94 protein-coding genes, 2 pseudogenes and 1 riboswitch are annotated in these 112,839 nt (G+C 73.9%); of the genes and pseudogenes, 51 read left to right on the top strand and 45 right to left on the bottom strand.

Annotation, left to right across the window (positions count from 1 at the left end):
* The first annotated feature begins 239 nt into the window (after positions 1-239).
* Positions 240-1,403 (top strand): imidazolonepropionase, encoded by a 1,164-nt coding sequence (hutI, locus tag AB0881_RS20715; protein ID WP_366618839.1) that lies wholly within the window; start codon positions 240-242, stop codon positions 1,401-1,403.
* A 92-nt stretch (positions 1,404-1,495) separates the two neighbouring features.
* The gene (locus tag AB0881_RS20710; RefSeq protein ID WP_366618837.1) at positions 1,496-2,038 is read left to right on the top strand and encodes a ferritin-like domain-containing protein; all 543 of its coding nucleotides are present in this window, start codon (positions 1,496-1,498) and stop codon (positions 2,036-2,038) included.
* Positions 2,039-2,098: 60 nt separating this feature from the next.
* Here AB0881_RS20710 and AB0881_RS20705 read toward each other — a convergent pair whose 3' ends face one another.
* A complete protein-coding gene (locus AB0881_RS20705) occupies positions 2,099-2,911 on the bottom strand; it encodes a patatin-like phospholipase family protein (protein WP_366618835.1) in 813 nt (270 codons plus the stop codon).
* Between the two features lie 153 nt (positions 2,912-3,064).
* Here AB0881_RS20705 and AB0881_RS20700 point away from each other — a divergent pair, with 153 nt between their 5' ends.
* The gene (locus AB0881_RS20700; protein WP_366618833.1) at positions 3,065-4,267 is read left to right on the top strand and encodes a Clp protease N-terminal domain-containing protein; all 1,203 of its coding nucleotides are present in this window, start codon (positions 3,065-3,067) and stop codon (positions 4,265-4,267) included.
* A 134-nt stretch (positions 4,268-4,401) separates the two neighbouring features.
* Here AB0881_RS20700 and AB0881_RS20695 read toward each other — a convergent pair whose 3' ends face one another.
* Positions 4,402-5,010: a DJ-1/PfpI family protein gene (locus AB0881_RS20695; RefSeq protein ID WP_366618831.1), complete on the bottom strand. Its 609-nt coding sequence runs from the start codon at positions 5,008-5,010 to the stop codon at positions 4,402-4,404.
* A 79-nt stretch (positions 5,011-5,089) separates the two neighbouring features.
* Here AB0881_RS20695 and AB0881_RS20690 point away from each other — a divergent pair, with 79 nt between their 5' ends.
* The 3 genes from AB0881_RS20690 to AB0881_RS20680 all read left to right on the top strand — a co-directional run bounded on the left by AB0881_RS20690 (position 5,090) and on the right by AB0881_RS20680 (position 7,735).
* The gene (locus AB0881_RS20690; RefSeq protein WP_366618829.1) at positions 5,090-5,536 is read left to right on the top strand and encodes a MarR family winged helix-turn-helix transcriptional regulator; all 447 of its coding nucleotides are present in this window, start codon (positions 5,090-5,092) and stop codon (positions 5,534-5,536) included.
* Between the two features lie 114 nt (positions 5,537-5,650).
* The gene (locus AB0881_RS20685) at positions 5,651-6,988 is read left to right on the top strand and encodes a Dyp-type peroxidase (protein WP_366618827.1); all 1,338 of its coding nucleotides are present in this window, start codon (positions 5,651-5,653) and stop codon (positions 6,986-6,988) included.
* A gap of 81 nt (positions 6,989-7,069) precedes the next feature.
* Positions 7,070-7,735, top strand: a complete 666-nt coding sequence (locus AB0881_RS20680) for an HD domain-containing protein (protein ID WP_366618825.1) — start codon at positions 7,070-7,072, stop codon at positions 7,733-7,735.
* 13 nt (positions 7,736-7,748) lie between these two features.
* On the opposite strand, the gene AB0881_RS20675 is transcribed toward AB0881_RS20680, so the two are convergent.
* From AB0881_RS20675 to AB0881_RS20655, 5 genes are all read right to left on the bottom strand, one after another.
* Complete coding sequence (locus tag AB0881_RS20675) at positions 7,749-8,690, bottom strand: helix-turn-helix domain-containing protein (RefSeq protein ID WP_366618823.1); 942 nt, start codon at positions 8,688-8,690, stop codon at positions 7,749-7,751.
* Positions 8,691-8,747: 57 nt separating this feature from the next.
* Positions 8,748-9,383: a LysE family translocator gene (locus tag AB0881_RS20670; RefSeq protein ID WP_366618821.1), complete on the bottom strand. Its 636-nt coding sequence runs from the start codon at positions 9,381-9,383 to the stop codon at positions 8,748-8,750.
* A gap of 30 nt (positions 9,384-9,413) precedes the next feature.
* Complete coding sequence (locus tag AB0881_RS20665; RefSeq protein ID WP_366618819.1) at positions 9,414-10,685, bottom strand: hypothetical protein; 1,272 nt, start codon at positions 10,683-10,685, stop codon at positions 9,414-9,416.
* 78 nt (positions 10,686-10,763) lie between these two features.
* A complete protein-coding gene (locus AB0881_RS20660; RefSeq protein ID WP_366618817.1) occupies positions 10,764-11,507 on the bottom strand; it encodes a hypothetical protein in 744 nt (247 codons plus the stop codon).
* 243 nt (positions 11,508-11,750) lie between these two features.
* The gene (locus AB0881_RS20655) at positions 11,751-12,053 is read right to left on the bottom strand and encodes an ATP-binding protein (RefSeq protein WP_366618815.1); all 303 of its coding nucleotides are present in this window, start codon (positions 12,051-12,053) and stop codon (positions 11,751-11,753) included.
* A 44-nt stretch (positions 12,054-12,097) separates the two neighbouring features.
* Between AB0881_RS20655 and AB0881_RS20650 the strand changes: the two genes are divergently transcribed.
* From AB0881_RS20650 to AB0881_RS20635, 4 genes are all read left to right on the top strand, one after another.
* Positions 12,098-12,418 (top strand): DUF5753 domain-containing protein, encoded by a 321-nt coding sequence (locus AB0881_RS20650; RefSeq protein ID WP_366618814.1) that lies wholly within the window; start codon positions 12,098-12,100, stop codon positions 12,416-12,418.
* Entirely contained in the window at positions 12,415-12,609 is a 195-nt protein-coding gene (locus AB0881_RS20645; RefSeq protein ID WP_366618812.1) for a DUF397 domain-containing protein, read from the top strand. Before AB0881_RS20650 ends, AB0881_RS20645 begins: the two co-directional genes overlap by 4 nt.
* 86 nt (positions 12,610-12,695) lie before the next feature.
* On the top strand, positions 12,696-12,890 hold the full coding sequence (locus AB0881_RS20640) for a DUF397 domain-containing protein (RefSeq protein WP_366618810.1): 195 nt from the start codon (positions 12,696-12,698) through the stop codon (positions 12,888-12,890).
* A gap of 36 nt (positions 12,891-12,926) precedes the next feature.
* Complete coding sequence (locus AB0881_RS20635) at positions 12,927-14,114, top strand: serine hydrolase domain-containing protein (RefSeq protein WP_366618809.1); 1,188 nt, start codon at positions 12,927-12,929, stop codon at positions 14,112-14,114.
* On the opposite strand, the gene AB0881_RS20630 is transcribed toward AB0881_RS20635, so the two are convergent.
* Genes AB0881_RS20630 through AB0881_RS20620 form a run of 3 tightly spaced genes read right to left on the bottom strand, consistent with a single transcriptional unit; the run spans position 14,111 to position 16,772 of the window.
* Entirely contained in the window at positions 14,111-14,602 is a 492-nt protein-coding gene (locus AB0881_RS20630; protein WP_366618807.1) for a flavin reductase family protein, read from the bottom strand. The two genes, AB0881_RS20635 and AB0881_RS20630, sit on opposite strands and share 4 nt — an antisense overlap.
* Entirely contained in the window at positions 14,587-16,290 is a 1,704-nt protein-coding gene (gene sppA, locus AB0881_RS20625) for a signal peptide peptidase SppA (protein WP_366618805.1), read from the bottom strand. The genes AB0881_RS20630 and sppA overlap by 16 nt, the downstream gene beginning before the upstream one ends.
* A 17-nt stretch (positions 16,291-16,307) precedes the next feature.
* Positions 16,308-16,772, bottom strand: a complete 465-nt coding sequence (locus AB0881_RS20620) for a PaaI family thioesterase (protein ID WP_366618803.1) — start codon at positions 16,770-16,772, stop codon at positions 16,308-16,310.
* 115 nt (positions 16,773-16,887) lie between these two features.
* On the opposite strand from AB0881_RS20620, the gene AB0881_RS20615 reads away from it, so the two are divergent.
* Entirely contained in the window at positions 16,888-17,748 is an 861-nt protein-coding gene (locus AB0881_RS20615; RefSeq protein WP_366618801.1) for an NUDIX domain-containing protein, read from the top strand.
* A gap of 42 nt (positions 17,749-17,790) precedes the next feature.
* Here the strand turns inward: AB0881_RS20615 and AB0881_RS20610 are convergent, their stop codons facing one another.
* From AB0881_RS20610 to AB0881_RS20585, 6 genes are all read right to left on the bottom strand, one after another.
* On the bottom strand, positions 17,791-18,156 hold the full coding sequence (locus tag AB0881_RS20610) for an ACT domain-containing protein (protein WP_366618799.1): 366 nt from the start codon (positions 18,154-18,156) through the stop codon (positions 17,791-17,793).
* Between the two features lie 10 nt (positions 18,157-18,166).
* Positions 18,167-20,422 (bottom strand): 1,4-alpha-glucan branching protein GlgB, encoded by a 2,256-nt coding sequence (gene glgB / locus AB0881_RS20605; protein ID WP_366618797.1) that lies wholly within the window; start codon positions 20,420-20,422, stop codon positions 18,167-18,169.
* Positions 20,423-20,498: 76 nt separating this feature from the next.
* A complete protein-coding gene (locus tag AB0881_RS20600) occupies positions 20,499-21,620 on the bottom strand; it encodes a GNAT family N-acetyltransferase (RefSeq protein ID WP_366618795.1) in 1,122 nt (373 codons plus the stop codon).
* 51 nt (positions 21,621-21,671) lie between these two features.
* Positions 21,672-22,892 carry a cytochrome P450 gene (locus AB0881_RS20595; RefSeq protein WP_366618845.1) on the bottom strand — a complete coding sequence of 407 codons (1,221 nt, stop codon included), beginning with the start codon at positions 22,890-22,892 and terminating at the stop codon, positions 21,672-21,674.
* 128 nt (positions 22,893-23,020) lie between these two features.
* Positions 23,021-24,439 carry a xylan 1,4-beta-xylosidase gene (locus tag AB0881_RS20590; RefSeq protein WP_366618793.1) on the bottom strand — a complete coding sequence of 473 codons (1,419 nt, stop codon included), beginning with the start codon at positions 24,437-24,439 and terminating at the stop codon, positions 23,021-23,023.
* A 309-nt stretch (positions 24,440-24,748) separates the two neighbouring features.
* Complete coding sequence (locus AB0881_RS20585; protein ID WP_366618791.1) at positions 24,749-24,967, bottom strand: hypothetical protein; 219 nt, start codon at positions 24,965-24,967, stop codon at positions 24,749-24,751.
* Positions 24,968-25,134: 167 nt separating this feature from the next.
* Here AB0881_RS20585 and AB0881_RS20580 point away from each other — a divergent pair, with 167 nt between their 5' ends.
* On the top strand, positions 25,135-25,893 hold the full coding sequence (locus AB0881_RS20580; RefSeq protein ID WP_366618789.1) for a GntR family transcriptional regulator: 759 nt from the start codon (positions 25,135-25,137) through the stop codon (positions 25,891-25,893).
* Here AB0881_RS20580 and AB0881_RS20575 read toward each other — a convergent pair whose 3' ends face one another.
* The 10 genes from AB0881_RS20575 to AB0881_RS20530 all read right to left on the bottom strand — a co-directional run bounded on the left by AB0881_RS20575 (position 25,894) and on the right by AB0881_RS20530 (position 39,310).
* Positions 25,894-26,265 (bottom strand): hypothetical protein, encoded by a 372-nt coding sequence (locus tag AB0881_RS20575; protein WP_366618787.1) that lies wholly within the window; start codon positions 26,263-26,265, stop codon positions 25,894-25,896.
* On the bottom strand, positions 26,262-28,448 hold the full coding sequence (locus AB0881_RS20570; protein WP_366618785.1) for a hypothetical protein: 2,187 nt from the start codon (positions 28,446-28,448) through the stop codon (positions 26,262-26,264). Before AB0881_RS20570 ends, AB0881_RS20575 begins: the two co-directional genes overlap by 4 nt.
* 2 nt (positions 28,449-28,450) lie before the next feature.
* The gene (locus AB0881_RS20565; RefSeq protein WP_366618783.1) at positions 28,451-29,836 is read right to left on the bottom strand and encodes a hypothetical protein; all 1,386 of its coding nucleotides are present in this window, start codon (positions 29,834-29,836) and stop codon (positions 28,451-28,453) included.
* Positions 29,829-30,611 carry a polysaccharide deacetylase family protein gene (locus AB0881_RS20560; RefSeq protein WP_366618781.1) on the bottom strand — a complete coding sequence of 261 codons (783 nt, stop codon included), beginning with the start codon at positions 30,609-30,611 and terminating at the stop codon, positions 29,829-29,831. Before AB0881_RS20560 ends, AB0881_RS20565 begins: the two co-directional genes overlap by 8 nt.
* On the bottom strand, positions 30,608-31,594 hold the full coding sequence (locus AB0881_RS20555; RefSeq protein ID WP_366618779.1) for a glycosyltransferase: 987 nt from the start codon (positions 31,592-31,594) through the stop codon (positions 30,608-30,610). Before AB0881_RS20555 ends, AB0881_RS20560 begins: the two co-directional genes overlap by 4 nt.
* The gene (locus AB0881_RS20550) at positions 31,591-32,661 is read right to left on the bottom strand and encodes a GNAT family N-acetyltransferase (RefSeq protein ID WP_366618777.1); all 1,071 of its coding nucleotides are present in this window, start codon (positions 32,659-32,661) and stop codon (positions 31,591-31,593) included. The genes AB0881_RS20555 and AB0881_RS20550 overlap by 4 nt, the downstream gene beginning before the upstream one ends.
* A 51-nt stretch (positions 32,662-32,712) precedes the next feature.
* Positions 32,713-33,576: a glycosyltransferase family 2 protein gene (locus AB0881_RS20545; protein ID WP_366618775.1), complete on the bottom strand. Its 864-nt coding sequence runs from the start codon at positions 33,574-33,576 to the stop codon at positions 32,713-32,715.
* 274 nt (positions 33,577-33,850) lie between these two features.
* Positions 33,851-35,362 (bottom strand): phosphotransferase, encoded by a 1,512-nt coding sequence (locus tag AB0881_RS20540; RefSeq protein ID WP_366618773.1) that lies wholly within the window; start codon positions 35,360-35,362, stop codon positions 33,851-33,853.
* Between the two features lie 7 nt (positions 35,363-35,369).
* Entirely contained in the window at positions 35,370-37,142 is a 1,773-nt protein-coding gene (gene treS / locus AB0881_RS20535) for a maltose alpha-D-glucosyltransferase (protein WP_366618843.1), read from the bottom strand.
* A gap of 80 nt (positions 37,143-37,222) precedes the next feature.
* Positions 37,223-39,310 (bottom strand): alpha-1,4-glucan--maltose-1-phosphate maltosyltransferase, encoded by a 2,088-nt coding sequence (locus AB0881_RS20530; RefSeq protein ID WP_366618771.1) that lies wholly within the window; start codon positions 39,308-39,310, stop codon positions 37,223-37,225.
* A gap of 357 nt (positions 39,311-39,667) precedes the next feature.
* On the opposite strand from AB0881_RS20530, the gene glgP reads away from it, so the two are divergent.
* Complete coding sequence (gene glgP / locus AB0881_RS20525; RefSeq protein WP_366618769.1) at positions 39,668-42,262, top strand: alpha-glucan family phosphorylase; 2,595 nt, start codon at positions 39,668-39,670, stop codon at positions 42,260-42,262.
* A gap of 3 nt (positions 42,263-42,265) precedes the next feature.
* On the opposite strand, the gene AB0881_RS20520 is transcribed toward glgP, so the two are convergent.
* From AB0881_RS20520 to AB0881_RS20505, 4 genes are read right to left on the bottom strand one after another with little or no spacing between them, the layout of a single operon-like run.
* Positions 42,266-42,796: a hypothetical protein gene (locus tag AB0881_RS20520; protein WP_366618767.1), complete on the bottom strand. Its 531-nt coding sequence runs from the start codon at positions 42,794-42,796 to the stop codon at positions 42,266-42,268.
* Between the two features lie 15 nt (positions 42,797-42,811).
* Positions 42,812-43,060 (bottom strand): helix-turn-helix transcriptional regulator, encoded by a 249-nt coding sequence (locus AB0881_RS20515; RefSeq protein WP_366618765.1) that lies wholly within the window; start codon positions 43,058-43,060, stop codon positions 42,812-42,814.
* 25 nt (positions 43,061-43,085) lie between these two features.
* Positions 43,086-43,934 (bottom strand): ABC transporter permease, encoded by an 849-nt coding sequence (locus AB0881_RS20510; RefSeq protein ID WP_366618763.1) that lies wholly within the window; start codon positions 43,932-43,934, stop codon positions 43,086-43,088.
* Complete coding sequence (locus AB0881_RS20505; protein WP_366618761.1) at positions 43,931-44,833, bottom strand: ABC transporter ATP-binding protein; 903 nt, start codon at positions 44,831-44,833, stop codon at positions 43,931-43,933. The genes AB0881_RS20510 and AB0881_RS20505 overlap by 4 nt, the downstream gene beginning before the upstream one ends.
* A gap of 117 nt (positions 44,834-44,950) precedes the next feature.
* On the opposite strand from AB0881_RS20505, the gene AB0881_RS20500 reads away from it, so the two are divergent.
* Entirely contained in the window at positions 44,951-46,120 is a 1,170-nt protein-coding gene (locus AB0881_RS20500; protein WP_366618759.1) for a sensor histidine kinase, read from the top strand.
* 5 nt (positions 46,121-46,125) lie between these two features.
* Here AB0881_RS20500 and AB0881_RS20495 read toward each other — a convergent pair whose 3' ends face one another.
* Both AB0881_RS20495 and AB0881_RS20490 read right to left on the bottom strand, forming a co-directional pair.
* Complete coding sequence (locus AB0881_RS20495) at positions 46,126-46,944, bottom strand: SWIM zinc finger family protein (protein ID WP_366618757.1); 819 nt, start codon at positions 46,942-46,944, stop codon at positions 46,126-46,128.
* Positions 46,944-51,398, bottom strand: a complete 4,455-nt coding sequence (locus AB0881_RS20490) for an SNF2-related protein (RefSeq protein WP_366618755.1) — start codon at positions 51,396-51,398, stop codon at positions 46,944-46,946. The genes AB0881_RS20495 and AB0881_RS20490 overlap by 1 nt, the downstream gene beginning before the upstream one ends.
* Positions 51,399-51,510: 112 nt before the next feature.
* Here AB0881_RS20490 and AB0881_RS20485 point away from each other — a divergent pair, with 112 nt between their 5' ends.
* Positions 51,511-52,290, top strand: a complete 780-nt coding sequence (locus tag AB0881_RS20485) for an enoyl-CoA hydratase-related protein (protein ID WP_366618753.1) — start codon at positions 51,511-51,513, stop codon at positions 52,288-52,290.
* Here the strand turns inward: AB0881_RS20485 and AB0881_RS20480 are convergent.
* Complete coding sequence (locus AB0881_RS20480; protein WP_366618751.1) at positions 52,277-52,645, bottom strand: helix-turn-helix domain-containing protein; 369 nt, start codon at positions 52,643-52,645, stop codon at positions 52,277-52,279. The genes AB0881_RS20485 and AB0881_RS20480 overlap by 14 nt on opposite strands.
* Positions 52,646-52,742: 97 nt before the next feature.
* Between AB0881_RS20480 and AB0881_RS20475 the strand changes: the two genes are divergently transcribed.
* The 11 genes from AB0881_RS20475 to AB0881_RS20425 all read left to right on the top strand — a co-directional run bounded on the left by AB0881_RS20475 (position 52,743) and on the right by AB0881_RS20425 (position 66,214).
* Positions 52,743-53,399, top strand: coding sequence for an NAD(P)-binding domain-containing protein (locus AB0881_RS20475; RefSeq protein WP_366618749.1), 657 nt, complete (start codon positions 52,743-52,745; stop codon positions 53,397-53,399).
* 9 nt (positions 53,400-53,408) lie between these two features.
* The gene (locus AB0881_RS20470) at positions 53,409-54,176 is read left to right on the top strand and encodes an SDR family oxidoreductase (protein WP_366618747.1); all 768 of its coding nucleotides are present in this window, start codon (positions 53,409-53,411) and stop codon (positions 54,174-54,176) included.
* Positions 54,177-54,423: 247 nt separating this feature from the next.
* On the top strand, positions 54,424-55,362 hold the full coding sequence (locus AB0881_RS20465) for an acyl-ACP desaturase (RefSeq protein WP_366618746.1): 939 nt from the start codon (positions 54,424-54,426) through the stop codon (positions 55,360-55,362).
* A 117-nt stretch (positions 55,363-55,479) separates the two neighbouring features.
* Positions 55,480-56,271: a serine/threonine-protein kinase gene (locus AB0881_RS20460; protein ID WP_366618744.1), complete on the top strand. Its 792-nt coding sequence runs from the start codon at positions 55,480-55,482 to the stop codon at positions 56,269-56,271.
* Positions 56,272-56,343: 72 nt separating this feature from the next.
* Positions 56,344-58,341 (top strand): serine/threonine-protein kinase, encoded by a 1,998-nt coding sequence (locus tag AB0881_RS20455; RefSeq protein ID WP_366618743.1) that lies wholly within the window; start codon positions 56,344-56,346, stop codon positions 58,339-58,341.
* A gap of 43 nt (positions 58,342-58,384) precedes the next feature.
* Positions 58,385-59,710, top strand: coding sequence for a hypothetical protein (locus AB0881_RS20450; protein WP_366618742.1), 1,326 nt, complete (start codon positions 58,385-58,387; stop codon positions 59,708-59,710).
* A 313-nt stretch (positions 59,711-60,023) separates the two neighbouring features.
* Positions 60,024-60,803, top strand: a complete 780-nt coding sequence (locus AB0881_RS20445) for an electron transfer flavoprotein subunit beta/FixA family protein (RefSeq protein ID WP_366618740.1) — start codon at positions 60,024-60,026, stop codon at positions 60,801-60,803.
* A 24-nt stretch (positions 60,804-60,827) separates the two neighbouring features.
* A complete protein-coding gene (locus AB0881_RS20440) occupies positions 60,828-61,778 on the top strand; it encodes an electron transfer flavoprotein subunit alpha/FixB family protein (RefSeq protein ID WP_366618738.1) in 951 nt (316 codons plus the stop codon).
* Positions 61,779-61,978: 200 nt separating this feature from the next.
* Positions 61,979-63,013: an AAA family ATPase gene (locus tag AB0881_RS20435; RefSeq protein WP_366618736.1), complete on the top strand. Its 1,035-nt coding sequence runs from the start codon at positions 61,979-61,981 to the stop codon at positions 63,011-63,013.
* Entirely contained in the window at positions 63,010-64,068 is a 1,059-nt protein-coding gene (locus AB0881_RS20430; protein WP_366618734.1) for a DUF58 domain-containing protein, read from the top strand. The genes AB0881_RS20435 and AB0881_RS20430 overlap by 4 nt, the downstream gene beginning before the upstream one ends.
* Before the next feature lie 97 nt (positions 64,069-64,165).
* Entirely contained in the window at positions 64,166-66,214 is a 2,049-nt protein-coding gene (locus AB0881_RS20425) for a transglutaminase-like domain-containing protein (RefSeq protein WP_366618732.1), read from the top strand.
* On the opposite strand, the gene AB0881_RS20420 is transcribed toward AB0881_RS20425, so the two are convergent.
* The 3 genes from AB0881_RS20420 to AB0881_RS20410 form a co-directional block, all read right to left on the bottom strand.
* Positions 66,175-67,959: a serine/threonine-protein kinase gene (locus tag AB0881_RS20420; protein ID WP_366618730.1), complete on the bottom strand. Its 1,785-nt coding sequence runs from the start codon at positions 67,957-67,959 to the stop codon at positions 66,175-66,177. The two genes, AB0881_RS20425 and AB0881_RS20420, sit on opposite strands and share 40 nt — an antisense overlap.
* A 53-nt stretch (positions 67,960-68,012) precedes the next feature.
* Positions 68,013-69,245, bottom strand: coding sequence for an MFS transporter (locus AB0881_RS20415; protein ID WP_366618728.1), 1,233 nt, complete (start codon positions 69,243-69,245; stop codon positions 68,013-68,015).
* A 104-nt stretch (positions 69,246-69,349) separates the two neighbouring features.
* Positions 69,350-69,877, bottom strand: coding sequence for a TetR family transcriptional regulator (locus AB0881_RS20410; protein ID WP_366618726.1), 528 nt, complete (start codon positions 69,875-69,877; stop codon positions 69,350-69,352).
* Between the two features lie 160 nt (positions 69,878-70,037).
* On the opposite strand from AB0881_RS20410, the gene AB0881_RS20405 reads away from it, so the two are divergent.
* Both AB0881_RS20405 and AB0881_RS20400 read left to right on the top strand, forming a co-directional pair.
* Entirely contained in the window at positions 70,038-71,192 is a 1,155-nt protein-coding gene (locus tag AB0881_RS20405) for a cysteine desulfurase family protein (RefSeq protein ID WP_366618841.1), read from the top strand.
* Positions 71,193-71,246: 54 nt separating this feature from the next.
* Positions 71,247-72,074, top strand: a complete 828-nt coding sequence (locus tag AB0881_RS20400) for a DUF1206 domain-containing protein (RefSeq protein WP_366618724.1) — start codon at positions 71,247-71,249, stop codon at positions 72,072-72,074.
* 4 nt (positions 72,075-72,078) lie between these two features.
* On the opposite strand, the gene AB0881_RS20395 is transcribed toward AB0881_RS20400, so the two are convergent.
* Positions 72,079-73,152 (bottom strand): DUF695 domain-containing protein, encoded by a 1,074-nt coding sequence (locus tag AB0881_RS20395; RefSeq protein ID WP_366618723.1) that lies wholly within the window; start codon positions 73,150-73,152, stop codon positions 72,079-72,081.
* A gap of 78 nt (positions 73,153-73,230) precedes the next feature.
* On the opposite strand from AB0881_RS20395, the gene mnmA reads away from it, so the two are divergent.
* The 5 genes from mnmA to AB0881_RS20370 all read left to right on the top strand — a co-directional run bounded on the left by mnmA (position 73,231) and on the right by AB0881_RS20370 (position 80,844).
* The gene (gene mnmA, locus AB0881_RS20390) at positions 73,231-74,307 is read left to right on the top strand and encodes a tRNA 2-thiouridine(34) synthase MnmA (protein WP_366618721.1); all 1,077 of its coding nucleotides are present in this window, start codon (positions 73,231-73,233) and stop codon (positions 74,305-74,307) included.
* 70 nt (positions 74,308-74,377) lie between these two features.
* Positions 74,378-75,196 (top strand): LLM class F420-dependent oxidoreductase, encoded by an 819-nt coding sequence (locus AB0881_RS20385; protein ID WP_366618719.1) that lies wholly within the window; start codon positions 74,378-74,380, stop codon positions 75,194-75,196.
* Between the two features lie 16 nt (positions 75,197-75,212).
* On the top strand, positions 75,213-76,217 hold the full coding sequence (locus tag AB0881_RS20380) for a methionine synthase (protein ID WP_366618717.1): 1,005 nt from the start codon (positions 75,213-75,215) through the stop codon (positions 76,215-76,217).
* Between the two features lie 62 nt (positions 76,218-76,279).
* Positions 76,280-78,448, top strand: coding sequence for an NAD-dependent DNA ligase LigA (gene ligA, locus AB0881_RS20375; RefSeq protein ID WP_366618715.1), 2,169 nt, complete (start codon positions 76,280-76,282; stop codon positions 78,446-78,448).
* A 260-nt stretch (positions 78,449-78,708) separates the two neighbouring features.
* On the top strand, positions 78,709-80,844 hold the full coding sequence (locus AB0881_RS20370; RefSeq protein WP_366618713.1) for a bifunctional diguanylate cyclase/phosphodiesterase: 2,136 nt from the start codon (positions 78,709-78,711) through the stop codon (positions 80,842-80,844).
* Between the two features lie 50 nt (positions 80,845-80,894).
* Here the strand turns inward: AB0881_RS20370 and AB0881_RS20365 are convergent, their stop codons facing one another.
* Positions 80,895-81,137, bottom strand: a complete 243-nt coding sequence (locus AB0881_RS20365) for a DUF6458 family protein (RefSeq protein WP_366618711.1) — start codon at positions 81,135-81,137, stop codon at positions 80,895-80,897.
* A gap of 156 nt (positions 81,138-81,293) precedes the next feature.
* Between AB0881_RS20365 and gatC the strand changes: the two genes are divergently transcribed.
* From gatC to gatB, 3 genes are read left to right on the top strand one after another with little or no spacing between them, the layout of a single operon-like run.
* A complete protein-coding gene (gene gatC / locus AB0881_RS20360) occupies positions 81,294-81,593 on the top strand; it encodes an Asp-tRNA(Asn)/Glu-tRNA(Gln) amidotransferase subunit GatC (RefSeq protein ID WP_366618709.1) in 300 nt (99 codons plus the stop codon).
* Positions 81,593-83,131, top strand: coding sequence for an Asp-tRNA(Asn)/Glu-tRNA(Gln) amidotransferase subunit GatA (gene gatA, locus AB0881_RS20355; RefSeq protein ID WP_366618707.1), 1,539 nt, complete (start codon positions 81,593-81,595; stop codon positions 83,129-83,131). The genes gatC and gatA overlap by 1 nt, the downstream gene beginning before the upstream one ends.
* Positions 83,128-84,642, top strand: coding sequence for an Asp-tRNA(Asn)/Glu-tRNA(Gln) amidotransferase subunit GatB (gene gatB / locus AB0881_RS20350; protein WP_366618705.1), 1,515 nt, complete (start codon positions 83,128-83,130; stop codon positions 84,640-84,642). The genes gatA and gatB overlap by 4 nt, the downstream gene beginning before the upstream one ends.
* A gap of 18 nt (positions 84,643-84,660) precedes the next feature.
* Here the strand turns inward: gatB and AB0881_RS20345 are convergent, their stop codons facing one another.
* Positions 84,661-85,788 (bottom strand): PQQ-dependent sugar dehydrogenase, encoded by a 1,128-nt coding sequence (locus tag AB0881_RS20345; RefSeq protein WP_366618703.1) that lies wholly within the window; start codon positions 85,786-85,788, stop codon positions 84,661-84,663.
* A 406-nt stretch (positions 85,789-86,194) separates the two neighbouring features.
* Here AB0881_RS20345 and AB0881_RS20340 point away from each other — a divergent pair, with 406 nt between their 5' ends.
* The 4 genes and pseudogenes from AB0881_RS20340 (at position 86,195) to ilvC (ending at position 92,736) form a co-directional block, all read left to right on the top strand.
* Positions 86,195-89,176 (top strand): EAL domain-containing protein, encoded by a 2,982-nt coding sequence (locus tag AB0881_RS20340; protein WP_366618701.1) that lies wholly within the window; start codon positions 86,195-86,197, stop codon positions 89,174-89,176.
* Positions 89,177-89,402: 226 nt separating this feature from the next.
* Positions 89,403-91,175: pseudogene (locus tag AB0881_RS20335) on the top strand (acetolactate synthase large subunit); the annotation flags it as partial.
* Between the two features lie 5 nt (positions 91,176-91,180).
* Complete coding sequence (gene ilvN / locus AB0881_RS20330; RefSeq protein WP_366618699.1) at positions 91,181-91,705, top strand: acetolactate synthase small subunit; 525 nt, start codon at positions 91,181-91,183, stop codon at positions 91,703-91,705.
* Positions 91,706-91,752: 47 nt separating this feature from the next.
* Positions 91,753-92,736 (top strand): ketol-acid reductoisomerase, encoded by a 984-nt coding sequence (ilvC, locus tag AB0881_RS20325; protein ID WP_366618697.1) that lies wholly within the window; start codon positions 91,753-91,755, stop codon positions 92,734-92,736.
* Positions 92,737-92,784: 48 nt separating this feature from the next.
* On the opposite strand, the gene AB0881_RS20320 is transcribed toward ilvC, so the two are convergent.
* Complete coding sequence (locus tag AB0881_RS20320) at positions 92,785-93,552, bottom strand: hypothetical protein (RefSeq protein ID WP_366618695.1); 768 nt, start codon at positions 93,550-93,552, stop codon at positions 92,785-92,787.
* A gap of 97 nt (positions 93,553-93,649) precedes the next feature.
* Between AB0881_RS20320 and AB0881_RS20315 the strand changes: the two genes are divergently transcribed.
* The 4 genes from AB0881_RS20315 (at position 93,650) to AB0881_RS20300 (ending at position 98,924) form a co-directional block, all read left to right on the top strand.
* Positions 93,650-95,140 carry a DUF2079 domain-containing protein gene (locus AB0881_RS20315; protein ID WP_366618693.1) on the top strand — a complete coding sequence of 497 codons (1,491 nt, stop codon included), beginning with the start codon at positions 93,650-93,652 and terminating at the stop codon, positions 95,138-95,140.
* 308 nt (positions 95,141-95,448) lie between these two features.
* The gene (locus AB0881_RS20310; RefSeq protein WP_366618691.1) at positions 95,449-96,081 is read left to right on the top strand and encodes a hypothetical protein; all 633 of its coding nucleotides are present in this window, start codon (positions 95,449-95,451) and stop codon (positions 96,079-96,081) included.
* Positions 96,082-96,230: 149 nt separating this feature from the next.
* Complete coding sequence (serA, locus tag AB0881_RS20305; protein ID WP_366618689.1) at positions 96,231-97,820, top strand: phosphoglycerate dehydrogenase; 1,590 nt, start codon at positions 96,231-96,233, stop codon at positions 97,818-97,820.
* Between the two features lie 408 nt (positions 97,821-98,228).
* Complete coding sequence (locus AB0881_RS20300; RefSeq protein ID WP_366618687.1) at positions 98,229-98,924, top strand: (2Fe-2S)-binding protein; 696 nt, start codon at positions 98,229-98,231, stop codon at positions 98,922-98,924.
* On the opposite strand, the gene AB0881_RS20295 is transcribed toward AB0881_RS20300, so the two are convergent.
* Positions 98,913-99,671: a CbtA family protein gene (locus AB0881_RS20295; protein WP_366618685.1), complete on the bottom strand. Its 759-nt coding sequence runs from the start codon at positions 99,669-99,671 to the stop codon at positions 98,913-98,915. The two genes, AB0881_RS20300 and AB0881_RS20295, sit on opposite strands and share 12 nt — an antisense overlap.
* Positions 99,671-99,895, bottom strand: coding sequence for a CbtB-domain containing protein (locus AB0881_RS20290; RefSeq protein ID WP_366618683.1), 225 nt, complete (start codon positions 99,893-99,895; stop codon positions 99,671-99,673). The genes AB0881_RS20295 and AB0881_RS20290 overlap by 1 nt, the downstream gene beginning before the upstream one ends.
* A gap of 30 nt (positions 99,896-99,925) precedes the next feature.
* Positions 99,926-100,114: riboswitch (cobalamin riboswitch) on the bottom strand.
* Between the two features lie 299 nt (positions 100,115-100,413).
* Here AB0881_RS20290 and AB0881_RS20285 point away from each other — a divergent pair.
* On the top strand, positions 100,414-103,035 hold the full coding sequence (locus tag AB0881_RS20285; protein ID WP_366618681.1) for a LuxR C-terminal-related transcriptional regulator: 2,622 nt from the start codon (positions 100,414-100,416) through the stop codon (positions 103,033-103,035).
* Here AB0881_RS20285 and AB0881_RS20280 read toward each other — a convergent pair.
* Both AB0881_RS20280 and AB0881_RS20275 read right to left on the bottom strand, forming a co-directional pair.
* A complete protein-coding gene (locus AB0881_RS20280; RefSeq protein WP_366618679.1) occupies positions 103,032-105,719 on the bottom strand; it encodes a LuxR C-terminal-related transcriptional regulator in 2,688 nt (895 codons plus the stop codon). The genes AB0881_RS20285 and AB0881_RS20280 overlap by 4 nt on opposite strands.
* An 80-nt stretch (positions 105,720-105,799) precedes the next feature.
* Positions 105,800-106,411 (bottom strand): hypothetical protein, encoded by a 612-nt coding sequence (locus tag AB0881_RS20275; RefSeq protein ID WP_366618677.1) that lies wholly within the window; start codon positions 106,409-106,411, stop codon positions 105,800-105,802.
* 184 nt (positions 106,412-106,595) lie between these two features.
* Between AB0881_RS20275 and AB0881_RS20270 the strand changes: the two genes are divergently transcribed.
* From AB0881_RS20270 to AB0881_RS20255, 4 genes are all read left to right on the top strand, one after another.
* Complete coding sequence (locus AB0881_RS20270; protein ID WP_366618675.1) at positions 106,596-107,651, top strand: 3-isopropylmalate dehydrogenase; 1,056 nt, start codon at positions 106,596-106,598, stop codon at positions 107,649-107,651.
* A 157-nt stretch (positions 107,652-107,808) separates the two neighbouring features.
* Positions 107,809-108,909: a branched-chain amino acid aminotransferase gene (locus AB0881_RS20265; RefSeq protein WP_366618674.1), complete on the top strand. Its 1,101-nt coding sequence runs from the start codon at positions 107,809-107,811 to the stop codon at positions 108,907-108,909.
* Positions 108,910-109,217: 308 nt separating this feature from the next.
* Positions 109,218-110,798, top strand: a complete 1,581-nt coding sequence (gene cimA, locus AB0881_RS20260) for a citramalate synthase (protein WP_366618672.1) — start codon at positions 109,218-109,220, stop codon at positions 110,796-110,798.
* A 47-nt stretch (positions 110,799-110,845) separates the two neighbouring features.
* Positions 110,846-111,139, top strand: coding sequence for a GNAT family N-acetyltransferase (locus AB0881_RS20255; RefSeq protein ID WP_366618670.1), 294 nt, complete (start codon positions 110,846-110,848; stop codon positions 111,137-111,139).
* A gap of 62 nt (positions 111,140-111,201) precedes the next feature.
* Here the strand turns inward: AB0881_RS20255 and AB0881_RS20250 are convergent, their stop codons facing one another.
* Positions 111,202-111,561: an antibiotic biosynthesis monooxygenase gene (locus AB0881_RS20250; protein WP_366618668.1), complete on the bottom strand. Its 360-nt coding sequence runs from the start codon at positions 111,559-111,561 to the stop codon at positions 111,202-111,204.
* 242 nt (positions 111,562-111,803) lie between these two features.
* Between AB0881_RS20250 and AB0881_RS20245 the strand changes: the two genes are divergently transcribed.
* Both AB0881_RS20245 and AB0881_RS20240 read left to right on the top strand, forming a co-directional pair.
* The gene (locus tag AB0881_RS20245) at positions 111,804-112,172 is read left to right on the top strand and encodes a hypothetical protein (protein WP_366618666.1); all 369 of its coding nucleotides are present in this window, start codon (positions 111,804-111,806) and stop codon (positions 112,170-112,172) included.
* Between the two features lie 107 nt (positions 112,173-112,279).
* A pseudogene (locus AB0881_RS20240) lies at positions 112,280-112,839 on the top strand (hypothetical protein); the annotation flags it as partial.

The following is a 112,839-nucleotide window of genomic DNA, read 5'->3' as shown; positions in this document are numbered from 1 at the left end:
GCCGGCCTCGCCGCCGCACCGCGCCCAGTGCACGACCCACTGGTTCTGGATCGCGGTGTTCGGGACGAGGACGACGGTCCGCCGCCCTCGCGCCGCCCGGCCCGGGCTACCCGCCGCCGCCCGGCCACGGCGGCCCGCCGCCGCAGGGCTGGTGACGTCCGGCCCGGACGTCTCGCATTTCAGACGGGACCGCGGCCGGGCGCCGCGACCGCGCGGCGCCCGGGTGCGATGCTGACCCGATGAGCGTGGTCATCAGGAACGTCGGGGAGCTGGTCACCAACGAGCCCGGGCTCGGGGACGGGCCGCTCGGGGTGATCCGGGACGCCGCCCTGGTCCTGGACGGCGACCGGGTCGCCTGGACCGGCCCGGCGTCCCGCGCCCCCGCGGCGGACGAGGCGTACGACGCGGCCGGGCGCGCGGTCCTGCCCGGCTACGTCGACTCGCACGCGCACCTCGTCTTCGCGGGGGAGCGCGCCGAGGAGTTCGCCGCGCGGATGAGCGGCCGCCCGTACGCGGCGGGCGGCATCAGGACGACCGTGGCGCGCACCCGCGCCGCCACCGACGAGGAGCTGCGCGCCAACCTGCGCCGCCTGGTCGCCGAGATGGCGCGGCAGGGCACGACCACCGTGGAGTGCAAGTCCGGCTACGGCCTCTCCGTGGAGCAGGAGGAACGCGCCGTGCGGATCGCGGCGGAGGTCGCCGACGAGGTGACGTTCCTGGGGGCGCACGTCGTCCCGTCCGAATACGCGGACGACGCCGCCGGCTACGTGCGGCTCGTCTCGACCGACATGATGGACGCGTGCGCGCCCCACGCGCGCTGGGTGGACGTCTTCTGCGAGAAGGGCGCGTTCGACGAGGACCAGGCGCGGACCGTACTGGAGGCGGGCATCCGGGCGGGCCTGGAACCGCGCCTGCACGCCAACCAGCTGCGCCCCGGCCCCGGGGTGCGCCTCGCGGTCGAGCTGGGGGCCGCGTCCGCCGACCACTGCACGTTCCTCACGGACGAGGACGTTGACGCGCTCGCGAACTCCGAGACGGTCGCGACCCTCCTGCCGGGTGTCGAGTTCTCGACCCGCCAGCCCTATCCGGACGCGCGCCGCCTCCTCGACGCAGGCGCCGCGGTCGCGCTGGCCACGGACTGCAACCCCGGCTCCTGCTACAGCTCCAGCATGGCGTTCTGCATCGCCGTGGCCGTCCGGGACATGAACATGACCCCCGCCGAAGCGGTGTGGGCCGCCACGGCGGGAGGCGCACGGGCCCTGCGCCGTACGGACGTGGGTCACCTCGGCGTCGGCGCCCGCGCGGACGTCCTGATGCTGGACGCCCCCTCGCACATCCACCTCGCCTACCGGCCCGGTGTGCCGCAGGTCGCCGCCGTATGGAGAAGGGGTGTGCGGGTGTGAGGGTGTGAAGGCATGAGTTGAAGGCATGAGTTGAAGGTGTGAACAGCGTGCCCCGGGTAGGAGCCTCCCTGCGTCACGAAGGAGGCAGACGAATGGCGGAGTTCCTGACCGACATCAAGACCCTGCGCGAGCGGGCCCGGCAGGAAATCGACAAGGGACCCATCACCGAGGCGTACGGCGCCGACCGCGAGCGCGTCATCCAGGTGTGCAACGAGGCGCTGGCGACCGAGATCGTGTGCACCCTGCGCTACAAGCGGCACTACTTCACCGCGACCGGCATCCACGCCGAGTCGGTGGCGTCGGAGTTCCTGGAGCACGCCCAGGAGGAGCAGGAGCACGCCGACATGCTGGCGACCCGGATCGTCCAGCTCGGCGGCGACCCCGACTTCTCGCCCGACACCCTCACCACCCGCGCCCACGCCGAGTACGGCGCCAGCCTCGACCTCGTCTCCATGATCAAGGAGGATCTGGTCGCGGAGCGGGTCGCGATCCTGTCGTACACCGAGATCGTCCAGTGGCTCGGCGACGGCGACCCCACCACCAAGCGCGTCTTCGAGCGCATCCTCGAACAGGAGGAGGAGCACGCCGACGACCTCCGCGGCCTCCTCGAACGCCTCCCCAAGGACATGAACTAGAGGGACGCGGACCGGCGGCTCAGTGGCGTCCCCGCGCCGGTGCGGGGGCCGCGGCGCCGGTCAGGTGAGGAGGGGGGCGAGGAGACCGGCCGCGTCGGCGGACTGCCGCAGCCCGGCCTTGTAGACCTCGCCCCACCGGCCCCGGTCGCCGACGTCGGGACCGAACGCCTCCAGTGCCGCGTCGTCGGGCCCGATCCATACCGCCGCCTCGACCGGCGCGGCCGGGAAGACGGCCCCGAGCGGCTCGATGAGGATGAGCGTGCCCGCGCCCGCGGCGAGATGGGCGTTGGAGCCGCCGCCGAGCGCGCCGTCCAGGTAGCGCCGGCCGCCGATGGTGATCGGCGCGGAGTACCCGGGGGCGGCGCTGCTGGCGGCGACGGCCGCGTGCAGCGGGACGCCGTCCTCCCCGCTCCACACCACCGGCTCGCCGGCGGCGGCGTCCACGGCGGTGATCAGGAGCGGCCGGTCCGGCCAGCTCCGGGTGCCCGCCAGGTGCTCCATGGCGGCCAGGTGCCGTTCCTCGGGCGGCGCGTCCGCCGCGAGGGCGAGCGCGCCCACTCGGCGCAGCGCCTCGCGGGGGTCGGCGCCGGGCTCGTTCAGGATCTCGAGGACGCGCGGCATGACGCTCATGTCCCCGGCCCGCTCGCCGGGCGGTGCCGTCGGGACCTCGGCGAGCTCGTCCAGGTCCCGGCCGGTGGCGATCGCCGCGCCCGCGATCGCGCCCGCCGACGTGCCCACGATCAGGTCCGCGCGGGCCAGGTCCGCGCCCGCGTGCCGCAGGCCGGCCGCCAGCCCCAGCAGCCAGGCCGTGCCGACCGGCCCGCCGGGCCCGAGGACGACGGCCACATCGCTCTTCCCAGGTGTGAAGATCATGCCCCGACCCTAAGGACCGGCGCCCCCGCGCCGGTATCGGCCGTTGGGCGGAGGACGGACGGCCGACCGTGGCGTAGGACCTGGTCTGGCGGCGGCGCCCCCGGAACGCTTACCTTCACGTGGAAGAGAGCGGAGACGGCGATGGTCGAACCGGTGAGCGCCACTTTCCAGGGACTCCTGCAGCGGGCCTATCGCCGCGCGTGGAAGGCGGGGGCCGCGGAGATCGGGACGGACCTCGTCCTGGACTGCCTGCGGTTCCACATCCGGACGGCCGACGGGCGGCCGCTGCTGAACCCTCTGATCGCGAACGCGGCCTGGACGGCCGAGACCGCGCGGCCCGACCCGCCGCCTCCCGCCGGGCCGGACTTCGGGCCAGATGTAGTGTTCGAGGCCGCCATCGTGCTGGGCGAGGCCGCCTTCATCGGGGGACGGGGGCACCGCGGGCGCTTCCGCCGCAAGGGCGTGCCCGCGGAGCCGCCGCCGGTGTTCTCGCCCGCCGTCCGGTACGCCGTGCACGACGCGATCGCCAGGACCGGTGAACGCGCCGAGCCGTACCATCTCGCGGCGGCCCTGCCGGCGCTGGACTGCCCGGCCGCCGACCTGCTCAGGCGCTGGATCCCCGTCCCGGACCTGCGGCTCATCGAGGCGGGCCGCGAGCTGCGGCCCGACGGCGAGGGCCGCTCGGCGTGGGCGGTCAACGACCTGACCGCCTGGCGAGTGCTGCCCGCCTCCGCTCCCAAACCGCTCCGGGCACCCTGGCAGGCCGCGACATGGCTGGCCACCCGCGAACTGCGGCGCCCCTACCGGCGGCACGGCGCCCACTACGGCCACCCGATCCTGGCGTCGATCGAGGCCAACGCCCTGAGCAAGGCCCTCCAGACCGGCCACGGCGCGGTCACCGCCGTCCACGTCCTCCTGAGCCTCATCGACCAGCACCAGCAGCTGGCCGCCGCCGGCCGGTCCCTTCCCGCCGATGCCGCCCGCTGGAACCGGGCAGGGGAGATCTTGGCCGCCCACGGCGTACGCCTGGACGCCGCCACGTTCGCGGCGGCCGTCCGCCTGGAGCCCGCACCGGACGACGCCGAAGACGACATGTCAGGCGTACCGACCGAAGGCTGGCCGCCCTTCTCCCCGGTGCCCGCGGGCGACCCCGTGCCGGGCCGCACCGCCCTGACCGCGCTCCGCCGGGCGAGCCTGTCCGCCCATCGCCTCGGCCACCCGTACGCGGGCACCACCCACCTGCTCGCCGCCCTCCTGGACGACCCGGACGGGCCCGCGACGAGACTCCTCCACGAACTCGGCACCGACCCCGCCGCCATCCATTCCGACACCACCGCGCCCGCACCCACCGAATGACCCATCCAGCCCTCGGGGCCGGCCAGCGGCTGCTCAGTTCGTCGGGACGGCCTTCGGCGAGCGCGAGAACGCCTGAAATCACGGCCATGACCGACCCGGCTTCCAAGGCGGATCCCCCGGGCGGCCGGGCGCCGTCAGCCGGGGAGGGGCTCGTCGGCGAGGTAGGGCGGGGCGGGCTCGTACTGGATGACGCGGCGGGCGGCCCGCGCGTGGTCGCGGCCGTGGAGGCGGCCGACGAGCCAGAGGGTGCTGTCGATGCCCGCGGAGACGCCCTGGCTGGTGAGCAGGTCGCCGTCCACGACGTAGCGGGCGTCGCGGACGACGGTGATGTCGCCGCGCGCCTCCAGGGCGTCCTCGTAGTTCCAGTGGGTGGCCACGCGGCGGCCGCGTGCGGGGCCGGCGGCGTGCAGCAGGAACGCGCCTGTGCACACGCCGGCGGTCCAGGCGGCGGTCCGGGACGTCTCGGCGATCCATCCGGTGACGGCGGGGTTGTGCGGCTGGACCTCGCGGGCGCCGCGGCCGCCGGGGACCAGCAGGACGTCCAGGGGCGGGTGGTCGTCGAGGGTGTAGTCGGGCAGCAGGCGCAGGCCCTTGGCGCAGCGGACGGGGTCGCGGCGCTCGGCGACGAGCACGGCGGTGTCGGCGCCGCCGCGGAGCAGCGCCGAGGCGGTGAGGACTTCCCAGGGGCCGGTGACGTCGAGTTCCTCGGCGTCGTCGAAGACCAGGATTCCGTAGGTGGTCATGGGGCTCGCTTTCGATGGTGCGGGAGGGGTGCGGTGGCCGGCCGGTGCGGGCGGCGCGCGGCTGCGGGAGACTGGTGGGGTGAGCACCGACAACGGCCGTCCCGCTGCGCCGGTCACGAGCACGTCGATCGTGGTGCTGGCGCTGGCGCGCCGGATCGAGGCGGAGCTCGGTGAGGCGCTGGCGCCGCTGGATCTCACGGTGGCCAGGCTGGGGCTGCTGGGCCATATCGCCGGGGTGCCCGGGGCGTCGTTCAGCGAGCTGGCGCGGATGTCGGGCATCACGGTGCAGAGCGTGCACGGGGCGGTGAAGGCGCTGGCCGCCGCGGGCTTGGTGCGCGACCGCACGGCCCGGGCGGGCGCGGCGTCGGCGATCGAGATCACGGCGCGGGGGTCGCGCCTGCTGGAGGCGGCCCAGCGGGCGGTGGACGAGGTCGACGCGCGGATGTTCGGCCCGGACGCCGATCCGGGCGGCCGGCTGATCGGGGACGCGGTGCGCACCGCGGCCGGCCGCCGTCCCGCCTCCTGACCTGGCACGACCCACCGCCCTTCCGCTTGGAACGACCCCACCTTCAGCATGCCTGAAGGCTGACCTAGGCTTCAGGTTACCTGAAGGTCTGGTCCTGGAAGCAGGGGGTCTCTCATGTCCGAACGACCGGGAAGTCCACTCTCGCGGCGCGCCGTGATCGTCACGGCGGCGGCCGCCGGTGCCGTGGCGACGGGCGGAGCGCTCGCGGCCGCCGGCCGCGACGCGCCACCGCGCCCGGCGGCCGGACGGCGGATCGAGCCGTTCCACGGACAGCGCCAGCCGGGCATCGCCACCCCGCAGCAGCGGTACGCGCTCTTCGCCGCCTTCGATCTGGAGACGGCCGACTCGGTGAAGGGCGGACGGCTGGAGACCGGGCAGGTCGCGGGCAACTTCCGGCGCCTGTCGGACGGGTGGACGGACGTCGCCGAGCGGCTCATGGCGGGACGGCCGCCCGGGCCCAGGCCGGGGGCCGCGCCGGAGGTACCGCCGGACTCAGGCATCGCCGACGGCCTGGAGCCGTCCCGGCTGACCTTCACCTTCGGCTTCGGCCCGGAACTTTTCGAACGCATCGGGAGGGAACGGGCCCGCCCCCGGCGGCTCGCGCCGCTCCCCGGTTTCCGCACCGACCGGCTGGAGGCGGCCTGGAGCGGCGGGGGGATCTTCGTCCAGATCTGCGGCGACGACCTCCAGGTCGTCAGCCGGGCGTTCCGCGCCCTGCGGAGCCGCGCTCCGGGCCTGGCCCGGCTGCGCTGGAGCCAGCAGGGCTTCCTGGGCGGGTTCGGCGACGGCACTCCGCGCAACCTGTTCGGCCACAAGGACGGCACGGCCAACCCGCGCCCCGGCGGCGCCGCGTTCGACCGCGCCGTCTGGGCCGCCGCCGGCGAGCCCGCCTGGTTCGCCGGCGGCACCTACCTGGTCTTCCGCAAGATCCGCATGGACCTGCCCAAGTGGGACACCGCCACGGCGAGCACGCAGGACCGGACGATCGGGCGGCGGCGCGACAACGGGGCGCCGCTCAGCGGCGGGCAGGAGTTCAGCGCCCCCGACTTCGCCAGGACGGGGGCGGACGGCAAGCCCCTCATCCCCGCCGACTCGCATCTGGCGCTGGTACGGGACGTCCCGATGCTGCGCCGTTCCTACAACTACGACTACGCCTTCCAGGGGATCAGCGAGCCGATCGCGGCGGGCCACGACCACGAGGGGGCGGACGCCGGCCACGACCACGGCGAGAACATGCCGCGGCACTCCGGCGGCGGCCATGACGCCTACGACAGCGGCGTGCTCTTCTGCGCCTACCTGAGCGATCCGGCGGAGTTCGTGCGCGCCCAGCGGAAGCTGGCCGAGTCCGACCGGCTCAACGCGTTCATCCGGCACACCGGCAGCGCGGTCTTCGCCGTCCCGCCGGGGCTGCGGCCAGGCCGGCGGCTAGCGGACGGGCTGCTGTCCGCGTGACGGCGCGGTTGGCGGGAATCTATCGCAAGCTGTCATTCCAGCCGCTTGGCCGGGGCGCCGGCGGGGCCAAGGATGATCGGCATGGACGAACCGACGAACATCACGGACGCCGAGCTGCTGGCCCTTCCGGACACCCCCGCGGCACGGGAGGCACTGGACTGGGTCAAGCGCATCGAGACGGAGCCCCTGGCCAACCACAGCATCCGCAGCTTCCTGTTCGCGCGCCTGCTCGGCCGGCACCGCGGCCTGCGGCCCGGCACGGACTACGACCCGGAACTGCTGTTCCTGGCGTGCGTGCTGCACGACGTCGGGCTGAGCGATGAGGGCAACGGCGGCCAGCGGTTCGAGGTGGACGGCGCGGACCTGGCCGCGCGCTTCCTGACGGAGCGCGGCTTCGGCGCCGAGGAGGTCGACACGGTCTGGCAGTCGATCGCGCTGCACACCTCGCCGGGCATCGTCGAGCGGCGCGGCGTGGTGTGCGCGCTGGCCAGCGGCGGCACCGCCATCGACGTCACCGCGGACGGTGCCCGGTTCATCACCGAGGCCGAGGCCCGGCTGATCCACGGCGCGTACCCGCGGCTGTCGGCCGTACGGCACCTGTTCGGCGCGATCGCCGACCAGATCGCCGTGCGCCCGGAGAAGGCCCCGCCGGCGAGCCTTCCCGGGGAGGTCGCGCGGCTGAGCGGCGCCGGCCGGCTCGCCCGCTTCGAGGACCGGCTGATCGAGGCGTCGCGCTGGGACGACTGAGGCGGGCCGCCCCCTAGCCGGTGGCGGTGAACGTCCTGCGGTAGTCGGCGGGCGAGGTGCCGACCAGCCTGCGGAAGTGCGTGCGGAGGTTGGCCACCGTGCCGATGCCGCACCGGTCGGCGATCTGGGTGATGCTCAGATCGCCGCGTTCCAGCAGCTCCCGCGCGAGGTCGACGCGCGCGGCGAGCAGCCATTGGAGAGGGGAGACACCGGTCTCGGCGACGAACCGGCGGGCCAGGGTGCGCTCGGACAGCCCGGCGTGCCGGGCGAGGTCGGCGACCGTGAGCGGCTGCCGCAGCCGTTCGAGCGCCCAGTCCCGGGTGGCGGCCAGCGAGGTACCGCGCTCCGGCGGAACGTTCCGCCGGATGTACTGCGACTGGCCGCCGCCGCGGTGCGGCGCGGCGACGATCTCCCGGGCGACGTCGTTGGCGAAGCGGGCCCCGAGGTCGGTGCGGACGATGTGCAGGCACAGGTCGATGCCCGCCGAGACGCCCGCGGAGGTCAGCACCGTCCCCTCGTCGATGTAGAGGGCGTCCCGGTCGACCAGGACGCGCGGGAACTCCGCGGCGAGCCGTCGGGCGTGGCGCCAGTGGGTCGTGGCGCGCCGCCCGTCCAGGATCCCCGCCGCCGCGAGCGCGAACGCGCCGGTGCAGATCGACACGACGCGCCTGCCCCGCTCGTGCGCCCCGGCCAGCAGGTCCAGCACCGCCGGCGACGGCCGCGCGGCCGGCTCGTAGCCGGGCACGATGATCGTGTCGGCCCGGCGCGCCGCGTCCAGCCCGCGGTCCACCCGCATGGTGAAGCCCGCCGACGTCGTCACGTCGCCCGCGCTCTCCGCGCACAGCGCCGTCCGGTACGGCGAGGACTCGTGGTCCGAGAACACCAGCATCGGGATCCCCAGGTCGAACGGGATCACACGGTCCAGCGCGAGGACCGCGACGCGATGGGTGGCCATGGCGGGAATCTATCGCGGAGCGACGTTCCGGTCACGGGCGGGCCCTCGGCCGGCGGCCTACCGCACGTCGGCGGCCAGGCGCACCGCCAGGGCGGCGAAGACGGTTCCCGAGACGCGGTGCAGCCACCGCTGGACGGACGGACGCCTGCGGACGAAGTCCCCGAGCCTGCCCGCCAGGAGGCCGAAGGCACCGTCGATGATCAGGTCGACGACGATGAACAGCAGGCCCAGCACGAGGAACTGCGCGGTCACGTTCCCCCGGGCCGGGTCGATGAACTGCGGGAAGAACGCCAGGTAGAACGCGATCACCTTGGGGTTGGCGAGGTTGGTCAGCGCGGCGCGGGCGAGGATGCGGCGCGCGGGGAGGGGGCGTCCGGGCGCGAACGTCTCACCGGTCGCGGAACGGGCGGCCCGGAACGCGGTGACGGCCAGGTACACCAGGTAGGCCGCGCCCAGGATCCGCACCACGTTGAACGCCGTGGGGAAGGCCTGGAGCAGCGCGCCCAGCCCGAGCGCGGCCGCGGCGGTGTGGACGGCCAGGCCGGCCGACACGCCCGCCGCCGCGAGCGCCCCGGCGCGCGGCCCGGAGGCGAGTCCGGTCGCGGTGATGAAGAGCATGTCCGGCCCCGGGATCAGCGCCATCACCACCGCCGCGAGGCAGAACGCCGCGGCCACACCCGGATCGATCAGCATGCGGGCATAGTAGACGCACCGGGCGCCGGCTCAGGGACGGCCAGGAGCGTCCTCCGGCGGCCTGCGGGAGGACGCGCCGATCAGTTCCCCCAGCACGGGAAGGAACCACACCAGGAACAGCGGGACCAGCATGGCCAGCGGCAGCAGCGCCAGCCGCCTGGCCAGGTCGAAGGGTTCCAGGTCGCTGCTGAGGGTGGCCCGGTACCGCCGTTCGGGATCCCAGGCGACCCTCACCCGGTCGCCCTCGTCGCCCGGCCCGAACGAATCCTCCATGCGCGCGTGGCTGCCGTTGGGGCACAGCACGAAGTCTCCCCGCACCTTCACCTGCGAGCCGGGGACGGTCCTCTCCAGCGCGATCGTGCAGGTGTACTCCCGGCCCTCGGCCGCCATGCGCAGCTTCTCGGCGGTCTCGTACATCCCGAAGGTCAGCGGCAGCGCCAGGATCAGCACCGGCGGCAGGAAGCGCGCCAGCGTTCGGGTGTCCCCGGCCGCCGCCAGGGCGGCGCCGCCAAGCAGGCAGAGCAGGGGCACCACGATGGCGGCGACTGTCCCCGCCTGGGGCAGCGGCGCGTAGACGTTCAGCGCCACGCCGGCCGGCAGGGTCAGCCAACCCGCCCCGATGAGCGCCCGTCCGGGCCAGGGGCCCGGCAGCGGCCGCGCGCCGCCTCCGCGCCGTACCGCGAGGGTGACCGCCGTGAGGATCGCCAGCGCGGCGGGCCCGGCCAGGAGGAGGAACACCATCCCCCGCGATTCGCCGAAGCGGGCGCTCCGGTGCCCGCCGGGATCGTAGGAGACCGTGAGGCGCCGTCCGGGGGAGTAGACCGCCGCGGGCGCCGACCGGTTCTTCGCGGGGGTCTCCAGGATGCTGTGGACGCCCGAAGGGCACGTCACCCGGTACCGGTAGGCGGTCTTCGCCGAATACCCGGTCTTCTCCTGCGCGACCTCGGCGACCACGCAGGTCTGGACCTCCATCCCGCTCTGGCTGATGTAGGCGATGGCCCCCACGAAAGTCCAGAACCCCAGCATGACGCCGGCCCCGACGGCGCCCCTTCCCCACCCGGCGCGCGCCGGCCGCAGCACCCGCGCGCAGCCGAAGCCGATCAGGACGCCCGCGAGCAGGCCGACCACGCCCGGCGCGAACAGCGCCGCGCCCCGCGCGCCCGCGAGCGCGAGCGAGGCCGTCACGCTCGCGGCCAGCACCAGCCAGCCCGCGCCGACCGGCCAGAGGCCCACCGCGCCGGGTTTGCGTTCCACCGGCTCGGCCGGAACCTCGGGTTCGGAGGAAACGTCTCGCTGGGTCATGGATGCTCCGGGGGGGGAGGCGGCAACGTCCACCGCATGATCGCGTATCGCGTACCGGGCGGAGGGGCCTTTCCGGGATCAGTCCTCGACCGGAACGAGGGTGCCGTCGGGCCCGTACGTGAAGCGCTGGAGGGCACGGGTCCGCCGGAACTCGTCGATCTCCTCCTGGGTGAGCGGATCGGTGACCGGGACCCGGAAGCCGGCCAGCTCGACGGACCCGGCGTCGATGTCGGTGGGCAGCGGGAGCCCCTCGACGACGAAGCCCAGCAGGGCGCGGAGCGCCGCCTCGCCGAGGTCGAGCGGGTGGAAGCGGAGCGGGTACGGCTCGCCGGCGCCCGGCCACCCGGGCACGGGCTCGACGGGGTGCTCACCCGCCCAGTAGGGAGGCTCGAAGTCGAGCGGGGCGCCGATGTCCTCGATGACGCCGTCGCCGGGGGACACGCTGAGGGCACGGACGAGCGTGCCGTCCTCCCACACCGCGTACGCGAACCAGTCGACGACGCTGTGCATGGCGTGCAGGATCGTCCGGCCGCGGTGGGCTCCCGCCTCCAGCAGGTGGTCGGGGAGTGCGGACGGGCGGTCGACCATCACCTGCTGGTCGCAGAGGACGTCCACCTCCGGGAACGAGCCGGCGTGGACGGTGCCTTCGGGCGGGTAGAGGGCGTGGCGCAGGGAGCGTCGCTCGGCCGTGGCTCCGTTCCAGCCGGGATTCGTCCGGACGACGAGCCTCGCGGTCGCCTCGGGCGAGAGCGCCGGCGCGCGGCGCAGAAGATCGGCCGGATGCCGATCCGCGAAAACCAGTAATGCCGTCTTGGCACCCATGGCGGCGGCCCTTCCGGTCGGGAGCGAGGCCGGTAGCCTACGGCGGGCCTACGACATCCCGCCACGAAGGAATGCGCGGGTCTGGAATTCGCGAGAACAATTGCAGCCGATGATCTCGGGATGCGCTGTGGCGATTCCCGTCCGGTTGTACGCGCCCAGGCGGAGGACGCGGGCACTCAGCGCCGAGGAGACGGCCACCGTCCGCTCCTGGCTGGGCGTCCCACCCCCGTCCGGCCACGCCGCCTAAACCTTGAGGCGTGCCCAGACCCACTTGCCCCCGCCGGGATCGACCGTGTATCCGCACTGGACGGAGAGCGTGGCGACGATCGAGAGCCCCCACCCGCCGTTGTCGTCCCAGCGTTCAGGATTCAGATCCAGCGTCTCCAGCGCCAGGTCCGGCGGCGGCTTGCCGGTGGGCACGCGAGCACTCGCGTCCCACACCGCCACGATGACCTCCCCCTCGTCCCGGCTGAGCTGATAAGCGATCTTGCGCCCCGGCGTCGCCGCCACCGCGTTGCCCACCAGCTCGGACGCCACCAGGAACACATCGTCCGATATATGCGAGTAACCCCAATTATGGAGTCGGGCATTTGGCTCAGCGGGTCGGCGGTCCGGAAGTCATGAGGGCCCAACTGCAGCACCTCTATGAGATGTCGGAGTTGCTTCACGTCAGCGTGCGGGTCCTCCCCTTCTCCGCTGGCGCTCACCTCGGCGTCGACGGATACTTCCAGGTAATCAGCCTGGACGGGCGTGATGTCGCTTATGCGGGAGCCCAGAGGGGTGGTCGCCTGATCGAAGATCCGAGTGAAGTGCGCGATCTGGCCATTATGTTCGAACGTATCGGCGCAAAGGCCGCGTCCGAGGACGACTCTCGGACGTTGATCAAGCGGTGGATGGAGGAGTACTCATGATGACTCGGTGGCGGAAGAGTTCCTACAGCGGAGGCGCGAACGACGCCACGTGTGTTGAGCTGGCGGGGCTGCTGGACGCGGTGGGTGTGCGGGACTCGAAGGACCCGGACGGTGGTCGCCTTGCGCTGAGTGCGCCTGCCTTCGAGGTTCTGGTGCGGCAGATCAAGCAGGGCGTCCTCGACCTGCGATGAGGGTACGACCTTGAGGCTTGGCGGTCCGCCGGTGCGGTCGCGCCGACGTCGGCGGTCCGGCGCCTCCGGCAGGAGGAGTGCTCGTGATGACTGGGTGGCGTAAGAGCACGCACAGCGGAGGCGCGACCGATGAGGCGTGTGCTGAGGTGGCCGCTTTGCCGGAGGGGGTGGGTGTACGGGACTCCCGGGATCCGGACGGGGGGCGGCTCTTGATGGCGGGCGGCGCGTTCGCGGAGTTGTTGAGGCTGATCAAGCAGGACGGCGGGGTGCGGGCGGGCTGAGCCGGTGCCGGGCACGTCCTCAGGGGGAGGGGGTGGATGGCTCGGGGGAGGGATGTGCGGGCGGATGGGCGGTATCTATCGTCGGATCACATGATCACAAGGAACGTGGTGTTTCCGTGTGCGGCCGCGGTTCTGGCGTTGGTGGTGGGGCCGGTCGGGGTGGCGGGAGCGGGGGAGGCGGCCGGGGGTGACCGGCTTCGGGGGGTGGTGGAGCGGCTCGCCGGGCCTGGCGGGGCTCCGGGGGCGCTCGTGCGGGTCGACGGGTGGGACGGGCGGCGGGTGGTCACCGGGGGTGTCGCCGACGTTCGGACGGGGGCGCCGGTGGATCCGCGGAGCCGCTTCCGGATCGGCAGCCTGACGAAGCCGTTCGTCGCGACCGTGGTGCTCCAGCTCGCCGGGGAAGGGCGGGTCGAGCTGGACGCTCCGGTGGAGCGGTACCTGCCCGGGGTGGTGCGCGGCGCCGACAACGACGGGCGGGAGATCACCGTACGGCAGCTGCTCCAGCACACCAGCGGGCTGCCGGACGTGCTGAAGCACCTGCCCCCGCTGGACATCGTCAGGGACCCCCTCCGGCACTGGGAGGCGCGGGAACTGGTGGACATCGCCCTGCCGCATCCCCGGAACTTCGCCCCGGGCAAGGGGTGGGGCTACTCCAGCACCAACTACCTGCTGGCCGGGATGATCATCGACAGGGTGGCGCGGGGCTCGTACGGGGACGAGATCGAGCGGCGGGTGATCGTTCCGCTGGGGCTGGAGGACACCTTCGTGCCCAGCGACGAGCCCGACATCCCCGGCCCGCACCCGCGCGGGTACGTCCGGCCGGAGTCGGAGCTGGTCGACATCACCCGGCTCAACCCGACCGTCGGCGGCGCCGCAGGCGGGATGATCTCCAGCGCCTCGGACGTCGACCGCTTCCTGAAGGCGCTGCTGGACGGCCGCCTGCTGAAGCGCGCGCAGATGCGGGAGATGCTGGACGGCCACCCCACGGGACGGGCCTCGGGATCCGCGTACGGCCTCGGGCTCGAGTGGCTCCCCGCCAAGGGGCCCGGCTGCCCGGGCGGTTACTGGGGCCACAACGGCGACATGCTCGGCTTCAGCGTCACCGCGGGGGCCACCAGGGACGGCAGGCAGGCCACCGCCATGGTGAACCTCAACCCGGGCGGCGGGCCGGTCCTGGACGCCGCCATGAAGGACGCCGTCCCCGCGGTCCTCTGCGGCGGCTAGTCCAGGTAGCGGCGGTTCACGCGGATCAGCGGGGTGCGGTCGCGGGTCGCGTAGTCGGCGGTCAGGACCTCGGCGACGAAGAGGGTGTGGTCGCCGGCCTCGACGCGCTGCCGGGTCTCGCATTCGAGGGCCGCGACGCCCTTCTCCGGGATCAGGGCGCCGGACGCCTCGCCCCGGTGGTGCGGCTCGCCTCCCAGGAGGATCCGGGCGCCGGGACGGCCCTCGGCGGCGAAGCGGCCGGCGAGGGCGCGCTGCGGGGCGCTGAGGACGGTCGCCGCCCAGCGGTCCTGGCGGGTCAGGACCTCGGCCAGGTAGGACGAGGACGCGATGCCCGCCAGGACCATCGGCGGCTCCTGGGAGACCGACATGAACGCGGTGACCGTGGTGCCGAGGTCGTCGCGGCCGTCGCGGACGGTCAGCGCGACGACGCCGGTGGCGAAGCCGGCGATCGCCTCGGTGAAGTCGCCCGGCGTCAGCGGATGTCCCATGACCCCGGCAGGGTGAGCGGGCCGGCGGCGGGCAGGCCGAGGCGGGCGGCGAGGCCGCCGAGGGAGCCCCAGGCGTCGAAGCGGGCGGACGCGGCGGTGCGGTCGTCGCTGGACTCCGGCGGGCGCAGCCGCTCCAGCGGCGAGGTGTGCGGGAACGTGCGGACCGGGGCGTCGGCGGCGAGGCCGCCGCGCTTGCGGGCCAGCTCGAAGGCCAGGTCGAGGCCGCCGAGCTCGTCGACGAGGCCGTTGGCGTGGGCGTCGGCACCGGTCCAGACGCGGCCGCGGGCGAGTTCGTGGATCCGCTCCCGCGACAGGCCGCGGCCCTCGGCGGCCTTGGCGGTGAACTCGTCGTAGATGCGGTCGAGGGAGGCGTTGACGCGCTCCCACTCGGACTCGCTGAACTCCTTGGTGGCGCTGAACATCCGGGAGTGCTCGCCCGCGGCGACGCTGCCCATGCCGATGCCGACGCGCTCGAGCAGGTCGTTCACGACGGCCTTGCCGACCACGACGCCGATCGAGCCGGTGAGCGTGCCGGGCTGGGCGACGATGGTGTCGGCGGCCATCGCGACGTAGTAGCCGCCGGACGCGGCCACGTTCCCCATCGAGACGATCACCGGCTTGCCGGCCTCGCGGGCCAGCACGACCTCGCGCCAGATCGAGTCGGACGCGACGGCGGAGCCGCCGGGGCTGTTGACGCGGAAGACGATCGCCTTGACGGAGTCGTCCCGTACGGCGGCGCGGATGGCGGCGCCGATGGTGTCGGAGCCCATCGCGGGGCCCTGGCTGGGCAGCGGGCCGCCGCGGCCGCTGCGGCCGAGCCGGATGGGGCCCTGGCCGTTGATCAGGGCGACGGCGTCCTGCCGGCCCGGGGACGGCAGCCGGCGGGCCAGGCCGTGGGTGCGGTTGTAGCGGGCGACGAAGCGCAGCTGCGCGTCGGGCCCGGCCTCCTTGCGGACGTCGGCGTACACCTCGTCGCGGTACGCGAGCCTGTCGACCAGCCCTGCCTCCAGGGCCTCGTCGGCCAGCAGCGGGCCGCGGTCGATGAGCTCCCGGACGCGCTCCTCGGGCAGGCCGCGGGCCGCGGCGATGGCGGCGGTGATCTGCTCGCCGTACGAGGCCACCAGCCGCCGCGACGACTCCTCGTGCTCGGGCGTGTAGGCCTTCTCCATGAAGGTGTTGGCCATCGTCTTGTACTCGTGCCGCTTGGCGAACTGCGGCCGCACGCCCGCCTTCTCGAACGCCCCGGCGAGGAACGGCTCCTCCAGCGCGACGCCGGTGAGGCCCACGTCCCCGGACGGCTGGAGGTAGATCCGGTCGAACGCGGTGGCGAGGTAGTAGGGGACGGTGCCCCGGCCGGACTCGCTGAACGTCTCGGCCCACGCGACGGTGAGCTTGCCCGCCTCGCGGACGGCCTGGACGGCGTCGCGGACCTCCTGGGTGAGCGCGACCCCGATGCCGCCGCTCACCTTGACGACGAGCGCCTTCACCCGGGGGTCGGTACGGGCCTTGCGGAGCCCGTCCAGGACGTCGCGGAGCGTGACGCGGCGCATGGCCAGGAAGGCCGACACCGGGTCGGAGGGGGCGGTCTCGACGATCCCCTCGGTGAGGTCGAGCTCCAGGATCAGCGGCGCGGTGCGCCGGTCGCGGGCCTGCTTGATGACGTTGACGACTGCTCCGGGGTCCACCATGGCCCCAGCCTATGTGCTCAGCGCGCGAACGCCCGGTTGGGCACGACCGCCGCGGACGCCTGGGCGACTGGCCGCCCCCGCGCGTCGGTGATCACCGCGTTGGAGACCATCCGGGTGCGGCCGGGGTGCACGCAGGTGCCGGTGACGGTGTACGCCTCGCCCGCCTGGACGCCGCGCAGGTAGTCGATGTTGAGGCTGAGGGTGAGCATCGGCATGAAGACGTCGCCGGTGCTGGATCCGGCCAGGCACACCGCGTTGTCGAGGATCATCGCGATGTAGCCGCCGTGCACCGTTCCGCCGGGGTTGGTGAGGCGCTCGGCGGGCCGCCAGTCGATCTCGACCCGGCCCGGCTCGGCCGTGCGGATCCGCTGGCCGATGTGGGTGTTGATATCGGAGATCTCCGGGAACCGGCCGTCGCCCATGGCCTGGATGAGCTCGGCCCCCGTCAGCGTGTTCCACAGATCGGCGGTGTCGACGCTCAACTCTCGTTTCCCCTCTGGTCAGGCCGTTTCCGCACCGAATCGTATTCGCCTCCCGGGGGCCGCGGCACTGTGCCGTTCATCACCGGGCCTCGGGGGAGGGGTTAGGGTGCCGTCCATGGGAGGCGACGGGGACGGCTTCGCGCGATGCGCCCAGGGCCATACGCACTGGGGACGGTTCGGCGCGTCGGGGCTGCTGCCGTACCACCGCGGCGCGGACGGCGTCGTGCGGGTGCTGCTCCAGCAGCGCGCCTGGTGGGGCATCGGCGGCGGCACGTGGGGGATGTTCGGCGGCGCGCTGCACAGCCACGAGGACCCGGTGTCCGGCGCCCTCCGCGAGACCGCCGAGGAGTGCACGCTCGACCCCGCGAGCGTGACCGTGCACGGCACCCGGATCGAGGACCACGGCGGCTGGAACTTCGTCTCCGTGATCGGGTCGGTGCCCGAGACCGCCAGGGTGCGGCCCGCGTCCCGGGAGACCAGCAAGGCCGCGTGGGTCGAGCTCGACGAGGTCACCGGCAAGCGCCTGTTCGAGCCGTTCGCCCGGTCGTGGCCGCTGCTGCGGGAGGGGCTGAAGCGGCTGGTCCTGATCGTGGACGCCGCGAACGTGGTGGGCGCCCGCGCCGACGGCTGGTGGAAGGACCGCGCCGGGGCCAACGCCCGCCTGCGCGACGACCTGGCCGTCCTGGAGAAGGGCGTCTCGGGGCTGCCCAAGGAGTCGTTCCCGTTCGACAGCTACTTCCCGGAGGTCGTGCTCGTCGTGGAGGGCGAGGCGCGTCGGGTGGCGGACGAGCCCGCGAACGGCGTGCGCGTCGTGGCGGCCCCGCACAGCGGCGACGACCGGATCGTGGAGCTGGTGAGCGAGCCCGACCCGGACGCGCTCCGGCTCGTCGTCACCGCGGACCGGGAGCTGCGGGCGCGCTGCGAGGCCGCGGGCGCGCACGTCGCCGGCCCCCGCTGGCTCCTCGGCTGTCTCTAACGGGCTGCCTCTAGCGGGCCTCCGGCGCCGCCGGGCCGCGGCTCAGGACGCCTCCACGACCTGGTGCCCGGCCTCCTTGAGCGCCGCCGTGGCGGCCGGCACCCGGTGCTCCGGCACGAGCACCAGGTCGGCGTGGTACGTCGAGGCGACGAAGACCGGCACGCCGGCGTCGGCGAGCGGGCCCACGAGCGCGGCCAGCATCCCGGTCGCCGACGGGTCGTGCGCGGTCTCGCCGTAGTAGCCGACCCAGCGCTCGGCCTCCACGAACGGCGGCACCTCGCGGACCAGGGTCAGCCCCTCCGGCGCGCGGATCATCGCGATCCACTCGTCGTCGTCCGGGAACGTCGCGTTCGGCAGGTGCTCGACGACGAACACCGACGGGACGATGCGCAGGCGCTGGGAAGTCATGCCCCGCAGCCTAATCGGGGACGCCGGCGCTCCTCTCGGGGGTGAGGAACACCGCGCCCAGCGGCGGCACCCGCATGACCGCGGAGGCGGGCATGGCGTGGCACGGCTCGTTCACCGCCTCGATCCGGCCCATGTTGCCGACCCCGCTGCCGCCGTAGTCGTAGGCGTCGGTGTTGAGGACCTCCCGCCACGGGCCCGAGTGGGGCAGCCCCAGCCGGTAGTCCTCGTGCGGGCCGCCGGAGAAGTTCACGACGCAGGCCATGACGGGCGCCGGCGCGCCGTCCGACGCGGGCGTCCCGTACCGCAGGTAGGACAGCGTGTTGCCGCCCGCGTCGTTGCCGTCGATCCAGCGGTAGCCCTCGGGGGCGCTGTCGAGCGTCCACAGCGCGGGCTCGGACCGGTAGAAGGCGTTCAGGTCGCGGACGAGCCGCTGGATCCCGAGGTGGTCGGCGCCCTCGGCGGCGTTCTCCAGCAGCCACCAGTCGAGCGGCCGCTCCTCGGCCCACTCGGCGCCCTGCCCGAACTCGCCGCCCATGAACAGCAGCTGCTTGCCGGGATGCGACCACATGTACGCCAGCAGCGCCCGCAGGCCCGCGAACTTCTGCCACGTGTCGCCCGGCATCTTCGACAGCAGCGAGCCCTTCCCGTGCACGACCTCGTCGTGCGACAGCGGCAGGACGTAGTTCTCCGAGAACGCGTACACCAGCGAGAACGTGATCTCGTTGTGGTGGTAGTGCCGGAACACCGGCTCGTGCCGGAGGTACTCCAGCGTGTCGTTCATCCAGCCCATGTTCCACTTGAAGCCGAACCCGAGCCCGCCGAGGTGGGTGGGCCGGGAGACGCCGGGCCACGCCGTCGACTCCTCGGCGACCGTCATGATGCCGGGGTTGCGCTTGTACGCGGTCGCGTTCATCTCCTGGAGGAACGAGATGGCCTCCAGGTTCTCCCGGCCGCCGTACACGTTGGGCGTCCAGCCGCCGTGCTCGCGCGAGTAGTCGAGGTAGAGCATCGAGGCCACGGCGTCCACGCGCAGCCCGTCGATGTGGAACTCCTCCAGCCAGTAGCAGGCGTTCGCGACGAGGAAGTTGCGCACCTCGGCACGGCCGAAGTTGAACACGAGCGTGCCCCAGTCGGGGTGCTCGCCGCGCGCCGGGTCGTCGTGCTCGTACAGGGCCGTGCCGTCGAAGCGCGCCAGCGCCCACTCGTCCTTGGGGAAGTGGGCCGGCACCCAGTCGACCAGCACGCCGATGCCCGCCTGGTGCAGCCGGTCCACCAGGTGCCGGAAGTCGTCGGGGTCCCCGAACCGCGAGGAGGGCGCGTAGTAGGAGGTGACCTGGTAGCCCCAGGACGGCCCGTACGGGTGCTCGGCGACCGGCAGGAACTGCACGTGCGTGAACCCCATGTCGGCCACGTACCGGGTGAGCTCCTCGGCCAGCTCGCGGTAGCCGAGGCCGGGCCGCCACGAGCCGAGGTGCACCTCGTACACGCTCATCGGCTCGTTCAGCCAGGAGCGCTCCTTGCGGCGGTCCATCCACTCGCCGTCGGCCCACTCGTACGCGGAGGTGAACACCCGCGACCCGGTCGCCGGCGGGGTCTCGGTGTACGCCGCCATCGGGTCTGCCTTGATCCGCCACTGCCCGTCGGCGCCGAGGATCTCGAACTTGTAGACGTCGCCGTCGCCGATGCCGGGGACGAACAGCTCCCAGACGCCCGTCGAGCCGAGCGAACGCATCGGGTGCGCGCGGCCGTCCCAGTGGTTGAAGTCGCCCACGACCCGGACGCCGCGCGCGGTCGGCGCCCACACCGCGAACCCGGTGCCGGTCACCGGGCCGAACGCCGAGGCGTACGTGCGCACGCGCGCGCCCAGCGCCCGCCACAGCTCCTCGTGCCGGCCCTCGCTGATCAGGTGCAGGTCCAGCTCGCCGAGGGTGGGCAGGTGCCGGTACGGGTCGTCCTGGATCAGCTCGACGCCGTTGCCGTACGCCACCGCGAGCCGGTAGTCGGGGACGGCGAGCGGCGCGTCCTTCTCGCCGCCGCCCGACAGGGACGCGTCGGGCGGCAGCGTCCCGGCGAACAGCCCCTCATGGAAGTGGCGGAGCCTGTGCCGGTCGCCGTTCGGCAGCACGACCTCGACGGTCTCGGCCAGCGGCCGCAGCGCGCGGACGGTCACCCCGTCGCGCCCCGGATGAGCGCCGAGAACGCCGTGCGGATCGTGGTGGTCGCCCCCGACCAGCTTGTCGATCTCCTCGCGCGTCACCCGTGCCATGAGACCACGGCCTCCTCGTTTCCCTGGGTTCCCTGGGTCCGGTACGCAGTTAGGGATGCCCTCGGAACGGCATAACTCACCTCTGCGGCGGCTCCGAAGCGCTTTGCCCGCCGGCGGGGCGCGAGCGCCACCGGCCGACCGTGCGCAGGGTGCGGTCGGCCATGCCGTACAGCGCCCGGTTGCCCAGGATCAGGTCGCGGCCGCGCGCCACCGGGGCGTGCCGCAGCCAGTGCGCGGCGCCCGCCGGCGAGCGGCGGCGGACGACGCCCTCGGCCACCTCGATCGAGTGCGTCCGCAGCTCCTGCTTGTAGCGCCAGCCGACGGCCGGGCCCATGTCGATGTGCCGCACGCCGAGCGCCGCCGCCTCCTCCGCCATGTGCAGGTGGAGGATGAGCCCGGGGGAGAACTTCGCGAACTCCGGGTCGTACACCGGGAACCACGTGACGAGCGTGTGGTCGCTGCGCAGCCCGAAGTGCCCCGCGACCGGGACGCCGTCCGCGTACAGCATGGACAGCACGCCGGCGAAGCCGTCGTCGTGGGTGCCGTGCAGGCGGCCGACCAGGTCGACCACCCACGGCTTCGCGAAGCGGTCGGCGCGGCCCATCGCGCGGTACTGGTCGGACTTCCACTTCCGGACGAGCGCCAGCGACGCGTCGTCGCGCACGTCGAACGCGAACGTCACCTCGCCCGCCTGCCGGCCCATCTTGCGCTCCTTGTAGCGCGTCTGCTTCTCGACCTTGGAGCCCTTCGCGCGCAGCGCCTCGCTGAACGCGGCGAACCCGCCGCTCAGGTCCATGACCGCCGAGTCGAGCCGCTTGGCCGCGTACGGGTCGAACCACGGCTGGCCGGGGACGAGCGTCCCGAACGCGAACGCCGACAGCCCGCACGAGCGCAGCAGCTCGCGCGCGTCCAGCTCCAGGCCGGGCGCGTGGACGAGCCCCTGCCCGAGCGACAGCCAGCCGCCGATCGCGCCCGCGGACGCGCGGCCGTGCAGCTCGTACGGGAGGAAGCCGGTGATCCGCCCGCTTCCCTCGCGCAGCACCGCGACGCGGGCGCCGGCGATGACCTGGTCGACCGCGATCGCGTACCCCGCCGACATGAACGGGTTGGCGAGCCCCGGGTCCGCGTCCTGCATCGCCCGCCACGCCGCCAGCTCGGCCGCGCCGAGGTCGCGGGGCCGGGTCACCTCCACGCGCATCGCCACTCCCTGCCTCTCTCGGGCCTCTCCCGGGCCTCTCCCGGCCGTCGGCTACTTCGCGTACGTGAACGGGAGCCGGGTGATGCCGTTGTCGAACGACGACAGCAGGTACTCGGGCGCGCCCGACGCGCGCAGCCCGGGCAGCCGCCCGTACAGCTCGCGGAACATGATCTTCAGCTCCATCCGGGCCAGGTTCGCGCCCAGGCACAGGTGCGGGCCCGGACCGCCGAAGCCGACGTGCGGGTTCGGCGAGCGGGTGATGTCGAAGCGGTCCGGGTCGGCGAACACCTCCGGGTCGCGGTTGGCGGCCAGGTAGTAGAGCACGACCTTGTCACCGGCCTGGAACGGGTGCCCGCCCAGTTCATGGTCCTCCTTCAGCGTGCGCCGGAACTGGATGATCGGGGACGCGAACCGGATGATCTCCTCGATCGCCCCGCCGATCCGGGCGTCGTAGTCGGCCAGCAGCAGCTCGCGCTGCTCCGGGTGGTCGGTGAGCAGCCGCAGCCCGTGCGACAGCGCGTTCCGCGTGGTCTCGTTGCCGGCCACGAGCAGCAGGTCGAAGAACGACCCCAGCTCCTTCACCGACAGCCGCTCGCCGTCGGGGTTGGCGTTGACCAGCGCGGACACCAGATCGTTCGCCGGGTTCTCGCGGCGGGCGCGGCCCAGCCGGGCGACCAGCCGGTGCAGGTCGGCGATCGCCCGGAGGTTGCCGTACAGCAGCCGCAGCGTACGCGGGCTGGCCAGCGAGCCGCGCACCCCCGAGTACTCGGTCATCGCGTCGATCCGCGACAGCACGTACGGGCGGGCCCGCTCCGGGACGCCCATCATCGAGCAGATCACGGTGATCGGCAGCCGGGCCGCGACCTGCTCGACGAAGTCGTCCGGGCCCGCCGCGACCACGTCGTCCACGATCCGCGCCGCGGTCTCCTCGATGTCCGCCTCGATCTTGGCGAGCATCTTCGGGCTGAACGCGCGGGACACGATCCGCCGCAGCCGGGCGTGCCGGGGGTCGTCCATGTTGACCATCGGGGTGCCGAGGATCTTCGCCAGCCACGGCGGCGGCTCCGGCGAGGTCGCGGCCGGCTCGCTGGAGAAGACCTTCGCGTTGCGGCTGGCGGCGACCACGTCCGCGTGCCGGACCAGCGCGTGGAAGCCCTTCCCGGCGCGGACGAGCGGCACCCGCGGCTCGGCGAAGTACACGGGCCGGCCCAGCTCGCGCAGCCGCGCGAAGTCGGCCAGCCGCTCCTCCGGCGGCCGGTCCCAGAACGCCATGCCCACCAGGTCGATCCCCGCCGGAGCGGACGGTGCCGCGGCCGCCCCGGCCCTGTTCGCGCGCTCGCCCCCGGCCACCCGCTCGTTCCCGGCCACCTTCTCGTCCCCGGCCACCTGCTCGTCCCCGTTCATCTGGCCACCCACCTGACCTCGTACGGGCCGAGTTCGAGCGGCTTGCCGTCGATCCGCGGCCGCACCGGCCGCGCCGAGCCGTTCACCACGACCATCTGCCGCGCCTGCGCCAGCACCCGGACGGCCGGATCGGACGCCTTCACGTCCGCGAGCTCCGTGCCGGGCGGGAACCAGCGGTCGAAGTTCTGCAGCATGGCCAGCGTCGGCGTCGCGCCGCCGCCCGCCCGCGGGCCCGACCACAGGCAGCCGGGGCAGTCGGTGGCGGTCGTGGTCTGCGGGCTCCAGTAGAAGGCGCTGGCGGCGCCGCCGCGGACGAACTCCATCATCGCGGCCGTGTGCACCGCGCCCCTCCGCTCGTCCGTCCAGTCGGACGGGACCGGCTCGACGTACCACTCGGCCCACCACACCGGCAGGTCCGGCTCCAGCGCCCGCAGCCACCGCGTGACGTCGGAGAACTTGGTCAGCGCCTGGAAGTCGTTCAGCTTGATCTCGCGCTGGACGGGCTGGCTGTGCCCGTCGACGACGATGAAGTCGGCGCCCTTCTTGTGCTTCGACCAGTACTTGATGGCGTCCAGGTTGCGCTGGTCCATGGAGCCCCACGAGCCCTTCAGTTCGGCGGGCGGGCCGTGCCTCCAGTTCGGCGCGTTGCTGTTCATCACCATGTACGGGCCGCCGACGCGGATGTCCCCGTCGACCTTTTTCAGTGCGTCGTAGACCCGGTTGTAGAGGTCGGTGTAGCCCTGGTGGTCCCAGCGGTTCGCGCGCGGATTCCAGAAGCCTTTGAACTCGTTCCATACGGTGTAGTACTTGACCTTCGGGTAGCGCTTCGCGACCTCGGCGGCCATCGCGGCGAACGCGTCGAAGTGCTCCGGCTCGACGGCGCGTTCGAGCTTGCTCCAGTCCGTCCTGCCGGCCGGCCCGCCCTTCATCCAGTCGGGCGCGCAGCACAGCGTGATCACCGGGGTGCCGCCGGTCCGCTCGATCGTCGCCATCCGGCGGTCGAGCGAGGCCCAGTCGTACTCGCCGGGCCGCGGCTGCGGGTTGTCGACGCCCCAGCCCATGATCGGCGTGACCTGGGGGACCGGGTTCCCGGACAGGTCGGCGAGCGCCCGCGCCGGTCCGCGCTCGACGTCCACCGAGTTCTGCGTGTGCGTGAACCCCCAGGCGGGCCACCCGGCGGGCGCGCCCGCGCCGACGCGGGTGGCCGGCGCGGCGGGCCGTTCCACCGCGGGGTCCCCGCCCCCGAACGGACGCCAGCCGGTCAGCGCCACCACGGCCGTGGCGGCGAGCACCCCGGCCAGCGCGGCGAACAGCGCGACGAGGAAGAGGGGCCGCCGGACCGGGCGGCCGTGCCGTCCCTGCCGGTTGCGGAACAGCGCCGTGCCTTCGGCGCGGTCCCGTGATCGGACGTCCACATGGCCCTCCTGAAAAGGGGCGGGCGGGGATGCCGGACGGACGATCCGGCATATCCCTTAGAACGCTCGGAACGGGGGACGGGTTCGCCTTCCCGGGCCGTGTTCTCGACATATCTGCCTTACCTCCCGCCTTAGGGAGGAGGCAACCCTCATCAGGCCGATCCGGCCTCGCCGAATTTCCGATCAAGAAAGACGATCAAGAAATGTCCCGTCGAATTCCGGACCCGGCGGGTGTCTCTCCTGTATCACTCCGGCGCCAGGGATCACTTGCGTCCGGGTGGCCTCGACCGCACATCCAGGTGACACCTCTCACGGGTCGCCGCCGCCGCGGCGGGCCTGGTCGGCCAGCAGCGCGCGCAGCCCCGCGGAGTCGTCCGCCGCGACCGTCATCGCGTACCCCGCCTGGAGTTGCGCGTCGGTGAGGTCGCCGCTGCGCGTCGCGTACCACCGGCCGGCGTCGCTGCGCCACACCAGCCAGCCCGGGTACTCCCTCTCGATGGCCGTCTTCTGTTCCTCGAAGTCGCCCATCAAGGTCGTCCTTTCCCCGAGGCGGCTCTTCTGTATACAAAAGTCTTACCGAGGCTGAGAGGTGTCAAGCTGTCCGTAAGCGGACCGTCCCCCTGGAGATAGCGAACGGAGGCACGCGCGGGGACGGCCACGAGGCGAGAGCCGGGGACGAGAGAAGGTGATGCCCGGTGCCGGACCGCCCGGCCTACCTCCGTATTGCCGAGCTGCTGCGGGCCCGGATCAGGGACGGCCGCTACCCCCAGGGCGCGCGGCTGCCCACGATGACGGAACTGCGCGCCGAGCACGGGGTGTCGGAGATCGTCGTACGCCAGGCGATCGCGCTGCTGCGCGGCGAGGGACTCGTGGAGACCCGGCGCGGCGGCGGCACGGTCGTCAAGGTCGCGCCCCCGGTCCGCCGGGTCGCGATGGACCGCTACCGCACCGTGTCGCGGCCGATGGCCGTCCCCGCCACCACGTTCACCCACGACCGGGGCATCTCCTGGGACGAGTACCGCCTCGACCGGGAGTTCACCCGCACCCGCGCCGACCACGACCTCGCCGCGCTGCTGGAGGTCCCGCAGGGCACCGAGGTGCTGCGCCGCCGCTTCGTCTTCCACGCCCGCGGCGAGCCGCAGCAGATCTCCGTGAACTACCTGCCCTGGGAGGTGGTCGGCGGCACCCCCGTCGCCGACCCCGCCAACGAGCCGTGGCCCGGCGGCACCCTCGCCCAGCTCCGCTTCCTCGGCCACCCGCCGACCCGCGTGGAGGAGTCCGTCGGCTCCCGCATGCCGACCCCGGAGGAGGCCGAGACGCTCCGCATGAGCGGCGGCGTCCCGGTCCTCACCATCACCCGCCGGCTGCTCTCCGGCCCCCGCGTCCTGGAGGTCTGCCGCGACATCGTCATCCCCGCCGACCGGGTGATCCTGGACTACGGGCTCGACCTGTGATCAGTCGCGGTAGAGCCAGTCGTCGCCCTCCTCGTCGTGGCGGGGGAGGGGGAGGTCGCGGCGGGTGGTGGCCGCGCCCTGGGCCGGGGGACGCCGGGGGACGTCCGCCAGGGTCAGCGGAGCGGGCGGGCGCCGCGGGCGGTGCAGCAGGCCGGCGGCGGCCACGGCGAGGCTGAGGGCCAGGACGGCGAGCAGGCCCGTCCCGGGCGACCAGGCGCCGAGCATCAGCATGACCTGGGCCGTTCCGGCGACCGTAACGATGCTCGCGGCGGCCGCGACCACCAGCCGGCCGACCGGGTCGAGCCCGCGCACGAGCGTCCAGAACGCCGCGCCCGGCACGGCGAACAGCAGCAGCATCAGCGCGACCGTCACTGGATGATCACGAACCTCTCCACGATCACCGCGACCACGCTGACGAACAGCGGGATCGCCAGGACGGTCAGCGGGCGCAGGCCGCTCAGCCGGTCCGGCGGGAGCCGCAGCCGGCGCAGCTCGCGGGCCAGCAGCACGCCCAGCAGGACGGGCAGGTAGATCAGGCCGGCGGGGGTCCACGGCGAGGAGCGCAGGCCGAGGCCGCCGGGCGGCGGGACCTGCGGCACGGGCTCGGGCGGCGGCGACTTCAGCCGGTAGACGGCCGCGTCGCGGTTCGCGGAGACCGTCCTGATCTCGGGGTGCGCCGCCATCGCGCGGCGCAGCCTGGCGCCGTAGTCGGGGGCCAGGCCGGCGGTGAGGACCTGGAAGTCCTCGTGGCTGCGGGTCGTCACGAAGAAGCCGCCGGGGCCCTGCTCCTTCATCCGCTGGACGATCTGCCGCACGTCGGCCGGGTCGTTGCGGTTCGCGATCACGGGCGTGTACGTGAACCGCTCCCAGCTCCGGTACGACCACGGCATCACCGGGGTGCCGCCGGTCAGGTTCGGGTCCTCCGCGCTCAGCCACACCACGCCGACCGCGCCCTTGTGCTCGCGCAGCATGGTGTCGTACGCCTTCACGTCGCTCGGGCGGACCTGCTCGTACCGCTCGTTGCCGTACCGGACCGACAGGAAGCCCCCGGCGAGCAGCAGGCCGAAGACGGACGCGGCGGCGACGGCGGGCCAGTGCCGGCGGGTGCCGGTGCGCAGCCGGCCGAGCCGCAGCCGCACCTTCGGGTCGCGGACGGCCGGCGCGTCGAACGGCGCCGGGAAGAACAGGTACGCGATCAGCAGGCAGGCCGCCGGCAGCATGAAGAAGTAGATCCGCAGCGCGATCTCGCCGCCGTAGTTCTGCAGCCCGAACGAGGAGAACGGCACCAGCATCAGCACCAGCGCCACCCGGTCGTCGATCCCGCGGGCGCGGCGGCGCAGCAGTCCCGACATCGCCAGCCCGGCGACGGTCACGGCGATCAGGATGCGCAGCAGCTGGATGTCCTGGGTGGCCCCGGCCGCCTCGCCGATCCGCCCGCCGGTGCTCTGCTGGACGTTCTGGAAGATGTTGCCGATGCTGCCGAAGATCTCGCCCTTGCGGCCGGCCCAGTAGCCGACGGTCATGAAGCTGACCCACGCCGCGTACACGACGCCGGCGATGAACGGCAGGCCGCGCAGGTTGCAGCGGCGCACCAGGACGAGCCCGGCGCAGGCGGCCGTCATCAGGAACGGGGTGAGCTGGTGCGCGGCGGTCCCGGCCAGCAGCAGGAGGAACAGCAGGACGAGGAGGATCGAGCGCTCGCGGACCGGTACGGGCGGCGCGGGCAGCTCGCCGGGGTCCTTGGCGGCGAAGATCCAGTCGTAGAGCCGCCAGAGGCCGCCGCGGCGCTCCCTGGTGGCGGCGGTACGCCGCTTTCCGGACCGCTGCCGCGTCTCGTCGTGGTGGCGGAACCAGTTGACCAGGATCGCCACGAAGAACAGGTAGAGCAGGTACGCGAACGCCTGCGGCGACAGGTAGTCCTGGCCGACCCAGTTGGCCGCGATGAACAGCCACGCGGCCAGCCACTTGGCCCGCCACGTCGCCCGCAGCACCCGCAGGATCAGCACGTACGGGAGCAGGTAGAGCAGGTTCGTGACCGTCGGCGCCCAGCGCAGCACCGGCTCGATGTCCTTCTGGCCGGCCGCCTCCATCAGGAACCCGATGAACGCGAAGAACCCGGGCGTGCTGAACCGCGCGTCCAGCTCCCAGCTGACGGTCCCGTTCCGGGTGATGTACTCGATGAACCCGGCGGTCTGCCAGGCCGTCGGGAAGCGCGCGATCGGCTCCAGCGCGAGCGTGACCCCGTGCAGCGCCAGGATGAGCATGGCGATCTGGAGCGCGAGCAGCATCCGGTGCGGGCGGGGCAGCGCCAGCGTGACCATGAACGTCAGCACCAGCACGGCCGCGCCCAGCAGCGTGGCCACCGGCAGCACGCCGATCAGGCCGTAGCCGTCCAGGGCCTCCAGGTCGACGCCGCTCAGCGGCACCCAGAACAGCGCCAGGCCGGCCGCCAGCGCGGCGGCGATGCCGATCAGCACCGCGCGCGGGGTGACCGGCAGGGACGGGGGAGCGGTGCTCGCCTCGCCCTCCGGCTGCTGTGCCGCGCGAACCGTCACGTTCAAGAGATAACCCGCCCTCCGGCCGCCGGGGAAGGCTCGACGCGGGTGGCCCGCAGCAGTCCAGGGAGTACGGTGGCCGCGACGATGGTGTTCACGCCGACGATCGCCAGGCCGATGGTGGCCAGCCGGTCCGGCTGCACCACGATCAGGACCAGCGCGAGGACCCCGGCGAACCGGACGCCCTGCAGCAGCGCGATCAGCCGGGTGCGGTTCTCGACCCGCAGCACCCCGACGTACAGCTCGATCAGCGCCTTGGGCAGCACCGCCAGCGCCAGCACCTGGAGCAGCGGCGCGCCGCGGTCGGCGTACTCGTGGCCGAAGAACTCCAGCGCGAACGGTGCCGCGACCACGACCAGCAGCACGGCGGGCGTCATCAGCGTCAGCGTGCGGCGCAGCGCCGCGCGGGTGGACTCGGCGAGCCTCGCCCGGTCGAACGAGCCCTCGACGGTGAGCGACATCGACAGGGTGAGCGCCAGCAGGTCGAGCATCATGCCGAGCGCCCACGCCATCTGGAAGTAGGCGTTGGTGGTGGAGCTGATGTGCGCGGCGACGACGACCGGGATGAGGCTGATGGAGGCGTACTGGAACGCGCCGCCGAGGTACGCGCCGCCCACGTACCGGGCGATGTCGCGGTGGGTGGGCCGCTCGCCGCGGCCGTAGTTGGCGCGGCTGTGCCGGGGGATCAGCCGCCCGAAGAGGAACGCGCTGACCGGGACCAGCATGACCATCGCCGGGACGAACCACGACAGCGCGACCCCGTCGCCCGGGTACGCGCCCGCCAGCACCACCAGCAGGACGAGCTTGGTCCCGCCGAACAGCACGTTCACCACCGGGACCCAGCCGGCGTGCCGCAGCCCGGTGAACACGCCCTCCTGCTGGTTCCACAGGTTCCACGCCACCGCCATGGCCAGGAACCACAGCGCCGCCTTCCAGTCGCCGAGGTGCCGGAACGACTCGCCCCAGTGATCCAGCGTCAGCAGGAAGCCGAGCGCGAGCACGGCCGCGGCGGCGGCGCCGGTCGCGTAGCAGACCAGCACCAGCGACCGGGTGTGCCGGGCGGTCTGCGGCACGAACCGGATCAGCAGGAAGTTCAGCATCGTCACGCTGCCGACGAACATGATCGCCTGGATGACGGCCCAGTTGCGGCCCATGTCGTCGGGCGCGTACAGCTTCGCGCCGAGCGCCCAGTACGCCAGCCCGAGCAGCCCGGTCAGCCCGCCGTTGGCCACCAGCGCGTACGCGTTGCGGAACAGCGGGTTGGACAGCTCGCGGCGCAGCAGGCCGGGCTCGTCCGGCCGGACGGCCATGAGCTGCGGATCGGTGACGGCGGGGTCGGCGAGCGGGCGTTCCGGGAGCGGGCGGCCGGCGACGCGGCGGTCAGTCACGGGGCCTCACCCGCCGGAGCGCGTAGCGGCCGCGCCGCACGACGGCGTACCCCTTGGTGAGCGCCCGGTCCCTCGCGTAGGCCCGGCCGACGCCGCGGCCCTCGGTGACCCGGGCGAACGTGCCGAGCGGGATGCCCGCCCGGACGGTCAGCCGCGGGATCGCGTACGTGTCGCCGCCCGCGGCGGGCAGGCGGTTGGCGACCGCGCAGGCGCTCTCGTAGCCCGCCGCGCGTACCTCGCGCCGCACCCGCGCGCTGGAGTAGCCGTACGGGTACGCCATCGTCGTGACGGCCGTCCCGAGCCGGTCCTCCAGCAGGCCGCGGCTGCGCGCCAGCTCGTCGCGGAGCGGGCCGTCCCGGAGCTGGTCGAGCTGCGGGTGGCCGTGGCTGTGCGCGCCGATCTCGATGCCCGCGGCGGCGGCCTCGGCGACCTGGCCCCAGCCCATCATCGCGTCGAGCGGCCGGCCGGCGGCGTCGGCGCCCGCGTCGGCCAGCCAGCCGGTGGTGACGAAGACGGTCGCCGCGAAGCCGTGCGCGGCCAGCACGGGCAGCGCGTGCTCGTGGAAGTCGGCGTACCCGTCGTCGAACGTGATCACCACCGGGCGCGGCGCTGCCGGCGGGCGGCCGGCCGCCAGCGCCGAGAACGGCACGGGCGTGAAGCCGCCGTCCGCCAGCAGCGCCATCTGCTCGGCGAACGCGCCGGGGCGCACCGCCAGCGCCGCGGTCTCCGGCGGCGGCCGCTCGCGCACCGAGTGGTACATCAGCACGGGGATCACCGGGCCCGCCCCCTGGCGGGGCGCGCGCCGATCGCGTAGCCCCACGCCGTCCAGGCCAGGCCGACCGAGATCGCGCCCGCGCGGCCCAGCCCCGCCGGGTCGCCGCGGAGCGCGTCGCCGACGCCGCGCAGCGCGCCGCGCGGCAGCGTCCTCAGCGCGTGCGCGCGCTCGCTGGCGAGCCCGTCCTGGCTGCCGACGCTCCGGGTGACCAGCGCCTTCGACAGCCCCTCGGCGTAGCAGCGCTCGCGGAAGTACGCGAAGCGGGCGCGCTCGGGCGGGACGCGGTGCCAGATCACGGCCCGGTCGTCGTACACCAGCTCCGACTCCGGGCTGCGCTGCCGCAGCCGAATGCAGAACTCGGTCTCCTCGCAGCCCAGCGGGCGCCTGTGGAAGGACCGGCCGATGCGGCTGTCGAAGCCGCCCGCGAGCGGGAACATCTCCCGGCGGAACGAGGCGTTCCCGCCCATCAGGTTGCGGACGGGGCCGGGCCGCAGGCCGCGGTACGTGCAGCCGACCGTCCAGTCGAACTCCTCGGGGAACCACCGCGGCCGCCGCCCCGTGGACGCCGGCACCGGCTCCTTGATCATGTCGGCGGACGGGGTGGAGCCCGGCCACATCGGCAGCGTCAGCCCGCCGACTCCCGCGACGGCCGGGTCGGCGTAGTGGGCGGCGAACGCGGCGAGCCAGCCGGGGGCGGCGGCCGCGTCGTCGTCCAGGAACGCGACCGTGTCGCCGCGCGCGACCGCGACGCCGGTGTTCTTGCCGCCGGACAGGCCGCGCTCCTCGCGGTTCTCGACCACGACGGCGTCCGGCAGCGAGACCTTGAGCCGGTCGTGCAGCTCCCGGTTGTGGTCGACGACCACGACGATCTCCTCGGGCGCGTGCTCCTGCGCCCGCACGGACGCGACGGCGGCGTGCACGTCGTCCCAGCGCCGGTCGGTGTACGCGCAGATGACGACGGAGAAGCGGGGGATTCCTGTCATCGGTTCCGTCCCCTCATCCGCGCGTACGCCTTCAGGACGCGGTCGGCGTGCCTGTAGAGCCTCGGGTCGTCGAGTACGGCGCCGCGCGCCTTGTTCAGCGGCGTGGCGCGCACCCAGTGCAGGCCGGCGCCGGCGGTCGGGCGGGCCACCCGCCCCTCGGCGATGACGATCTCGCGGCCCTTGAAGCCCTCCTTGAACTCCTTGCCGCCGCGGCCCATCGCGATCTCGGTGATCCCGGCGTCCGCGCAGCCCGCGGCCAGCCGCAGGTGCCCGATCATGCCGGGGGAGTACCTGCCGAACCGGGTGTCGTACGCCGGGAACCAGCCGGCCATGACCGTCCCGTCGCGCAGCCCGAAGTGCGCCGAGACCGGCTCGTCCCCGGCCCGCAGCACGCTCAGCACCCCGAAGCCGGTCTCGTGGAAGTGCCGGACGAGGTCGACGATCCACGGCCGCGCGAACCGGTCCGTGCGGCCGGTGCGCGTGTACTGGTCGGACTTCCAGGCCATCAGCCGGGTCAGGTCGGCCGGGTCGGACGAGGAGAACTCGTACCGCACCTCGCCGACGTCGCGGCCCAGCTTGCGCTCCTTGTAGCGGATCGTCTTGTGGGTCTTGGGCGCGGCCCTGCGCATCTCCTCCTCGAACGCGGCGAACCCCGCGCCCAGGTCCATCACCGGCTCCACGCGGCGCACCTTGTGGTACGGCGCGAACGGCAGCTGCCGGGCGATCAGGTGGTCGAAGTCCCAGACGCCGAGCCCGCAGGCCCGCAGCAGGTCCCGGGCGTCCAGCCGCAGCCCGGCCGGGGCGACGATGCCCTGGAGGTCGGTGAGGCCGAACCCGACCGGGTGGCCGATCCCCAGGGGGCCGCGCTCGTGGGGGAAGAACGCGGCCACCTCGCCGCCGTCCTCGGCGACGGCCACCCGTACGGTGTCGCGGAACCGGCCGACGCCGAGGGTGAACTCCGGGGACAGGAACGGGTTGCCGAGGTCGGGGTCGGTCCGCTGCAGCTCCCGCCAGCGCGCGATCTCGGCCTCGCCGAGGTCGCCCGGGCGGACGATCGTGATCTTCACCGCGGATCTCTCCTGTGGCTCAGTTCCGGTGCGGGGTCCGGTCTCGCCCGGTCACTCGGTGCCGGTCCCGCTGAACGCGGCCGCCTGCGGCTCCAGCGGCAGCGGCCCGGCGGGCGCCTGGCCGGCGGCGGGCTCCAGCGGGCCGCGGAAGCGCAGCCGCACCATCGTCTTCAGCACCCGCCAGCCGTCCCGCCAGGTGTTGAGGTTGGACTCGCCGTGCCGGCGCTCGGTCTCGTGGCTGGCGACCTCGGCCACCCGCAGCCCGGCGCGGACCGCGTTGACGCACATCTCGGTCTCGATCTCGAAGCCGGTGGACTCCAGCCGCAGCCGCTCGACCGCGTCCCGGCGCATGGCGACGTACCCGTAGCACAGGTCCGACCAGTTCTGCCGGTAGAGGCGGTTGGCGAGGGCGGTGAGCGCGGAGTTGCCGAGCCGGCGCAGGCCGGTCAGGTCGTCGGAGCCGCCGCCGCACCCGTACCGGGTGCCCTTGACGAAGTCGAAGCCGCGCGACAGCAGCGCGAGGAACGCGTCGAACTCGGCGGGGTCCATGCTGCCGTCGGCGTCCAGCATGACGATCATCTCGCCGGTCGCGGCGGCCATCCCGGTCCGCATCGCCGTGCCCTTCCCGGTGGGCGGCTCGACGATGATCTTCGCGTCGGGGCGGATCGAGAGCACGAGCTCGACGGTGCCGTCGGTGGACTCGCCGTCGACGATGACGACCTCGTCCACGGCCGTCAGCCGCGGCATGAGCCAGCGGAGGTTGTCGGCCTCGTTCAGCGTGGGGATGACCGCGGTGACGGTCGGCCAGCGTCGGGTGGGCCGGGTCAGGTCGCGCAGGTGGGCGGGGTGCGGCGGGCGGGGGGCCGCCGCCCTCGAATTGCCGTCGACCCGCAGGAACGCGTCAGGAGTTTGCATGGGAATCCCCGTAAGTGGTGTGGCTTCTTGTCCCGTTAGATGTCGGGTCCGCCCATCATGTTTGGAGAATGTCCCAAGGCACTCCCGTATGTTGCGCAGAGTGGTCTACGTACCTGGTACCGCTCCTATGGGTAAGAGCACCGTGACGCCCAGTGTGACCGGGGATGCGGCTAATTTGAGCGTTGAAGTGATTATTGATCAATGGCCGTATCCGGACAGCGCGCCGCCGCCCCGATAAAACGATCAATAAAAGCGCTTCCCGCCAGGGCGAATTTCACTCGGCGAGACGCGCGAGGGAACGCAGCGGCACCGGCAGCCACGAGGGGCGGTTGCGCGCCTCGTACCGGATCTCGTATACGGCCTTGTCGAGTTCCAGCGCCCGGATGAGGACGGCGTTGGCGGCCGGGTCGGCGCCGCCCGCCTCCGCGTACCCGCGGCAGAACGCGTCCCGGTTGCGGTCGGCCCACGCCCGCGCCCGCAGCTCCAGCCCCATCTCCGCCTCCGGCGACAGCGTCGTGTCGCCGGCCGGCAGGAACCGCGCCGCGTACTCGAACGAGCGCAGCATCCCCGCCACGTCGCGCAGCGGATGCGCCAGCGCCCGCCGCTCCTGCGGCGTGCGGGCCGGCTCGCCCTCGAAGTCCAGCAGCACCCAGCCGGTGTCGCTGCGCATCACCTGGCCGAGGTGGAAGTCGCCGTGCACCCGCTGGAGCGGCAGGTCGGTCGCCTGCTCGGCGAGCGCGTCGAACGCCGCCGCGATCGCGTCGGCGTGCTCGGCCAGGTCCGGGACCGTACGGCTGACCTCGTCCAGCTGGCGGTGCATGCCGCGCGCCATCCCGCGGACCTCGTCGGCGGGCGCGACCGTGACGCCGAACGCCACCGCCAGATCGCGGTGCACGGCCGCGGTCGCGGCGCCGAGCCGCTCGGCCTCGGCCGCGAAGTCGCCGCCCGCGGCGCCCGCGTCCAGCACCGGATGCCCGTCCCGGCCCGGCTCGATCCCGACCGCGCCGGGCCGGCCGGTCGTGTCGAGGTAGTCGCCCGAGCCCGGGCCGCCGCCGGGGTAGCGCCCGTGCCCGTCCGGCCCCGGATCGGCCAGCCAGTCCCGGACGCTCGTGATCGCCAGCTGCCAGCCGTCGGTGGCGGTGCGCAGGTAGTCCGACAGCAGCGCCAGCGTGACCGGCTCGCCGCCGTCGCCGGTGTCCATCTCGATCCAGCCGCGCACCGCCGCGATGCTCTCGCAGCCGATCCCGGTCAGCGCCAGGTTGATCTCCAGATCGGGGTTGACCCCCGGGCACAGCCGGCGGAACAGCTTGCAGATGTAGGCGTCCCCGAAGATCAGCGAGGTGTTGCTCTGCTCGGCCGAGCCGGGCACGCCGGTCAGGCCCGGCTCGATCTCGGCGCCCGGGGCCCGGTGGAACCGCAGCGGGCCCGCCTCGGTGCCGTTCGCGATGCCCTCCAGCAGCACCCGGGTCAGCCCCGGATCGTGCGCGGCGTCGTACAGGTGCGTCCCGTCCGGCGTCTCGCCGATCTCGCTGTGCCGCAGCCGGGCGGGCAGCTCGCCGCGCCGCTCGCCCACCAGCAGCTGGTAGCGGTCCCAGTCGTCGCCCTGCCGGACGTCCACGACCAGGTGGCGCAGGCTCGCCCCGCCCGCGGCCGGGTCACCGCCCGCCAGCGGGGTGTCGGTGCCGATCGACACCTCGCCGATCGCCCGGTCCTTGCCCGCGAACCAGCGCTGCCGTGGCAGCCAGTCGGCGAGCGGCGTGGTCAAGGCGCGGTCCAGCGGCCGCATGGCGTCATCACCTCATCAGCTCGTCCCCGGCGGGTTCGGGGGGCGGCGGGAGCAGGAACCAGTAGAAGCCGTGGCCCGGCAGCGTCAGCAGGTACGGCAGCTCGCCGATCGGCGGGAAGCGCACCCCGCCCATGCACTCGATCGGCGCCGACCCCTGGAAGCGGCGCAGGTCCAGCTCGACGGGCTGCGGGAACCGGGACAGGTTGTTGACGCACAGCACGGTGTCCATGCCGCCCCAGTGGTTGGCCTCCCCGTCGCCCATCTCCCGCACGAACGCCAGCACGCTCGGGTTGGACGCGGTCAGCTCGACGTACTCGCCGACCCCGAACACCGGATGGCGCTGCCGGATCTCGATCATCTTGCGCGTCCAGTGCAGCAGCGAGCCGGGGTTGTTGCGCTGCGCCTCGACGTTGACGGCCTGGTAGCCGTAGATCGGGTCCATGATGACCGGCAGGTACAGCCGGGCCGGGTCGCACTGCGAGAACCCCGCGTTCCGGTCCGGGGTCCACTGCATCGGCGTGCGGACCGCGTCCCGGTCGCCCAGCCAGATGTTGTCGCCCATGCCGATCTCGTCGCCGTAGTACATGACCGGCGAGCCCGGCAGCGACAGCAGCAGCGCGGTGAACAGCTCCAGCTGGTTGCGGTCGTTGTCGAGCAGCGGCGCGAGCCGCCGCCGGATCCCGATGTTCGCCTTCATCCGGGGATCCTTGGCGTACTCGGTGTACATGTAGTCGCGCTCTTCGTCGGTGACCATCTCGAGCGTCAGCTCGTCGTGGTTGCGCAGGAAGATGCCCCACTGGCAGTTGTCGGGGATCTTCGGCGTCTGGCTCATGATCTCCGAGATCGGGTAGCGCTGCTCGCGCCGCACCGCCATGAAGATCCGCGGCATCACCGGGAAGTGGAACGCCATGTGGCACTCGTCGCCGCCCACGCCCGGATCGCCGAAGTACTCGACCACGTCGGCCGGCCACTGGTTGGCCTCGGCCAGCATCACCCGGTCCGGGTAGAGCCGGTCGATCTCCGCCCGCACCCGCTTCAGGTACGCGTGCGTCTCGGGCAGGTTCTCGCAGTTGGTGCCCTCGCGCTCGTACAGGTACGGCACCGCGTCCAGCCGGAACCCGTCGATGCCGAGGTCGAGCCAGAAGCGCAGCACCTCCAGCATCGCGTCCTGCACGGCCGGGTTGTCGTAGTTCAGGTCGGGCTGGTGACTGAAGAAGCGGTGCCAGTAGTACTGGCCGCGCACCGGGTCGTACGTCCAGTTGGACGTCTCGGTGTCCACGAAGATGATCCGCGCGTCGGCGTACGCCTCGTCCTCGTCCGACCAGACGTAGAAGTCGCCGAACGGCCCCTCCGGATCGCTGCGCGACGACTGGAACCACGGGTGCTGGTCGCTGGTGTGGTTCATGACCAGGTCGGCGATCACCCGGATGCCGCGGGCGTGCGCCTCCTCGATCAGCTCCACGAAGTCGCCGAGCTCCCCGAAGTCCGGCAGGATCTTGGTGAAGTCGGCGATGTCGTACCCGCCGTCCTTCAGCGGCGACTGGTAGATCGGCAGCAGCCACAGGCAGTCGATGCCCAGCCACTGCAGATGGTCCAGCTGCTGGATCAGCCCGCGCAGGTCGCCGTACCCGTCGCCGTTGGAGTCGGCGAACCCGCGCACCGACACCTCGTAGAAGACCGCCGTCTTGAACCAGTGCGGGTCGCGCGGCGTCTCCGGATCGAAGGCGTCCGGTACGGGCTCGTACGAGGTCTCGACGGCCTCGGGCGGGACCTCGGTGATCGGATCGGTGATCCGCTCCTCCGCGGGCGTCGGCACGGGTACGGCACCCGGCCCCGGCGGAGGGGGCTGGTTCGCGTCGCTCAACTCTTGTCTCTCCGCAGCGTGAGGATGTGGGCCGGCTGGACGTGGGGGTCGAGGCGGACGTAGTTGGAACGCCCCCAGTGGAAGCTGTCACCGGAGAGCTCGTCGACGACGTCGAACCCCGCGTCCTCGGGCAGGCCCAGGGCGGGCAGGTCGAGATGGACGGTCGCCTCGCGCGCCTCGAAGGGGTTGAGGTTGACGACGGCGAGCACCACGTCGTCGAACCCGCTCAGCGGAGCGTGCTCCGCCAGCCCCTCGGTCGCGTACACGGCCTCGTCGGCGTCGCGCCCCAGGCCGTGCGTCTTCGAGAAGGCGATCAGTTCCGGCTGGTCGGGATGGTGGAACCGCAGGCCGCGCAGCGTCCGCAGTGCGGGATGCGCCCGCCGCAGGCCGTTGAGTCGGGAGATGAGCGGGGCGATGCTGCGACCCTCGCGCTCGGCCTTCTCCCAGTCGCGCGGCCGGTACTGGTACTTCTCCGAATCTCGGTACTCCTCACTGCCGGGACGGACGGGAACGTTCTCGATCAGCTCGTACCCGGAGTAGACCCCCCAGGTGGGCGACAGCAGCGCGGCCAGCACGGCCCGGATCTCGAACGCGGCGCGGCCGCCGTGGACGAGGTACTCGTTGAGGATGTCGGGCGTGTTGACGAAGACGTTGGGCCGCATGTACGCCGCCGCGTGCCCGGCCAGCTCCCCGAAGTACTCCTCCAGCTCCTCGCGGGAGTTCTTCCAGGTGAAGTAGGTGTACGACTGGTGGAAGCCGATCTTGGCGAGGGTGTGCATCATCGGCGGCCGGGTGAACGCCTCCGCCAGGAAGACCACGTCCGGGTCGGTCTCGGCGATCTCGGCCAGCAGCCGCTCCCAGAACGGGACGGGCTTGGTGTGCGGGTTGTCCACCCGGAAGATCCGGACGCCGTGGTCCATCCAGTGCCGCACCACCCGCAGCACCTCGGCGTAGATCCCCTCGGGGTCGTCGTCGAAGTTGAGCGGGTAGATGTCCTGGTACTTCTTCGGCGGGTTCTCCGCGTACGCGATCGACCCGTCGGCGCGGGTGGTGAACCACTCGGGGTGCTCGGTCACCCACGGATGGTCGGGCGAGCACTGGAGCGCCAGGTCGAGCGCCACCTCCATGCCGAGGTCGCCGGCGTACGCCACGAACGCGTCGAAGTCGTCGAGGGTGCCGAGGTCGGGGTGGACCGCGTCGTGCCCGCCCTCGGGGCCGCCGATCGCCCACGGCGAGCCGGGATCGTACGGGCCGGCCTCCAGGGTGTTGTTGGGGCCCTTGCGGAACGTCCGGCCGATCGGGTGGATAGGCGGGAGGTAGACGACGTCGAACCCCATCTCGGCGATGGCGGGCAGCCGCTTCATCGCGGTGCGGAGCGTGCCGGACTGCGGGCCGCGGCGGCCCATCGGGTCGTACGAGGCGCCCTCCGAGCGCGGGAAGAACTCGTACCAGGAGCCGATCAGGGCGCGCTCGCGGTGCACCACCAGCGGGAACCACTCGGTCGTGGTGACCATCTCGCGCAGCGGGTGGCGGTGCTCCAGGTCGAGCACGTCGGGATGGCGCGCGGCCTCCATCCGCTCGGCGGCCGGGACGGTGGTGTCGCGCATCGTCGCGGCGAGCCGGACCATCGTCTGCCGGTGCACGGCCGGCTGCTTGGCGGCCGACCGCTCGAACAGCGCGGCGCCCTCGGCGAGCATCAGCTCCACGTCCTGGCCGCGCGGGATCTTGATCTCGGCGTCGTGCCGCCAGTGCGCGACCGGGTCGCCCCACGCCTCGACGCGGTAGTGCCAGAGCCCGGTCTCGGTCGGGGTCGCGGTCGTCGCCATCCGGTCCACGCCGTACGGCTCGATCTCGGTCATCCGCAGCGGCGGGCGCTTGCGGCCGTCCGGGCCGCGCAGCACCACCTCGGCGCCGAGCATCTCGTGGCCCTCGCGGAACACGGTCGCGCTCACCTGGAAGGTCTCGCCGACCACCGCCTTGGCGGGCCAGGCGCCGCAGCCCACCAGCGGCTCGACGTCCACGATGGGGATGCGGCCCAGTCGCGGCTTCCCTCGGCGTGCGGACGTCCCGGCCCTGACCTGCATGCGCCATCCCCTACCCGGTCGTGAATTCCAAAACGTCATGCCCGGGAATCGACGGCTACCGTCCTGTAGGTTGCGATAACTTTGCGCTACTGATCCAGTGCTTAACGAAGGCCCCGGTTTCCGGCCGCCGTCACGTCCGGGTATTGGTGTTCGGAATGCCCGTCAAGATCTTTTACGCCCTCCGGGCCGACCGGCACCGGCCGACTCGCCCCGGTTCCGGGGCGAGGACCGGATCCGGCGGCTTTACCCCGGCGGGGTTGCTCCGTTTGCGCGTTCTTGACGAAGATCGGTCCCCGCGGTGACGGTCTCGTCGCGCGGCTCGCGTTCACCGGCGGGACGGGGCTAGCGTGACGGTACGTGAAGGCCATTCGACGATTCACCGTTCGCACCGTCCTTCCGGAACCGCTGCGCGGTCTCGAGGAGCTGATCCTCAATCTGCGCTGGTCCTGGCACCACGAGACGCTGGACCTGTTCCGGTCCGTGGACCCGGCGCTGTGGGAGTTCGTCGGGCACGACCCGGTCCGGCTGCTCGGCGAGGTCTCGGCCGACCGGCTCGACCGGCTGTCCACCGACCGCCGCTTCCTGCGCCGCCTCCAGGACGCCACCGAGGAGCTGCGCGAGTACCTGACGGCCCCGCGCTGGTACCAGGAGCTCGGCGGGGACGCGCCGCGGTCCATCGCCTACTTCTCGCCCGAGTACGGGATCACCGCCGCGCTGCCGCAGTACTCCGGCGGCCTCGGCATCCTGGCCGGCGACCACCTCAAGACCGCCAGCGACCTGGGCGTACCGATCATCGCGGTCGGGCTGCTCTACCGGCACGGCTACTTCTCGCAGTCGCTGTCGCCGGACGGCTGGCAGCTGGAGCACTACCCGGCGCTGGACCCGAACGGGCTCCCGCTCGCCCTGCTGCGCGAGGACGACGGCACGCCCGTCCGCGTCACCATCGGCCTGCCGCAGGGCCGCGACCTGCACGCGCAGGTGTGGCTGGCGCGCATCGGCCGCGTCCCGCAGCTGCTGCTCGACTCCGACGTCGAGGACAACGACCAGGCCGCCCGCGACATCACCGACCGGCTGTACGGCGGCGGCGGCGACCACCGGCTGCTCCAGGAGATGCTGCTCGGCATCGGCGGCGTGCGGGCGATCCGCGCGTACTGCCGCATCACCGGCCACCCGGCGCCCGAGGTGTTCCACACCAACGAGGGCCACGCCGGCTTCCTCGGCCTGGAGCGCATCCGCGAGCTGGTCTCCGGCGCCGGCCTCGGCTTCGACGAGGCGCTGGAGAGCGCCCGCGCCGGGACGGTCTTCACCACGCACACGCCGGTGCCCGCGGGCATCGACCGGTTCCCGCGGGAGCTGATCCAGCGCTACTTCGGCGGCGTGAACGAGGAGTCGGGCGTCCCCGCCGAGCGGATCCTGGAGCTGGGCGCCGAGACCTACCCCGACGGCGACCGCACCGTGTTCAACATGGCCGTCATGGGCATGCGGCTCGCCCAGCGGGTGAACGGCGTCAGCGAGCTGCACGGCGAGGTCAGCCGGGAGATGTTCGGCGGCCTGTGGGGCGGCTTCGACACCTCCGAGGTGCCCATCGGCTCCATCACCAACGGCGTGCACGCCGGCACGTGGGTGGCCCGCGAGGTCCTCGACCTGGCCGCCCGCGAGGTGCCGTCGGTCATCGAGGGCCGCGGCTGGGACGGCGTCCGCCGCGTACCGGAGCGGGAGATCTGGCGGGTGCGGCGGCTGCTGCGCGAGCGGCTCGTGCACGACGCCCGCCGCCGGCTGCGCGACTCCTGGCACCAGCGCGGCGCCAGCGACGCCGAGATCTCCTGGATCGCGGACGCGCTCGACCCGGACGTGCTGACGATCGGGTTCGCCCGGCGCGTGCCGTCGTACAAGCGGCTGACGCTGATGATGCGCGACCCGGCGCGGCTGCGCGCGCTGCTGCTCGACCCGGAGCGGCCGGTGCAGATCGTCATCGCGGGCAAGGCGCACCCGGCCGACGAGGGCGGCAAGCGGCTGATCCAGGAGATCGTCCGGTTCGCCGACGCCGAGGACGTCCGGCACCGGATCGTGTTCCTGCCCGACTACGACATGGACCTCGGCCGGTCCCTCGTCCAGGGCTGCGACGTGTGGATGAACAACCCGCTGCGGCCGCTGGAGGCGTGCGGCACGTCCGGGATGAAGGCGGCGCTGAACGGCGGCCTCAACCTGTCGGTCCGGGACGGCTGGTGGGACGAGTGGTACGACGGCCAGAACGGCTGGGCGATCCCGTCCGCCGACGGCCTGGCCGCCCCCGACCGCCGCGACGCGCTGGAGGCCGCCGCGCTGTACGAGCTGATCGAGGACCATGTCGCGGTGACGTTCTACGACCGCGACACCGCCGGGCTGCCGCGCCGCTGGCTGGAGATGGTCAAGCACACCATCGCCACGCTCGGGCCGAAGGTGCTGGCCACCCGGATGCTGCGCGACTACGTGGAGGAGTACTACGTGCCCGCCGCCGCGGCCGCCCGCGCGATGGCCGCCGACGGCTACTCGGGCGCCCGCTCCCTGGCGGCGTGGAAGCAGCGGGTCCGCAAGGCGTGGCCGGGCGTCGCGGTCGAGCACGTGGAGTCCAGCGGCGAGGACAGCCCGCACGTCGGCACCCGCCTGGCCGTCCGCGTGATGGCCGACCTCGGCGGGCTCGACCCGGCCGACGTGGCCGTGGAGGCGGTGTACGGCCGGGTCGACGAGTCCGACGCGCTGATCGACCCGTCGTACCGCGAGCTCGCCGAGGGCGGCCAGGCCGGCGGCGGCCGGACGCGCTACCTCGGCGAGGTGCCGCTGACCCGCAGCGGGTCGTTCGGCTACAGCGTCCGCGTCGTGCCGCGCCATCCGCTGCTGGCGGGGCGGGCCGAGATGGGCCTGATCGCCCTCCCGCCCGCCCCGCACGGCATGACCAACGGCGACCTGCGGTAGCGGCTACTCGTCCTCGTCGTCCTCTGGCGGATCGGTCAGCCGCCAGGCGACGGCGAGGGTGGGCAGCATCGCGACCGTGGCCAGCAGCGCCAGGCCCGCCAGGACCACGGCGGCGCTCGGCACCTTCTCGATCACGTCGTCCGAGCCCGCCATGAAGGTCCCCAGGTAGACCGCGAACAGCAGCAGCAGGGTCAGCCGGTGCGCGGCGGCGTGCGCCCACAGCCGGTCCTCGCGCTGCCGCTCGTCCAGCAGGTGCTGGGGCAGCCCGACGGTGCCGCGGGTGCCGATCGTCAGCGCCCGCCACAGCACGACGCCGGCCGCGACGACGACCGCGAGGATCGCGAAGCACGTGTACATCGCCGCGTCGCTCGGCGCGAGCTTCCACGACACCGCCGCGTTCGCCCACAGCAGCGCCAGCAGGGCCGCCCCGAGCACCACCGCGCGGCGCCGACCGGCCCGCCCGGCGTACCAGCCGCCGGGCCGCCGCTGCGTCAGTTCGAGCAGCTGCGCCTCGCGCTTGTTGCGCGGCTCCATCCTCGTCCCACCCTTTCAGTTCGTGCTGCCGAGCCGCGGGAACGGCTCCAGCGAGAAGACCACCTCGACGGGCACCTCGAAGTAGGCGGCGATCCGCAGCGCCAGGTGCAGGCTGGGGCTGTACTCGCCGCGTTCGAGGTAGCCGATGGTCTGGTAGTGCACCCCCAGCGCGGATGCCAGGTCGCGGCGCGAGACACCGCGCTCCGCTCTCAGCACCGCGATGCGGTTGTGAACGTTGTCCTTGTTCTCCTTGTCGGCGGACACCGCGCCAGTCTCCCGCAGCCGTTCCCTAGAACGCGCCCTGGGCGGCGCGGCGCTCCTGGCGCTCGGCCAGCCGGGCGCCGGACTCGCGGGCCGTCATCCGGCGCAGCAGCCAGGGCGCGAGCAGCAGGCCCGCCACCGCCCAGGCGCCCAGCACGGCGGCGGTCTCGCCGGGCCGCCAGCTCTGCCCGATCTCGGCGGCCAGCATCGAGTCCGGCAGCAGCGCCGAGCGCAGGCCGAGACCCGTCCAGTACAGCGGGAACGCCTGCGCGATCCACCGCACCGGCTCCGCCATGACCGTCATCGGCAGCATCACCCCCGAGATGATCATCAGGCCGGTGGTCGGCAGCGACATGATGCTCGCCGCGTTCCGCGGGCCGGGCAGCAGCGCGCCGAGCGCGGCGCCCAGCGGGACGACCGCCAGCGTGCCCAGCGCGAGCACCCAGACCAGGGTGAACCAGTCGCCCGCCGTCGACGGCAGCGTCAGGTCGGTGAACGCGAGCCCGGTCGCGAAGATGAGCACCACGTACATCACGATCTGCGCGAGCACCGACACCGCGCGGCCGACCAGGTACGCCGGGATGCCGCCGGGGATCGCGCGCAGCCGCAGCAGCGCGCCCTCCTCGCGGTCGGCGGTGATCGTCATCGGCAGCCCGAGCAGCGCCACCGAGAAGATCGAGAACGCGACGAACCCCGCGGCCATCAGCACCGCCTTGGACGCCTGCGTCCCCTCGACCGGCTCGCCGCCCTGCCAGAGCGCCAGCGCGAGGAAGATCCCCACCGTCCCCAGCAGGCTGCCGAACAGCTCCCGCCGGTTGCGCAGGTACTGCCCGTGCTCGGCGAGCCCGCGCCGCATCCCGATGCTCAGCGCCCTCATGCCGCACTCCTCGTCTCGGTCTCGATCTCGGTCTCTGTGCCGGTGCGGCCGGTGGCCGCGGCGGCGACCAGGCCGAGGTAGCTCTCCTCCAGGGACGGCCGGCGGATCTCCAGGCCCGGCACCGGCCCGCCGAACCGCCGGTGCAGTTCCCAGGCCAGCCGGGACGGGTCGGGCGTGACGGCCTCGCGCTCGGCGCCCCCTTCGATCCAGCGCACGCGGGACCCGGCGCGCACCCGGCCGGCCAGCTCGGCCGGCGTGCCCTGGACGGCGACCCGCCCGGCGACCAGGATCGCGATGCGGTCCGCCAGCCGCTCCGCCTCGGCCAGGTCGTGCGTCGTCAGCATGATCGTCATGCCCTCGTCCCGGGCCAGCCGCTCCACCAGGCCGTGGAACTCGCGGCGGGCCTCGGGGTCGAAGCCGGTGGTGGGCTCGTCCAGGAACAGCAGGTCGGGGCGGCCGGCGATGCCGAGCGCCACGTCCAGCCGGCGGCGCTGGCCGCCCGACAGGGCGCCGACCGCCCGGCCGGCCTGCGCGGTGAGGCCCAGCAGCTCCAGCAGCTCGTCCGGGTCGCGCGGGTTCCGGTAGAACGAGGCCAGGTGGGCGACGAGCTGCCGGACCCGCCAGCGCGGATGGTCCTGCCAGTTCTGCAGGACGATGCCCAGCCGCGCCCGCCACGCGTCGTTCCCCTTGCCGGGGTCGGTGCCGAGCACCGCGGCCTCGCCCGCCGAGCGGCGGCGGAAGCCCTCCAGGATCTCGATCGTCGTCGTCTTGCCCGCGCCGTTCGGGCCGAGCAGCGCGAACACCTCGCCGGGGCGGACCTCCAGGTCGACGCCGCGCAGCACCTCGGTGGTCCCGTACCGCATCCGCAGTCCGCTGGTCCGGATCGCCGGGTCGCTCATGCCTCCACCCCTCTCGTACGTCTGCGGCAGACGATAGCAGAAGTACTACATTTGATCGCAAGTCCATGATGACCGGTAGTAGGCGGGCAATGGTCGATCGGCTGGCAGGATGGGCGGGTGCGAGCACCGACCTGGACTCCTCGCGGCCGGGCCGCGGACGCGCTGCTGGCCCTCGCGGCCCTCGTGGTCGTCACCGCGGGAACGCTGCTCGCCTCGGCGAGCGACGTCGAGCGCGGGCTCGCCCCGGCGGCGGGCTGGGCGCTGATCGTGATCACGTGCGGGGCGCTGTACTGGCGGCGGTCCCGGCCCGTCCTCGTCCTGGTCATCGCCATGGTCGTGAACGCCGTCTACTACCCGGTGTCCGAGCCCGACGGCCCGATCATGCTGGTGTTCGTCGTCGCGGTCTACAGCGCCGCCGCCGAGGGCCGCGTGCTCGCGGCGGGGATCGTGGCCGGCATCGCGCTGGCCGTCACGGTGTTCGGCGAGGTCGGCAGCGAGGTCAACCACCTCCAGGACGCCGCGCTGTGGCTGATGGCCGGCTGGTTCGTCGCGGTCGTCGCCGTCGGCGGGGTCGTCCACAACCGCCGCGCCTACCTGCGCGAGGCCGACCGGCGCGCGCTGGCCGCCGAGCACGGCCGCGAGGAGGAGGCCCGCCGCCGCGCCACCGAGGAGCGGCTGCGCATCGCCCGCGAGGTGCACGACGTCCTCGGCCACAACATCTCACTGATCAACGTCCAGGCCACCGCCGCCCTGCACGGCGGCGACCCCGCGCGCAACGAGGCCGCGCTGGAGGCCATCAAGCAGGCCAGCAAGGAGACCCTCCGCGAGCTGCGCACCACCCTCGGCATGCTGCGCCAGGTGGACGAGGCGGCCCCCACCGCGCCCGCGCCCGGCGTCGCCCGGCTGGACGAGCTGGCCGAACGCACCGCCGCCGCCGGCCCCGCCGTGCGGATCGACGCCGCGGGCGCGCCCCGCGACCTGCCGGCCGAGACCGACCTGGCCGTGTACCGGATCGTCCAGGAGGCGCTCACCAACGTCGCCCGGCACTCCGCCGCGGCCGCGGTGACCGTCCGCGTCCGGCGCGACGGCGACGCCGTCCGGATCGAGATCGACGACGACGGGCCGGCCGTGCCGGCCACCGGGCCGGCCGGGGAGCCGGCCGGGTCCGGGAGCGGGCTGGCCGGCATGCGCCACCGCGCCGAGAGCCTCGGCGGGACCTTCGACGCCGGCCCCCGCGCGGACGGCGGCTACCGCGTCACCGCCACCCTGCCCGTGCCGCCGGGCTAGCCGCGTCAGGAGCCGGCCAGCGCCTCGTACGCCGGTTCCAGCACGTCGACCAGGTCGCGGCGGCGCACCTTCACCGCCGGGGGAGTGGCGACCCGCAGGATGAAGCCCGCCGGCACGGGCGGTGCGGGCGGCCGCTCCCGCAGCTCCGCCAGGCCCGACGCCGGCGCCCAGAAGCCCTCCGCCGCCAGCGGCTCGCCGTCCTCGCCGTCCTCGCCGTCATCGTCGCCGGCCGGCTCCGGCTCCCCGCCCGGCCGCCGCCGCAGCGCCGTGAGCAGCTGCTCCTTCGTCCGGCCGTTCCAGGCCAGGATCAGGAACGGGTCCTCGTCGAACGCCTCGGCCAGCAGGTAGAGGACGGCCGCCGCGTGCTTGCACACCTCGCCCCAGTCGGGGCAGCTGCACATGATGTGCAGGTCGTCCGCCGAGCCCGGGAACAGCGCGAAGCCCAGCTCGGCGAACACCCACTCGATCTCCGGCGGCATCTCCCCGGCCAGCAGCCGCGCCCGGAACACCGCCCGCGACGCCAGCTCCTCCTCGGCCCGCCGCCAGCCCGCCTCCGGGATCGCCTCGATCCCCAGGGCCACCTCGTACGGCTCCGGGTCCGACCCCTGCACGCGGGCGGTCACCTCGTAGCGCCCGACCTTGAGATCGATGACCTGGCCCTTGCGCGCGTACGAGCGGCCGCGCCCGAGCCGCCCGGTGTCGGCGAACGACTCGACCACGTCCACGAACCGGCGCGACCACCACTCCGCGCCGATCGAGCCGCGCCGCGTCCGCGCCCTGAGCCCGTCCGCCTCGATCGGATCGCGCCACTCGAAGCCGGCCATCAGCCGCTCACCGCCTCGGGCGACAGCTTCAGGACCTCCCGCAGGTCGGCGACCGACAGCTCGGTGAGCCAGTCCTCGCCGGTGCCGACGATCGACTCGGCCAGCGCCTTCTTGCGCTCGATCATCTCGTCCACCCGCTCCTCCATCGTCCCGACGCAGATGAACTTGCGGACCTGCACGTTCCTGGTCTGGCCGATGCGGAACGCGCGGTCGGTGGCCTGGTCCTCGACCGCCGGGTTCCACCAGCGGTCGATGTGCACGACATGGTTGGCGGCCGTGAGCGTGAGGCCGGTCCCGGCCGCCTTGAGGGACAGCAGGAAGATCGACGGCTCGGCGTCCTCCTGGAAACCGCGCACCATCTCGTCGCGCCGGTCCCTGGACGTCCCGCCGTGCAGCCACAGGACGGGCCGCTCCAGGCGTGCCGCCAGGTACGGCTGGAGCATCGAGCCGAACTCCGCGTACTGCGTGAAGACCAGCGCCTTCTCGCCCTGCTCCAGGACCTCGGCGCAGATCTCCTCCAGCCGTTCGAGCTTGCCGGAGCGGCCGGGCAGCCGCGACCCGTCCTTGAGCAGGTGCGCCGGGTGGTTGCAGACCTGCTTGAGCTTGGCCATCGTCGCCAGCACCAGCCCGCGCCGCTGCTTCTCGTCGCTCTCGGCGATCTGCGCCAGCATGTCGTCGAGCGTCGCCTGGTAGAGCGACGCCTGCTCGGGCGTGAGGTTGCAGTAGACCTTGATCTCCTGCTTCTCCGGCAGATCCGAGATGATCGACTTGTCGGTCTTGAGGCGGCGCAGGATGAACGGCCGCGTCGCCCGCCGCAGCGCCAGCGCCGCCCGCTCGTCGCCGTCCTTCTCGATCGGCACCGCGAACCGCTCCCGGAACGCCGCCCGCGGCCCCAGCAGCCCCGGATTCGCGAACTCCATGATCGACCACAGCTCGGTCAGATGGTTCTCCACCGGCGTGCCGGTCAGCGCGATCCGCGTCCGCGCCGGGATGCTCCGCACCGCCCGCGCCTGCCGCGTCCCGCTGTTCTTGAGCGCCTGCGCCTCGTCGCAGACCACCCGGCCCCACTCGATCCGCGCCAGCGCCTCCGCGTCCCGCGCCGCCGTCCCGTAGGTCGTGATCACCAGGTCGCTGCGCCCGGCGGCCTCCACCAGATCCTCGTCGCGGTGCCGCCCCGTGCCGTGGTGCACGTACACCCGCAACTTCGGCGTGAACTTCGCCGCCTCCCGCTGCCAGTTCCCCACCAGCGACATCGGTCCGATCAGGAGCGTGGGCGGCGGTGGCGCCGAAGCCTCCCGCTCGGAGGCCAGCAGCGCCAAGGTCTGCGCGGTGTTGTGGCACAGCATGCCCTCGGCCACGTAGTTATGGTGGTCGGCGACCTCGAAGTCGTAGACGTAGCCCTCGTAGTGGAACTCCTCCACGGAGACGACCTTGGCGTAGTGCACCTCGCGCGACGCGCGCGCTTCCAGCCTGTCGCGGATGCTCCGGAGACCGTCGTGGTCGAGGCGCTGGTACGCCGAAAGCGTCGCCGCCGTCCAGCGGCCGGGCTTCAGCCGCGCGTACTCGGCGGCGGCTTCACCCGAGAGTATGCGGTCCATTCCGCGTACGGCGTCGCCCGCGGTCCTTCTGGACAGCTCTTGTGTCCCGGTGAAGTAGACGTTCTTGACGCCGAAGTGCGCCATCGGCAGGACCGTGAGCTCTCGAGCCTGCCTGAGCAGGTCGCTTCCGGGTATTCCTTCGGTATTGCTGTTGCACGGACTGCTGCAGATCGCCTCCAGTTTTTCCTGTTTGCGTGGATCCGCGATGCCGACCTGCTCCCGGAAGAGGCGAAGTCCGGTGCCTCCGATGAATCCGACCTGGTACGGCCGCTTGATCCGGCTTCCGTTCGTGGCGTGTTTCCATTTGGTCGTGAAACGCAGCCAGATCCCAAAGCGGCGCAGCATGGCCGCGAGTTGCCGCATGATGAACACCGAGGCCGATGATATCTCGACCAGCCGCATCGTCTCGTTGACCGAACACTCGGCCGCGAAGTAGTGGCGCAGGAAGAGCGCGATCGACTCGTCGCCGGCGGCGACGACCGGATCAGGGATCCGCTTGTGCGCTGATTTGTGTCCCCATTGATATCCGTACTCCGACTCCAGGAACCGTCGATACTCCTTGCTGGATATTCCGAGATACGCTGCGCGGCGCTCGGGACGCACCACCGTCGGCCGGCCCATATCGATGCCGAAGCGTTCGCCGATGCGGTGCGCGCGCGACCGCAGGTCTGTGAGGACGTCGCCGTTCTTCTGGGTGATGCGCACGCTGTTGGACACGGTTTCGTGGCCTTCGCCGATCTGCCAGGCGAGGAGCACGGTGAGATCGGGATCGAGCTCGGGTCCGTCATGATGCAGTACGGCGGGAACGGCGACTCTTCGCCCGGTGGCCAGTTCTCTGGTCCAGCCGTCGATGCCGAGCAGGCGGTGGCGCCGCGTGATGGCGATCTCGCTGCCGTCGTCGAGGCGAATTCTGCGCATGGGCTCACGGACATGCTGGCGGTACAGGCGAACGATCTCGGCGGGCGTGATCCGCCCGTCGCGGCCGATGGAGTTGACCGTCAGGGGCTTGACGGGCTCGGCCCATTCTCCTTCTCCGTCAGGTGTCGCCGTCCCCGCGTAACGCGCCCAGATATCGCGGGCTTTGAGCAGGGCGCCATTGATGAGAACGAGATCATCCTTGTGGACGCATTTACCGAGTCCCATGCTGTCCGCGAGAATCCCGCCGAGGCCGAGGCCTTCCAGGAAGGTCAGCCAGGCAAGACCGCGTTCTTGGAACGGCCTGAGCGTCCCGTTGAAGTCGGCAGGGGTCGCCATCGGGGTGAGGCGGCGGTCGGACTCGCCGCTCAGGAGGTCGCCGAAGGTGCCGTCCGCGTCGACCTCGGTGAGGGGGAGGGTCTCGTCGCCCGCGTGGACGACGGCGCGCATGGCCTCGGCGGCGGTCATCGTGCCGCGGCGCGGGTGGCGCAGGAAGTCGAGCGCCGCCTCGAGCTGCTCCTCGTCCAGCTCGACCCACTGGCCGCGCAGCCGGACGAGCGGCGCCTTGAGGCGGGCGAGCTCCTCCAGCTCGGCCTCGTCGACGGTGTCGTCGCCGATCGCCAGGTCCCAGCGGAAGTCGACCATGCCCCGCAGGTCGAAGCCGGACGAGGCGGCGGCGCCCGAGCCCTCCTCCTGCGTGCGGGTCGTCAGCTTGAGGCCGAGCCTGGCCTTGCCCGCCCACTGGGGGAGCAGGACGCCGAAGCCCGCGGCCGACAGCAGCGGGGCCGCCTGGCGCAGGAACCGGAACGCGCCGGCGGTGTCGAGGGGCAGCTCGTGCGGCGTGGCGGTGTCGAGCGCGGGCGCCATGTCGGGGAAGAGGCGCAGCGCGCGGCCGAGGCCGGTGAGGAGCGCCTCCTCGGCGCCGGGGACCGAGCCGGCCTCGCCCGCCCAGACCATGGACGCGGGCACGTACAGGCTCGGGTCCTCGGTGCCCTGGAGCGCGAACTCGACGCGCCACGTGTCCGGATCCTTGGCCGGATCCGTGGCCGGATCCGGCCGAGGGGAGCCGGTGTCGAGGGTCCAGGACGCGGCGGCGCCGAGCGCGTCCTCCTCCGGGCCCTCGGGGCGCGGCTCGGCGAGGCGGAAGCAGACACGGAGGGGGCCGGCCGGGCGGCGGGCGGCGGCGGCCCACGCGTCGAGCTCGGCGATGAGGTCGTCGGCGTCGTCGCGGGCCTCGCGGGCGACCTCGGGAGCGGGGCCGGTGAGGGCCTCGACCCAGCGTTCGGCGAGCGGGAGGCGGTCGGGCGCCTTGCCCCGGCGGGGCGGCAGCAGGGGGTGCGGGACGATGCCGCGCACGGCCGTGTCGACCAGGCCGCACAGGGCCTCCCGCAGGACGGCCGCGGCGGGGCGGCCGCCGTCGGCGGCGCGGCAGGCGGACGGCATGGCGCGCACCAGGTCGCGAAAGCGGGCCGGGTCGTCCAGGACGGGGTGCCAGCGGGCGACGAGGTCGCCGTCCTCGCGCAGCAGGCGGGGCAGGACGCGGCCGCGCTCGGTGAGGTGGACGGCCTCGCCGGCGAGCAGGCACAGGTAGCGCAGGTCCGTGCCGGGGATCACGTCGGAGGCGTCCTCGGCGGACTGGAGCAGCGCCATCGCGGGGAACGGCTCCAGCACCAGCGCCGGCACCCGCCACGGCCGCAGCCGGGGCGCAGCGCCGGACGGGCGCGGGCCCAGCTCCGGCGAGGGGACGGGCGACTCGCCGGCGGTGGGCAGCGTGAGGGACAGGTCGACGCGGGCGGCCGTCGCCAGCATCGGCTCGTAGGAGGTGCCGGCGAAGTCGCGCGTCGCGAACGGGTGGGCGTCCGCGTCGAGGGCGTGCGGGCCGGTGCGCTCGGCCCACAGGCACAGGGCGCCGCCGTGCCAGGTGGCGTGCGCGACGAGCATGACGGGAAACCCCTGGTCGGACGGGTGGGAGGGCCGGTTGAGAAGGTACCAGCGGGGTGTGACAGGACGGGCGTTAGGCTCTGCACGGACGAGTGATCTGTGGGAGGGCGTTGTGGAGTTCGTACGGGTTGAGGTCGAGGACGGCGTCGCGACGATCCGGCTGGACCGGCCGAAGATGAACGCCCTCAACGCGCGGATGCAGACCGAGCTGATCGAGGCGTCCCGCGAGGTCACCCAGGACGACGCGGTCAGCGCGGTGATCATCTACGGCGGGGAGAAGGTCTTCGCGGCCGGCGCCGACATCAAGGAGATGGCCGGGATGTCGTACGCGGAGATGGCCGGCGGCCACTCCCGGCTGCTCCAGGACTTCGCGAAGGCGCTGGCGGCCATCCCCAAGCCGGTGATCGCGGCGGTGACCGGGTACGCGCTGGGCGGCGGCCTGGAGGTGGCGCTGTGCGCCGACTTCCGGGTGGCGGGCGAGGGCGCCAAGGTCGGCCAGCCGGAGATCCAGCTCGGCATCATCCCGGGCGCGGGCGGCACCCAGCGGCTGGCGCGGCTGATCGGCCCGGCCCGGGCCAAGGACCTGATCTTCTCGGGCCGGCACGTGCCCGCGGCCGAGGCGCTGGAGATCGGCCTGGTGGACAAGGTCGTCCCGGACGGCGAGGTCTACGCGGCGGCGCGGGAGTGGGCGGCGACGTTCGTCGGCGGCCCCGCGATCGCGCTGCGCGCGGCCAAGCAGGCGATCGACGCCGGCTGGGAGGTCGACCTCGGCACCGGGCTGGAGATCGAGCGGACGCAGTTCGCGGCGCTGTTCGCCACCGACGACCAGAAGGAGGGCATGCGCTCGTTCGTCGAGGAGGGGCCGGGCAAGGCCACCTTCACCGGCCGCTGACGAGCGCCCTCTCCTGGGCGCCGACGACCTCGTCGGCGTACAGCTCGGCCCACCGGCCGAGCGCGAGGATGGGTTCGAGCAGGCCGCGCCCGGGCGCGGTCAGCTCGTACTCGACGCGGGGCGGCGCCTCGGCGTACCGGCGCCGCGCGACCAGCCCGTTGCGCTCGAGGCGGCGCAGCGTCTCGGTGAGCACCTTGTGGCTGATGCCGCCGATCAGCTCGCGCAGCTCGCCGGGCCGGAGCGGCCCGTCCCGCAGCGCGTACAGGACCACGCTGTTCCAGGTGCCGCTGAGCAGGTCGAAGCCGAGCCGCGCCTGGCAGTCGGCGATGTACCCGCGTTCCATGCTGATGGTCATCTCGCCCCTCATCCTGCCCGTTCCGTTACGTACCGGGAGGTGCGTAACGGAACGCCTAGCGTCCTGCCCGACGGTAATCGACGGCCGGGAGGTCAGGATGCGGATCGGAGTGCTCGGCGCCGGGAACATGGCGGGCGCGCTGGGAGAGCAGTGGGCGCGGGCGGGCCACGAGGTGCTCGTGGGGGCGCGCGACCCGGGGAGGGCGGCCGCGCTCGCGGAGCGGATCGGGCACGGCGCGCGGAGCGGGACGTTTAGGGAGGCGGCGGAGTTCGGCGAGGTGGTGCTGCTGGCCGTCTGGTACGAGGGCGTCGCCGACGTGCTGGACGCGGCAGGGCCGCTGGAGGGGCGGGTGCTGGTGGACTGCACCAACGCGACCGGGCCGCCGGACTTCACGCTGAAGACGCCGTCGGTGGCGGGGTGGATCGCGGAGCGGGTGCCGGGCGCCCGCGTGGTGAAGGCGTTCAACCTGTGCCATGAGAGCGTGTGGCGGCTGGCGCCGCCGCCGGTGGACGTGCCGCTGTGCGGGGACGCCGAGGCGGTGGCGGTCGTGGCGGGCCTCGTCCGGGACATGGGGTGCGAGCCGCTGCACGGCGGCGGGCTGGAACGGGCCGGTCAGCTGGAGGCCACGGCGGCGTTCGCGCTCGGGGTGTACTTCGGCGGACCGGAGATGGGCGATCCGCGTGGAATGTTCCCGCCGATAAAGATCGCTACCGAAGGCGTTGGACCGATCGCAGCGGGGCCCACCAGCCGCTAGCATCCCGCCATGCATCAGGCGTACCGCACCGCGCTGGTCACCGGCGCCTCCAGCGGCATCGGCGAGAGCTTCGCCCGGCTCCTCGCCGGCCGCGGCACCGATCTGGTGATCACCGCGCGGCGGGCGGAGCTGCTGGACGGGCTCGCGCGCGAGCTGGTCGAGCGGTACCGGGTCGCGGTCGAGGTGGTGGCCGCCGACCTCACCGATCCGGAGCAGCGCGGCGCGGTCGAGCGGCGGCTGCGCGAGGATCCGGTGGAGCTGCTGGTCAACAACGCCGGGTACGGGGCGTTCGGGCCGTTCGCCGAGCTGCCGCTGGCCGACCAGCTGCGCGAGATCGAGCTGAACGTCGTGGCGCTGGTGCGCCTCACCCACGCCGCGCTGCCCGCGATGATCGAGCGGGGGCGCGGCGGGGTGCTGAACGTGGCGTCGATGGCGGGCTTCGCGCCGTCGCCGGGCAGCGCGACGTACGGGGCGACGAAGGCGTACGTCAGCGCGTTCTCCGAGAACCTGCACGCCGAGGTGGCGGGCAGGGGCGTGCACGTGACCGCGCTGTGCCCGGGGTTCACCCGGACGGACGAGGAGTCGGAGGCGGGGCTGCTGTGGCTGCGCCGCGACGACGTGGCGCGGGCCGGGCTGGACGCGGTGGCGGCGGGGCGCGCGCTGTGCGTTCCGGGGGCGCAGTACAAGGCGGTGCTGCCGGCGCTGCGGATCATGCCGCGGCCGCTGCTCAGGGCGGCCGCCAACCGGATGTGGCAGCAGGCCGCCGGGACGCGCTGACGCGGGCGGTCCTCGCGGTGCGGTGACAAAGAGTTCCCGTTTTTCCTTGCCCGGGTCTACAAGAAATGGGCCGCCCTGATTGTGAAGGGTGTGACTTGACGTTGAGGACGCGGCTCGCGAGCCTAGAAACCTACGCTTTCGTAGGTTGCGTGCGGTGACCGCACTGACCTGCGAGGGACCGGTTCCGTACCGCTGACACGCCCCCGTGCCGGACGGTGCACCACCACGTACAGCGAAGGATGCAGGCATGCCCGAGACGTTCCAGACCAAGCTGATGCTCGACCTTGAGCCGGTGGTGGCGAAGGAGCTCGACCGGCACCTGTCGATGGCCAAGGAGTGGTTCCCGCACGAATACGTCCCGTGGAGCCAGGGCCGCGACTTCGAGATGCTCGGCGGCGAGCCGTGGTCGATCGAGGACTCCAAGGTCAGCCCCGAGGCGCGCGAGTCCCTCATCGTCAACCTGCTCACCGAGGACAACCTGCCCGGCTACCACCGGGCGATCGCGGAGGTCTTCGGCCGGGACGGGGCCTGGGGCACCTGGGTCAACCGCTGGACGGCCGAGGAGAACCGGCACGGCATCGTGATCCGCGACTACCTGACGGTGACCCGCGCGGTCGACCCGGAGGCGCTGGAGCGGGCGCGGATGCACCACATGGAGGTCGGGTACGAGGCCGACCACGGCGAGTCGTTCCTGCACGGCGCGGCGTACGTGTCGTTCCAGGAGCTGGCGACGCGGGTCTCGCACCGCAACACCGGCAAGGCGTCGGGCGACCCGCTCTGCGAGCAGATGCTCACGCGGGTGGCGGCCGACGAGAACCTGCACATGATCTTCTACCGGAACCTGCTGGCGAGCGCGCTGGAGCTGGCGCCCAACGAGACCATGCGCGCCATCACCGACGTGGTGAAGAACTTCCAGATGCCGGGCCACAGCATCGACGGCTTCCTGCGCAAGTCGGTCGTGATCGCGAACGCCGGCATCTACGACCTGCGGCTGCACCACGACGACGTGCTGACGCCGGTGCTGCGCAAGTGGGGCGTGTGGGACCGTACCGACCTCAACGACGACGGCGACAAGGCCCGCGAAGAGCTGGCGGAGTTCATGGCGGGGCTGAACGCCGCCGCGACGAAGTTCGAGACGCGCCGCGAGGAGCGCCGCGCCCGGCAGGCCGCCCGCCGCGAGAGCTGATCCGCCGCCGGGCCGGCGCCGGGCCGCCGCCCAGGCCGCGAAAACGATCGGAACGTATGCCTCATTTCCGGCGTCATAGGGGTTATGGGGACGCATCGGCGACTCGGTGGATATCGGTTGCTGGGCGAGATCGGCCGGGGGAGCACCTCGGTCGTCCACCTGGCCATGGACGCCGCGGGCCGCGAGGTCGCGGTGAAGGAGATCCTGCCCGGGATCGCCGCCGAGGCCGACGGCCGCCGGCGGCTTGCCAGGGAGATCGCCGTCCAGTCCAGGATCACCAGCCCCTACGTGGCGCGGCTGCTCGACGGCGACGCGGCCGCCGAGCGGCCGTATCTGGCCATGCAGTACGTTCCGGGCCTGCCGCTGAACGACCTCGTCGCCGCGTACGGCCCGTTCCAGGGGGACCGGCTGCTGCGGCTGGCGCGGCGGCTGGCGCTCGGGATGGCGGCGGTGCACGACGCGGGGGTCCTGCACCGCGACCTGGCGCCGGGGAACGTGATCGTCCTCGGCGACCGGCCCACGCTGATCGACTTCGGGATCGCGCACGGCGCCGGCGCCGACCGGATCACCCGCCGCGGCATGGTGGTCGGGACCCCGGCCTACCTGGCCCCGGAGCTGATCGAGGGAGAGCCGGCCACGGCCGCCTCCGACGTGTTCTCCTGGGCCGCGACCCTGGCCTGCGCCGCCACCGGGCGGCCGCCGTACGGCCGGGGATCGCTGCACGGCACCTGCTTCCGCATCCTGCGCGGCGAGCACGACCTCGACGGGATCGCGGGCCCGCTGGCCGAGCTGCTCCCGCTGGGGCTGCGCCGCGACCCGGCGGCGCGGCCATCCGCCCGCTGGTTCGCGGGCGCGCTCGCGGAGGAGAGCGGCGCGGTGACGGAGCGCGGAGGGGTGGTCGCGGCCTAGACCCGCACGCCGGCCGTACGGCCGTGGCGCGACGCCCCGGCCCCGAGAGGCGAAGGTAGGGTTTCGTAAACGATGAAGGGGGTTGCCACGTCCGGGGAGCGCATCGGCCACTACCGCATCCAGAAGACTCTGGGGGAGGGCGGTATGGGCGTCGTGTACCTCGGCGCCGATCCCGAGGGACGCAACGTCGCCATCAAGGTGCTGCGGCCCGCCGTCGCCGGCGACGCCACCGCGCGCCGCCGGCTGGCCCGCGAGGTCGACTCGATGCGGCGGGTGCACAGCCCGCACGTCGCCGAGATCCTCGACGCCGACGTGACCGCCGACCGGCCGTACATCGTCACCCAGTACGTCCCGGGCCGGACGCTGGAGGAGCTGGTCGAGGCGGACGGCCCGGTCTACGGGCAGGCCCTGCAGCGGCTGGCGGTCGGGCTGGCCGCGGCGCTGTCGGCGATCCACGGCGCCGGGATCATCCACCGCGACCTCAAGCCCGGCAACGTGATGCTCGTCGACACCGAGCCGGTCGTGATCGACTTCGGCATCGCGCAGGGCGCGGACGCGACCCGGCTGACCGCCACCGGCATGGTGATCGGCACGCCCGGCTACCTGGCCCCGGAGATCATCGAGGGCGAGGACGCGGGCGCGCCGTCCGACGTGCACGCCTGGGCGGGGACGGTCGCGTACGCCGCGACCGGGCGCCCGCCGTTCGGCGCCGGCACGTTCGAGTCGATCTTCTACAAGATCATGTCGGGCAACCCGGACCTGGAGGGCGTGCCCGAGGCGCTGCTGCCGGTGCTGCGCTCGGCGATGGCCCGGCACCCCGCCGAGCGGCCCACCGCGGTCAACCTGACGCAGATCTGCCGCAAGATCCACTTCGAGGCGACGCTCACCGACCAGACCCGCGTCGACGAGCACTACCCGCTCCCGGACCGCACGGCCGCGCAGCCGCCGGCGCCGCCCGTGTCGCAGCCGGCCGAACGGCCTCCCAACGACCACGCGCAGACGTTCTCGCTGCCGCCGTCGACGTCCCAGCCCGGTCCGTCCAGCACGGGCCCCTCGAACACGGGCCCGACCGGCTCGACCGGTCCGACGGGTGCGTCCGGCACGGGCGCGGCGGCCGCCGTCCCGGTCGGGCCGCCGCCGGCGCCGGCGCAGCCCAAGGACTTCAAGGGCATGCTGCCCCCGGCCGCGCCGCCGCCCGTCCCGCCGCCCGGGCCCAGCCCGTACGAGACGGGCCGGACGCAGCCGGGCCCGGGCTGGTACGAGCAGGCCTCGTACGCCCCCTACCAGCAGCCCCAGCAGCCCCAGCAGGCACCGCCGCAGCAGCCGCCGCCGAGCCATGGGGCGCTGCAGCGCGGCGCCCCGCCGCCCGGACCCGACCCGTACGGGCGCGGCACGCAGCCGCGGCCCGACCAGCGCCCGCGGGACGCGGGGCCGCGGCCGGACGGCAAGGACGCGCCCAAGCCGTACGGCTGGTTCCGCGTGCTCAGCTTCCTGCTGCTGATCGCGCTGCTCGGCTTCGCCAACATCGCGCCGCTGCTCGCCCTCGCCGTCACCGGCGCGGGCGTGCTGGTGCTGCGCGCGGGCGACAAGGCCGCCAAGGGCATGGAGGGCAAGCGGACCAGGCGCGGCCCGCGCTCGGGCGACGCGGTGGCGGCCACGCTCAAGTCGCCGCTGCACCTGCCCGGAGCCCTGATGGTGACGGTGCTGCTCGGCGCGCTCGGCCTGCTGGCGGGGCTGATCCTGCTGCTGGTGCTGATGTTCGCCAACCCGGACATGACGGCGTCGCGGGCGATCGCGTACTCGGCCATGGCCGTGATCCTCCTGCTCTGCCTGGCCCCGGGCAGCGGCGCGCCGCGCCGCCAGATGGCCCGGCTGTGGGGCGCGGTGATGCCGCGTGCCGAGGCGGCCATGGTGGGCGCGCTGATCCTGGGGATCTTCGCGGTGGTGCTGGTCGTCCTCTCCCAGCAGCAGCCGCCCGACACCACCCCGCTGAACGGCATGTCGCAGGACCTGGAGGACCTGCGCGCCGACATCAAGGACCTGGTCAGCGGCGGCATCCCCTTCATCTAGATCCGCCGCGGCCCCGCGCCGTGATCTGTAGGGTGGGCGCGCTATGGGCCGCGAAACGAGTCACCAGCAGCGCGCCGGGGCGTACCGGCTGCTCGACCGGGTGGGCGGCGGCGCGGGGAGCGTGCACCGCGCGGCCGACCCGGACGGGCGCGAGGTGGCGGTCCGCCTGCTGCCGCCCGGACGGTACGACGTCGCCCGCATGCGCGGCGTGCTGAGCCCGCACGTTGTGGACGTCCTCGACGGGGACGGCGACGGCGAGCGGCCGTACGTCGTCAGCCGGTTCGTGCCGGGGCGCCCCCTGGACGAGCCGCCGGCCCGGTCGCTCCAGGGGCCCGGCCTGCGGCGGATGGCGCTGGGGCTGGCCAAGGCGGTCGCGGCGATCCACCAGGCGGGCCTCGTCCACGGAGACCTGCGGCCCGATCACATCCTCGTGGTGGACGGGGCGCCGGTCGTCACCGACTTCGGGATCGTGCCCGGCGACGCGGCGGGCGACCTGCGTGCGTGGGCGGCGAACGTCGCGTACGCCGCCACGGCCGACCCGGGCTGCCTGGCGGCCGCCGACCCCTGCGCCGCCGCCGGCGAGGCGGTCCCCGAAGGGCTGCGGCCGCTGCTCCGGGCCGCGTCCGGCGCCTCCGTCACGGCCGCCGAGCTGGCCGAGTCCGTGGCCGCCGTCGACTTCGGCCAGGCCGAGCCTCCCGAGACTCCCGAGCCCACGCCCATGCCGGTTCCGGCGCCGCGTGCCGGGACGCCCGCCGATGCGGCACCACACCGCGACACCCCGTCACCCGAGCAGCCACCCGAGCAGCCACCCGAGCAGCCACCCGAGCCGGCCCGCGAGCGGGCGCCGGCGCATGAGCGGGCCTGGGCGCGGTTGCTGACGGCCCTGGTCGTCGTGATCGCCGTCGCCCTGGCGATCGCCGTGCCGCTCGGGGGCGTCCTGATCTCGCTGGTGGCCGTGGCGGCGCTGCGGGCCGGGTCGGATGGTCCGGGCCGGGCCGTGGCGCGTACGGCCGCCACGGTGCCGTACGCGGCCGCCGCCGCGGTGCTGGTGACGCTGGGGCTGGCGGGCCTGGCGGTGTTCGGGGTGGAGGCGGACCCGCTGGCGGCCTGCGCGTTCGGCGCGGGCGCGGGCGTCCTCGTGCTGTGGACCGGCCCGGGGGTGCGGGGTCCGCGCCGCCGGCTGGAGCGGCTGTTCGCGGCGGTGGCGCGCGTCCCGCACCGCGTCGTGCTCGCCGGGGGCGTGCTGGGCGCGCTGGCGCTGTGCGCGGTGGTCGCCGCGATCTCGCTGACCCCCAGCATGGCCCCGATGTACGGGCTGCAGAGTTCGCTGGAGAGCGCCGTCGGCAGGCTCCAGGCGTCCGTGCAGTGAGCCCGTGCAGTGAGCCGTGCGGTGCGCCGTGTGGTGAGATGTGCGTCACGGGCCCCGCTGGGCGGGACGGGCCGGCCGGCGGGACGCCCGGCGTGGGTAATGTCTCCTCAGCTGGGATTTGCCACGAGGCTACCGACGGGTAACATTCGTGGCGCACGGCTTAATCAGGGACCCGGCGCCGAAGCGCATTCGGGTGTTTGGCAGGCTGTGAGGTGCTTAACGCATTCCAGACCGCGTCGACCCGCCCCGGGCGGCGCCCCTCTGCCGCTTACCCCAGCGGCCAAGAAGAGTGCAGGGAGGTCGGCCACCGGCCATGAACATCGTCGTCCTGGTGAAGCAGGTTCCCGACACGGAGAGCCCGCGCAAGCTGAAGTCCGAGGACAGCACGCTCGACCGTGCCGCCGCGGACGGTGTCATCAACGAGCTCGATGAGTACGCCATCGAGGAGGCGCTGCGCATCAAGGAGGCCCACGACGGTGAAGTGACCGTCCTCACCATGGGCCCGGACAAGGCGACCGACTCGATCCGCAAGGCCCTCGCCATGGGCGCGGACAAGGCCGTGCACCTCGTCGACGACGCGCTGACCGGCTCCGACGCGCTGCAGACGTCGTACGCCGTCCAGCAGGCCCTCGGCCGCACCGGCTTCGACCTGGTGATCCTGGGTTCGGAGTCCACCGACGCGCGCACCGGCGTGCTGGCCGCCATGCTGGCCGAGCGCCTCGGCGTCCCGCAGCTGTCGCTGGCCAACAAGGTCGAGATCGACGGCACCGCCATCAAGGTGCAGCGCCAGACCGACTACGGCTACGACAAGGTCGAGGCGAGCCTGCCCGCCGTCGTCAGCGTGGTCGAGAAGATCAACGAGCCGCGCTACCCCTCGTTCAAGGGGATCATGGCGGCCAAGAAGAAGCCGGTGGAGACGCTGGGCATCGCCGACGCCGGCATCGAGGCCGGGCAGGTCGGCCAGGCGAACGCGGCCACCCAGGTGGTCGACTTCGCCGAGGCCCCGCCGCGGGCGCAGGGTCAGATCGTCACCGACGAGGGCGACGGCGGCGCGAAGATCGCCGAGTTCCTCGCGTCGAAGAAGTTCGTCTGAGCGAGGAAGGGGAGCACGGACACAATGGCTGAGATTCTCGTCCTCGTCGACCATGTCGACGGCGAGGTCAAGAAGGTCACCCTCGAGCTGCTGACGCTGGCGCGCCGGCACGGCGAGCCCGCGGCCGTATGGATCGGTCCCGGCTACGAGGGTGCCAAGGACAAGCTCGCCGAGTACGGCGCCGCCAAGGTCTACGTGGCCGCCGACGAGGAGCTGAACTCCTACGTCGTCGCCCCGAAGGCCGCCCTGCTGGCCCAGCTGGTGGGCGAGAAGTCGCCCGCCGCGGTGCTGGTGTCGGCCACGGCCGAGGGCAAGGAGGTGGCCGGCCGGCTCGCGGTCAAGACCGGCTCCGGCGTCCTCACCGACGTCGTGGACGTCGCCGACGGCCTGGTCGGCGAGCACTCGATCTTCGGTGGCGCCATCATCGCGCACGCCAAGGTCACCACCGGCACGCCGATCATCGCCGTGCGGCCGAACTCCGTCGCCCCGGAGGCCGCCGCGGCGTCCCCGGCCGAGGAGCAGGTCTCGGTGGCGCTGTCGGACGCCGACAAGGCCGCGAAGATCGTCGAGAAGGTCGTCCAGGAGAAGGGCGAGCGCCCGGACCTCACCGAGGCGGCCATCGTCGTCTCCGGTGGCCGCGGTGTCGGCGGCGCCGAGAACTTCTCGATCATCGAGGGCCTGGCCGACTCGCTCGGCGCGGCCGTCGGCGCCTCCCGCGCCGCGACCGACGCCGGCTGGTACCCGCACCAGTTCCAGGTGGGCCAGACCGGCAAGACCGTGTCGCCACAGCTCTACATCGCGGTCGGCATCTCCGGCGCCATCCAGCACCGGGCCGGCATGCAGACCTCGAAGACCATCGTCGCCATCAACAAGGACCCCGAGGCGCCGATCTTCGAGCTGGTCGACTACGGGATCGTCGGCGACCTCTTCCAGGTGGCGCCGCAGCTCACCGAGGAGATCACCAAGCGCAAGTGACGCCCGAGGGCGCGGTGGACGGCCGGGACGCGAGAGCGTTCCGGCCGTTCCGCTTTTCCGGGGCACCCGCGGTTTTATGTGGATTTTCGCCGCCACTGGGAAGACTGCCTGGCGCGGGGCGAGGCCGCCACCGCCTGGAACAGTGCGACGCCTCACCCACGTTGTGAGTGCGAGCGGTGACCGCCGAACCCAAGGGAGCCATGGAAGCGATCCCCGAACGCAACGGACACTCCCGTACTGATTCCCGTACGGCGCCGCACGGGCGGCTGTCCCCGGCGCCGCGCCCGCTGCCCGTATCCCCCCGCGAGACGGTCACCGTCGACGACGTCGGCGCCCTGGGCGACCGGCTGCGCGCCGCCGTGCTGGGCGCGGTGCGGATGCCCGCCGACGTGCTGGAGGTCGTGCTCGCGACCGTGCTGGCCGGCGGCCACCTGCTGGTCGAGGACCACCCCGGCGTCGGCAAGACCCAGCTCGCCCGCACCCTCGCCCGTACCCTCGACGGCCGCTTCGCGCGCGTCCAGGCGACCGTCGACCTGCTCCCCGCCGACATCGTCGGCGCGAACGTGTGGCGCGCCGACACCGGCGCGTTCGAGTTCCGGCCCGGCCCGGTGTTCGCCAACGTCGTGCTCGTCGACGAGATCAACCGGGCCACCCCCAAGACCCAGTCCGGCCTGCTGGAGGCCATGGAGGAGCGGCAGGTCACGGTGGACGGCGAGAGCCGCCCGCTGCCGTCCCCGATGGTCGTGATCGCCACCCAGAACCCGGCGGCCGGGTACGACGGCACGTACCCGCTCCCGCCCGCCCAGCTCGACCGGTTCCTGGCGCTGGTCTCGCTCGGCTACCCGTCCGCCGAGCAGGAGATGGAGCTGCTGCGCGCCGGGCCCGAGCCGGCCGCGGACGCGGTCACCGACCCGGCCCGGCTGCTGGCGGCGCAGGAGGCGGTCACCGAGGTGCACGCCGCCGACCCGCTGCTGCGGTACGTGGTCGAGCTGCTGGCAGCCACCCGCGAGCACCCGCTGGCCGAGGTGGGCGCGAGCCCCCGCGCCGGGCTCCTGCTGCTGGCCGCCGCCCGTGCCCGCGCCGCGCTGAACGGCCGCGCGTTCGTGCTGCCCGACGACGTCCAGGCGCTTGCGCAGCCCGTCCTCGCGCACCGCATCCAGCGCACCGGCGCGGCCCCGGCGGGCGCGGCCCGCGAGGTCGTCGAGGACGCCGTCCGGCGGGTCCGGGCGCGATGATCCGCCGCGGGCGCCGGGCCGAGCGGCCCGGGCGCGTGTCCGGGCGCTGGCCCCTGTGGCTGCTCGCGGCGGCGGCGATCGGGGGCCTCGCCGCCGCGCTGCCCTCGCTGACGCTGTTCACCCTGGCGGCCGGGCTCGTCCTGACGGTGCTCGCCGGGGTGCTCGTCACGGCCGTGGCGGGCGGCCGGGTGTCGGTCACCCGTACCGTCCCCGTGCGCGAGGCGGGGGAGGACGACCCGCTGCTCCTCGACTTCAGCGTCCGCATGCCCGCCTGGGCACCGGCCCGGCTGGAGGTGCGCACCGCCGACGGCGGATGGGCCGCGCTGGACCGGGACGGCGGCACCGTCGACCTGGTGGTCGGCCGCCGCGGCGCGCACGTGCTGGGCCCGTCCCGGCTGCGCGTCGGCGACCCGCTGGGCATCCTGCGCCGCCCGCTGCGGGCGGGGTCCCCCGAGCCGGTGCTGGTCCTGCCCGACCCGGCCGGTGACGCGCGGACGATGCCGCCCCGCGCGGTGCGCGCCGACGACCTGGAGCCCGACGGGCTGCGCCCGTACGTGCCGGGCAGCCCGATCAGCCGGATCCATTGGGCGTCCCTGGCCCGCGGCGGCGAGCTCCAGGAACGCCGGTTCGCGGCGCCGCCGTCCGGGCTGCCGCTGGTCATCGTGGACACCGCGGACGCGACCGATCCGCGCGCCGTCGACTGGGTCGCCCGCGCCGCCGCCGGCTGCGTGCTGGCGCTGGCCCGCGACGGCGGCTGCGAGGTGCTGCTGCCGGGCGCCGAGACGCCCGTCCCCGCGGTGGACGAGCCGTCCTGGCGCGCCGTGCGCCGCCGGCTCGCGCTGCTGGAGGGCGGCCAGGCGGCGGTCCGCCCCCCGGGCGGGCGCGCGTCCTCGGTCGTCCAGGCGCCCGCGGGCCTCGACCTCGGCCCGCCCCGCCCGCCGCTCCCGCCCGGCGTCGTGGCCCTCCCCGCCGGCCGCGCCCTCCACCTGATCACCGACCTGAACACCCCGAGCCACGCCCGCCGTCCCGCATCGGACCGGGAGCCGGCCCGATGACGCGCCCGCCCGGCCGGACGCCGTGGTCGGTGAGCGGGTTGGACGGCCTTTGCCGGCACCGGTCCCGGCGCCCGGTGGCTAGATGGGAGCGGGTGCGGTGACGCGCGCGGCGGGGATGCTGCTTGCGGCTGTGGTGACGCTGACGGCGTGGGTGCCGTTGCTCGGGTGGCGGGTCCTCTGGGTGCTGCCCGCCGTGGTGCTCGCCGTCGCGGCGCTGGCCGCGGGACGGCTCCCGGGGCGGCCGCTCGCCGCCGCCTATGTCGCGTGGCCGTTCGTGGCGCTGACGGCGGGCGGGGCGCCCAAGGGGTGGCTGTGGCCCACGTCCTGGGACACGCTCGTGCTCGCCCTCTCGGACGGGGCGCGCGAGATGGCGCTGCTCGTCCCGGGCGAGCGGGCCGGGGACATCGGCACCCGCTCGCTGTGGCTGCTCGGCGCGGGCGCCGCCTTCGTGACCGCCGCCGCGCTCGCCGCGCCGCGCGAGGCGGGCCCGCTGCGGGCCGTCACCGCGTTCACGCTGCTGGCGACGCCCTGGCTGGTGGCCACCGCGATCCGGCAGACCGACGAGAGCGCCTGGCCCGGCGCGGTGCTGCTGCTCGCCGGGCTGCTGTGGTTCGCGCCGCGCCGGGCGGCCGTCCCGGTGCTGGCGCTCGGCACCGCCGCGGCGCTGGTCGCGGCGTCGGCCGCGCACGCCGTCGGGCCGCGCTCGCAGTGGATCGACTTCGACGACATGGTCGGCCGCGAGCCGCAGTTCCAGACGCTCAACACCACCCAGTCCTACGGCCCCATCAACGACCGGCGGTCCGGCGCCACGATGCTGGAGATCACCTCGCCGCGGCCCGCGCTGTGGCGGATGCAGGTCCTCGAACGGTACGGCTGGCGCGGCTGGGAGGTCGGCGGCGGCGTCGAGCGCCCCGACCTGCCCGAACCCGCCGCCGAGCGGGTCGACGTCCAGGTGACGGTCCGCGGCCTGCGCGACTCCCAGGTCGTCTCGCCCGGCCGCATCCGCTCGGTGGAGGCGGCGGGCAAGGTCGACACGATGCCCGGCGACGCGCGCCGGCTGATCCCGCAGCCACGCCAGGACGACACCTACCGGGTCCGGGCCGACATGGTCCGCGTCGACCCGGCGGCCCTGCGCGCCGCGCCCCCGGCCACCGACCACCGGCTCGCCCCGTACACCAGCCTGTGGTTCCGCTGGGGCGGCGAGCGGCTGGCCGGGCGCCTGGGGGAGTACGGCGCGTACCCGCACGTCTCCCCGGGCCTGGAGCGCTTCATGCGCCGCGTCCCCGCGATGCGCGACGTGCTGAACCTGTCGCAGCAGTTGGCGGCGGGCGCGCGGACGCAGTACGAGGTCGTGGAGCGCGTCGAGCGCTACCTGACCGAGGGCGGCCGGTTCCGCTACACCACCGACGTGCCGGAGATGGTCGGCTTCCCGATCCTGGACTTCCTGCTGTACGACCGGGCCGGCTACTGCCAGCACTTCGCGGGCGCGGCGGCGCTGCTGCTGCGGCTGGCCGGCGTCCCGACCCGGGTGGCGGCCGGCTTCGCCACCGGCAAGTCCGAGGACGGCCTGTACAAGGTACGCGACACCGACGCGCACGCCTGGATCGAGGTGTACTTCGAGGGCCAGGGCTGGGTGCCGTTCGACCCGACCCCGGCCGCGGACGCCGAGGTGGCGGCGGAGGTCGACCCGCTGACGCCGCCCGCGCCGGCGGACTCCGGCGGGGTCCCGCGGGCCGTTCCCGTCGCCGGGATCGGGCTGGTCCTGCTGCTGGGGGCGGCGTTCGCGCTGCGCCGCCGCCGCGGCCACCGCGCGCGCCGCCACGGCGAGCTGCTCGAACGCCTCGCCGCCCGTACCGGCGCGCCGGTGACCCCCGGCACGACGCTGACCGAGCTGCGCGGCCATCTGGAGCGGATCGGCCCGCGCGTCGCGGAGATCGCGGCGGAGGCGGAACGCGCCCGGTTCGCGCCCGGCCCGGCGCCGCCGGGCTCGCGGACGCGCGTGGTCCGGGCGCTCGTCGCCGATGTCGGGACGCCGCGCGCCGTGCTGCTCCTCGCCTCGGCCGCACTGCTGCGGCCCGGGGAGCCCGGCTCCGGCCGGGGACGCGGTCAGGGGCGCCCGGAGGGCGAGCCCGAGGCGGCCGGGTAGGGGATCGCCTTCAGGACCTCGGGGCGCAGCAGGCCGGTGAGCGAGCCGTACGGGATCTTGATCGCGGGCTGGCCGCAGGCCATCTCGTACGTGCCGAGGCCGGGCGCGTCCAGGAGCACCTCCAGCTCGGTCTTCGCGAGCGCCAGCTGGACGTACTGGCCGTCGAGCTGCGCCGCGGTCAGCGCGGGCGGCCGGTCGGCGAAGCAGGTTCCGGCGGCGCGCGCCCGGATGCGCTCGGAGAGCGTCCGGAGCCCGTCCCCCGTCAGGGCGGACGGGAGGAGGAGGTCGGCCGCGCGCAGCGCCCTGCCGGTCTTGAGATCGACGGTGACGGTGCGGGCGCGGTTCCAGCTGGAGTGCCCGAGCCGCTGGGAGCGCAGGACGAAGTCGTACCGGACGGAGACGTAGCGCGGGCCGTCCAGCCGCACGCCCGGCTTGACGGAGGACGTGGCGGTCTCGGCGGTGCCGCCCGGCTCGGCCAGCGCCCGCCGGTACTCGCCCGCCCGCGCGTCCGCCGGGGCGCGCAGCGCGGCGTTGATCCGCCGGATGAGGGCCGGGTCGGCGTCGCCCTTGACCGTGACGAGCTGCCCGTTCACCTGGAGCGGCCCGGAGTTCTCCTGGTGGGCGGCCAGCGACACGGTCAGCGGTGGCGGCGGGGGCGGGCCGTCGTCGGCGGCGACGTACACGGCGGCGCCGCCGCCCGCGACGGCGATGGCCCCGCCCGCCGCCACGGCCACGCCCTTGGCGCCGATCCCGGCCGCGCCCGCCGCCCCGGCGCCGCCACCCGCGGCTCCGGCGCCGCCCGCGGCTCCGGCGCCGCCGGCCGCGCTCGCGCCGGACGCGGCCGCCGCGGCGCCCGAACCCGCGGGCGCGAGGCCGAGCGCGGCCAGCGGGAACAGCGCCGCCACCGCCGCGGCCGCGCCGGCGAGGGCGCGCACGCCGCGCCGCTCCCAGTCCGTCCCGTACGCGGCGGCCGCGACGTCCTCCAGCGCCGCCACGAACGCGGCGGCGCCCGCGGGCCGCGCCCAGGGGTCCTTGGCCATGCCCTGCCCGACGAGCGGCCGCAGCGGCTCCGGGACGTCCGCCAGCGGGACGGGCTCGTTCAGGTGCCGGTGCATCAGCGCGAGCGGCTCGCCGCCGGCGAACGGCCGGCGCCCGGTGACGCACTCGAAGAACACGCAGGTGACCGCGTACACGTCGGTCGCGGGCGACACCGGCTCGTCGCGCCACTGCTCGGGCGCCATGTAGACCGGAGTCCCGGACCGGCCGGCCGCGCCCGCGTCCACCGCGATACCGAAGTCGATCAGCTTGCTGAGGCCGTCGCCGCGCACGATCACGTTGGCGGGCTTGTAGTCGCGGTGCACGATGCCCAGCTCGTGCGCGGCGGCCAGGCCGAGCAGCGACCCCTTGAGCACCGCCAGCGCCGCCTCCGGGGCCAGCCGGCCGCGCTCGGCCAGCACCGCCTTGAGCGGGGCGCCGTCCACCGCCTCCATGACGATGGCGGCGCCCTCGGCGGTCTCGACCAGGCCGTAGAGGCGGGCGACGTACGGGTCGTACAGCCGCCGCAGCAGGTCGGCCTCGGCCCGGAACCGGACGCGGAACTCCTCGTCCGCGAGCAGCCGCGCCGACAGGTACTTGATCGCGGCCGGGCGGCCGGTGCCGTCGTGCCGCGCCAGCACCACCCGTCCCTGCGCGCCCTCCCCGAGGACGCGCAGCTCGCTGTAGCCCGGCACGCGCCAGTCGCTCATCCAGCCTCCTGTCATCTGGAGGCGTTATACAGCAATCGCGGCGGTTCCCGCCGTCAGGCGGCCACGGTCGCCGGCTCGGACTCCGGGTCGCCGCCCGTCGCCGCGGGCACCGGCTCGGGGCTCGCCGGCCGTGCGGCGGCCCGCTCGCCGACCGCGCCGCCGAGCGGGACGTACCGGGCCCCGACCGCGATCAGCAGCGCCAGCGCGACGGTCACGCCGACGCCCACGCGCAGCGAGGTCGCGTCGCCGAGGAAGCCGACCACGACCGGGCCGAGCAGCAGCCCGCCGTACCCCATCGCGCCGACCTGGGCCACCGCGGCGGCCGGGCGGTCCGGGGCGGCGGTGCCGGCCAGCGAGATCGTCGTCGGGACGACCGTGCAGACGACCAGGCCCGTCAGGAAGAACCCGGCGACCGCGACCGGCGCGGTCGGGGCGAGGACGACGAGCGTCATGGCCAGGGCGGTGCCGATCCCGGCGCCGGTGAGCAGCCGGCGGGTGCCGACGCGGGCCCGTACCCGGTCGCCGGCCAGCCGCCCGATCAGCATGGCCAGCTCGAACATCGGGTAGCCGAGCGCTGCCAGCGCCTGCGTGGCGCCCATCTCCTCGTGCAGGAGCAGCCCGCTCCAGTCGGCGATCGAGCCCTCGGTCATGAACGCGATGAACGCCAGCGCCCCGATCAGGTAGACCGCGACGGGCATCCGGGCGCGCTTCCCGGAGCCGGCCGCCGCCGGGGCGGGCGGGTCGGCCAGGTACGTGCGGCCGAGCGCGAGCCCGGCCGGCAGCGTCAGGACCGCGGCGACCAGCACGGTCTCGGTGAAGCCGAGCCCGGCGGCGGCCGTGGCGACGCCGAACAGCCCGCCGCTCATGGCGCCCACGCACCAGCCGGCGTGCATCCCGCTCATGATCGGCCGGCGGTACGCCTGCTCGACCGCGCTGCCCTGGGCGTTCATCGCGATGTCGGTGATCCCGAACGTCATGCCGAACAGCGCCACGGCGGCGAGCAGCAGCCCGTACGTGGGGGCCACCGCGACCAGCGCGTACGCGACGGCGGTCAGCGGCAGCGCCAGTGCCAGCACGGGCCGGCTGCCGAACCGCGCCATCACCGCGCGCAGCCCCTGCATGGTCACGATCGCGCCGAGCCCCCAGACGAGGACGACGATGCCGACCTCGCCCTCGCTGGTGCCGAACTTCTCGGCCAGCGCCGGCATGCGGGCGACCCACACGCCGGTGAGCAGCCCGGCCAGCGCGAAGGTCAGGAACGTTCCCACGCGGGCACGGAGCAGCATGGTTCACCTCTTTCTGTGCGCATCGGGGGCACATCGCGAAGGACCCGTGCCGGGGCACGGGTAAGTGGTTCGGGGATGAAGCGGGGGGGGGGAGGGGGGTTGGGTTATCGTCGCTCGGCGGCCAGCGCCAGCAGGCGCTGTTTCAGCGCGTCCAGCTGCCCGGCGTCGTACAGCTCCGGGGTGTGGCTCACCACTTCCCAGAGGCCCTCGGCCGCCAGCCGGACGATCATCGCCGCGACCGGGTCGGGGTCCGCGGCGGCCGGCCGGCCGTGCCAGCGGGCCATCGCCTCGTTCAGCGGGGCGGCCAGCTCGGGGTCGGTGGCGGCGGCCATGATCGCCGACCACCGGCGGTACGCGCGGGCCTCGCCGGTGAGCACCTCGAACGTCGCCTCGACGTAGGCCCGGGTGTACGCCCCCGGCGTGCCGTCGTCGTGCGCCGCGACCAGCGCGTCGAACTCCTCGATCACCCGCGCGACCAGGCCCTGGACCAGGGCCTCCTTGGTCGGGAAGTGGTAGAGCAGCCCGCCCTTGCTGACGCCGGCGCGGTCGGCGACCGCGGTGAGCGTCAGCGCCTGGGTGCCCTGCTCCGACAGCAGGGCCTCGGCGGCGTCGAGGAGAGCGTGCTTCTTCATGACCACTTTACTGTACCGACCGGACGGTACAGGAGCAAACCACTCAAAATCCCATTTTGTTCCGCCCTCATCCCGCTACCGGCCCGCCTCCGCCCCGCCTCTGGCCGACCCATGGCCGCCGCCGGGGAACGTTCGGGGCGCGGATACTGTTATGCGCGTGGTGACCTACCTCGACCATGCGGCGACGACCCCGATGCTGCCCGAGGCCGTCGCGGCGATGACGGCGGAGCTGGGAGTGCTCGGCAACCCGTCCTCCCTGCACGCCGTGGGCCGCCGCTCCCGCCGGGTGGTGGAGGAGTCCCGCGAGATCATCGCCGAGCTGTTCGACGCCCGGCCCAGCGAGGTCGTCTTCACCTCCGGCGGCACCGAGGCCGACAACCTCGCGGTCAAGGGGATCTACTGGGCCCGCCGCGCCGCCGACCCCGCCCGCACCCGGGTGCTGGCGAGCGCCGTGGAGCACCACGCCGTCCTGGACGCCGTCCAGTGGCTCGCCGACCACGAGGGCGCCCGCGTCGACTGGATCCCGGTGGACGCGCGCGGCCGCGCCGACCCGGAGTCGCTGCGCGCGCTGATGGGCCCGGACGTGGCGCTGGTCACCGTGATGTGGGCCAACAACGAGGTCGGCACCGTCCAGCCCGTCGCCGAACTCGCCGCGGTCGCCCGCGAGCACGGCGTCCCGTTCCACACCGACGCCGTCCAGGCCGCCGGCCAGCTCCCGGTCGGCTTCCACGCCTCCGGCGCGCACGCCCTCACCCTCAGCGGCCACAAGCTCGGCGGGCCGCTCGGCGTCGGCGCGCTGCTCCTCGGCAAGGGCGTCGACCCGGTCCCGGTGCTGCACGGCGGCGGCCAGGAGCGCGACGTCCGGTCCGGAACGCTCGACACCCCCGCCATCGCCGGCTTCGCCGCGGCCGCGCAGGCCGCCCTCGCCCGCCGCGACGCCGAGGCCGCCCGGCTGGCCGCCCTCCGCGACCAGCTGATCGGCGCCGTCCGCTCCGCCGTGCCCGACGCCGTCCTGAACGGCCCCGAAACGGACCGCCTTCCGGGCAACGCGCACTTCTCCTTCCCCGGCTGCGAGGGCGACGCGCTGCTCATGCTCCTGGACGCCCGGGGGATCGAGTGCTCCACCGGCTCCGCCTGCTCGGCCGGGGTCTCCCAGCCCAGCCACGTGCTGCTGGCGATGGGCGCCGACCCGGCCCGCGCCCGCGGCTCGCTGCGCTTCACGCTCGGGCACACCTCCACCGAGGCGGACGTGAAGGCGCTCGCGGACGCCATCGCCCCCGTCGTCGAGCGCGCCCGCCGCGCCGGCCTTTCCTGACCGTTCCCCCGTACCGGACGTTTCGGACCGCGGTCCGGGGGGACCGATGGCGGGATGACGGAGAACGTTGCCCGGAGCGGCCTGCGGCGGACGGCGGGCCACCCGTGGTTCCACCGCCTCACCCGGACGGGACTGGCCGCGCGCGGCGCCATCTACCTGCTGATCGGCTGGCTCGCGGTACGGATCGCGTTCGGCCGCGGCGGCCACGAGGCCGACCAGCGCGGCGCGCTGGAGACCGTGGTCGGGGGCCCGGGCGGGATCGTCGCGGTGTGGCTGGTGGCCGCCGGGTTCGCCGGGCTGGTCCTCTGGCAGATCGCGGAGGCCCGGTACGGGCGGCCCGTCCCGGACGGGCACAGGCCGCACAACCGCGCCCTCGCGTTCGCCCGCGCCCTGATCTACCTCGCCGGGCTGGCGGGCTCGGCCGGCTTCGCGATCGGTGCCGGCGGCCGGTCGTCCGACCAGCAGTCCAGGGCGTTCACCGCGCGGGCGATGGACGCCCCGGGCGGCCGCTGGCTGGTCCTGGCGGTCGGCGCCGGGTTCGTGGTCTGCGGCGCCGTCGTCGGCTGGCACGCCGTCCGCCGGAACTTCCTGGACGAGCTGGACCCCGGCCTGAACGGCCCCGCCCGCAAGGTCGTCGTCCCGCTCGGCGTCGTGGGCAACAGCGCCCGCGGCCTGCTCCTGGCCGGCATCGGCGTCTTCCTCGCGTTCGCCGCGCTGCGGCACGACCCCGGCCAGGCCAAGGGGCTGGACGGGACGCTCCGCGAGTTCACCGCCACGCCCGCCGGCCCCTGGCTGCTGGTCGCCGTCGCCGCCGGCCTCGCCGTCTTCGGGATGTACGCCTTCTGCGAGGCCCGCTGGCGCAAGGTCGACGCCAGCAACTGAGCCGTCAGCTGGGCCTGAACGGCGCCATGGCCCGCCAGCCCGGGTCGCTGGTCGAGGACACCTTGGCCTTGCCCTCGCTCCAGCCCGCCGCGAGCTGGTCGAGCTCGGCGACCACCCCGGAGTCGGGGTCGGCGTACAGGTGCAGCACCCGCAGCCCGTCCCCGGTCTCCCGCACGGCCAGCACCGCCCGGTCGCCCAGCCCGGCCAGCTTCTTCTCGAACTTGCGCAGCGCGCCCGCCGACGGCTCCACCGGGAGCCGGTCGGGGTTGCTGTGCGCGTACGGCAGCGTGATCGCCACGTGCAGGTCGCACAGCGGGTAGTCCTGGCGGTGCAGCGGGAACCGCGCGCCCAGCCGGGCGGGATGGCCGCGCGGCGTGCGGCTCTCGCCGGTCAGCCAGGTCGGCTCGGCGAACGGCTCGGCGATCTGCTCGACCACGGCGGGCAGCATCGACGGCGGCAGCGCGTCCATCGGCGCCTCGGTCGCGATCGTGACGTCGCCGATCCAGCGCGCGACGTCGTCCTCGCCCATCGACCAGTCGAGCACGTGCGCCGCGACCTGGAGCCGCTGCTCGTCCGACACGAACAGGAAGTCGGGGTGGTATGCGGCGATGTGCACCCGGGCGAGGTTGGCGTCCGCCCGCATCCCGAGCTTGACGTAGTCGAGGTCGAACTCGTGGTCGCCGAGCACGAGCTTGTGCTCCAGCATCTCCGGATCGGCCTGCCGCGCCGGGTGGAAGCGCCAGTCCCCGGCGACCGCGGCGCGCGGCGCGGCCCGGACCCAGCGTTCGGCCAGCCCGCGCAGCTCCGGGTCGCCGGCCCCGGTGACGGTCAGCACCGGCGGCTCGTCCTCACCCCCGCCGATCTCCCACTGGAGCTCCGGATGGATCTTGTGCACCCGGCTGGACAGCTCCTCGACGAGCGCGGCGGGCAGCCCCTCGCCGGGCTGCTGCTCGCCCCCCTCGGGGCCGTTCAGCGATGCCTCGATCTCCTGGCGGGCCTGCGCCCACCACTCCCAGAACTCGCTGATCGACGCGGGTACGGCGGCGGACGTCTCGCGGGGACGGCGGAAGATTCCCATAGCGGGCCTCATCGTACGCGGAATCGGTGATCGCGGGCCGCACGGCGGGGCCGGGGGAGCGCTTACCCTGGGACTGTTATGACTTTGCGCGTACTCGCCGCCATGTCGGGCGGCGTCGACTCCGCCGTCGCCGCCGCCCGTGCCGCCGCGGCCGGCCATGAGGTCACCGGCGTCCACATGGCGCTGTCCAGCAATCCGCAGTCGTACCGGACGGGGGCGCGCGGCTGCTGCACCCTGGAGGACTCCCGGGACGCGCGCCGCGCCGCCGATGTGATCGGGATCCCGTTCTACGTGTGGGACCTGGCCGAGCGGTTCGACCGCGACGTGGTGCAGGACTTCGTCGAGGAGTACGCGGCGGGCCGCACCCCCAACCCGTGCCTGCGCTGCAACGAGAAGATCAAGTTCTCCGCGCTGCTGGACCGGGCGCTGGCGCTGGGCTTCGACGCGGTCTGCACCGGCCACTACGCGCGGCTCGCGGACGGCGTGCTGCGCCGCGGCGTGGACGAGGGCAAGGACCAGTCGTACGTGCTGGCCGTCTGCACGCCCGAGCAGCTCGCGCACGCGATGTTCCCGCTGGGCGACACCACCAAGGCCGACATCCGGGCCGAGGCGGAGCGGCGCGGCCTCCAGGTCGCCGACAAGCCCGACAGCCACGACGTGTGCTTCATCGCCGACGGCGACACCCGCGGCTTCCTCGCCGGCCGGCTGGGCGCCGCGCCGGGGCCGATCGTGGACGAGGACGGCACCGAGGTCGGCGAGCACGAGGGCGCGTACGCCTACACCGTCGGCCAGCGCAAGGGCCTGCGGATCGGCCGTCCGGCCGCCGACGGCCGGCCGCGGTACGTCCTGGACATCTCGCCGGTGACCAACACCGTGACGGTCGGCCCGCGCGAGGCCCTGGACGTGCGCGAGATCGTGGCCGAGCGCCCGGTGTGGCTGTCGGAGGCTCCGGCGGGCGCGTTCGGCTGCCAGGTCCAGCTCCGCGCCCACGGCGAGGTGCACGACTGCACGGCCGAGCCGGACGGCGACCGCGTCCGGATCACCCTCGCCCGCCCGGCCCGGGGCGTGGCGCCCGGCCAGGCCGCGGTGCTGTACGAGGGCGACCGCGTCCTCGGCTCCGCGACGATCAGCGACACCTCCCGGGTGCCGGCCTGAGCCCGGCCGGGAATAGCGGGGCCCGTCCGGTTGCCGTTATCTTCCGTACGCCCAGGCCGAGGAGGATCAGTTGAAGTTCGGTGTTTCGACGTTCGTGACCGATGACGGGATCGGGCCCGCGGAGTTGGGCCGCGCGCTGGAGGAGCGGGGGTTCGGCTCGCTGTACGTGGCCGAGCACACCCACATCCCGGTGAAGCGGGAGTCCCCGTGGCCGGGCGGCGCCGATCTGCCGCGCTGGTACTACCGGACGCTCGACCCGTTCGTGACGCTGACCGCCGCGGCGGCGGTGACCGAGCGGCTGGAGGTCGGCACCGGGATCGCGCTGGTCGTCCAGCGCGACCCGATCATCCTGGCCAAGGAGGTCGCCTCGCTCGACCGCGTCTCGAACGGCCGCGCGGTGCTGGGCGTCGGCGCGGGCTGGAACCGCGAGGAGATGCGCAACCACGGCACCGACCCGCGGACGCGGATGCGGCTGCTGAACGAGCGGGTGCGCGCGGTGCGGGCGCTGTGGACCGAGGAGGAGGCGGAGTTCCACGGCGAGTTCGTGGACTTCGACCCGGTGTTCCTGTACCCGAAGCCGGTCCGCGAGCCGCACCCGCCGATCATGATCGGCGGGTCCGGGCCGACGACGTTCGACCGGGTGCTGGAGGTCGGCGACGGCTGGATGCCGATCTACGGCCGCGACACGGATGAGCTGGGCGCGCGGATCCGCGAGCTGCGGGAGCGGGCGGGACGACGGCTGCCGGTGACGATGTTCGGCGTGCCGGCGAAGGCCGAGGCCGTGGCCGAGCTGGACGAGGCGGGCGTCGACCAGGTCCTGTTCAACCTCAAGACCCTCCCGGAGGACGGGACGCTGGCCGAGCTCGACCGGCTGGCCGCCCTGCTGTGATCGATAGGGTTCCGGTGTGACTGATTTCCCGTGGGGGGCCGGGACCGCGACCGGGGCCGGGTCGTACCCCGGCACCGACCCCGCCGAGGCGCTGCGGACCGTGCTCGGCGAGCTGCCGGAACTGCCGCACCTGCCCGAGCTGCCCGCCCGCGGCCCCGGCGCCGACATGACCGGCCGCACCGCCGGGCTGCTGGTCGAGCTGCCGGTGCACCTGGAGCCGTCGGGCTGGCGGTTCTCCGACCGGCCCGGCCGCGACACCCGCCGCAGCCTCGATCATCTGGCGCGCGACCTGGACCTGCTGGAGGAGCTGGCGCACGGGCACGACGGCCGGTTCAAGATCCAGGTGTGCGGGCCGTGGACGCTGGCCTCGACGATCGAGCTGCGGCACGGCGACCGCGCGCTCAAGGACCCGGGCGCGGTCCGCGACCTGACCGCCTCGCTGGCCGAGGGCGTGTCCCGGCACGTCGCCGACGTGCGGCGGCGGCTGCCGGACGCGCGGATCGTGCTGCAGATCGACGAGCCGGGGCTGCCCGCCGTGCTGGCCGGGCGCGTCCCGACCGCCAGCGGCTTCTCGCGGCTGGCCCCGGTCGAGGCGCCGCTGGCCGAGCACGGCCTGCGGCAGGTGGTCGAGGCGGCCGGGGACGCGTACCCGGTCGTGCACTGCTGCGCCGCCCGCGTCCCGTACGGGCTGCTGCGCGGCGCCGGCGCGAAGGCGATCTCGTTCGACCTCGGCACGGTGCCGAGGCGGGACGACGACGCGGTGGGGGAGACGATCGACGCCGGGATCGGGCTGCTGATCGGCGCCGTGCCCGCCACCGACGCGACACTGCCCTCGCTGGAGGCGACCGCCGCGCCCGTGCGGGAGCTGTGGCGGCGGCTCGGGTTCCCGCCGGCGCGGCTCGCCGAGCAGGCGGTGATCACGCCCGCGTGCGGGCTGGCGGGGGCGTCGCCGCGGTACGCGCGGGCGGCGATGAAGCGCTGCCGCGATACCGCCAGGATGCTGTACGAAGCCGCCGAATAGCCGCCGAATAGCCGCCGGATAGCGCGGAACGCGGGGGCCGGGGCGCAGGCCAGAATGGGGCCATGACCGTGAGCGAGGGAGTCCCCAGCGAGGCGGCTCGGCGGCACCACCTGCTGAGCCGGGAGATCGACGACGCCAACTACCGGTACTACGTGCTGGACGCGCCGACGCTGAGCGACGCGGACTACGACCGGCGGATGCGCGAGCTGAAGGCGCTGGAGGAGGAGCATCCGGAGCTGGTCACCCCGGACTCGCCGACCCAGAAGGTCGGCGCGCCGATCTCCACGGACTTCGCGAACGTCGAGCATCTGGAGCGCATGCAGAGCCTCGACAACGCGATGAACGACGAGGAGCTGGCCTCCTGGGACGACCGGGTCGTCCGCGAGGCCGGCAAGATCGCCGCCTATCTGTGCGAGCCGAAGATCGACGGGCTGGCGATCGCGCTGGTGTACGAGGACGGGCGGTTCGTCCGCGCCGTCACCCGCGGCGACGGCCGTACCGGCGAGGACGTCACGTACAACGTCCGCACGATCGCGTCCGTGCCGGAGCGGCTGGCCGGCGAGGGCTGGCCGGAGCTGCTGGAGGTGCGCGGCGAGATCTTCCTGACCGTCGAGGGGTTCGAGCAGGTCAACGCCGTGCAGGCGGAGGCGGGCCGGGAGCCGTTCGCCAACCCGCGCAACGCGGCCGCCGGGTCGCTGCGGCAGAAGGACCCGCGGGTCACCGCGCAGCGGCCGCTGGACATGCTGCTGCACGGTTTCGGTGCCTGGCGCGGCGGCAAGCAGCCCGACAGCCAGGCCGGGGCGTACGAGCTGATGCGCGAGTGGGGGCTGCCGGTCAGCGACCGGTACGAGATCGTCGAGGACATGGCGGGCGTCCGCGCGTACATCGAGCGGACCGGCGAGAACCGGCACGCCACCGCGTACGAGATCGACGGCGTGGTCGTCAAGGTCGACCAGTTCCCGCTGCAGCGCCGGCTCGGCTCGACCTCGCGGGCGCCGCGGTGGGCGATCGCCTGGAAGTTCCCGCCGGAGGAGGTCAACACCAGGCTGCTCGACATCAAGGTCGGCATCGGGCGCACCGGGCGCGTCACGCCGTACGGGGTGATGGAGCCGGTCACGGTCGCCGGGTCCACGGTGACGTACGCGACGCTGCACAACGCGAGCGAGGTCGAGCGCAAGGGCGTGCTGATCGGCGACACGGTCGTGCTGCGCAAGGCGGGCGACGTGATCCCCGAGATCGTGGCGCCGGTGACCGGGCTGCGGGACGGGTCCGAGCGCCGCTTCGAGATGCCCGCCGAGTGCCCGGAGTGCGGGACGGAGCTGGCGTACGAGAAGGAGGGCGACGCCGACATCCGCTGCCCGAACGCGCAGTTCTGCCCGGCGCAGCTGCGCGAGCGGCTGTTCTTCGTCGCGGACCGCAAGGTGCTCGACATCGAGGCGCTCGGGTACGTCGCCGCGACCGCGCTCACCCAGCCGCTGGAGCCGTCCGACCCGCCGGTGCGCAACGAGGGCGACCTGTTCCACCTGACCGTGGACCGGCTGCTGCCGATCAAGACGGTGGTGCGGGAGCAGCGCACCGGCCTGCCGCGGATCGACCCGAAGACGGGCGAGGAGAAGGTCGTGACCTTCTTCGCGAACAAGGAGGGCGAGCCGAAGAAGACCGTCGAGGTCCTCTTCGGTGAGCTGGAGAAGGCCAAGTCCCAGCCGCTGTGGCGGGTGCTGACCGCGCTGTCGATCCGGCACGTGGGGCCGGTCGCCGCGCAGGACCTCGCCCGCGAGATGCGGTCGATGGACGCGATCCGGAACGCGACGGAGGAGGAGCTGGCCGCCGTCGACGGCATCGGCCCGACGATCGCGCGCTCGATCAGGAACTGGTTCGAGGTCGACTGGCACCGGGAGATCGTCCGCAAGTGGGCCGAGGCCGGCGTCCGGATGGAGGACGAGGGGTCCGCCGCGCCGCAGCCGCTCAAGGGGGTCACCGTGGTGATCACCGGGACGATGGAGGAGTTCAGCCGGGACTCGGCGACCGAGGCGGTGCAGGACCGGGGAGGCAAGGTCACCGGGTCGGTGTCGAAGAAGACGGGCTTCGTCGTGGTGGGGGAGAGCCCGGGGTCCAAGTACGACAAGGCGGTCAAGCTCGGGGTGCCGGTCCTGGACGAGGCCGGGTTCCGCGTCCTGCTGGAGGAAGGGCCGGATGCGGCCACGAACGTGACCCTCAGCGTGGAGGAGTGACGCCGTGTGGTCGTTGCGCCGTTAACCAGGTTTGGGTTACCCAGTGGTACAGTTCCGCTACCCAGGGGTAGAGTCTTGGGGCAGAATGGAAATAACGGAACGTACCCAACCGGTTTCGCGAAGTTGAGTACAGGTCGTACTCTCCCTGTCATCACGACTCACCAGAACCTCCGGTCGTCACACCGGGAAGCGGACCTCCACCTCGAAGCGCCCGCGCTCCGGGGCCGGGGGACGGCCCTCGTACTCCCCCCGAGGATGTGATGAAGGACCCGAACAACACGCGGAACACGATGCCGCGCCGGGGTTCCCCGCTGTGGATCTACCTCGTGGTCGTCGTCCTGCTGGGCGTCGCCGCGTGCGTCGCGGCGCTCGCCGGGCTGTCCGGGGACGAGGTGGACGCGCTCGTCGGCAACCCGGTCTTCTGGATCCTGGCCTGCTTCATCGTCTTCGGCGAGCTGCGGCCGATCATCACCCCCGGCTCCACCGAGAACAACGGCGCCACCACCTCCACCACGTTCGCGTTCGCCGCCCTGCTGTACGCCGGGCTGCCCATCGCCGCCGTCCTCCAGGCCGTCGCCGCCGCCACCTGCGGCATCCTGCGCGGCCGCAGCCCGCACCGGATCGCGTTCAACGTCGCCCAGTACACCCTCTCCCTGGGCGCCGCCCAGCTCGTCCTCCAGCTGTTCGGCGTGCACGCCGACCCGATCGCGCTGTGGGTGCCCACCGGGGCCGACCTGCCCGCCATCGCGCTGGCCGGCACCGTCTACTTCGTCTGCAACGACCTGCTCGTCGGCACCGCCGTCGCGCTGCACGAGCGGGTCTCGGTCCTCAAGGCGATCCGCTGGGACCTCGGCTACCAGGTCCTCGTCCACCTGGCGCTGCTCGGCCTCGCCCCGCTGATGGTCGTGGCGATGCACCGGTCGGCCGCGTTCGTCCCGCTGATCGTGCTGCCGTTCATCGCGGTCTACCTCAACGCGTCGGTCTCGGTGCGCCGCGAGCACCAGGCGCTGCACGACGCGCTCACCGGGCTGCCCAACCGCAAGCTGCTGATCGTACGGACCGAGGAGGCGCTGGCCGAGGCGCGCGGCGCGGGGGAGCGCGCCGCCGGGGCCGCCCGCATGCGGCTGCTGCCCTGGCTCTCCAAGCCGCGCCCGCCCGGCCGCAAGGGCACCGGCGAGCCGGTGCGGCGCGCCGGGCTGTTCCTGCTCGACCTCGACCGCTTCAAGGAGGTCAACGACACCCTCGGCCACCTGACCGGCGACCGGCTGCTCCAGCTGGTCGCGCACCGGCTGACCCACAGCGTGCGCCCCGGCGACCTGGTGGCCCGGCTCGGCGGCGACGAGTTCGCGGTGCTGCTGCCGACGATCCGGGACGCCGCCGCCGCCCGCGAGGTCGCCGCCCGGCTGCGCGCCGCGCTCAGCGAGCCGGTCCGGCTGGACGGGATGTCGTTCGACCTGGAGGGCAGCGTCGGCATCGCGCTGTTCCCCGACCACGCGCCCGACTTCGAGCTGCTGCTGCAGCGCGCCGACGTGGCGATGTACGAGGCGAAGGGCAGCCGCAGCGGGGTGGAGGTCTACTCGCCGTCCAAGGACCGCAACTCCCCGGCCCGCCTCACCATGCTCGGCGACCTGCGCCGCGCCGTGGACCGCGGCGAGCTGGAGCTGTTCTACCAGCCCAAGACGGCGCTGCGGGACGGCCAGCTGGTCGGCATGGAGGCGCTGGTCCGCTGGCGGCACCCCGACAAGGGGCTGCTCGTGCCCGAGCACTTCCTGCCGATCGCCGAGCAGACGTACCTGATGCGCTCGATCACCCAGCACGTGGTGGAGGCCGCGCTCGCGCAGGCCGCCGCATGGTGGCGGGAGGACCTCACCGTCCAGGTCGCGGTGAACGCCTCCGGCCGCGACCTGCTCGACACCGGCCTCACCGAGGCGATCGAGGAGGGCCTGCTCAAGCGCGGCCTGCCCGCCGCCGCCCTCCAGCTGGAGATCACCGAGCGGATCCTGATGAACGAGCCCGCCTACGCCTCCGACACGGTGAGCGCGCTGGCGGCCCTCGGCGTCCCGCTCAGCCTGGACGACTTCGGCACCGGCTACTCCTCGCTGGTGCGGCTCAAGCGGATGCCGGTCGAGGAGATCAAGATCGACTCATCGTTCATCCGGCGGATCGCGGAGTCCTCCGACGACGCCGTGATCGTGCGTTCGATCGTGGATCTCGCCCGCACGCTGGGGCTGCGCTCGGTGGCCGAGGGCGTCGAGGACGCCCGGACCGCGGTGCTGCTGCGCGAGATGGGCTGCGACGCCGCGCAAGGCTGGCACTTCGGCCGCCCGATGGACGCCGCGGCGGCCACCGACTGGCTGCGCAGCCATGTGGAGCGCGCCCCCGAGCCCGCCGCCTGAGCGCGCCCGCCCGCGATCTGCCCGCGATCTGCCCGCGACCTGCCCGGGACTCAGTACGTACGGCGGGGCGGCGGGTCCTCGTAGTAGCGCTCCTCGCGCACGGCCGGCGGGGGCGGCGGGACCCGGCGGCGCGCGGTCGCGATCCGGACGATCCCGATGACCAGCCCGGCGAGGCCGCCGATCATGAGGATGATGCCGACGACCCGGATGTCGACGCCGCTGAGGTCCAGATCGACCGCGTAGGCCAGGATCGCACCAATGATGATCAGGGCGAGGCTGCCTCCGATGGTCACGGCGCTCTCTCCTCTCCATCGTCCGAGGGGACGTACCAGATGTGCGTTCCCTCCCGGAGCATCCGAAACGTCCCGAGCCGTAAAGCGGTCGGCCGGGAGGAACGCGGCCCATAGGATGGACGGCGAATCCCATCGACCCGCAGAAACGGTTGTCACATGTCCGCCATCACCCGCGACGAGGTGGCCCACCTCGCCCGGCTGTCCCGGCTGGCGCTCGCCGACGATGAGCTCGACCATCTCGCCGCCCAGCTCGACCAGATCATCTCCGCGGTCGCGCGGGTGCAGGAGGCCGCGGCGGAGGACATCCCGCCGTCCTCGCACGCGCTCCCGCTGACCAACGTCTACCGCGCCGACGAGGTACGCCCCTCGCTCACGCCGGAGCAGGCCCTCTCGGGCGCCCCGGCCGCCGAGGAGCAGCGCTTCCGCGTACCCCGGATCCTGGACGAGGAGGCGTGATGGGCGGAGGACACGGCATGGCGAGCAGTGGTGATCTGGCGGGGCGTACCGCGGCCGAGCTGGCGGAGCTGGTCGCCTCCGGGCAGACCTCCGCGGCCGAGGTGGCGCGGGCGCACCTGGACCGGGTGGCGGCCGTCGACGGCCGGGTGAACGCGTTCCTGCACGTCGACGAGGACGCCGTGCTGGCGCAGGCGCGCCGGGTGGACGAGCGGATCGCCGCCGGCGAGAACCCCGGGCCGCTGGCCGGGGTGCCGATCGCGCACAAGGACGTCTTCACCACCACCGACATGCCCACCACCGCCGGATCCAAGATCCTGGAGGGCTGGCGGCCGCCGTACGACTCGACCGTGACCGCGCGGCTGCGCGAGGCCGGCCTGGTCATCCTCGGCAAGACCAACATGGACGAGTTCGCGATGGGCTCGTCCACCGAGAACAGCGCCTACGGCGTGACCCGCAACCCGTGGGACCTCGACCGGATCCCCGGCGGCTCCTCGGGCGGCTCGTCCGCCGCGGTCGCCGCGTACGAGGCGCCGCTGGCCACCGGCACCGACACCGGCGGCTCGATCCGGCAGCCCGCCGCCGTGACCGGCATCGTCGGCACCAAGCCCACCTACGGCGGCTCGTCCCGGTACGGCGTGATCGCGTTCGCGTCCTCGCTGGACACGCCCGGCCCGTTCGCGCGGAACGTGCTGGACGCCGCGCTGCTGCACGAGGCGTTCTCCGGGCACGACCGGATGGACGCCACCTCGATCGACGAGCCGGTGCCCGCGGTCGTGGAGGCCGCCCGCCGCGCCGACGTCGCCGGGATGACGGTCGGCGTCGTCAAGGAGTTCGCCGCCGGCGAGGGCGCGCAGCAGGGCGTGCTCGACCGCTTCAACGAGGCCGTCGAGCTGCTGGAGTCGCTGGGCGCCAAGGTCGTCGAGGTCTCCTGCCCCAACTTCACGTACGCGCTGCCCGCGTACTACCTGATCGCGCCCTCCGAGTGCTCGTCCAACCTGGCCCGCTTCGACGCGATGCGGTACGGCCTGCGCGTCGGCGACGACGGCACCCGCAGCGCCGAGGAGGTCATGGCGCTGACCCGCGCCGAGGGCTTCGGGGCCGAGGTCAAGCGGCGCATCATGCTCGGCACGTACGCCCTCTCCTCGGGCTACTACGACGCCTACTACGGCAAGGCGCAGCAGATCCGGACGCTGGTGTCGCGCGACTTCGCCGCCGCGTACGACCGGGTGGACGTGCTGGTCTCGCCGACCACGCCGACCACCGCGTTCCCGATCGGCGAGCGCGCCGACGACCCGATGGCGATGTACCTCGCCGACCTGTACACGATCCCGAGCAACCTGGCGGGCAACGCCTCGATCTCGGTGCCGTGCGGGCTGGCCGACGAGGACGGGCTGCCGGTCGGGCTGCAGATCATGGCCCCGGTCCTCGGCGACGACCGGGTCTACCGGGTGGGCGCCGCCGTCGAGAAGGCGCTGGAGGACCGTTGGGGCGGCCCGCTGCTGGCCAAGGCCCCCGAGCTGGTGGAGGCGGCCAAGTGACCGAGTCAGCGAGCACGGACACGCTGATGCCGTACGACGAGGCGCTGGAGAAGTACGAGCCGGTGCTGGGCATCGAGACCCACATCGAGCTGGGCACCGCGTCCAAGATGTTCTGCGGCTGCCCGACCGGGTTCGGCGCCGAGCCGAACACCCAGGTCTGCCCCGTCTGCCTGGGGCTGCCCGGCGCGCTGCCGGTCACCAACCGGGCCGCGATCGAGGGCATCATCAAGATCGGCCTGGCGCTGAACTGCGACATCGTCGAGTGGTGCAGGTTCGCCCGGAAGAACTACTTCTACCCGGACATGCCGAAGAACTTCCAGATCTCGCAGTACGACGAGCCGCTGTGCGTGGACGGCCACCTGGACGTCCAGGTCGAGGGCGAGACGTACCGGATCGAGATCGAGCGCGTCCACATGGAGGAGGACACCGGCAAGTCGCTGCACGTCGGCGGCGCCACCGGGCGCATCCACGGCGCCGACCACTCCCTGGTGGACTACAACCGGGCCGGGATCCCGCTGGTCGAGATCGTCACCAAGCCGATCACGGCGACCGGGGAGAAGGCGCCGCTGGTGGCCCGCGCGTACGCCACCGAGCTGCGCGAGCTGGTCCGCTCGCTGGGCGTGTCCGACGTCCGGATGGAGCAGGGCTCGATGCGCTGCGACGTCAACGTCTCCCTCATGCCGCGCGGCGCGTCCGAGTGGGGCACCCGCACCGAGACCAAGAACGTCAACTCGCTGCGCTCGGTCGAGCGCTCCGTCCGCTCGGAGATCGAGCGGCAGGCGGGCGTGCTGGACGCGGGCGGCCGGATCGTCCAGGAGACCCGGCACTTCCACGAGGACACCGGCGCCACCACCAGCGGGCGGAGCAAGGAGGAGGCGCAGGACTACCGCTACTTCCCCGAGCCGGACCTGGTGCCGATGGCGCCGCCGCGCGAGTGGGTCGAGGAGCTGCGCGCCACCCTGCCCGAGCTGCCCGCCGCCCGCCGCGCCCGCGTCCAGCGGGAGTGGAGGCTGTCGGACATGGAGCTGCGGGACGTCGTCAACGCCGGCGCGCTCGACCTGATCGAGGAGACGATCGCCGCGGGCGCCGACGCGGGCGCCGCCCGCAAGTGGTGGATGAACGAGCTGTCCCGCCGCGCCACCGAGCAGGGCGCCGAGCTGGCCGAGCTGCCGATCACCCCGGCGCAGGTCGCCCGGGTCCAGGAGATGATCACCGCAGGCGAGCTGAACGACAAGCTGGCCCGCCAGGTCTTCGCCGGCGTGCTGGCCGGCGAGGGCACCCCGGACGAGGTGGTCGCCGCCCGCGGCCTGAAGATCGTCAGCGATGAGGGCGAGCTGGTCGCGATCATCGACCAGGTGATCGCCGACAACCCGGACGTGGCCGACAAGGTCCGCGGCGGCAAGGTCAACGCGGTCGGCGCCCTGATCGGCCCGATCATGAAGGCCACCGGCGGCAAGGCCGACGCCGGCCGCGCCCGCCAGCTCATCCTGGAGCGCCTCGGGGCCTCCTGAGGCTCTCCTCGACGCCGGTCACCGGAGGGGGATGACGAGGATCCTGTCGTCCCCCTCCCGCTCGTCGCCGCGGCCGTCCTTGTTGCTCGTGGTGACCCACAGGGAGCGGCCGTCGGGCGCGGGGACGACGGCGCGCAGGCGGCCGTACTCGCCCTCGTAGTGCGCCACCGGCCGTCCCGCCCTGCCGTCCGCGAGCGGGACCTGCCACAGGCGCTCGCCGCGCAGGCCCGCCGCCCAGAGGGAGCCGCCCGCGTACCCGAGGCCGGACGGGGACGCCTCGGACGTCGCCCAGGTCAGGAGCGGGTCGGTGTACCGATCCCTGCCGCCGACGCCCTCGACCTCCGGCCAGCCGTAGTTCGCGCCCTTCTCGATGCGGTTGATCTCGTCGTAGGTGTTCTGGCCGAACTCGGTGGCGTAGAGCCGCTTCGCCTCGTCCCAGGCCAGGCCCTGGACGTTGCGGTGGCCGTACGTCCAGACGCGGTCGCCCCACGGGTTGCCGGGCGCGGCCTTCCCCTCGGGCGTGACGCGCAGGATCTTGCCGCCGAGCGAGCCGCGGTCCTGCGCCAGCTCCACCCGGCCCGCCTCGCCGGTGGCGACGTACAGCAGGCCGTCCGGGCCGAACGCGATCCGCCCGCCGTCGTGGTTGCCGGCCTTCGGGATGCCGGTCACGAGCGGCTGGAGCGAGCCCACGCCGCCGCCGTCGTTGCGGAAGCGGACGACGCGGTTGTCGTCCGCGGCGGTAAAGTAGAGGTAGACGAGCCGGTCCCGCTCGTACGACGGCGAGACAGCGACGCCCATCAGGCCGCCCTCGCCGCCGGGCTCGACCCCGGGGACCCGCCCGATCTCGCTGACCTCCCCCCGCGGCGTCACCTGGAGCAGCCGCCGGCTGTCGCGTTCGGTGACAAGCGCATTGCCGTCCGGTAGGAAAGCGATGGCCCACGGGACGGCCAGCCCCGTCGCGAGCGCGCGCGGCTCACCGGGCCGCGCCTGCCCCGCCGGTGCCGTGGCCGGCGCCGGCGGAGGCGTGCTCGCCCCGCCGCCGCCCCCGCCTCCGCCGTCCCCGCCGGACGAGCAGCCGCCCGCGAGCAGCGCGGCGGCCGCCGCCCCTGCCGCGAGCCGGTACCTGACGATCGAGTGCTGTCTCATCGGAACGCCCCTCCGTCACTCGGTAGTTGTACTACGTGCGCGGCCCCCCGGCCGTTCCGGAGACCCCGGCAAGTCGGGACGATCGTGTACGGCGAGCCCTCCGGCGCCGCCCTTTGTCGCCGGGAGGACGCCCAGCCTCAATCGCTCCGTGACCTACGGAACGTACTGTGGGCATCACGGTGACCCCGCACTTCAGCAACGTCGCTGACCTACCGTCGGCGCGGCCGATGCGCTGCTCGCCGGCGAGCCCGGCGCCGACCCCGCGCGGGGCACGTTCCCCCCTGCGCCGACGTTGTCGAGGGACCGGCACGGCTCATAGATCATCAAGTGGCATCTCCCGGGCAGCCACGCGGCGCGGCCTCCGCGCCGGGGGGCGCCCGGGCCGGGCAGGAAGGGGTACGGCGCGATGGGCGGCGACAGGACCAGGTGGTCGCCGCGGCGGATACCGCCGCGGGCGATACCGGTCGGCATGGTCGCGGCCGCCGGCGTCCTCTACGCCATCGGCTCGCTGCTGGGCTGGGGCGGCACCGCCCTCATCTCGTGGGCCGAGGCGGCGGCCGCCGCCGTCGCCGCGGCCGTGCTGCTGCCCGCCTCGCGGCGGCCTCCCGACGGATCCGCCGGCGGCGGGGCTGCGCCTGCGTGGCGGGCGTCCTGGCGGTGGTTCGGCATCGCGGCCTCGGCCTGGTTCGTGGCGGCGGCCGGGAGCGCCCTGTCGTCGCTGTCCAACCGCAGCGCGCTGACGCTGTCGGTACCCGACCTCTTCTACCTGGTCGCCGTGGTCGCCCTGGTGGCGGGGCTGATCGCGCCCATCCGGCCGGCCCGCGACGGCGGCGTCTGGGTCCGGTACGCGGCCGACACCTACGTCTGCGCCAGCGCGCTGTTCGTGCTGGCCTGGGTCGTGCAGCTCGGCACGCTCTACCACCGGTCCGGCCAGAGCCCGCCGGAGTTCATGCTGGAGCTGCTGTACCCGCTGATCGACATCGTGCTGGTCTGCGCGGCGCTGCCGTTCGTGCTGGGCGCGTCGGCGGGCTACCGACGCCCGGCCTGGACGGCGTACGGGGCGCTGCTGGCCTTCGCCGGCGCCGACCTGGTGACCACGGTCGCCCGGATGCGCGGCGGCGCGCCGGCCGAGGACCCGGCCGACATCCTGCGGCTCGGCGGGCTCCTGCTGCTGGTCCTGATCCCGCTGACCTCGACGCTGCCGCGCGCGGCCCTGCCCGAGGACACCCCCGAGGACACCCCCGAGGACGGCGCCGCGGCCGGTGGCGCGGGCGTTGCGGGGCGGGACGACGACCGCGGCCGGATGATCGGCCCGGGCATCGTGCCCGCCGCGGTGGCCGCCGCCGCGGCGATCTTCGTCGCGGGGCGGGCGCTGACCGCGACCGGCGGGGTGGAGCCGGTGGTCGCGCTGGTGGCCGGGACGGCCACGCTGGTGGTGCTGGCACGGCTGGCCGCGCTGCTGCGCGAGAACGAGCGGCTGCGGCGCGCGGCCGGCGCCGGCGAGGACCATTTCCGGGCGCTGACGGAGAGCATCAACGACGCGGTGGTGATCTGCGACCCGAAGGCGGTCGTCCAGTACGCCAGCGCGGGCGCCCTCAAGATGTACCTGTACGAGCCGGAGGAGCTCCTGGGCCGCTCGATGCACGAGTTCGTGCATCCGGAGGACCTGCCGCGCGTCCGGGCCGCCTTCCTCCGTTTCCTGGCCGGGGACGACGAGCCGCCTCCGGAGGAGGCCGAGGGCGGCGACGGCGACGGCGACGTACCCGAGTCCGCGGACGGCACGCTGCGGCTGGCCTGCAGGGTCCGGGCCGCGGACGGGACCTGGCTGCCGACCGAGTCGGTGATCTCCCGCTACAGCGGCGCCGGGGACGCCCCCGGCCGCCTCCTGGTCACGACCCGCGACCTGAGCGAGCAGGCCGCGCTGCAGCGCCAGGTGACCCATCTGACGTTCCACGACGGTCTGACGGGCCTGCCGAACCGCGCGTACTTCGAGGAGCGCACCCGCGAGCTGCTGCCCCGGCGGCGGTACGGCGGGAAGGTCGCGGTGCTGTTCGTCGACCTGGACGGCTTCACCGCGGTGAACGACTCGGCCGGCCACGCGGCCGGCGACCAGGTGCTGGCGCAGGCCGCGCGGCGGCTGCGCGGGACCGTCCAGGCCGATGACACGGTGGCGCGCTGGGGCGGCGACGAGTTCGCCGTCCTGGTGCAGCTGGCGCCCGGGCGGGTCGAGGGCGGGACGGGCCAGGACGCGGGGGAGACGGGCGCGGCGGTCGAGCTGGCCGAGCGGATGCTGCGGGTGCTGACGCTGGAGCCGTACCGGGCGGGCGGGCAGAGCATCGCGCTGACCGCGAGCATCGGGATCGCGTTCGCCGGCGACGGCGACGGCGAGGAGTCCTGCGACGGCGGCCGGCCGGTCGCGGACGCCGACCGGCGGCTGCGGCGCAGCGCGGCCGAGCTGATCCGGAACGGCGACCTGGCGATGGCGCGGGCCAAGGAGCTGGGCGGCGGCCGGGTCGAGGTGTTCGCGCCGCACATGCACGCCGACGTCGTGCGGCGGCTGGAGCTGGGCGGGGACCTGCGCCGGGCGATGGCCGAGGAGCAGTTCGCGGTCGAGTTCCAGCCGGTGGTGGACCTGGCGACCTCGCGGGTGACCGGGGTGGAGGCGCTGCTGCGCTGGTGGCGCGGGAACGAGTCCGTACCGCCGGAGGAGTTCATCGGCCCGGCCGAGGAGTCCGGCCTGATGGTGCCGCTGGGCGACTGGGTGCTGCGCGAGGCGTGCCGCGAGGTGGCCCGGTGGCGCGGCGACTCCTGGGAGGTGGGCCTGTCGGTCAACTTCACCGCCCGGCAGATCGCGGCGCCGCGGTTCGCGGAGTCGGTCGCGGCGGCGCTGGAGGAGACCGGCCTGCCGCCGCACGCGCTGACCCTGGAGGTCCGCGAGGAGGTCCTCGTGGACGACGCCGGGCAGGGGGTGGAGCGCCTGTCGGCGCTGCGCGATCTCGGCGTCCGGCTGGCGATCGACGACTTCGGCACCGGGTACGCGTCGCTGGCCTACCTGGGGCAGCTCCCGGTGGACATCATCAAGATCGACCCGTCGTTCGTGGCCGGGCTGGGGTCGGACGAGACGCGGACGCTGCTGACCCGGACGATCGTCCGGCTGGGCCGCGACCTCGGGCTCACCGTGGTCGCCGAGGGCATCGAGCGGCCCGAGCAGCTGGAGCTGCTGCGCGAGATGGAGTGCCCGCGCGGCCAGGGCTACCTGGTGGCGCGGCCGATGGGCGCGGGCCGGGTGGAGGCGCTGGTGCGCACCAACCTGGCGGCCCGGGCGCTGCCGGGGGAGATCGCGCTGCCGCTGGAGGACCCGCCACTGCCGTCTCACATGGTGGGATAAACTGTCCACGGATTTGACCGGGGGCGGGAAGTCGGCGAAAGTGATTCCGTGCAGAGCAGTTCCATCATCCTCGTAGTACTTGGTCGGCGCGCAGGCTGATCAAGCACCCAGTCCTGCGCGCGCCCCTCGACCGCCATCCGGCGGCGGGGGTTTTTTGTTGGCCGTGTGACCTAAGAACGCCGCGGGCCGCGGACCCCGCGTTCGGAGCGAGCACAGACTTCTCCCAAGGAACCAGAACATGACGACCGAACAGATGACGGGAGCCCAGGCGCTGGTCCGCGCCCTGGAGAACGTCGGCGTCGACACCGTGTTCGGCATTCCGGGGGGCGCGATCCTCCCGGCATACGATCCGCTCTTCGACTCCAAGAAGCTGCGCCACATCCTGGTCCGGCACGAGCAGGGCGCCGGCCACGCCGCCCAGGGCTACGCGATGGTCACCGGCAAGGTCGGCGTCTGCATGGCCACCAGCGGGCCCGGCGCGACCAACCTGGTGACCCCGATCTCCGACGCCTACATGGACTCGGTCCCGATCGTGGCGATCACCGGCCAGGTGGCCAGCAAGTCGATCGGCACGGACGCCTTCCAGGAGGCGGACATCGCGGGCATCACCATGCCGATCACCAAGCACAACTTCCTGGTGACGAAGCCGGAGGACATCGGCCGCACCATCGCCGAGGCGTTCCACATCGCCTCCACCGGCCGGCCCGGCCCGGTCCTGGTGGACATCGCCAAGGACGCCCTCCAGGCCACGTTCGACTTCGAGTGGCCCGTCCAGCTCCAGCTGCCCGGCTACCGACCGGTCACCCGGCCGCACTCCAAGCAGGTCCGCGAGGCGGCACGGCTGATCGTGGAGGCCGAGCGGCCCGTCCTGTACGTCGGCGGCGGCGTCATCAAGGCCGGCGCGGCCGCCGAGCTGAAGGTGCTGACCGAGCTGACCGGCGCCCCCGTCATCACCACGCTGATGGCCAAGGGCGCGCTGCCCGACAGCCACCCGCAGCACATGGGCATGCCGGGCATGCACGGCAGCGTCGGCGCGGTCGGCGCCCTGCAGAAGGCCGACCTGCTGGTCGCGCTGGGCGCCCGGTTCGACGACCGGGTCACCGGCAAGCTGGACGGCTTCGCCCCGTACGCCAAGGTCGTGCACGCCGACATCGACCCGGCCGAGATCTCCAAGAACCGGCACGCCGACGTCCCGATCGTCGGCGACGCCCGCGAGGTGATCGCCGACCTGATCGTCGCCGTCCAGGCCGAGCACGAGGCCGGCCGCAAGGGCTCCTACGAGGACTGGTGGCGGCAGCTGAACGCCTGGCGCGAGACGTACCCCCTGGGGTACGACCAGCCCTCGGACGGCTCGCTGTCGCCGCAGTACGTCATCGAGCGGATCGGCGAGCTCGCCGGCCCCGACGCGTACTACGTCGCGGGCGTCGGCCAGCACCAGATGTGGGCCGCGCAGTTCATCAAGTACGAGCGGCCCGGCGCGTTCCTCAACTCCGGCGGCGCCGGCACGATGGGCTACGCCGTCCCGGCCGCGATGGGCGCCAAGGCCGGCGCGCCCGGCACCCAGGTCTGGGCGATCGACGGCGACGGCTGCTTCCAGATGACCAACCAGGAGCTGGCCACCTGCGCGATCGAGGGCATCCCGGTCAAGATCGCGGTGATCAACAACGGCAACCTGGGCATGGTCCGGCAGTGGCAGACGCTCTTCTACAACGAGCGCTACTCCAACACCGACCTGCGGGTCAAGGGCGGGCCGCCGCGGCGGGTCCCCGACTTCGTCAAGCTGGCCGAGGCGTACGGTTGCGTCGGGCTCCGGTGCGAGAAGGCCGAGGACGTCGACACGGTCATCGCCAAGGCGATGGAGATCGACGACGCGCCCGTGGTCATCGACTTCGTCGTCCACCAGGACGCGATGGTGTGGCCGATGGTCGCCGCCGGCACCAGCAACGACGACATCAAGATCGCCCGGGACATGGCCCCCGACTGGGAGAACGGAGACTGACCGCGATGAGCCTGCACACCCTCTCGGTGCTGGTGGAGAACAAGCCCGGCATACTCGCGCGGGTCGCGGCGCTGTTCTCGCGCCGCGGGTTCAACATCGAGTCGCTCGCCGTCGGCGTCACCGAGCACCCCGAGATCTCCCGCATGACGATCGTCGTGAACGTCGCGGAACTGCCCCTGGAGCAGGTCACCAAGCAGCTCAACAAGCTGGTGAACGTGCTCAAGATCGTCGAACTGGACACCGGCGTCTCCGTCCAGCGCGAGCTCGTCCTGATCAAGGTGCGGGCCGACGCCGAGACCCGCTCCCAGGTGCTGGAGACCGTCCAGCTCTTCCGCGCCAAGGTCGTCGACGTCGCCCCCGACGCCGTCACCGTCGAGGCCACCGGCAACCGCGACAAGCTCGACGCCCTGATCCGGATGCTGGAGCCGTTCGGGATCAAGGAACTCGTCCAGTCCGGCATGGTCGCCATCGGCCGCGGCGCCCGCTCCATCACCGACCGCTCGCTCCGCGCCATCGAGCGCAGCGCGTAGCCGTACCCACACCGATAACCAGGAAAGGCAGCAGCACAGTGGCTGAGATGTTCTACGACAACGACGCGGACCTGAGCGTCATCCAGGGCCGGCACGTCGCCGTCATCGGGTACGGCAGCCAGGGCCACGCCCACGCGCTCTCCCTGCGCGACTCCGGCGTCGACGTCCGCATCGGCCTGCGCGAGGGCTCGCCCAGCCGCGAGAAGGCCGAGGCCGAGGGCCTGCGCGTCGTCACCCCGGCCGAGGCCGCCGAAGAGGCCGACCTGATCATGCTCCTGGCGCCCGACCACCACCACCGGGAGATCTTCGAGAAGGACATCAAGCCCGCGCTGGTCCCCGGCGACGCGCTGTTCTTCGGCCACGGCTTCAGCATCCGCTACGACCTCGTGCAGCCGCCGGAGGGCGTCGACGTCTGCATGGTCGCCCCCAAGGGCCCCGGCCACCTCGTCCGCCGCCAGTTCACCGCCGGCCGCGGCGTCCCCGTCATCGTGGCCGTCGAGAAGGACCCCAGCGGCAACGCCTGGCCGCTGGCCCTGTCGTACGCCAAGGCCATCGGCGGCCTGCGCGCCGGCGGCATCAAGACCACCTTCACCGAGGAGACCGAGACCGACCTGTTCGGCGAGCAGGTCGTCCTCTGCGGCGGCCTCTCCGAGCTGATCAAGAACGGCTTCGAGGTGCTCACCGAGGCCGGCTACCAGCCCGAGGTCGCCTACTTCGAGACCCTCCACGAGGTCAAGCTGATCGTCGACCTCATCTACGAGGGCGGCATCTCCAAGATGTACTGGTCGGTGTCCGACAACGCCGAGTACGGCGGCTACAGCCGCGGCTCCCGCGTCATCACCTCCGACACCAAGGCGGAGATGAAGAAGATCCTCGCCGAGATCCAGTCCGGCGAGTACGCCAAGGAGCTCGTCGCCGAGTTCGAGGGCGGCCAGGTCCAGTTCGGCAAGTACCGCGAGGAACTCGCCCAGCACCCCATCGAGCAGACCGGCGCCAAGCTGCGCCCGATGATGAGCTGGCTGAACGACTGACCTGACCGACAGGCGCTTGAGGAGGCCGTCCGATTCCGGGCGGCCTCCTCAGCGTTTCCGGGGGAGCAGGCGGCGGAGCTGGGACCAGAGGGTGACGGGGCGTTCGGTGCGCTCCACCAGTACGGCCAGGTGGCCGTCGGCGGTGTAGTGGACGATGGCCGCGCCGGTGCGCTGGGGGAGCGGCTTCAGGCGGGGGCCGCGGCGGGGGCCCAGGCGGGCCTGCCTGGTCAGGCCCAGGGCGGACGCGGTGACGTGGACGTCCCAGTGGCCCGGGGCCGGAGGCGGGACGGCGACGTCGAACGTTCCGTCGCCGCCCTCGGCGGGGTAGCGGCACTCCTCGGCGGTGCGGCGGTGGCGGAGGACCAGGTCGACCCGGGTCTCTCTCGCCTCGATCCGTTCGAGGGCGGCCCGGCCGCGCAGGCGCAGGCGGCCCGACTGCCAGGCCACGGTGTCCAGGCGGTGGTCCACCCCTATCTCGGCGGTGATGTCGGCGTCCTGGCGCGGGACGCCGCGGAGGTAGGGGTACATCGCGTACACGCGGCCGCCTACGACCACGGCGCCGACGGTGCGGCCGGCGGCCTCGTCGCGGATCATCCGCTCCAGTTCGTCGCGCAGGCCGTGCCTGATGCAGAACGCGCGGAGCCGGTACGCGGCGGGCAGGGCCGCGCGCTCGGCGTCGGTGAGGTCCTCGTCGCCGAGCACGCGGCGGGTCGCCTCCACCAGGCGATCCCGGCGGGAGCGGTCCAGGTCCAGGAAGCGCTGGTCGTACACCCGCAGGACGTCCCGCAGGACACTGATCTCGCCGTCCGAGGTCACTGGCTCTCCCGTGATGCGGTGAAACTCCGGGTAACGGTAAACCCATCGGTGAACACAGAGGGTGACCGACACTCGCGTGCGTCATGCTCCCCGGCGCGTGCTGGTAGCGTCCTGGCACGTGGGGGAGGCGGTGGCGGAGCAGGCCGTGGCGCGGCCTGCGGTGAGCGGGGTGCCGGTACGCGAGGCCGTGCCGGCGGCCGGGCGTACGCGGCGGGACGGATGGTTCCTCGCCGGGCTCGTCGTGCTGGCCGCGCTGGTGTACGCGGCGTTCTCGCTGCTGCGGCTGCGGGCGTTCCGGGCCAGCACGTACGACCTGGTGATCTTCGATCAGGCGGTGCGGTCGTACAGCGGGCTGGGCGCCCCGGTCGCGATGGTCAAGGGCGTGCACAACGGGTTCGGGCCGGACTTCTCCATCCTGGGTGACCACTTCTCGCCGCTGCTGGCCCTGCTGGCGCCGCTGTACTGGATGCACGACGGCCCCGGGACGCTGCTGGTGGCGCAGGCGGTGCTGTTCGCGCTGGCGATCGTGCCGGTCTGGCGGTTCGCGCGGCGGCGGCTGGGGCGCGGGCCGGCGTACTGCGCGGCCGGGGCGTACGCGCTGTCGTGGCCGGTCGCCGAGGCGCTGGCGTTCGACTTCCACGAGGTGGCGTTCGTCCCGCTGCTGACGGCCCTCGCGGTCGAACGGTACGACGCCGGGCGGCGCGGGCAGGCGGCCGTGGCGGCGGCGGTGCTGCTGCTGGCCAAGGAGGACGCCGGGCTGCTGCTGGCCGGGCTCGGGCTGGTGCTGCTCACCCGGCGGGGCGAGCGGTGGATCGGCGCCGGGTGCGTCGCGGCGGGCGTCGCGGCCACGTGGATCTGCTCCCAGGTCCTGATCTCGGTGTTCGGCGGGGACAACGCCTACTACTGGGCGTACGGGCGGCTCGGGGACGGCATGGGCGACGCGGCGCTGCACGTGCTCGCGCATCCGTGGGCGGTGCCGGCGGCGCTGGCCTCGCCGCCGGTGAAGCTGGTCACGATGGCGCTGCTCGTGCTGCCGCTGCTGCTGCTTCCGCTGCGGTCGCCGCTGGTGCTGGCGGTCCTGCCGATGCTGGCCGAGCGGATGCTGGCCGACGAGTTCCCCAACTGGTGGGAGCCGAAGTACCACTACAACGCGTTCCTGATCGCGCTGCTGGTCATGGCGGCGGCGGACGGCGCGCGGCGGTTCCGGCGGCCGCGGGCGCCCGCGGCGGGGCTGCTGGCGGCGGCGGTCGTGGCGCTGCCGTTCTTCGCGTTCGGCGATCTCGCCGACCCGGACCTGTACCGGCCGGACGAGCGGGCGCGGGCCGCCGCCGCGGCGGTCGCCGTGGTGCCGGACGGCGTGCTGGTCGAGACCGTCAACAACCTGGGCCCCGCCCTTTCCGGGCGTGCGGACGTGCTGCTCTGGGACCGCGAGCCCCGGCGGGCGCCGTGGGTCGTCGCCGACACGGCGCGGGCCTCCTTCCCCTTCCGGACGCTCGGGGAGCAGCGGGCGCGGGTGGACGAGCTGATCGAGGGCGGCTACCGCCGGGTGTTCGACCGGGCCGGCTACGTGGTGCTCACGAAGGATTGACCCGGTGACCCATATAGATCACTGGTGTCAGAAAGTCGGTGAAGTTCATTCGGCGGGGAATTGGCCTACACTTTTCCTCTTCTTTGGCCGATACTTGAAGTGAGTCGCAGCGGGCGCGGGCGAACCCCGGCGCACCAGCGCGAACACCCATCAGGTCCGGGTCCGCGGCGGCGGCGGGCGGGATCATGAACACGCTTCGGCGGCACGCGGCGGACGGATATCGACTTCCCGTGATCGCGTGCCTTTCGGAGGAAATGAACCGGCCGGCCGCGCCGGCCGTGGGATGAAGTGTGGCGAGGAGTCGTGAGGTGGCGGCAGAGCGGGCCGTCCAGCGCTGGGACACCTGCGGGCAGGCGTGGATCGCGGTCCTGCGGCACGTCTGGACTTTCGGCGTGGCGGGCATGGAGGAGCACGGGCCGATCATCGAGGGGCCCCCGGCCCTGTTCGAGATCGCCTCGCTGAGCTGGGAGGACCCCCTCCTGCGCGAGCACGGCGACCGTGCCCGGCTGGTCCACCGGGCGCACGAGCGCACCCGGGGCGCGACCCGGTCCGAGTACGGCCCGCGGCTGCGCGACCACGGCGGCGTCGACCAGATCCGCTGGGTCGCCGACCTGCTGCGCGCCCGGCCGTGGACCACCAGCGCCTGGATCTCCCTCACCGTGCCCGGCGAGCCGGCCGACAGCGTGCCCAGCCTGGCCGCGCTGTCGTTCCGGATCCGCGGCTACCGGCTGATCATGACGGCGATGTTCCGGTCGCAGGACGTGTTCCGCGGCTACCTGTCGTACATCCCGCTGCGCGCCGTCCAGACGGAGGTCGCCGAGGACCTCGGGCTCCCGGCGGGGCCGCTGCGGATCCTCATCGACGTGCCGCACGTGGCGGTGGCCGACGCCGAGCGCGTCGCGGCCGTCCTCACGGCCCTCCCGGAGACGGACGCGGCCTAGCCCCGTCCACCGCGCGGCCGGTGGGCGGGGCGTTCCGCATCACGGGCCCGGGCGCGGCGATAGACTCGGGCGCGAGGCGCAGGCCACACCGTGGTGACCGCGACTTCTTCTCCCGAACTGCACACATCCACGTTCCGAAGGACCGTTCCTTGAGCAAGCCTGTCGTCCTCGTCGCAGAAGAACTCTCCCCGGCCGGTATCGCCGTCCTCGAATCGGACTTCGAGGTCCGCCAGGTCGACGGCGCCGACCGCGAGAAGCTGCTGCCCGCCGTCGCCGACGTCGACGCGCTGATCGTGCGCAGCGCCACCAAGGTCACCGCCGAGGTCTTCCAGCACGCCAGGAAGCTGCGCGTGGTCGCGCGGGCCGGCGTCGGCCTGGACAACGTCGACGTCGAGGCCGCCACCAAGGCCGGCGTCATGGTCGTGAACGCCCCGACCTCCAACATCGTCACCGCCGCCGAGCACGCGATCGCGCTGCTGCTGGCCACCGCCCGCAACGTGCCGCAGGGCCACGCCGCGCTCAAGCAGGGCGAGTGGAAGCGCTCCAAGTACACCGGCGTCGAGCTCCAGGGCAAGACCGTCGGCGTGCTGGGCCTCGGCCGGATCGGCGTGCTGGTCGCGCAGCGGCTGGCCGCCTTCGACATGAACGTGGTCGCGTTCGACCCGTACGTGCAGGCCGCCCGCGCCGCCCAGTTGGGCGTGAAGCTCGTCACGCTGGACGAGCTGCTGGCGCAGAGCGACTTCATCACCGTGCACCTGCCCAAGACCGCCGAGACGCTGGGCCTCATCGGCGACAAGGAGCTGCACAAGGTCAAGCCGGAGGTGCGGATCGTCAACGCCGCCCGCGGCGGCATCGTGGACGAGGGCGCGCTCGACCTGGCGATCAAGGACGGCCGGGTGGCCGGCGCCGGCATCGACGTGTTCAGCACCGAGCCGTGCACCGACAGCCCGCTGTTCGTCCACGACAACGTGGTGGTCACCCCGCACCTGGGCGCCAGCACGCACGAGGCGCAGGAGAAGGCCGGCACCCAGGTGGCCCGCTCGGTCAAGCTGGCGCTGTCGGGCGAGTTCGTCCCGGACGCGGTGAACGTCCAGGGCGGCGCCGTCGCCGAGGACGTCAAGCCGGGCCTGCCGCTGGCCGAGAAGCTCGGCCGGATCTTCACCGCGCTGGCCGGCGGCGTGCCGGTCCGGCTGGAGGTCGTGGTCCGCGGCGAGATCGCCGAGCACGACGTCAAGGTGCTGGAGCTGGCCGCGCTCAAGGGCGTGTTCGTGGACGTGATCGAGGAGGCGGTGACGTTCGTCAACGCCCCGCTGCTGGCCCGCGACCGCGGCGTCGAGGTCACCCTGTCCACCACCGAGGACAGCCCCGACTGGCGCAACGTCGTCCAGGTGCGCGGCACGATGGCCGACGGCTCGGTGGTGTCGGTGTCCGGCACGCTCACCGGCCCCAAGCACATCGAGCGGATCATCGAGGTCAACGGCTACCAGATGGAGCTGGTGCCGACCGAGCACATGGCGTTCTTCGTCTACTCCGACCGGCCCGGCATCGTCGGCGTGGTCGGCCGGCTGCTCGGCGACGCCGGGGTCAACATCGCCAGCATGCAGGTCGGCCGGGACGCCAAGGGCGGCCGCGCGCTGATCGCGCTGACCGTGGACTCGCCGGTGCCCGCCGAGCTGGTGGACGCCATCAAGGCCGAGGTGGGCGCCGAGAGCGGCCGCCGCGTCGACCTGGACGGCTGACGCCCGGAGGAACGCTTCACCGCCGCCGTGGTCCCGGACAGGGGCCACGGCGGCGGCGTCTCACCATGTGGGAACTTCGGCCACGGGTCAAGACAGACGCCTTGACATGCGGGTAACGTGGCCGGTGACATGCGGCGCTTCGTAGTGATCCTTCGCTGCCGCGACGGGGCCTGACAGGCGGGCCACCCCCGTCGCGGAGTCCGGCGCTCGGCCGTAAGCCCTTGATCTCTCCTTTCACAGCGAGCCTCAGCGAAGCCATGGAGTACGCATGAACACCCACGTTTCCGCCACGCCCGACGACGCCGCCGAAGAGGCCGCCCGGGCGCTGCAGACCGCCCTGGACCGCCGCGACAACGGCGGCCGCCCCGCGAAGTGACCCCCGGCCGCGCCCGCCGCTAGGGTGGCGTGGTGGTGGTCGAGACCGGACGGGTCGGCGCGCGGGACACGGCCGGAGTGCTGGCCGAGGTCGCCGCGCTGGGGCCGTTCTTCGAGATCAGGACGGATCCGGCCGAGGAGGCCGATCCGACCTGGCGGCCGCTGCCCGAGCTCGACGCCGGCCGGCTGGACGGCCTCGTGGACTCCTACGCGCGCCGCCTCGGCACCGGTGAACGGCGCGTCGCCGCGTCGATCCTCTTCCAGGGGCTCGCGTCGCGGCTCTGGTCACCGGTGATCGCCGCGGCCGCGCGCGGGACCGTACCCGACCTGTCGGGCCTGCACTGGCGGTGGGCGCCCGGCGCGCCGATCGCGCTGTGGCTGGCCGATCCCGGCGGCCGCCGGGCGGACGGCCCGGCGGCGCTCGCCGACCTCGTCCACGCGGAGGTCGTCCGGCGGCAGCTCGAACCGCTCCGCGCGGCCCTGTGCGGGGTCGTGCGGCTGGCGGACGGGCTGATGTGGGGGAACGCCGCCTCCGCCCTGGCCGGAAGCCTGCGCCCCGGCGTCGCCGGACCGGCCGAGGCCCTGGTTCGGGAGCTGCTCGCGCGCGAGCCGCTCCGCGGTACGGGGGCGTTCGGCCGGCACGGCTTCGTCCGGCGCAGCTGCTGCCTCTACTACCGGGTGCCGCCCGGCGGTGAGATGTGCGGCGACTGCGCACTGCTACGCCGCTAGCGGCTCCTTCCGGGGAGCGGCCTCGCGGCGGTGCGACCGTTCCGTCAGGGCGCCGAACAGCAGGCCCAGCGTGGCCCACAGGACGACCTGGACGCCGAGCGAGGCGATCCGGAAGTCCCACAGCACCGTGCCGGGGAAGCTGTCGGCGACCGCGTCCGGCGCCGGCGTGAGGCGGAAGACGGCCGCGACCACGATCGCGAACCCGGCGGCCGTGGCGGCCGCCGCGTTCCAGCCGCCCAGCCGCGGCGCCAGCCGGGTGAAGACGATCACGGCGGCGGCGGTGGCCAGGACGCCCAGCGCGACCATGCCGAAGTAGAGCGCGGTACGGCTCCCGATCGTCTCGGGGGCGCCCACGGCGGGCGGTGTCGGCGGGTACTTCAGGAACGGCACCAGCACGATCGCCGTGAAGCCGCCCAGCGCGACCAGCGCGGCCGTGGCGCGGGCGCCGAGCGCGCCGATCCGGCCGTACGCGAGCGCGAACGCGATCGAGAACAGCCCCCCGATCGCCACGCCGTAGAACGCCATGGCCGTGATCAGGCCGCCCGTCCGCTGGACGGTGCGGCTCACCACCTCTTCTTCGGCCCCGGCGGCGCCGTGCCCGTCGTGCGCGTGCGCGGCGGCGGCCTGGGCCTCCTCGAAAGCGATCGCCTTCCCCACCTGGGGCTCGCCGTAGATCCAGGCGATCAGGAGGCCGGCCGCCGCGGCGGCCAGGCCGGTGAGCATGCCGCGGATGAGAAGCGCGCGCATCAGTGGCACGGGAAGCCGAGCAGGTGCCGGCCGTCGTGCGTGAACTCGTGCACCCACGTGCCGCCGAAGAGGGAGGTGGCGCCCTGCTCGGCGCCGACGAAGTAGAGCAGCGCGGCGCCCAGGACCAGGGCGAGCGCCGCCCAGGGAAGGATCTCGCGCACGGGTACGCGCCGTACGGCCGGCGCCTCGGGAACGGACTGCCGTGCCATGTCGGCCTGCGACATCAGGGTCTCCTCACGGGGTGCACTCGCCCCGGTAGCGGGAGGACGACGGGTCAGTCTCCTGACTCCCAGATCATCGCCCCCCTCCGACCTTCCAGCCGGGTACGGCCGTGGTCGCGTGCGGGGGAGGCTCCCTGGTCACAGTGGCGGGACCGTCCTGGAATCGCACCAGGTTCCTGCGCACCGTCGCCTCGAATGTGAACTTGTCGCCCTGAGGTTCCCTTCGCCGGGCCCGCAAGTCAAGCCCGGCGAGCGCGTGTGGGAGGGGGCGCCACCCGTATCTCCCCCCGCTGGAGATGCGGACGGTGCCCCCTCCCGCCCCGGCGGCGGCGTTGTTTCGGCCGGCCGCCGCCGGTGCCTCGCGCGGCCGTTCCGGAAGCTCCCACGTCCCGGAAAGGTCCCGCACCATCGAGAGTGCCGCGCCGGGGCCCGGTGTGCATGAGTAGCCCCTACTCAATTCCCCGCACGGTCCCGCGCGGTCCGTCTGGTGGCGCGCGGTGAGCGTCCGTACGATCCCTGTTGTGCGGACCTCCTGGCCGTTCACCGGCCGTACGTCGACGCTCGACGAGATGGACGCCCTGCTGCGCGCCCGCGCCGGGCGGGGCGTCGTGGTCGCGGGGGACGCCGGGGCGGGCAAGACCCGGCTGGCGGGCGAGGCGCTGCGGCGCCTGGAGCCGGCCCGGTTCACCGTGCTGCGGCTCGGCGGGAGCCCCGCGGAGGCGGCGATCCCGTTCGGGGCGTTCGGGCACGTCCTGGCCGTGGAGGCGCTGGACCTGGCGGTCAACCCGATGCGGCGGGCGGCGGAGGCGGTGCGCGCGCTCGCCGGCGGCCGCCCGCTGCTGGTCGCGGTCGACGACGCGCACCTGCTCGACCCGGCGTCGGCGGCGCTGGTGCACCACCTGGTGCTGCAGCGGGAGGCGCGGGTGCTGGCGACGGTGCGCGCCGGCGAGCCGGCCCCCGACCCCGTGACGGCGCTCTGGAAGGACGACCTGGCGCGCAGGGTGGACCTGGTCCCGCTGACCCTGGCGGAGAGCCAGGCGGTCGTGGAGGCCGCGCTGGGCGGCCAGCTCGCCGAGTCGACCGCGCGGCGGCTCCACCGCAGCACCCGCGGCAACCTGCTGTTCCTGCGCGAGCTGGTGCAGGCGGGCCTGGACCGGGGGCGGCTGAGCGAGGCCGGCGGCGTGTGGCGGTGGCACGGCGACCTGCCGCTGAGCCCGCGGCTGCGCGGGCTGGTGGAGGAGCGCCTCGGCACCCTGGCCGCCGCCGAGCGCGAGGTCCTGGAGTACGCGGCGCTCGGCGAGCCGCTGGGCGCCGCCGCGCTGGCCGCGCTGACGTCCGAGGAGGCGATCGAGCGGGCCGAGGCGCGGCACCTGGTCACCTCGGCCGCCGCCGGCCACCGGCTGGAGGTGCGCCCGGCGCACCCGCTGTACGGGGAGGTCGCCCGGCAGCGGGCGGGCTCCGGGCGGATCCGGGACCGGATGGCCGCGCTCGCGTCCGCCCTGGAGGCGACCGGCATGCGGCGGCACGGGGACGTGCTCAAGGTCGCGCTGTGGCGGCTGGACGCGGGCGTGCCCGCCGACCCCGGGCTGCTGCTGGCCGGCTGCCGCCAGGCGTGGAGCCTGCACGACCTCGACCTGGCCGTGCGGTGCGGCGAGGCGGTGCTGGCCGCGGGCGCGGACCCGGAGGTCACCGTCCTGGTCGCGCCCGTGCTGCTCATGGCGGGCCGGCACCGCGAGGCGGAGGAGCGGCTGGCGCGGGTGGCGGGCGCGCCGATGGACGAGGCGACCCGGGCGTCGCACACCGCCGTCCGCGCGTTCAACCTGGGCATGGGCCTCGGCGAGCCGGAACGCGCGGACGCGCTCCTGGCGGAGGGCCTGGCGCGGACGGCCGCCGCCGAGCACCGGCAGGAGATCATCGCCTACCGGTCGCTGCTGCGCGTCTACTCGGCCCGGTTCGGCGAGGCGGAGGCGGAGGAGGCCGCGGCGGGCCGCGAGCCGGTCCAGCGGGCGGCCCAGCTGATCGCGGCGGGCAGGGCGCTGCGGCTGATGCTGACCGGGGCGTACGGCGAGGCCGTGGCGCTGTCGAACGCGATGCTGCGGGAGCCCTCCGGGCTGCTGCGGGAGATGCCCACGCTCGTGGCGTCCTTCAGCGACGCGCGCGCCGGCGCGTCGCTGTTCGCCGGCTTCCTGGACGCGGCCGACGCGTTCATCTCCTACGGCGAGGCTCTGTTCACCGAGGAGCACCTGTCGGACGTGGCGGCCACGACGTGCCGCTCGCTGCGGGTGGAGTACTGCCTGCTGCGCGGCGACGTCCGCGGCGCCGTGCGGTGGGCGCACGAGGCGGTCGCGCACGGGTCCGGGGCGATCCAGGCGATCTCCGGGCACGGCCACGAGCTGCTGGCGTACGCCGCCGCCGTCGCGGGGGACGCCGCCACGGCGTCCACGGCGGTGCGGGAGGCCGAGCGGCGCCGTACCCCGGCGGGACGGATCTTCCATTTCCGCGCCGACCTGGCCCGCGCCTGGATCAGGGCGGCGGCGGGCGACCACCGGGGCGCGGCCGGGATCGCGCTGGACCTCGCGCCCGGCTACCGGGAGCGGTCGCTGCGGGCGTACGAGACGTTCGCGCTGCACGACGCCGTACGGCTCGGTGCCGCCGACCGCGCCCGCGACGGGCTGGAGCGGCTGGCGGGGGAGACCGGCGGCCGGCTGGCGGACCTGTTCGCGCGGCACGCGGGCGCGGCGGCGGACGGCGACGGCGCGGGGCTGGACGCGGCCGCGCTCGCGTTCGCCGACCTGGGCATGCCGCTGTACGCGGCGGAGGCGGCGGCCGCGGCCGCGGCGGCGCACACCCGCGCCGGGCGGGCCCGCGAGGCCAACGCCGCCGCGACCCGCGCCCGCGCGCTGGCGGCGCGCTGCACCGGCGCCCGGACCCCGGCGCTGTCCGGGCTGTCGGCGCCGGGCCTGACCGCCCGCCAGCTGGAGATCGCCCGGCTGGCCGCGGAGGGGCTCGGCAACCGCGAGATCGCCGACCGGCTCGTGCTGTCGGTCCGCACCGTCGCCAACCACCTGCACGCCGTCTACGACCGCCTCGGCGTCACCGACCGCGACGGCCTCGCCGAGCTCCTGCCGGGCCGGCCCCGCTAAGGCTGGTAGAGCTTGGCCAGCTCGTCGCGGCCTGTCACGCCCAGCCGCTCGTAGATCGTCACCAGATGGTTGCCGACCGTCCGCATCGAGATGTCCAGCCGCGCGGCGATCTCCCGGTTGCTGAGGCCCTGCGCGGCCAGCCGGGCGATCTGCCGCTGCCGGGCGGTCAGCTCCGGCGCCGACAGCGCGGCCAGCGCCGGGGTGCGGGCGCCCGGGCACCGGCCGGCGAGGGCGCGGCCGCGGGCCAGGGCGGCGGCGGCCGGACGGTCCTCGCCGACGGCCTCGTACGCGCCGGCCGCCTGCGCGGCGGCCTCGGCGGCGTACAGGAGCGTCCCGAGTCGCTCGAACCCCTCGGCCACGGCCATGAGTCCGTCGCCGTCGCGGGCGGCGGCCGCGTCGGCATGCGCGGCGCACAGCGGCGGCAGCGGGCCGTCCATCCCCTCGGCGAGCGCCCGCAGCCGGGCCGGTACGGTCCCCGCCGCGCCCAGCCGCACGGCGTCGTGCAGCGCGAACATCGCGTAGCCGCGCAGCCCGTGCCGCTCGGCGTCCTCGGCCGCCGCCAGCGCGGCGGCCACCGCCGCGGCGTCGTCACCGCGCGCGGCCAGCACCCACGGGCGGGCCAGGACCAGCGAGAAGTCCACGCCGTGCCAGGCCGGGCGGGCCAGCGCGGCGGCCCGGTCCAGCGCCTCCTCGGCCGCGGCGGCCCGGCCCAGCTGGGCCTCGGCGCAGGCCAGCTCGCCCAGGCACAGCCCGGCGAACATCGCCGGCCGGCCGGCGAGCTTGGCGGTGCCGTCCCGCGACCAGCGCGCCGCCTCCTCCAGCTCGCCGCGCAGCCGGTGCAGCTGGGCCCGCCAGCCGCTGAACGAGGCGGCGATCCGGGCCCGGCCGGTCTCCTTGACCAGCTCCAGCCCCCGCTCGGCCGCCGCCAGCCCGGCGTCCACCCGGCCCGCGAACAGGTGCGCGACCGTCCGGGCGTGGGCGAGCGTGGTCTGCACGATCGGGGCCTCGTCCCGCCACTCGTCCACGTCCGCCAGCCGTGCCCGCACGGTCGCCTCGGCCCGGTCGGCGAGCCCGCCGTACGCGTCCAGCAGTGCCCCGGCCGCGTCGGTCTCCGCGGTGATCGCCGGGGGCGCCGCCCCCTGGGCGCGGGCCCGTTCCACGGCCTCCCGGGCCTCGGGGACGCGCCCGGCGAACAGCGCGACCCAGGCCGACAGTGCCAGCACGTGCCGCCGCCAGGCGCCGTCGGTGATCGTCGCGGCGGCCCCGGCCAGCACCTCGCCGGCCGCCCGGTCGCGGGCCAGGCCCCAGGCCAGCACGAGCCCGCGCGCCCCGGCGTGCAGCGCCCGCTCGCGATCGTCGCCGAGCCGCTCCGCCACCTCGCGCAGCGCCGCCTCGGCCTCCTCGTCGCGGTCGGCGAAGTGCAGCACGGTGGCCAGCAGCGCCGCGGCCTGCCCCGCGCCGCCGGGCCGCCGGCCGGGGCGGGCCAGGTATCCGTGCAGCGCCGCCCCCGCCAGCCGCGCGGCCAGCTCCAGGTCCAGCGCGGACCAGGCCAGCCAGGCGGCCCGCAGCAGCAGGCCGGGATCGGTCTCGCCGCCGGAGTCCAGCCGCCACGTCGCCACCCGCAGGACGTCCTCGCGCCGCCGCCGTCCGGTCCCCTCGACCGCCTCGGCCATCCGGCGCAGCCTGGCGCGGGCGGGCAGCGGGCCCGTGGCCGCGCGGACGGCCTCCCCGTACAGCGGGTGGGCCAGCCGCAGCTGCCGGCGCCGGCCGTTCGGGTCCGGCGCGGCCGTGACCAGCTGCCGCTCCCGGACCCGGGCCACCGCGTCCGGCCCGGCCAGCTCGCGCAGCATGGCCTCGCAGAGCGGCTCGCCGAGGGCCAGGTACTCCAGGACGAGCCGCTCCTCGTCGTCCACCGCCCCGATCCGCGCCTCGATCAGCTCGCGCAGCCGCGGCGTCAGCGGCGGCCCCGCGGCGCAGCGCCACACCCCGCCGCTCTCGGCCAGCATCCCGGCCAGGACCAGCTCCCGCAGGAAGAGCGGGTTGCCGCCGGCGACCCGCCACAGCCGCCGCGCCCCCGCGTCCTCCACCTGCCCGCCGACCACGGCCTCCAGCAGCCGGACGGTCTGGGCGTGCCCCAGCGGGCCCAGCTCCAGCCGGTGCAGGGTGCCGTTCCCGTACAGCGCCGCGAGCGGGGCGGGCAGCCCGGAGCCGGTACGGGCCGTCGCCAGCAGCCGGGCCTCGCCGCGCTCCAGCAGCCCGCCGACCAGCGCGGCGGAGGCGGGATCGAGGCTGTGCGCGTCGTCCAGGGCCAGCACCAGGCGCCGCCGGCCGGCCGCCGCGACCGCGTCGGGCAGCAGCCGCGCCCCGGAGGCGGGGGCCCGATCGGCGGGCAGCAGGTGGGCCAGCGCGCCGTACGGGATCCGCGCGGCGGCCTCGGTCGCCTTGGCCCGGACGACCAGGTTGCGCTCGGGGTCGAGGTCGGCGGCCACCTTGGCGGCCAGCCGGGACTTGCCGACCCCGGCGTCGCCGATCACGATCACCCCGGCGGCGCGGGCGTCGAGCAGCGCGGACCGTACCGCCGCCAGCTCGGTCGTCCGGCCGACGAACGGCCACGCCGGCGCGGTCCCGGGCGGGGGGCGGTCGGCGGGCCCGGGCTGGTCGGGGAACGGGCGCGACTCGGCCACGCGCGCATCGTACGAGCGCGCCCCGGCCCCGCCAATCCCGCCACGCGGTGACGATCGGCTTTCTCAGACGGGTACGTCTGTCAGACGGGAGCCCCCAGGTACGCCGAAACGCGGTGCACGACCGCGCGGTCCGGACCGGTCAGCAGCGCCGGGTCCTCGCCCGGCAGCAGCTCGGTCGAGTTGACCGCCTTCTCCACCCGCGCCAGCGCCTCCAGGGAGGTCCCCAGCGTGACGACGGCCGAGCAGCGCGCGTCCGGGTCGTACAGGGAGAGGGTGCGGACGAGGCCGGGAACGGTCCGCGTCGCGGGCCCGACCCGCTCCCGCTGCGCGAACCTGGCCGACTCCAGCCACGCGTCGTCGTGCGGGCCGTCGAAGAAGAGGATCACCGCGGCGCCGGGCGGCAGCGCCGCGTCCGGCCCCTCGCCGGCCGCCTCCACCCGGTAGGTCCGGTCGGTGTGCAGCGTGACGGGCCGGGGCCCGCCGCGCGCGGCCTCGGTACGGTCCACCGCCAGCCGGGCGTCCTCGGCGGTCCGCCACAGCGTGAGCAGGGCCCCGGCCGCCGTCTCCTCGACGGCCTCCATCAGGCACAGCCCGGCGAAGCCCGGATGGCCTGAGACGATCTCCACCAGCCGGCGCACGGCGCCGGCCGGCGCCGGCATCCCGCCGACGGTCTGCAGCCTGGCGTACAGCATGGTTCCGCTTCCCTTCCCCCCAGGGGCGGCTCATCCCTGCGGCCCGCCCCTTGGGCACAGCCTGCTCTCCCGGCCGGCCGGACGCCTGAGTAACCCCTACTCAACCGCCTCGCCGGGCGAGACGTCGGTATCGGATCCTGAGACGGATGCTCAGGAACTGAGACGTTTGCAGTAGAGTGCGCCCATGGCATCCCGCAGCATTCGACTGGCCGTCATCCCCGGTGACGGGATCGGCCCCGAGGTGGTCGCCGAGGGGCTGAAGGTCCTCGACGCCGTGGCCCCCTCGTCCGAACTGGTGTTCGAGCAGACCTCGTACGATCTCGGCGCCGCCCGCTGGCACCGTACCGGCGAGACGCTTCCCGACTCCGTGCTCGACGAGCTGCGCGGCCAGGACGCCATCCTGCTCGGCGCGATCGGCGACCCCACCGTGCCGAGCGGGACGCTGGAGCGCGGGCTGCTGCTGCGGACCCGGTTCGAGCTCGACCACTACGTCAACCTGCGGCCGGTCAAGCTCCTCCCCGGGGCGACCACCCCGCTGGCGGGCGTCGGCCCCGGCGACATCGACATGGTCGTCGTCCGGGAGGGCACCGAGGGCCCGTACACGGGCGTCGGCGGCGTCCTGCGCAAGGGCACCCCGCACGAGGTCGCGACCCAGGAGAGCGTCAACACCGCCTTCGGCGTCGAGCGTGTCGTCCGGTACGCCTTCGAGCAGGCCGCGAACCGGCCGCGCAAGAAGCTCACGCTCGTCCACAAGGACAACGTCCTGACCTTCGCCGGCGACCTCTATCAGCGGACCCTCAAGAAGGTCGCCGCGGAGTACCCGCAGGTCAGCACGGACTACTGCCATGTCGACGCGGCCACGATGTTCTTCGTGAACGACCCGGGCCGGTTCGACGTGGTCGTCACCGACAACCTGTTCGGCGACATCATCACCGACATCGGCGCCGCCATCGCCGGCGGCATCGGGCTGGCCGCCTCGGGCAACGTCAACCCCGAGGGCGCCGCCCCGTCGATGTTCGAGCCCGTCCACGGCAGTGCCCCCGACATCGCGGGCCAGGGCAAGGCCGACCCGACCGCCACGATCCTGTCGGTGGTCATGCTGCTGGACCACCTCGGCGCCGCCGAGGCCGCCCGCCGCGTCGAGCGGGCCGTCTCCGACGACCTGCTGGAGCGCGCGGGCCAGGGCGCCCGCACGACCGCGCAGGTCGGCGACGCCATCGCCAAGCGAGTATCCGGCTAGCGGCGCGTTCGCTCATGACCGGGCGCGCCCATGTGGCGCGTCCGGTCTTCGGCGTGCGCCATGTGGAGGAGTGGGCTGGATGAAGTACGACAATAAGGATTAAAGGAATGCCGAGCGGCAACGGGGCCGCGGCGGCGATCCGGGAGAGGACCCCACGATGAGCACCCTGGACTTCGACATCACGCTCAACGAGCGGCCCATGCCGGCCGCCGAGCGCGAGCGCGTCCTGGCCGACCCCGGATGGGGCCGCCACTTCACCGACCACATGGTCACGATCCGGTACTCGGCGGACGAGGGCTGGCACGACGCCCGGCTCGAACCGTACGGGCCGATCCCGATGGACCCGGCCAGCCAGGTCTTCCACTACTCCCAGGAGCTGTTCGAGGGCCTCAAGGCCTACCGGCAGGCCGACGGGACGATCGTGACGTTCCGCCCGTACGCGAACGCCGCCCGGATGAACCGCTCGGCCCGCCGGATGGCGATGCCGGAGATCCCCGAGCAGCTGTTCGTGGACGCCCTGGAGCTGCTGGTCCGCACCGACCGCGAGTGGGTGCCGACCACGGAGGGCTACAGCCTCTACCTGCGGCCGTTCATGTTCGCCACCACCCGCGCCCTCGGCGTCAACCAGCCGGCCGACGAGTACCTCTTCGCCGTGATCGCGTCCCCGTCCGGCAACTACTACGCCCGCGGGATCAAGCCGGTCTCCGTCTGGCTGTCGACCGAGTACACCCGCGCCGCCCCCGGCGGCACCGGCGAGGCCAAGACCGGCGGCAACTACGCCGCCTCGTTCGCCGGCCAGGCGCAGGCCGTCGAGCAGGGCTGCGACCAGGTCGTCTGGCTCGACGCCGCCGAGCGCAAGTGGGTCGAGGAGGTCGGGTCGATGAACCTGATCTTCGTGTACGGCTCCGGCCCCGAGACCCGGCTGCTCACCCCCGCGCTCACCGGCACCCTGCTCCCGGGCATCACCCGCGACAGCATGCTCAAGCTGGCCCCCGACCTCGGCATCCCCGTCGAGGAGGGCCGGATCAGCGTGGACGAGTGGCAGGCCGGCTGCGAGTCCGGCGCGATCACCGAGGTCTTCGGCTGCGGCACCGCCGCGGTGATCAGCCCGGTCGGGCACGTCAAGGGCGCCGACCGCGAGTGGCGGATCGGCGACGGCGAGCCCGGCGAGGTCTCGATGCGGCTGCGCGAGGAGCTGATCGGGATCCAGTACGGCACCCGCCCCGACCCGTACGGCTGGGTCCACAAGATCGTCTGACCGGCGCGCCGGCCCCGCCCGCCCGCCGGCGGGCGGGGCCGCACGCCGGACGGCCGACACGAAACGTCCCACATGGTGAGACGTTCGTCCGAGCATCGGCACCGGTATGGCAGACTGATGGGCATCATGCGCCACAGCCTCGTGATTATCGGCTGGCGCGCCGGCTGACAACGGGACACCGCCGGCGCGCAGACCTCTCACGTCCGTGAGGGGTCTTTCTGCATTTCAGAGCAGGGTGCAATTGCAGTCCAGGACTCGCGGAACCGGCGCAAGGGCGCGGCGGCCCAGACCCTTGAGGGGGACCAACGATGCAGGGTGACGACGCCTTCCACGTTTACGACACCACGCTGCGCGACGGCTCGCAGCAGGAGGGGCTCAACCTCTCCGTCACCGACAAGCTCGCCGTCGCGCGGCACCTGGACGACCTCGGCGTCGGCTTCATCGAGGGCGGCTGGCCCGGCGCCAACCCCAAGGACACCGAGTTCTTCAGGCGGGCTCTGACCGAGCTCGACCTGAGGCACGCGCAGCTCGCCGCGTTCGGCGCGACCCGCCGGGCCGGAGTGAAGGCCGCCGACGATCCCCAGGTGGCCGCCCTGCGCGAATCCCGCGCGCCCGTCGTGACCCTGGTCGCCAAGAGCCACGACAGGCACGTAGAGCTGGCCCTCCGCACGACCCTGGAGGAGAACCTCGCGATGATCCGCGACACGGTCTCCCACCTCGTCGCGGAGGGCCAGCGCGTCTTCCTGGACGCCGAGCACTTCTTCGACGGCTACAAGGCCAACCGCGCGTACGCGCTGGAGGCCGTCCTCACCGCCGCCGAGGCCGGCGCCTCCGTCGTCGCGCTGTGCGACACCAACGGCGGCATGCTGCCCGACGAGCTGGCCGACGTCGTCCACGAGGTCGTCTCCGCCGGCGCCCGCGTCGGCATCCACTGCCACGACGACTCCGGCTGCGCGGTGGCCAACTCGCTCGCCGCGGTGAAGGCCGGCGCCACCCACGTCCAGGGCTGCGCCAACGGGTACGGCGAGCGCAGCGGCAACGCCAACCTCTTCACGGTGATCGGCAACCTCCAGCTCAAGCGCGGGATGCGGCTGGTCACCGACGACCAGATGGCCGAGATGACCCGGATCGCGCACGCCGTCTCCGAGGTCACCAACGTCACGCCCAGCTCCCAGCAGCCGTACGTCGGGGTGTCGGCGTTCGCTCACAAGGCGGGCCTGCACGCCTCCGCGATCAAGGTGGACCCCGACCTCTACCAGCACATCGACCCGGCCCTGGTCGGCAACGACATGCGGATGCTGGTCTCCAGCATGGCCGGCCGCGCCTCCGTCGAGCTCAAAGGCCGCGAGCTCGGGTACGACCTGTCCGGCGAGAAGGCCAAGGACGTCGTCGCGCGGGTCAAGGAGCTGGAGTCCACCGGCTACACCTTCGAGGCCGCGGACGCCTCGTTCGAGCTGCTGCTGCGCGAGGAGCTGACCGGCGTCCGGCAGCGGCACTTCGACGTCGAGTCCTGGCGGGCCATCGTGGAGCGCCGCCCGGACGGCTCCATGGTGAGCGAGGCGACCGTGAAGCTGCACGCCAAGGGCGAGCGGATCATCGCCACCGGCGAGGGCAACGGCCCCGTCAACGCCCTGGACAACGCGCTGCGCGTCGCGCTGGAGCGGCTCTACCCCGAGCTGGCCCGGCTGGAGCTGGTCGACTACAAGGTCCGGATCCTGGAGGGCTCGCACGGCACCGACGCCAGGACCCGCGTCCTGATCGAGTCCAGCGACGGCGAGCGCGAATGGGGCACGGTCGGCGTCGAGGACAACGTCATCGCCGCGTCCTGGCAGGCCCTGGAGGAGGCGGTCACGTACTGCCTGCTGCACGCCGGCTACGAGGCGGGCTGATCCGGCCGAACGGGAAATACCCGCGCCCCGGCGGGCATTGACGGGACATGAGCAAAGAGATCAGCGACAACGCCGGGGCGAGCCGGTACGAGATCCGCGTGGACGGGGAACTGGCCGGGTTCGCCGAGTACCGCAACCGGCCCGGCAAGATCGTCTTCACCCACACCGAGGTCTTCGACGCGTTCGAGGGCAAGGGCGTCGGCGGCGCCCTGGCCCGCGGCGCCCTGGACGACGTCCGCGCCAAGGGCGGCCTCGCGGTGGTGCCGCTGTGCCCGTTCATCAAGGGCTGGATCGAGCGGCACCCCGACTACCAGGACCTCGCCGTCCCGGAAGGCGCCTGAGGACGCGGAACGGGCGGGCGCGCACCACGCGCACCCGCCCGTTCCCGTCGGCTCCGGACGGCTCAGTCCTTGGGGCCGGTGCTCTCGATCACCTCGAACGACCACTGCTCGGAGCCGGTCGCCGCGGGGCCGCCGTGCCCCTTGTTCGGCTCCTTGCCCTCCTTGGCCTCCTGCTCGTCCTTCATGGAGCGGGCGTGCCCGCGCTGGAACGCCTGGCCCTCCATCCACTTCTTGAAGGACTCGTCGTCGCGCCACCGGGTGTAGACGAGGTACCGGTCGGTGCCGTCCACCGGGCGCAGCAGCTCGAAGTACTCGAACCCGTCGGCCTCGTCGACCAGCCCGGCCCGCTGCGCGAACCGCCGCTCCAGCTCCTCGCGCATCGGCTCGGGCACGGTCAGCACGTTGATCTTCACTACGGACACGTCGGACCTCCTCGTCGTCTCGTTCTGGGACGACCCTATCCAGCCCCCTTCCGCGTTCCCGGGGCGGCCGCGGGCGCGTCCTGACAGGGTCGGGTGACTCAGGTAAGCGGTTAACTGGAAGAAATTCGGCGAATGCGCTCCAAACAAGTGGCGAGTGCGTTGCCGGGGCGCCATGATGTGTAACCCATGCGGCGCGGGGGGTCCCGCGCCGTTCCCGATGTACCCGAGCACGGAGTGAGCGCATGTCTGTCCGACCCTGGAGCCCCGAGACCGCTCGGCGCTGCGTCGACGGGGCATGGGCCGACATCGCCTTCGAGCTGGGGCTGCTGTACGAGCGCGAGGGCGACCTCGGCCAGGCGGTCCGGTGGTTCCGGCACGCCGCCGAGTGCGACCGGCCCGGCGCCGCCGTACGGCTCAGCTCCGCGCTGACCCGGCTCGCCGACGAGCGCGCGGCGGGCGCGGGCGAGGAACTGCTGGCCGAGGCGAGCCGCTGGCTCAGCGAGGGCGTGGACGCCACCCGGCCCGACTCGATCCGCCTGATCACCGACATGCTGGACCGGCACCAGCGGGCCGCCGCCCGCCGCGGCCTGGAGCCCGCGGGCGCGAACTGACCCCCCGGCGGGCCGCGAACCCGCCCGGAGCGTGAACCTGTTCGGCCTCGCCACCGTCGGAGTCCATAGGCCGGCACACGGGCCGACGCGATGGAGAAGGTGACGAGTTGAGCGGCGAGGAGCCCGGGTACGTCCCCCCGGACCACAAGACGACCACCGAGTTCGCGATCCCGGCGGTCAAGGGCGATCCCGAGGACACCGTCCAGGAGACCGCGGCCGAGGACGACGTCCCGGGCGCGGCCGGCGAGCAGACGATCGTGGACCGTCCCGCGGCGGACCTGACCCTCCAGGACGCCCCCGCCGACGACCTGGCGGCCGGGACCGCCGGACCCGCCGGCGCGGCGGCCACGGGCCCGTCCACGCTGACGGACGCCACCATGTCCGACTTCACCGTGGACACCGGAGACACAGGCGACACGGGCGACGACGTGCCCGCACCGGCCGCGTCCGTTCCGCTGCCGCCGTACGCGCTGGCCAAGGAGCCCCCGGCGCCCGCGCCGACGCCGGCCGCCGAGGCGGAGCAGCCGCCCGCGGTGCCCGAGCAGGGCCCCTGGACGGCCCAGTTCGGCGCCGAGGAGGCCACCGGCGGGCAGCCCGCCGCGTTCGCGCAGGAGGCGCCGCCGTCCGCCGAGGCCGAGCGCCCCTCCGTCCCGCAGGCCGCGGCGGC

It is taken from the genome of Spirillospora sp. NPDC029432, from assembly GCF_040703975.1.
Taxonomy (GTDB): Bacteria; Actinomycetota; Actinomycetes; order Streptosporangiales; family Streptosporangiaceae; genus Spirillospora.
This window is presented reverse-complemented; position numbering and strand designations above follow the sequence as displayed.

Bases quoted from the DNA above. Each gene is read 5' to 3' on its own strand.
- hutI (WP_366618839.1), top strand. From the start codon at position 240: ATGAGCGTGGTCATCAGGAACGTCGGGGAGCTGGTCACCAACGAGCCC.
- AB0881_RS20710 (WP_366618837.1), top strand. From the start codon at position 1,496: ATGGCGGAGTTCCTGACCGACATCAAGACCCTGCGCGAGCGGGCCCGG.
- AB0881_RS20705 (WP_366618835.1), bottom strand. From the start codon at position 2,911: ATGATCTTCACACCTGGGAAGAGCGATGTGGCCGTCGTCCTCGGGCCC.
- AB0881_RS20695 (WP_366618831.1), bottom strand. From the start codon at position 5,010: ATGACCACCTACGGAATCCTGGTCTTCGACGACGCCGAGGAACTCGAC.
- AB0881_RS20685 (WP_366618827.1), top strand. From the start codon at position 5,651: ATGTCCGAACGACCGGGAAGTCCACTCTCGCGGCGCGCCGTGATCGTC.
- AB0881_RS20680 (WP_366618825.1), top strand. From the start codon at position 7,070: ATGGACGAACCGACGAACATCACGGACGCCGAGCTGCTGGCCCTTCCG.
- AB0881_RS20675 (WP_366618823.1), bottom strand. From the start codon at position 8,690: ATGGCCACCCATCGCGTCGCGGTCCTCGCGCTGGACCGTGTGATCCCG.
- AB0881_RS20670 (WP_366618821.1), bottom strand. From the start codon at position 9,383: ATGCTGATCGATCCGGGTGTGGCCGCGGCGTTCTGCCTCGCGGCGGTG.
- AB0881_RS20665 (WP_366618819.1), bottom strand. From the start codon at position 10,685: ATGACCCAGCGAGACGTTTCCTCCGAACCCGAGGTTCCGGCCGAGCCG.
- AB0881_RS20660 (WP_366618817.1), bottom strand. From the start codon at position 11,507: ATGGGTGCCAAGACGGCATTACTGGTTTTCGCGGATCGGCATCCGGCC.
- AB0881_RS20645 (WP_366618812.1), top strand. From the start codon at position 12,415: ATGATGACTCGGTGGCGGAAGAGTTCCTACAGCGGAGGCGCGAACGAC.
- AB0881_RS20640 (WP_366618810.1), top strand. From the start codon at position 12,696: ATGACTGGGTGGCGTAAGAGCACGCACAGCGGAGGCGCGACCGATGAG.
- AB0881_RS20635 (WP_366618809.1), top strand. From the start codon at position 12,927: ATGGCTCGGGGGAGGGATGTGCGGGCGGATGGGCGGTATCTATCGTCG.
- AB0881_RS20630 (WP_366618807.1), bottom strand. From the start codon at position 14,602: ATGGGACATCCGCTGACGCCGGGCGACTTCACCGAGGCGATCGCCGGC.
- sppA (WP_366618805.1), bottom strand. From the start codon at position 16,290: ATGGTGGACCCCGGAGCAGTCGTCAACGTCATCAAGCAGGCCCGCGAC.
- AB0881_RS20615 (WP_366618801.1), top strand. From the start codon at position 16,888: ATGGGAGGCGACGGGGACGGCTTCGCGCGATGCGCCCAGGGCCATACG.
- AB0881_RS20610 (WP_366618799.1), bottom strand. From the start codon at position 18,156: ATGACTTCCCAGCGCCTGCGCATCGTCCCGTCGGTGTTCGTCGTCGAG.
- glgB (WP_366618797.1), bottom strand. From the start codon at position 20,422: ATGGCACGGGTGACGCGCGAGGAGATCGACAAGCTGGTCGGGGGCGAC.
- AB0881_RS20600 (WP_366618795.1), bottom strand. From the start codon at position 21,620: ATGCGCGTGGAGGTGACCCGGCCCCGCGACCTCGGCGCGGCCGAGCTG.
- AB0881_RS20595 (WP_366618845.1), bottom strand. From the start codon at position 22,892: ATGGCGTTCTGGGACCGGCCGCCGGAGGAGCGGCTGGCCGACTTCGCG.
- AB0881_RS20585 (WP_366618791.1), bottom strand. From the start codon at position 24,967: ATGGGCGACTTCGAGGAACAGAAGACGGCCATCGAGAGGGAGTACCCG.
- AB0881_RS20555 (WP_366618779.1), bottom strand. From the start codon at position 31,594: ATGACAGGAATCCCCCGCTTCTCCGTCGTCATCTGCGCGTACACCGAC.
- AB0881_RS20545 (WP_366618775.1), bottom strand. From the start codon at position 33,576: ATGCAAACTCCTGACGCGTTCCTGCGGGTCGACGGCAATTCGAGGGCG.
- AB0881_RS20540 (WP_366618773.1), bottom strand. From the start codon at position 35,362: ATGCGGCCGCTGGACCGCGCCTTGACCACGCCGCTCGCCGACTGGCTG.
- AB0881_RS20530 (WP_366618771.1), bottom strand. From the start codon at position 39,310: ATGCAGGTCAGGGCCGGGACGTCCGCACGCCGAGGGAAGCCGCGACTG.
- AB0881_RS20520 (WP_366618767.1), bottom strand. From the start codon at position 42,796: ATGGAGCCGCGCAACAAGCGCGAGGCGCAGCTGCTCGAACTGACGCAG.
- AB0881_RS20510 (WP_366618763.1), bottom strand. From the start codon at position 43,934: ATGAGGGCGCTGAGCATCGGGATGCGGCGCGGGCTCGCCGAGCACGGG.
- AB0881_RS20505 (WP_366618761.1), bottom strand. From the start codon at position 44,833: ATGAGCGACCCGGCGATCCGGACCAGCGGACTGCGGATGCGGTACGGG.
- AB0881_RS20495 (WP_366618757.1), bottom strand. From the start codon at position 46,944: ATGGCCGGCTTCGAGTGGCGCGATCCGATCGAGGCGGACGGGCTCAGG.
- AB0881_RS20490 (WP_366618755.1), bottom strand. From the start codon at position 51,398: ATGCTCGTCGCGCACGCCACCTGGCACGGCGGCGCCCTGTGCCTGTGG.
- AB0881_RS20480 (WP_366618751.1), bottom strand. From the start codon at position 52,645: ATGACCATCAGCATGGAACGCGGGTACATCGCCGACTGCCAGGCGCGG.
- AB0881_RS20475 (WP_366618749.1), top strand. From the start codon at position 52,743: ATGCGGATCGGAGTGCTCGGCGCCGGGAACATGGCGGGCGCGCTGGGA.
- AB0881_RS20470 (WP_366618747.1), top strand. From the start codon at position 53,409: ATGCATCAGGCGTACCGCACCGCGCTGGTCACCGGCGCCTCCAGCGGC.
- AB0881_RS20465 (WP_366618746.1), top strand. From the start codon at position 54,424: ATGCCCGAGACGTTCCAGACCAAGCTGATGCTCGACCTTGAGCCGGTG.
- AB0881_RS20455 (WP_366618743.1), top strand. From the start codon at position 56,344: ATGAAGGGGGTTGCCACGTCCGGGGAGCGCATCGGCCACTACCGCATC.
- AB0881_RS20450 (WP_366618742.1), top strand. From the start codon at position 58,385: ATGGGCCGCGAAACGAGTCACCAGCAGCGCGCCGGGGCGTACCGGCTG.
- AB0881_RS20445 (WP_366618740.1), top strand. From the start codon at position 60,024: ATGAACATCGTCGTCCTGGTGAAGCAGGTTCCCGACACGGAGAGCCCG.
- AB0881_RS20440 (WP_366618738.1), top strand. From the start codon at position 60,828: ATGGCTGAGATTCTCGTCCTCGTCGACCATGTCGACGGCGAGGTCAAG.
- AB0881_RS20435 (WP_366618736.1), top strand. From the start codon at position 61,979: ATGGAAGCGATCCCCGAACGCAACGGACACTCCCGTACTGATTCCCGT.
- AB0881_RS20430 (WP_366618734.1), top strand. From the start codon at position 63,010: ATGATCCGCCGCGGGCGCCGGGCCGAGCGGCCCGGGCGCGTGTCCGGG.
- AB0881_RS20420 (WP_366618730.1), bottom strand. From the start codon at position 67,959: ATGAGCGACTGGCGCGTGCCGGGCTACAGCGAGCTGCGCGTCCTCGGG.
- AB0881_RS20415 (WP_366618728.1), bottom strand. From the start codon at position 69,245: ATGCTGCTCCGTGCCCGCGTGGGAACGTTCCTGACCTTCGCGCTGGCC.
- AB0881_RS20410 (WP_366618726.1), bottom strand. From the start codon at position 69,877: ATGAAGAAGCACGCTCTCCTCGACGCCGCCGAGGCCCTGCTGTCGGAG.
- AB0881_RS20400 (WP_366618724.1), top strand. From the start codon at position 71,247: ATGACGGAGAACGTTGCCCGGAGCGGCCTGCGGCGGACGGCGGGCCAC.
- AB0881_RS20395 (WP_366618723.1), bottom strand. From the start codon at position 73,152: ATGGGAATCTTCCGCCGTCCCCGCGAGACGTCCGCCGCCGTACCCGCG.
- mnmA (WP_366618721.1), top strand. From the start codon at position 73,231: ATGACTTTGCGCGTACTCGCCGCCATGTCGGGCGGCGTCGACTCCGCC.
- ligA (WP_366618715.1), top strand. From the start codon at position 76,280: ATGACCGTGAGCGAGGGAGTCCCCAGCGAGGCGGCTCGGCGGCACCAC.
- AB0881_RS20370 (WP_366618713.1), top strand. From the start codon at position 78,709: ATGAAGGACCCGAACAACACGCGGAACACGATGCCGCGCCGGGGTTCC.
- gatC (WP_366618709.1), top strand. From the start codon at position 81,294: ATGTCCGCCATCACCCGCGACGAGGTGGCCCACCTCGCCCGGCTGTCC.
- gatA (WP_366618707.1), top strand. From the start codon at position 81,593: ATGGGCGGAGGACACGGCATGGCGAGCAGTGGTGATCTGGCGGGGCGT.
- AB0881_RS20345 (WP_366618703.1), bottom strand. From the start codon at position 85,788: ATGAGACAGCACTCGATCGTCAGGTACCGGCTCGCGGCAGGGGCGGCG.
- AB0881_RS20340 (WP_366618701.1), top strand. From the start codon at position 86,195: ATGGGCGGCGACAGGACCAGGTGGTCGCCGCGGCGGATACCGCCGCGG.
- ilvN (WP_366618699.1), top strand. From the start codon at position 91,181: ATGAGCCTGCACACCCTCTCGGTGCTGGTGGAGAACAAGCCCGGCATA.
- ilvC (WP_366618697.1), top strand. From the start codon at position 91,753: ATGTTCTACGACAACGACGCGGACCTGAGCGTCATCCAGGGCCGGCAC.
- AB0881_RS20295 (WP_366618685.1), bottom strand. From the start codon at position 99,671: ATGCGCGCGCTTCTCATCCGCGGCATGCTCACCGGCCTGGCCGCCGCG.
- AB0881_RS20290 (WP_366618683.1), bottom strand. From the start codon at position 99,895: ATGTCGCAGGCCGACATGGCACGGCAGTCCGTTCCCGAGGCGCCGGCC.
- AB0881_RS20275 (WP_366618677.1), bottom strand. From the start codon at position 106,411: ATGCTGTACGCCAGGCTGCAGACCGTCGGCGGGATGCCGGCGCCGGCC.
- AB0881_RS20270 (WP_366618675.1), top strand. From the start codon at position 106,596: ATGGCATCCCGCAGCATTCGACTGGCCGTCATCCCCGGTGACGGGATC.
- AB0881_RS20265 (WP_366618674.1), top strand. From the start codon at position 107,809: ATGAGCACCCTGGACTTCGACATCACGCTCAACGAGCGGCCCATGCCG.
- cimA (WP_366618672.1), top strand. From the start codon at position 109,218: ATGCAGGGTGACGACGCCTTCCACGTTTACGACACCACGCTGCGCGAC.
- AB0881_RS20255 (WP_366618670.1), top strand. From the start codon at position 110,846: ATGAGCAAAGAGATCAGCGACAACGCCGGGGCGAGCCGGTACGAGATC.
- AB0881_RS20245 (WP_366618666.1), top strand. From the start codon at position 111,804: ATGTCTGTCCGACCCTGGAGCCCCGAGACCGCTCGGCGCTGCGTCGAC.